We start from the raw sequence: 113,249 nt of genomic DNA, 5'->3' as shown, positions 1-113,249 counted from the left end.
GCTGATCCTTCCAAATCCGGGCACCAGTTTCGAGCCGGTGGCATCGGGGTGCCTTGATCTGGATCAAAGCCCACGCCTGCCCTTTTCCACAGGCGCGCAATCGGGCATGGCCGCCGCGATGAGCGAATCTGTTGTTTCCGATCCCACCACCATCCGCCGGCTTTATGGCCGCCGGCAGGGCCACGCCTTGCGCCAGGGCCAGGCGGCCCTGCTTGCGGATCTGCTGCCGCGCATCGCGGTGCCCGCCGGGGGCCCGATCACGGCTCCCGCCCTGTTTGGCGATGATCGCCCGCTGTGGCTGGAAATCGGCTTTGGCCGCGGTGAACATATGGCCGGCCAAGCCGTGATGAACCCCGATGTGGGCATCATCGGCGCCGAGCCGTTCGTGGATGGCGTGGTCGGTGCGCTGATGGCGGTGCGCGACGGCGGCCTTACCAATGTGCGAATCCACCACGGCGATGCGCTCGACGTGCTGGAACGGCTGCCCGAAGCCAGTGTGGAGCGCGTGTTCCTGCTCCACCCTGATCCCTGGCCCAAGGCCCGCCACGCCAAACGCCGCTTCATGAACCCCGGCCCGATCCATCTCATCGCCCGCGTGCTCAAGCCCGGCGGTGAATTCCGCTTTGGCACCGATCACCCGATCTATTGCCGCTGGGCGCTGATGCAGATGGGCAAGCGCGCCGATTTCCGCTGGCTGGGTGATACGGCGGCCGATTTCCGCACCCGCCCCGCCGATTGGCCGCAGACGCGTTATGAGGCCAAGGCACGCCGGCTGGGCCACGAGGTGTGGTATTTCCGCTGGCAGCGCCAATAGCCTGCATGTGACGTTGCGGCCATTGACCGCGCCGCGTCATATCGCCTAGGCCAAGCCGCGTGAGCACCTATCTCGACTTTGAAAAGCCGATTGCCCAGATCGCGAGCCGCGCTTCGGACTATCGTGCCGCCGGTGATGATGCCGGCGCCCGCCATGCCGAAGGCGCTGCCCGCCGCTTGCTGGCCGAAACCTATGCCAAGCTGACGCCGTGGCAGAAGACGCTGGTCGCCCGCCACCCGGCGCGGCCGCATTTTTCCGATATCGCCAAGGCGCTGGTAGAGGATTTCACCCCCTTGGCCGGCGACCGCGCCTATGGCGAGGATCTGGCCATCCTGGGCGGGCTGGGCAAGCTGCGCGGGCTGAACGTGCCGGTGATGCTGATCGGCCATGAAAAGGGCAACGACACCGCATCGCGCGTCCGCCACAACTTCGGCATGGGCCGGCCGGAAGGCTATCGCAAGGCCGCGCGACTGGTGGAACTCGCTGCCCGTTTCAACGTGCCGGTGATCACGCTGGTCGATAGCGCTGGCGCTTATCCGGGCGTTGATGGTGAAGCCCGTGGCCAGGCCGAAGCCATTGCGCGCGCCACGGCCGCCTTCCTTGGCGCACCCGTGCCGATCATCGCTGCCATCACCGGCGAAGGCATGTCGGGCGGTGCCATCGGCATCGCGGCGGCCGACCGGGTGATCATGCTGGAGCATGCGGTCTATGCGGTGATTTCGCCGGAAGGCTGCGCCTCCATCCTGTGGCGCAATGCCGACAAGCAGGCCAATCGCGCGGCAGACGCGGCCGAGGCGATGAAGGTGACGGCGGCTGACTGCAAGGCGCTGGGTGTGATCGATACCATCGTGTCCGAACCGCTGGGTGGCGCGCATCGTGATCCGGCCGCCGCGATTGCCTCGCTGTCGATGGCGATTGCCAGCGAATTGCAGCCGCTGCTGGCGCTGTCACCGGCAGCGCTGGTGAAGGCGCGGCGCGCCAAATATCTGGCGATGGGCCGGACGCTCTGACCTGATGTGACCGCTGGCCTCGGGTCGGCAGTTCGGGCTATGTTGCAGCCATGAAGAACATGCTGCGCACCCTTGCCTTGTCCGTTCTCCTGGCTGGTCCGGCCCTGGCACAGGCCCCGCCCGGCCTGACGGAGAGCGAGCGCAAGGCTGGCGCCGAAGCACATCCGCAAATCCTGCAGCAATTCGGCGGCGCCATGAGCGGGCCGGTGGCCGATTATGTGCGCAGTGTCGGCCAGAAGATCGCCGTGCAATCGGGCGGCGGCGCGCGGGCGACGGATTACAATGTCACCCTGCTCAACTCCAATGTAAACAACGCCTTCGCCATCCCTGGCGGCTATGTCTACATAACCCGGCAATTGCTGGCGCTGATGAACGACGAAGCCGAACTCGCCTTCGTGATGGGCCATGAAGTGGCGCACGTCGCGGCCCGTCATGGCCAGAAGCGGCAGAACCGCGCCGCCCTTTCGAACGTGCTGGCCGGTGTGGCCGGGGTGCTCACCGGTTCCGATCTGATCGGGCGCGGGGCCGGCCTTGTCGCCGGGCTCACCACGCTGGGGTATAGCCGCGAGCAGGAACGCCAGGCCGACAGCCTGGGGGTGCGTTATCTGGTCAGTGCCGGTTATGATCCCAATGCCGGCACCGACAGCCTGGCGGCGCTGGGCGCACAGACGGCGCTGGAGGCGCGGTTGAAGGGTCAGGGCGGCGCCGAACCGTCGAAATGGCTTTCCACCCACCCGCCCAGCGGCGAGCGCGTGGCGCGGATGCGGACCGAAGCGCAGGCGTTGGCCCCGCGCGCGGGCAAGACGCTGAACCGCGATGCCTTCCTGAATGCCATCGACGGCATGATCTATGATGATGATCCGGCCGAAGGCGTGGTGGTGGGCAATGGCTTCCGTCACGGCGGGCTGGCGCTGGCGCTGGATGCGCCGCAGGGCTTTGCCATCACCAACAGCCCGCAGGCCGTCACCGGCACCGGGCCGGGCAATCTGAAGTTCGACCTGCGCGCTGCCGATGCGCGCACGTCCGACCTCAATGCCATTGCGAGCGCGCGCTGGCAGCAACTGGGCGTTTCGGCCCAACCGATGCGCGCCACCCGCATCAACGGGGTGGAAGCGTTGGAAGGCAGCATCCGCGCCGGCTCGCAAGGCGGGCCGGTGGAAGCGACGCTCACCGTCTATCGCTGGTCGCCGCAGCTGGCGTTGACGCTGGTGAGCATCGCGCCGCAGGGCCAGGGTGGCAGCGTTGCCCCCGTGGCCGCCAGCGTGCGCAAGATGACGCCGCAGGAAATCGCCGGCATCCGCAGCCGCCGCGTGACTGTGGTGCGCGTTGGCCCGAAGGACACGCTGCAAGGCCTGGCCGATCGCATGGCCTATAGCGACGACAGGATGGCGCGTTTCCTCACCCTCAATCAGTTGGACGCCAATGCCCAGCTGAAGGCCGGTGACCGGGTGAAACTGGTCACGCTGCGCTGATGAAGATCATCCATGTCGTGGCCGCCGCCCTGGTGGACGGCGACGGTCGGGTGCTGCTGGCCCAGCGCCCGGAAGGCAAGTCGCTGGCCGGGATGTGGGAGTTTCCCGGCGGCAAGCTGGAGCCGGGCGAATCACCCGAAGCGGCGCTGGCGCGTGAGCTGGAGGAGGAACTGGGCATCACGGCCGAAGGCCTGGCGCCCTTCACCTTCGTCAGCTTTGCCTATCCCGATTTCCACCTCGTCATGCTGCTCTATTGGTGCCGGCACTGGGCGGGCGAACCGCATGGCCGCGATGGCCAGGCACTGCGCTGGGAACGGCCTGGCGCCATGGCGGCGCTGCCGATGCCACCCGCTGATGTGCCGCTGGTCGAGGCATTGGTCGCCGCAATCGGCGCCTGAGCCCGCCACCATGGTTGCACCTGTGTGACAGGGCGGCTATGGCCGGCAAAACCCGTCAGCGAGGGCGCGCGCGACATGAAGATTCTGGCCGGCAACGGCAATCCCGAACTGGCCCAGGCGATTGCCGCCTATCTGGAAATCCCGCTCACCAGCGCATCGGTGCGGCGCTTTGCCGATGAAGAAATCTTCGTTGAAATTCATGAGAATGTGCGCGGCGAAGATGTGTTCGTGGTCCAGTCCACCGCGGCGCCGGCCAATGACAATCTGATGGAATTGCTGATCTGCATCGATGCCCTGCGACGGGCATCGGCGCGGCGGATCACGGCGGTGGTGCCCTATTTCGGCTATGCCCGCCAGGATCGCAAATCAGGCTCGCGCACGCCGATTTCGGCCAAGCTGGTCGCCAATCTCATCACCATGGCCGGCGCTGATCGCGTGCTGTGCCTTGATCTGCATGCCGGCCAGATCCAGGGTTTCTTCGATATCCCCACCGACAATCTGTTTGCCGCCCCGGTGATGGCCGCCGACATCACGGCACGCATGGGCATGGCAGACCTGATGGTCGTTTCGCCCGACGTGGGCGGCGTGGTGCGCGCCCGCGCGCTGGCCAAGCGGCTGGGCAACGCGCCGCTGGCCATCGTCGACAAGCGCCGCGAACGGCCCGGCGAATCGGAAGTGATGAACATCATCGGCGATGTGCGCGGCCGTCGCTGCATCCTGGTCGATGATATCGTCGATTCGGCCGGCACGTTGTGCAATGCTGCGGCCGCCCTGCTCGAAGCCGGCGCGCAGAGCGTGACGGCCTATGTGTCCCACGGCGTGCTGTCAGGCGGTGCGGTGGCGCGCGTCGATGGTTCGGCGCTGGCGGAACTGGTGGTCACTGATTCGATTGCTGCCACCGAGGCTGTGAAGGCCGCCCGGAAAGTGCGACGCATCACCATCGCGCCGCTGCTGGCCGAAGCCATGCGTCGCACCGCCGAAGAAAGCTCGGTCAGCAGTCTTTTTGATTAGGGCACGACACGTCTCCCCCCCCGCATGCGGGTGGGGCCGTGGGCGGATTTGTCGTTCAGGGCAAGCTCGTCACCTCAGTCGCCGGTCGAACGATTGATCACCGTGCCATCGGGTTTGTAGACTTTCTCCGGCGTCACATATTCGCCCTTGGCCGTGCAAATGCCACCCGGATCCTTCGCGCGCGTCTTGGCACAGAATTCGGTGTCGGGCTTGGGTTGCGCCTGGGCGTTGGCCGGGGCCAGCGCGAGCGCGCTGCTCACCACGAGCGAGAGGGCGGCGGCAGAGAAGAAGATGCGGTTCATGACCCCCTGATACAGGGGAATGGCTTGCGCCGCCATGAACAACATCGCTAATCCAGTGCCGTGCCCGCCACTGCCCTCCCTCCGCCGCAAGCGCGGCTGCTGCTCGACAGTGCGGCGCTGATCGCCAACTGGCAGGATTTCGCCCGTGCCGTGGGGGCGGCGACATGCGGGGCGGCGATCAAGGCCGATGGCTATGGCCTGGGCGCGCGCGAAGCCTTGCTGCGGCTGGCGGCGGCGGGGTGCCGAACCTTCTATGTGGCGCACTGGCAGGAAGTACCGGCGCTGCTGCCGCTGCCCGACGGCGTGACCCTGTCCGTCCTCCACGGCGTGACCGCCGGGGAACTGCCAGCCGCGCTCACCCTGCCGGCCCGGCCCGTGCTGGTGACGCCGAACCAGGTTGCACTGTGGCGACAGACCGGGCGGCCGTGCGAAGCGATGGTGGACAGCGGCATGAACCGGCTCGGCCTCGCGCCGGCCGAAACGGCCGAAGTGCTGGCCGGGATGGAGGTGGCGGTGCTGCACAGCCATCTTGCCTGTGCCGACAATCCGGCGCACCCGCTCAACGAACGCCAGCGTGCCTGCTTTGCCGAAGTGACCGCGCGGGTGCCGGCGGGCGCCTATGCCCTGGCCAACAGTGCCGGCATCGCGCTGGGCGCGGCGTTCCACCTTGATCTGGTGCGCCCGGGCATCGGCCTGTTCGGCGGCGGCCTGATGCCGGATGGCCGCGTGTCACGCACGGTGGCGCGCATGCAGGCGCGCATCATCCAGCTGCGCGATGTGCCGGCCGGCGACACGGTGGGCTATGCCGCGGCGTTCGTGGCCACAAGGCCAAGCCGCATCGCCACCGTGGCCTTGGGCTATGCCGATGGCTATGCGCGTGGGCTTTCCGGGGTGGGTTATGCCGACGTGGCCGGCGTGCGCTGCCCGGCGGCGGGCCGCATCTCGATGGATCTTTCGGCCTTTGATGTCACCGATGCGCCGGCGCTGGCGGAAGGCGACTGGATCGACATTCCCTTCCCGCCCGAAACCATGGCCAGCCTGTCGGGCCGCACCAGCTATGAATTGCTGGTGGCGCTGGGGCAGCGTTTCGAACGGGTGTGGGCATGATCGCCGCGCTGGTGGCAATCGGCGCGCCGGTGCTGGCGGCATTCACCGCCATTGGCCGGCTGACGCGCTTTGCCATCACCGCGCTCACCCGGATGCTGCAGCCGCCCTGGTATCCGGCGCAACTGGCGCAGCAGATGCTGGTGATCGGCTGGCTGTCATTGCCGGTGGTGGGCCTCACCGCGATCTTCACTGGCTCCGCGCTGGCGCAGCAGATCTTCATCGGGGGCAGCCGCTTCAATGCGGCGTCGACCGTGCCGGCCGTCACCGTGATCGGCGTGGTGCGCGAACTGGGCCCGGTGCTGGGCGGGCTGATGGTGGCCGGCCGTGTCGCCAGCGCCATGGCAGCGGAACTGGGCACGATGCGGGTGACGGAACAGATAGACGCGCTGGTGACGCTGCGCACCGATCCCTTCCGCTGGCTGGTGGGCCCGCGCATATTGGCGGCCGTGCTGGTGATGCCGTTCCTGGTGCTGGTGTCGAATGCGCTGGGCGTGATGGGCGGCTGGCTGCTGGCGACGCAGCGGCTGGGCTTCAACAGCGCGCAATATCTGGCGACGACGCAGCGCTATCTCGAGGTGGATGACGTGATGTCGTCCTTGGTGAAGGCCGGCGTGTTCGGCTTTTTCATCGCCTTGATGGGCTGTTATCACGGCTATCACAGCGGCGGCGGCGCGGCGGGCGTTGGCCGGGCGACCACCAATGCCGTGGTTTCCAGCTTCATCCTGATCCTGCTGTCCAACCTGATCATCACCGTGATCGTGTTCGGTTCATGACGCCGCGGATCGAACTTTCCGGTGTATCGAAACGCTTTGGCAGCCGGCAGGTGCTCGATGGCCTGTCGGTCAGCGTCATGCCCGGCGAAAGCCTGGTGATCATCGGCGGTTCAGGCACCGGCAAATCCGTTTCGCTGAAATGCATCCTGGGCCTGATCCCCATCGATGCCGGATCGATCAAGGTGGACGGCCAGGAAGTCGCCGGACTGAAAGGCGCTGCGCTCGACGCCCATCGCACCCGCTTTGGCATGTTGTTCCAGGGCGGCGCCTTGTTCGATTCGCTGCCGGTATGGCGCAACATCAGCTTTGCCCTGCCCGGCCGCGCGGCGGATCGCAGGGCCGCGGCCATCGACAATCTGGCGCGGGTGGGTCTGGGCGCGGAGGTGGCGGATCTGCGCCCTGCCGAACTGTCGGGCGGCATGCAGAAACGCGTGGCGCTGGCCCGTGCCATCGCGGTGCGGCCACCGATCATCTTTTTCGATGAGCCGACGACCGGCCTCGATCCGATCACGGCGGCGGTGATCAACAAGCTCATCCGCACGCTGGTCACGGATTTGAAGATCACGGCACTTGCAATTACGCACGACATGGCGAGTGTGCGTTTGATCGCCGACAGGGTTGCCATGCTGCACGCAGGAAAAATCATCTGGCACGGGCCGCTCGCCAGCCTTGACGGCTGCGAAAATCCCTATGTGCGCCAGTTCATTCACGGCAGCACCGAAGGCCCGATCCAGATGCCGGGCGTGCGGCAATGAACCGGCCTGTTCAACCAGTTACCCCTGGCGCGGCCGAACTGTCGTCGTTGCTGCTGAAGGCGGCCGATGGCGATACCGCCGCCTTCCACGCCTTCTATGATCGCACCAGTGCAAAACTTTTTGGCGTGATCCTGCGTATATTGGTGGAACGGCAGGAATCCGAAGACGTGTTGCAGGATGTGTACCTCAGTATCTGGCGCAAGGCGGCGACCTTTGATCCTTCAAAGGCCAGCCCGATCACCTGGGCTGCCACCATCGCGCGCAACCGCGCGATCGACCGGCTGCGCGCCCGGCCGCCACGCGCGCAGGTGCCGGTGGAAGCCGCGTTCGAACTGGCTGACGATGGCCCGGCGCAGGATGCCGGCCTGATCCATGGCGATGATGTGCGCCGGCTGACAGCGGCGCTGGCCAGCCTGGAGCCGCGTCACGCCGCCGCCATCCGCGCCTGCTATTTCGACGGCGTTACCTATGATGAGCTTGCGGAACGCGAACAGGTGCCGGTGGGCACGCTGAAAAGCTGGGTGCGGCGCGGCCTGATCCGCATGCGCGGCGCCCTGGAAGGGAGCGAGGCATGAGCCAGAGCCCCGATCAGAACGGCCTTGATGGGCTGACCGAGTTGGAAGCGCAGGCGATGGATTATGCGCTGGGCGGCGGCAGCCGGGCCGAGCGCAAGGCCGCCGAGCTGCGCAGCTTGAGCGACCCCGATTTCCGTGCCGCCGTCGAACGCTGGCAGCAGCTGTTGTCGCCGCTGGACGACACGACGCCGGGCATCGCGCCGCCGCCGTCCGTCTGGGCTGCCATTGCTGCCGAGGTGACGCCGCTGCCGCGCCGTGCCGCCGGGCCGGCAGCGAAAGCCAGCTGGTGGGACAATCTCAATCTTTGGCGCATGCTGGGCCTCGGCGGACCGGTACTGGCGGCGGTTGCCGTGGCGCTGCTGGTGCAGCCGGGCAGCGTCGGTCCCGCGGTTCCGGCCATGGTGGCCAATGGCCCGGCGCTGGTGGCGACCCTGGCCGATGCGACAGGCAAGCCGCTGATCGCGGCGGCCTATGATCCGGCCAGCGGCCAGGTGCGTTTTGCGCCGGTTGCCGCCAGCGATGATACCACCACCGGCAAGGTGCCGGAACTGTGGGTGATCGAGGGCCAGAACCCGCCGCGATCACTGGGCGTGATCGATATTGCCGCCGGTCGCAGCCAGACCATCCCGCGCGAACGGCTGGCCGGGCTGAAGCCCGGTTCGATCCTGGCCATTTCCATCGAACCGACCGGCGGCTCACCCACGGGTGCGCCCACCGGGCCGGTGATTGCCACGGGCAAATTGGCAGCGGCCTGATCTCTGGCCCATTTCGTCGCAGCGGCACTGGTGAGCGCAACGCTGTCACCCATCTCGCGTAGATGAAGGAGCCGCCTATTCCGGCGGCCCTGATGTCAAGATGGAGTGTCCATGACTTCCCGTAACACACTGCGCGCTGCTCTGTTCGCCATGGCAGCCGCTGGCCTTTCCCCCATGGCCAGCGCGCAGCCGATCGTTGGCGGCGCCGCCATGCTGCCGACCAAGGATATCATCGATAACGCCGTGAACTCGGCTGATCACACCACGCTGGTGGCCGCCGTGAAGGCCGCCGGCCTGGTCGCCACGTTGAAGAGCGCGGGCCCGTTCACCGTGTTCGCCCCCACCAACGCCGCCTTTGCCAAGCTGCCGGCCGGCACGGTGGAAACCCTGCTGAAGCCGGAAAACAAGGCCACGCTCACCGCCGTGCTCACCTATCACGTGGTGGCCGGCAAGTTCACCGCCGCTGATGTGGTGAATGCCATCAAGGCCGGCGGCGGCAAGGCCGAGCTGACCACGGTGCAAGGCGGCAAGCTGACCGCCTCGATGATGGGCAATCTGGTGATGCTGCGTGATGCCAAGGGCGGCATGAGCCATGTCCGCCAGGCCGATGTGATCCAGTCCAACGGCGTCATCCACGTGGTTGACGCGGTGGTGCTGCCGTAAGCGTATCGTTGGTTGCGTATCCACGGGGGCCGGCTCACCAGAGCCGGCCCCCGATTTGTTTCAGGCCGTCGCCGGCTCGGCGGTGCTGTCGTCTTCCTCGGCCTGTTGCAGCGCCCACATCTCGGCATAGGCGCCGGCCTGCGCCAGCAACTCCTCGTGGCGGCCGCGTTCGATGATGCACCCCGAGTCCATCACGATGATTTCATCGGCATCGGTGATGGTGGACAGCCGGTGGGCGATGACGATGGTGGTGCGCCCCGCCGAAACGCCGCCCAGCGCCTCCTGGATGCTGGCCTCCGTCGCCGAATCGAGCGCGCTGGTGGCTTCATCGAGGATCAGGATGGCTGGGTTCTTCAGGATGGTGCGGGCGATGGCGACGCGCTGTTTCTCGCCACCCGACAGTTTCAGTCCGCGCTCGCCCACCTGGGTCTGATAGCCATCGGGCAGGCCCAGGATGAAATCATGGATGGCCGCGCCGCGTGCTGCCGCGATGATTTCCGCCTCGCTGGCGTCGGGCCGGCCATAGGCGATGTTGTAGCCGATCGTGTCGTTGAACAGCACCGTATCCTGCGGGACGATGCCGATGGCGCGGCGCAGACTGTCTTGCGTGACATGGGCGATATCCTGCCCGTCGATGCTCACTTCGCCGCCCTGGATATCGTAGAAACGATAGAGGATGCGGCTGAGCGTGGACTTGCCCGCCCCCGAATGGCCGACCACGGCCAGCTTCTTGCCCGGCGGCACCTCAAAGCTGACGCCGTGCAAAATCTGCCGGCGCGGATCATAGCCGAACTGCACCGCATCGAAGCGGATGCGTGCGCCCGACAGTTGCAATGGCTGGGCCCCCGCCGCGTCTGCGATTTCCGGCGTGGTATCGATAAGGCGGAACATCGCTTCCATGTCGATCAGGCCCTGGCGGATCTCGCGATAGACCATGCCGAGCAGATCGAGCGGGCGGAACAATTGCATCAGCAGGCCGTTGACGAAGGCGATGTCGCCGATGGTGAAACGGCCCTGATCCCAGCCCCACACCACATAGACCAGGGCGCCGGCCATCAATGCATTGGTGATTAAGCTTTGGCCGATGTTGAGCCAGGCCAGGCTGACCTCGGAGCGGGTGGCGGCATCGGTGTAGCGCTTGATGGCGCGGCCATAATTGGCGTTCTCATGGCTTTCCGCGTTGAAATATTTGACCGTTTCGTAATTCAGCAGACTGTCCACGGCCCGCGCGGTCGCCTTCTGGTCGCTGTCCACCATTTGCCGGCGCAGTTCGGCGCGCCAATCGGTGATGCGCTGGGTGTAGATGATATAGGCGGCGACCATTGCCAGCGTCGCCGCCACCAGTTCCCAGCCAAACCCGCGCCCGAACAGGAAGCAGACGGCGGTGAGTTCGATAACGGTGGGGAAGATGTTGAACAGCAGGAAATAGAGCATGGTATCGATGCTCTTGGTACCGCGTTCGATCAGCCGCGTGAGCGCGCCGGTGCGGCGTTCGAGGTGAAAGCGCAAGGACAGGCGGTGGATGTGGCTGAACACATCGAGGCTGAGATGGCGCGCGGCTTCCTGGCCGACCTTTTCGAACAGCGCGTTGCGGAAATTGTCGAACAGCACGCCGCCGAAGCGGGCGAGTGCATAGGAGGCAACCAGCGCCATGGCGACGCCGGCCCCGCCTGACAGACTGGCCGACATCGCATCCAGCGCCAGTTTCAGCGTGTAGGGCATCGCCAGCATGACGCCCTTGGCCAGCAGCACGAGGCACAAGGCGCCGATCACCCGCAGTTTCAGATCGGAACGGTCGGCCGGCCACAGATAAGGCAGGAAGCGCTTCAGCGTCTTGAAGTCGGCCTCACCTTTCGGCGGGCCGGGCGGGGCGGCAAGTGATTGCATTGCGGTTCATATGGGCCGGCGGGGCGGGTGGGGCAATGGGATGGTTTGTCCCAAGGCTTGGGTCTTGCGCACCAGAAAGAAGCAACCCTCCCCCAACCCCTCCCTGGAAGCAGGGACGGGAGACGGCTCTTGTTTCTCCCCTCCCTGCAAGGGAGGGGCCGGGGGAGGGTTCTCGCCGCAAGCGCCACCCTTGCCCGACCTGCCCCAAACGCCCATGGTGCCGCCATGCCCCGCATCCCCCGCCACAAGCCCCATCCCGGCCTGCCCGATCGGCAAGCCATATTGGATTTCATCGCCACCCAGAAAACCAGCGTTGGCAAGCGCGAGATCGCCAAGGCGTTCGGCCTGCACGCGCAGGACAAGATCGCGCTGAAGGCGTTGCTGAAGGAGATGATGGAGGCCGGCGAGCTGGAAACCGGCCCGGGGCGCAATCTGCACAAGGGTGGTGGCCTGCCGAAAGTCACCGTCGTCCGCATCTGTGATGTCGCCGATGGCGTGGCGATTGCCGTGCCCGATCGCTGGGAACATGCCACACCGCCGCCGCGCCTGCGCGTCATCGAAGGCCGCAAGCGCGCGGCCTTTGCGCTGGGTGATCGGCTGCTGGCGCGCATCGAGGAGCAGGGCAGCGGCATCCTCGCCTTCCCGATGAAGGCGCTGGCCAAATCCGAAGAATATGTGCTCGGCATCCTGCGCAAGGAGGCGCTTGGTTGGCGGCTGGTGCCAGTGGACAAGAAAGCCCGCACCGACCTGGCCATCAATGATCCCGGCGACGGCCAGCCCGGTGATCTGGTGCTGGCCGAACCCAGCGGGCGCCCGCCCCGCCAATATGGCCGGGTGGTGGAAGTGCTGGGCGATCCGTTCCAGCCCAAATCGTTCAGCCTGATCGCCATCCACGCCAAGGGCATCCCCAACCGCTTCGATGAGTCCACTCTGGACGAGGCGGAACGCATGGCCCGGCAATCATTGGGCGAGCGTGAGGATCTGCGCGCACTGCCGTTCCTCACCATCGATCCCGCCGACGCGCGCGACCATGACGATGCGGTGTGGGCGGCACCCGATGACGAGAAGCCGGGGCACTTTCGCGCCATCGTCGCCATTGCAGACGTGTCGTTCTACGTCCGCCCCGGCACCGCGCTCGACCGTTCGGCCCGCAGCCGTGGCAACAGCGTCTATTTCCCCGACCGCGTCGTGCCGATGCTGCCGGAAGTGCTGTCGGCGCATGTCTGCAGCCTGGTCGAGAATGAAGACCGCGCCGTGCTGGCCTGCCATCTGCACATCGATCCGGAAGGCAGATTGCTCGATTGGCGCTTCACCCGGGCCGTCATCCGCTGTGTTGCCAACATCGCCTATGAGGAAGCGCAGGCGACGATGGACGCAGGCGCGGGCGAATGGCTGCACGTGCTGCAACCCTTGTGGGCGGCGTGGGGCGCTTTGGCCAAGGCCCGCGCCCACCGCGAGCCGCTGGAGCTGGAGCTGCCGGAAAAGCGCGTGGTTCTGGATGAAGCCGGCCGCATCGCCGGCATTTCCATCCGCGAGCATCTGACGGCGCACCGGGTGATCGAGGATTACATGATCGCCGCCAACGTTGCGGCGGCCAAGGCGCTGGAGAAGAAGAAGGCCGGCTGCATCTTCCGCTGCCACGAGGCACCCAGCCGCGAAAAGATCGTGGCGCTGCGCGATTATCTGGAAACGCTGGGCCAGAACATCGCGCTGGGGCAGGTGGCGAAGCCGGCGGTGTTCAACCGCATCCTCGCCCGCGCCAAGGACGGCGAGAATTACGAGCAGGTGACCGAACAGGTGCTGCGCACCCAGACCCAGGCCTATTATTCGCCGGCCAATGTCGGCCACTTCGGGCTCAGCCTGGGCAGTTACGCCCACTTCACCTCGCCGATCCGACGCTATGCCGATCTGGTCGTGCACCGCAGCCTGGTCGCCGCCTGGCGGCTGGGCGACGGCGCGCTGCACAAGGAAGAGGAAAAGGGCCTCGACAAGACCGCCGATCACATCAGCATGACCGAACGTCGCGCGATGGAAGCCGAACGCGACACCATCGATCGTTATGTCGCCGCCTTCCTCTCCACCAAGGTCGGCGAGATCGTGCAAACACGCATCACTGGCGTCGCCAAATTCGGCTTCTTTGCCACCGTGGAAGGGCTGGGAGGCGACGGGCTGGTGCCGGTCTCGACGCTGGGCGAGGAACGCTTCGTGTTCGACGAGGACGCGCGCATCCTGGAAGGCATCCAGACCGGCACGCGCTATGCCGTCGGCCAGCGGATGGAGTTGCGCCTTGCCGAAGCCAGCCCGATCACTGGCGCGTTGCGCTTTGAATTACCCGAAGGCGGCAGCCGCGGCGGCCCGCGTCGGGATCGCACAAGGCCGCGCGGGTTCACGCCCCGACCGGGCAAATCACGCGTGCCGCCGGGGATCAGAAAGGGAAGAAGGTGATGCCTCCGGCGGGCAGGGGCTGAGCACCCACTTTCGTTTTCAGGCGCGCTTGACGATGCGGGCGCTTTTCTGCTGCTGAACACCATGAATTGCAAAGAGGGATTGTCGATGAAACTCGTGACTGCACTGCTGTTGACCGCAATCGCAGCGCCTGCCATCGCGCAGGAAAAGCGCCAGTCGCCGCGCGATGCCATGATCGCCGAAGCCGGAGCCGCCACCGCCCGCGCGCCGGTGGAGGAGCAGGCGTTCGTGTCGAAGGGCAGCGTCAGCATCAAGGGCAAGGCCGTCGCCTACACCGCCACCGCCGGCACGCTGACCATCCGGGATGACAACGCCCGGCCCACCGGCAGCCTGTTCTACACCGCCTACACTACCGGCGAGGCCAACCGGCCGGTCACCTTCTTCTATAACGGCGGCCCCGGCTCGGCGACGATCTGGCTGCACATGGGCAGCTTTGGCCCGGTGCGCGTGAAGACCGACAAGCCGGTGTACGTGACGCCCGATCAGTATAGCGTCACCCAGAACCCGTGGAGCCTGCTCGACAAGACCGATATCGTCTTCATCGATGCCATGGGCGCCGGCTGGTCACGGCCACTGGGGGACAAGACGGGCAAGGATTTCAACGGCGTCGATCAGGATGCCGATGCTTTTGCCCGCGCGATCATGCGTTACGTGAGCAAGAACAACCGCTGGAAGTCGCCCAAGTTCATTCTCGGCGAATCCTATGGCACGCTGCGCTCCGGCGTGGTGGCGCGGATGCTGGAGGAGCGCGGGTTGTCGCTGCACGGCGTCGCGCTGCTGTCCACCATCATGAACTATGGCGTGCGCCAGGCCGGCTATGATCAGAACCACATGGTGCTGTTCCCCGGCTATGCCGCCACCGCCTGGTATCACGGCACGCTGCCGGGCCAGAAGCCGGCCGATCTCGACGCCTTCGTGAACGAAGTGCGCGGTTTCGTGGCCGGGCCCTATGCCGCCGCGCTGGCCAAGGGCAGCAGCATTTCCGATGCCGAAAAGGATGCCGTCGCCCGCCAGATGAACGCCTATACCGGGCTCTCGGTTGACTTCCTCAAGCGAGCCAACCTGCGTGTGGACCTGCAGCATTTCATGACCGAGCTGCTGCGCACCCGCGGGCTCTCCATCGGCCGGCTCGACACGCGCTACACGCTGCCGCCCACCGATCTCAACGCCGACAGCCCGGATGAAGACCCCGCCTCCACCGCCATCACTGGCGCCTACATTTCCGCTTTCCACGATTATGCGGTGAAGACGCTCGGCGTGAAGACCGACCTGCCCTACAAGCTCTCCGCCCGCGAGCCGGGGTATAGCTGGGACTGGTCGCACCGCCCACCGCGCGGCGGCGTGCAAACCACGCCCAACACCGCCGTCGACCTCGCCTTCACCATGCGCGCCAATCCGAAACTGAAAGTGCTGTTCCTCAACGGCTATTACGATATGGCAACGCCCTTCTATGGCGCCGAATTCGACGCCAGCCACATGCTGCTGCCCGCCGATCTGAACCGGAATATCAAGTTCACCTATTATCAGTCGGGCCACATGATCTATCTGGCGGAATCGGAACTGGCCAAGATGCGGGATGACGTGGCGGCCTGGTATGATGAGGCGTTGAAGTAAGACGGGGCCTCCGGCGGGCAGGGTCGCAGACCCTGCCCCCGATCTTTCAGGCGCTGTTGCACCAATAGTCCACGTCATGCTGGCGCAGGCCAGCATCCACGGTGGTCAAGGGATTCACCCCCAATTGCACTCGACGGCACGATGGATGCTGGCCTGCGCCAGCATGACATCATCTTGAATTTGCTGGACTGGCCAGAAACGAAAGTGGGTGCAGGGGCTCAGCCCCTGCCCGCCGGAGGCATGGCCAAGCCCTTGCTCAGCGCCCTTCCAGAACGTCGGCAACCGCCAGGAACACGTCGGGCCGGATCTGCACGCCCAGGTGGCTGCTGCTGATCTCGATCGAACGGCCGTGGTTGTCGCGGCAGATTTCGCCCGCAACGAGGCCATCGGATTGGCTCCAGATGGCGGTGCTGGGGACGGAGAGGGGGGCGGCGATTTCGGCGCTGCGGGCGGCGACCGCCGGATCATCGAGCCGTTCGCCGGTGAACCATTCGAAGAAGCGCCAGACGTTGGTGGCCTTGCCGCTGCCGGCGAAAGGCGCGCTGATGGTGATGACTTCGCGCACCAGATCGGGCCGGCGCTGGGCGACGAGGCGCGCAATCATGCCGCCGAGGCTGACGCCGATCAGGGTCACCGGGCCGTCTGTGGCGGCGATTGCTTCGAGGCGTTCGATCAGTTGTTCGGCCTGGGCGCCGGTTGTTCGCGCGCCAAAGTTGCGGCCCAAACCCCAGCTGTGCGCCTGGTAGCCACGCTCCCGCAGGAAACGTTGCAGCGGGAAAAACGCCCGCTCCCCCTGCATCAGGCCGGGCAGCAGCATCACCGGGCGGCCGTCACCGCACTGTTCGCTGCGCAGCACCTTTTTGTGGCGCGGCAGGTTCATCACGGTCCAGGCGGCGCGCGGCAATTCGGCAGCCCACAGCAGTTTGGAAGGTGGGCGGATGGATTCGGCGAAAGCTGTCATCGTTATGTCATATAACGGTAACCGCCATGTCGCAAATGACATCTGGGGCCGGCATGGTGTCGCAACTGCAACAGCTTGCGCGCGTCCTTCTCAGTCGAAGCGCCATCCAGAATCGAAAGTAGGTGCAGGGCCTCAGGCCCTGCCCGCCGGAGGCTTGCTTTCTACTCCACTGAAATCGTGATCGCATCTCCCGGCGCCATTGCCTCCAGCCAGCGCGCCAGCACGTCCCGTTCCATCGCCACGCAGCCTTCGGTGGGGCGGCCATCGGGTTGGCGGACGTGCCAGAAGATGGCGCTGCCGAGGCCGGGGATGGGTGGGGTGTCGTTGTGGGCCAGCACCAGGATGAGGTCGTAGGCGTGGTCGTCGCGCCACAGGGATTCGTGGCTGTGGGGGTGTGGGATGGTGACGGGGCGATTGTAGGCTGGATCGGTGGGGCCGTCGCTCCAGCCGTCCCATGGGCGCAGCCAGCGCCAGGGCAGGGTGGTTTTGGGGCTGCGCAGTCGATCAGGGCGGAGGAGCGCGGCGCGGATGGGCCAGAGGCCGAGGGGGGTTTTGCCGTCGCCTTCGCGTTTGTCAGCGCACGCGCAGAAGCCGCCCTTGCCGAAGCTGGCGGCGTGGGTTTCGCCGAACGCGCTCACCATGCCGGTGGCAGGGTTGGCGCGGAAGATGGTCACAGCATATGCCCCTGCCGGTCGCGCTTGGTGGCGAGATAGGCGGCATTGTGCGGGTTGGGTGGCATGTCGTGGGCGACGCGGCTGACGGTGAAGCCGTGGGCAGCCAGCCCGTCCACTTTCAGCGGGTTGTTGGTCATCAGCGCGACGTTGGAGACGCCCAACGCCTTGAACATGGCGGCGGCGAGGCTGAAGTCGCGTTCGTCGGGTTCGAAGCCGAGGCGGGTATTGGCGTCGACAGTGTCCCAGCCCTGATCCTGCAGGGCATAGGCGCGCAATTTGTTGAGCAGTCCGATGCCGCGGCCTTCCTGTTGCAGATAGAGCAGGATGCCGCCGCCGGGGTTGGCCGCGATGGCGGCCAGCGCGGCGTGCAACTGCGGCCCGCAATCGCATTTCAGGCTGCCGAGCACGTCGCCGGTGAGGCAGGATGAGTGCAGGCGGGCCAGCACGGGCTGTTTCACGTTCGGATTGCCGATCACCAGCGCGAGATGCTCCGGCCCGCCATCATCGGGGCGGAAAGCGACGACCTGCGTGTTTTCGGCGCTGGCCAACGGCAGGCGGGCGCGGCTGGAGATGCGGACGCGGGCGACAGCCGGCGGCAGGGCGAGCGCGGCTTCTGAGGGGCAGGAGACAGCCACATCGGCGCCGGCCAGCGGCACCGCATAGGCGGCGGGGATCAGGCCGGCGTGTTTCACCAGGGCAATTGCAGCGCGGGCCGACGCAGCATCGCCATCCAGCGCGCGGGTGCGGAATGGGCCCTTGAATGGGGTGGCCAGATCGAGCACCGGATCGGCGACGGCGCGGCTGCCGGCGAGATCCAGCCAGTCCGGCCGGTCCATCCAGACGGGTTCGGGATCGGGCGCGGCGGCGGCAATCTGGTTGGCAAGATTGAGCACGGCGGCGCGACGCGCCGTGATGATCAGGCCGGCGCGGCTGCGGTTTTCCAGCGCGGCCAGCGTATCGGCATCAGCCAGTTCGGCCGAGAGGATGGCGAGGCTGCCCACGCCCACGGCGCGACCGCGCCGCAGCGCGTCACTGGCGGCTTCGCCCAGAAAGTCGGGCGCGATGCTCACAGGTCCAGCGTCACGATCTGCGGGATGTGATCGGATGGCTTGCCCCAGTCGCGGGCGTCGCGGATGGCTTCGAAGCCGGTAGCCTGTTTGGCAACGCTGGGTGAGGCCCAGATGTGATCGAGCCGCCGGCCGCGATCGGACAGGCGCCAATCGACGTTGCGATAACTCCACCAGGTGAAGAATTTCTCTGGCGCCGGATTGAAGTGGCGGCCAAGGTCCACCCAATCGTGGCTCTGCTGCAGGGCGCTGAGCGCATCGACTTCCATTGGCGTGTGGCTGACGACATCGAGCAGCGCCTTGTGGTTCCACACATCGCATTCCAGCGGCGCGACGTTGAAATCGCCGACGATGACGGCGGGTTCCTTCAGCCCTTCCGACCAGCGGGTCATGCGTTCGATGAAGTCCATCTTCTGGCCGAACTTGGGGTTCAGCTCGCGATCGGGCACGTCGCCGCCGGCCGGCACATAGACATTCTCGAGCAATATGCCGCCAGGCAGGCGCACGCCGATATGGCGGGCCTCGCCATTGTCCTGCCAGTCATAGCGCCAGGCGCCATCGAGCGGCACGCGGGCAATGGTGGCGACGCCATGGTGCATGCGCTGGCCATTCAGGATGCGGTGCGTGTAGCCCAGCTGTTCGAACAGGCCGTGCGGGAAGATGTCGTTGGCGACCTTGGTTTCCTGCAGGCACAGCACATCGGGCTGATGGTCGCGCAGGAACTGCTCGACGATGTCGGCACGGGCGCGAACGCTGTTGATGTTCCAGGTGGCGATACGGAGAGACATGGGACGGGTTTAGGCGAAGCCGCGGCGCGCGTCACCTGCCGGAGTGAGGGGCCAGATGCAGTTGACCCCTGGCACCGGGGGCGTGGTGCCAGGGGTCTTGTCTGCGCTCGTCACGCAACCAGGCGGGGTGTTTGAATCCATATCGCTACCGGTCAACAGGGGGCAAACCCAGCAGCGACAACCGCCTGATCAAACCCTTATGAGCGAGTCGACCTTGCCCCAAGCTGAACAGGAATCGTCTTGCAGGTTCAGCTGCGCAAAAGCGGCCTATCGCGGCCCGTCGCGGCGTGGATCGGTGAAGCCGAACGACACGCCGGCCATGCTGGCGCCATAGCGCACATTGCTCAGCCGTACCTCGCTGCGCCCACCCTGGGCGTCCAGAGCCGTCCAGCCGGCGAGGGCGAGGCCGCCGGGCGCGCCCGGCGATCGCACGAAGCGGATGGAGAGCGTGCCGAATTCGGGGCGCTTGGGATCGCGCGCCGCCACTTCCACGCCGTCGGGCGAATCGGCGACGATGCGGGCGATGGGGGCCAGATCAGGCTCGGCGGCGAGCAATATCTGCAGCGGCGTGCGGCGCACTGGCCATTGGCTGACCTGCCGCACCTCGTAATCGACAAAGGACAGCGTGCGGCCATTGCCGACCAGCAGCATTTTCGCCGTGTCATACTGGAACCGCACCTTGCCGGGACGAGCCAGCCACAATTTGCCGGCCAGCACGCGGCCATCGGCACCGGCCTGGGTGAAATCGGCGGCCAGGCTGGTGGTGCCCTTTAGCGAGACGGCAACATCAGCCAGACTGGTGGCGCTGGCCGGGGTGGCTGCCAGCAGCAGGAGCGCAAGAGCGTGTTTCATCCCCCCGCCATAGCGGGCGGCGGCTTCACGCGCCATGAACGGAATGCGTTTAGGCAGCGGCGCCCAGATAGCCGAGCTGCGCTGCCTTGAAGATGGTCTGGCTGCGGTTGACGGCGTTCAGCTTCTCGCCGGCGTTCTGGATGTGGAAACGCACGGTGGCATGGCTGCGCGACAGGATCAGGCTGATTTCCTTGTCGGTCTTGCCGATGCTGGCCCAGCGCAGACATTCCACTTCGCGCTTGGTGAGCTGGCAATCGCCCGGCAGCCAGCGCCGGGTGCGGTGCGCCTTCACATAGCCGGCGAGGAAGCGGTGCGACATCAGGGCAAGGCGATCGGCCCATTCCTCATATTCGGCCGACAGATCAGCGCGTTCCGGGTCGCGGCTGACAAAACAGACGGCACCGATCTGGCCGAAGGGCAGATGCACCGGCACCACGATGGAGGCCTTGGTGAGCGCCCGCTTCTCGAAATTGTCGAGACTCATTTCATCAAGATAGGGATTGGGCTGGCGGGTGAAGAAGCCGGTGGCGTTGGCCCAGAAGACTTCGGATTCATAGCGGCAGGCGCGCGGCAGCGGCGACGACAGCGCCAGTTTCGAATCCTTCCACCAATGCTCGTTCTCGCCAGTCCAGCCGAACACGTCAGGGGCGAGGATATTGCCGTCGGCATCCTCCATCGGCGCCTTGGAGGCGATATTGTCCACCGCGATGACATGCAGGCCGGTACACTCCAGGACGATATCGCGCATCGCTTCGGCGGCATGGCGGACATCGGCCATGCAGCGGACGGAAACGGCGGCGAGACTGGCTGACAGGTCCATTTGGTCACTCCCCAGATTGTGGCAGGAAGGGCTGGCCTCTGCTGGGCCGATGCGGCGATTCCCGCGCTCCCTCCTTCAAATCACTGGGGAAGTAATCACAGGCGGGCCATGGCTGCAATGGGCGATGGCCAGAAAAGCGTGCTGTCGCCGAATTTGGCCGCAAATCGCCACAATTGCTTGCATGTTGTCAGCAGTTTGATACTTTGTGGCGCACCGGGGGGAATGGACAGTGCAGCCGCTAGCAACGGGGAATAGCAGCGCTTTCACAGCATGGATGGGCTTTGCCCTCTCCTGGCTGCGAATCACGGCAATTGCGTCTGTATTTGCCGCCTTCGGGATTGAACCTGCCGTTTCCGCTGCTCCGGTTGATCGGGCCGTGCACCAGGGCGTCGCCAGTTGCGCCGGTTCCACCTGCCATGGCCGCCAGGAAGCCACCGGGCCTCGTGTTCGCCAGAACGAGGTGATCAGCTGGTCTGATCCGGCCAGCCTGACCGGCGTGCACAGCCGGGCGTGGAAAGTGCTGAACGAGCCGCGCGCCCAGGCCATCGGCCGGCGGTTGGGCATCGCCAATGTCGCGACCTCCAGGGAATGTATCAGCTGCCACGGCGATCCGGCGCCGGTGCGCGGGCCGAAATGGCAGCAATCAGATGGCGTGGGCTGTGAAGCCTGCCATGGCGGTTCCGATCGTTGGCTGGCCAGCCACGCCAGCGTGAACGCCAGCCATGCCGACAATGTCGCCAAGGGCATGTGGGCGGTGAACGATCCGGCGGTGCGCGCCAGCGTGTGCCTCGATTGCCATTTCGGTTCGGACAAGCCGGGCCAGTTCGTCTTCCACCGCATCATGGCTGCCGGTCACCCGCGCGTGGCCTTCGAACTTGATCTGTTCACCTCCCTGCAGCGCCACCATGACGAAGACGCCGATTATGCCGCGCGCAAAGGTGTCGCCGGCGGCGTGAAGACCTGGGCCGTGGGCCAGGCCTTGGCGGTGGAGCGGGCGCTGTCGCTGCTGCCTGCCGCTTCGGCGCGCGTGACCGGTCCGGATTATTATTTCTATGATTGCCGCAGCTGCCACCGCACCTTCAGCGATGATCCTGCCGCGCAGATCGTGGCGCGCACCAACGGCTGGCGGCCGATTCCGCCCGGCCAGCCGGTGTGGAACGACGAACAGATGATCATGCTGGCGGCCGCCGCGCGCATTGCCGCGCCGGACGTGGCGCGCAGCTTCGACAGCCAGAGCCGGGCGTTCCACACCGCGCTGGGCGGTGACCGGGCCGGCGCCCTGAAGGCGGCGGCAGCGCTGAAGGCCACGGCGGCAACGCTGGCCCGGCGCTTTGCCGGCACCAGTTTCGACCGGGCGCAGACCTTTGCGCTGATCGATGCCGTGCTGATCGGCAATGCGGCGGCCTACACCGATTATCAGGGCGGCGCGCAGGCAGTGATGGCGGCAGACACGCTGCTTTCGGCGCTGGTGACGGCTGGCCAGGTTGATCGCGGCGCGGCAATGTCGCTGCGCCCCGACCTGGATCGCGCCTATGCCCAGGCCCGCGATGCCAACCGCTGGGATCCGGCGGCGTTCCGGGCAACGCTGGCACAGGTTGCCGGCCGGGTTCGGGGCCTGAAGTGACGCACAGGCGCGCCCGCATCGCGGCAGGGGTGTCGGCGCGGGCGCTGCTGATCTTGCCGCTGCTGGCCACCGCTGCGCCGGCCATCGCCAAGCCGTTCGGCAAATGGTTTGACTGTTATGCCAAGGTGGAGCCACCCAAGGAGCGCCTGCCCGCCGAGCCGGAAGCCGGCCCCGCTGATCCGAACGCTGCCCCGCTGGAAGGCCGGCGTGTGCCCGGCTTTGGCGGCCCCAAGACCTGGGACCCGGTGGTGCAGGCCAATCAGGGCGCGGTCGCTTGGCCGAAACAGGGTGATTTCCCCAGTGATCACCTGCCGGTGCCGGATCGCTGGCGCCTGATCGAGACACTGGGGCTGGTGAAATCCAACTGGAAAGACCCGTACAACCAGAACACGCTGAAGGGTGACCGGCCGATCTGCGGCACCCATGATCTGTTCGTGCAGCTGACCGCGATTTCCGACACGCTGGCCGAGCCGCGCAGCTTCCCGATCCCGGTGGGCGTGCAGACCACGGATCGGCCGGGCAACAACGATGTCTTCGGCCGCCAGTATAGCGAAGTGTTCGCGCAGACCTTCATTGTTGGCGCCGCGCTGACCAAGGGTTCAACCGCCTTCAAGCCGCCGGAATATGAACTGCGCGCCGCCATCGCTTTCAACATGAACCATGTCGACGTGCCGGAACGCCGGGTGCTTTCCGTGCTGCCGTCGAAGCGCACGCTGCGCACCGATGCCTTCGTGGGCGTGCAGGAATTGTTCCTCGATTATCACCTGCGCAACACGTCGGACCGCTATGATTTCGATTCGCTGCGCATCGGCATCCAGCCCTTCTCCAGCGATTTCCGCGGCTTCCTGTTCCAGGACAACCAGCTCGGCGTCCGCCTGTTCGGCAACCGCGACAACAACCGGGTGCAATATAATCTCGCTGCCTTCTGGCGGCTGGAAAAGGATTCGAACTCCGGCCTCAACGCGATCCTGCGCCGCCCGCGCGACGATTTCGTGGTCGTCGCCAATCTCTACCGCCAGGATGTTCCGGTACCGGGCATGACCAGCCAGGTCAGCGTGATGTGGAACGCCAACCGCGAGCGCAGTGATGTGCAGGTCGATACCAACGGTTTCCCGGTGCGGCCGGCGCTGCTCGGCACATTACGTGGTCGCAGCTATGATGTCGTCTATCTCAGCTACAACGCCGATGGCCACATCGGCCGGCTGAACCTGACCTTCAGCGGCACCTATGCCACCGGCACCAACCGCAACAACATCTTCACCGACCGGCGCGCGAAGATCAGCAGCTGGTTTGCTGCGTTCGAGCCCAGCTATGACCGGGGCTGGGTGCGGGTGCGCGGCTCCGCCCTGTTCGCCAGCGGCGATTCCAACCCCTATGACGATACCGACAGCGGCTATTCGGCGATCTTCGAAAACCCGCAATTCGCCGGTTCCGACACCAGCTACTGGATCCGCCAGACCATCCCCTTTGCCGGCGGCGGCCGCGCCATCTCGGTGAACAGTCGCAACGGTATCTTGAACGATCTGCGTTCGTCCAAGGAACAGGGTCAGGCCAATTTCACCAATCCCGGCACCATGTTGCTGGGCGGCGGCGCCGATTTCGACGTGCTGCCGGAACTGCGCGTCAGCGGCAATGTGAACCATCTGTGGTTTGCCACCACCGCCACGCTGCAGGCGCTGCGCGTGGAAGGCAGCATCCCCAAGGATATCGGCTGGGACCTTTCAGCCGCGGCCACCTATCGCCCGCATTTCAACCAGAATCTCGTGTTCCGCCTGTCGGGCGCGCTCCTGAAGCCCGGCGAGGGCTTCCGCGATCTGTTCACCAACGCCCCGCGCACCGGGTCATATTATTCGGTGCTTTTCAACGCTGTGCTGGCTTATTGACATGCTGAAGCGCCTTCTGCTCCTCCTCGTGGTGCCGCTGGTCGGCATGAGTATCTCGCTTGGCGCGTCGGAAGGCGAGAAACCGGTGGCGCGCGATTACACCCGCGTCCACGCCGGCCCGGCGCCGAAATGGCAGACACAGGCGCAGGCCGATGCCAAATCGGCAGGCTGCATCAGCTGCCACACCGCCAGCGACGAAGCGACGATGCACGCGCCCAAATCGGTGGTGCTGGGTTGCACCGATTGCCACGGCGGCGATGCAAAGATCGTGGCTCCGGCAGCGCTGGCCGCGACCGACGCCAATTACATCAAGCTGCGCGACGACGCCCACGTGCTGCCGACCTTCCCGGAAGCCTGGCATTTCCCGTCATCGGCCAATCCAAAGCGCAGCTACACGCTGCTCAACCGCGAATCGCCGGAATTCGTCCGCTTCGTGAACCCGTCAGACTATCGCGCCGCGCGCGATGCCTGCGGTTCCTGCCACCTCGAAATCATCGAGCGCGCCGAGCGCAGCCTGATGGCCACCGGCGCCATGCTGTTCGGCGGCGCGGCCTACAACAACGGCATCCTGCCCTACAAGAATTATGTGCTGGGCGAATCCTATTACCGCCCCGGTCAGGCCAGTGCCATGCTGGGCGCGTGGAATGGCGATGCATCGGGCCATGGTGAGGTCGGCCTGAAACATGGTGAAGGCCATGGCGAAAAGGCCGGCCACGCGGGTGGCGGCGCCCACCACGACAACAGCCTGCCCGGCCTGATGTTCAGCCCTGGTGCCGGCGGCGTCGGGGCACTCAGCGCAGCCGAAAAGGCGCGCGGCAGCCTGCCCTTCCTCGCTCCGCTGCCGGCCTGGCAGGTGATCCCGCCCGGCGACATCTTCCGCGTCTTCGAACGCGGCGGCCGCAACATCAACCCCACTTTCCCGGAAATCGGCCTTCCCAACAGCCTTGGTTCCATCCAGCGCCTGGAAGAGCCCGGCCGGCCCGATATTCGCCAGTCCAACCGTGGCCCTGGCACCGGCCTGCGCATCGCGGTGCCGGTGATCAACATCCACAAGACAAGGCTGAACGATCCCTTCACCTGGTTCATGGGCACCAATGATCAGCCCGGCGATTATCGCACCTCGGGCTGCGGGTCGTGCCACATCGTCTATGCCAATGATCGCGAAGTGCGGCATTCGTCGGTCTATGCTGCCGCCGGCCGTGACGGGCAGAGCCAGAGCGCCGATCCGACGATCAACAAGCAGGAGGGCGGCCACCCGATCAAGCACAGCTTTACCCGCGCCATGCCGTCCAGCCTGTGCATGAATTGCCACATGCACCAGCCCAACATGTTCGTGAACACCTACTATGGCTACACGATGTGGGATTATGAAAGCGATGCACCGCGCATGTGGCCGGGCAAGGACAATCCCTATCCCAAGCCGCCAGGCATGAGCGACGCCGACTATGACCGGCTGTTCAAGCGCCAGCGCTATCCCACCGCCGCCGAAGTGCGCGAAACCAATGAACGCAACCCGGAAGCCGCCGCCGCCCATGGGTCGTGGAGCGATCTCGATTTCCTGCGCACGGTGAACGACCGCAACGACAAGATGAAGGATACCCAGTTCGCCGATTATCACGGCCACGGCTGGAACTTCCGCGCCGTCTACAAGCGTGACCGCGAGGGCAATCTGCTCGATGCCGGCGGCAATATGGCGACCTGGGGCACCGATACGGCGCACATTGTCGATCCCAACGACCCCGAGAAGTTCCGCAAGGCCGGCCAACCCCAGTTCACCCCGCCCGCTGCCACCCCCGGCCCCGGCCAGCCCGGCAAGGCCGTGCACCTGATGGACATCCATACCGAGGTCGGCATGCAGTGCGCTGATTGCCATTTTGCCCAGGATGCCCATGGCAATGGCTTCATCCACGGTGAAGTCGCCAACAGCGTGGAGATTGGCTGCAAGGATTGCCACGGCACCGCCGATGCCTATCCGTCATTGCGCACCTCCAACCTCGCAGCGCCGCCGCCGGGCACCGATCTTTCGATCATCCGCAATCCCGATGGCCGGCTGCGCTTTGAATGGGGCGTGGATGCCGCCGGCCGCCGCGTGCTGTGGCAACGTTCGGCCAGCGATCCCAAGCTCGTGTGGCGCGTGAAACTGGTGAAGGACAGCGTGAGCCGCGATCACCCGGATTTCAACGCCAAGGCGGCGCGCGCCAAGCTGATGGGCACGCTGGCCAGCACAGGCGGCGCGATGAATTTCGGCCCCGGCGTGGGTGAGCGGGCCCACAAGGACGACAATATGGCCTGTTTCGCCTGCCATACCAGCTGGACCACCAGCTGCGGCGGCTGCCACCTGCCGATCGAGGCCAACTGGAAGACCAAGACCCACAAATATGAGGAACAGGAAACGCGCAATTACGCCACCTACAACCCGCAGGTGGCGCGTGACGAGATCTTCCAGCTGGGCCGCCACCAGACCAGCAAGGGCGGCATCATCGCGCCGATCCGGTCAAGCTCGGCACTGATCCTGACTTCGACCAACATCAATCGCGAACGCATCTATGTGCAGCAGACGCCGATCGCGGCGTCGGGCTTCTCGTCCCAGGCGTTCGCGCCGCACTTCCCGCACACGGTGCGCACTCAGGAAACCAAGACCTGCACCGATTGCCACGTGAGCGATGAGGACGACAATAACGCCGTGCTGGCGCAACTGACCCTGCAGGGCACCAATTTCATCAACTTCGTCGGCATGCATGCCTTCTTCGGGCTGGACCGGGCCGTGGAAGCGGTGCGGGTAACGGAATTTGGCGAACCGCAGGCGGTGTTCGGCTCCTACCTGCACCGCTATGCCTATCCGGATTTCTGGAAGCTGCATGTCGAACAGAACAAGCGCGAACTGATCAACTGGAACCGCGGCCGCATCTTCGACAAGAAATTCTCTGGCGAAACCAACCCGACCGAGGAAATCCGCAACATCACGCAAGGCGCCAGCGGCGAAGTGCGCTGCATCCAGAACCGCGGCGAATATCTCTATGTGGCCGAAGGCAAGGGCGGCTTCGTCGCCTATGATATTGCCAACCTGTCGAACAAGGGCGTTTCGGAACGCATCGTCAAATCGCCCTTCTCCGCCTTGGGCCACGACGCGCAGGTGAAGACCGCCAACGCCACCTGCATGGCGATTGCCACTACCCAATCCGTATCGGTGCCGCGCAACGACAAGATTGTGGGTGAGCAGGAAAAGCGCGCCAGGGGCGAGCCACTGGCTGACCCGCTGGCCGGCTACAACCAGGAGCAGAAGATGCACGAGATCTACCGCTATGCGGTGGTGACCGATGCCGTCGAGGGCCTGGTTCTGGTGAATGTCGACACGCTCACCGACGGCGAGCCGCGCAACAATTTCCTGCGCCGCACCACGCTGGAAGGCGGCAAGACCGCGTGGAATCCGGATGGCGTGCTGAACGGCGCCCGCCATGTCACGCTGGCCGGCTACATGGCCTATGTCACCACGCCGCGTGGGGTGGTGGTGGTGAACCTTGACAATCCCAAGGCGCCCAAACTCGCCGCCGCGCTGCCGCTGAACGATGCGCGGGCCAGCGCGGTGCAGTTCCGCTATCTGTGGGTGACGACCGCCAATGGCCTCGAAGTGTTCGACATCGCCGATCTGCAGCGCCCGGTGCATCACCCTGAAGCCACCCTGCCGATTGCCGACGCGCGCAAATTCTACCTCGCCCGCACCTATGCCTATGTCGCCGCCAAGGGCGAAGGCCTGGTGATCGTCGACATCAAGAAGCCGCTGGCGCCCAAGCTCTACCAGCGCTTCACCGCGAACGGCACGCTCAACGATGCCGAAGACGTGGTGGTGGCCAGCACCAATGCGACGCTGTTCGCCTATGTTGCAGACGGGAAGAATGGCGTGAAGGTGCTGCAACTGACCAGCCCGGACAGCCAGCCGAATTTCTACGGCTTCTCACCCAAGCCGATGCCGGAACTGATCGCCTTCACCCGCACCGCCCGCCCGGCGCTGTCGGTATCGAAGGGGCTGGACCGCGATCGCGCGGTGGACGAGACCGGCGGCCAGATCGCCATCCTTGGCCGGCTGGGCTCACGCCCGTTCAACCGCAAGGAAACCGAGCATTTCTTCATCGGCGAGAACGGCCAGCCCTATCGCGTGACCGACCGGGTCGACATGGGGGCGTGGTCGCCGCTCAAGAAGTAGCGCCCCACCCTCAGCCGCAGCCATGCTGGCGCAGGCCAGCATCCATTGTTGGGCGAGCACCCACCTGGCGAGAAAAGGGGCGCAACCGGCACGGTGGATGCTGGCCTGCGCCAGCATGACGGGCCTGGCTTACGGCGCGACCAGCGGGAAATCCGGCTTCGGCGGCTGGAACAGGCCCATGAAGCGCTGCAACACCGCCAGATCGCCCTTGATTGCCAGTTGACCCGCCGCCATCAGCTCCGGCGCCTTCACCACACCGCCGATCAGGCCGATCAGCGCCCGGCGCGGCACCACCAGCGTGGCCTCCGCGGCATCGGTGGCGCCCTTTTCGTGCAGCATCACGCCATTGCCGATGCTGACAAGATGGCGTTCCTTGGTATCGGGAATCTCGAACGCGATCGTCAGCGGCGCGATGGCCCGGTCTGGCACCAGCCGCACGCTCATGCTGTCGAGCAGCATCGAGACGGTCAGATTGGCGGCAATGCCGGCCGCGCTCGCCGGTTCGCCGGGCTTGATGCCCTGCTCCAGCTCCTGCGCGCCGGTCAGATAGAAATTGCGCCACGGTGCTGCCTCGGCCCGCCAGGCCAGCTGGCGATAGACGCCGGCCAGCGCCGCCTTGGCGCCCGGCGTATCAGGCGCAGCGCGCACCAGCGTGGAGAGCAGGGTGGCGGCCCAACGGTCATCGCCCTTGGCGGCAGCGGCCTTGCCTGCGGCCAGTACTTTCCGGGGCCCGCCCATCTGCTTGATCATGCGCGGCGCAAGGTCAGCGCGCGGCAGCGGATCGAGCGTGGCCGGATCACCATCGAACGCGCCCAGATAGCGCTGATAGACGGCACGCGCGTTGAATTTCAGGCTGCCGTAATTTGGCCGGTTGAACCACGCCTTGGCCAGCGGCTCGGGCAGCTTGATCGCCTCGCCGATTTCCACCGCGTTCAGACCGGTATTCATCAAGCGCACGCTTTCATTATGGACGAAGGCATAGGCCTGGGCATGGCGCAGCAGATAGTCGCCGATATGATCCTTGCCCCAGCGCGGCCAGAAATGGCTGGTGAACAGCACGTCTGCCTCGCCGCCCCAGCGCCGCCGCGCTTCCACCAGATAATCCGCCCAGCCCTTGGCATCGCGCACCAGCGCCCCGCGCGGCGTGAGCAGATTGTGCATCGAGGCGTTGGCATTTTCCGCCAGGCACAGCGCCTTCCACGCCGGCAGATAGAAGTTCATTTCGGCCGGCGCCTCGGTGTTGGGGGTGAGCTGGAACTGGATTTCCACCCCATCGACGATGCGGTTGCTGCTGGCCGGCGTGATGCTGTCGGTCGGCGGGATCAGGCCGTAGGTGCCGGGGGTGTTGAACGACGACAGGCCGGAGGAGACATGGCCGGTGGCATTGTGCGGCAGGCTGGTGCCAAACATATAGACGGCGCGGCGCAGCATGGCCGGGCCGGCGATGACATTTTCCGACACGGCATGTTCCAGGAAACCTTCGGGCGCGATGATCTGCACCTTGCCGGCGGCGACATCGGCCGGTTTCACCACGCCCAGCACGCCGCCGAAATGATCGACATGGCTGTGCGTGTAAATCACGGCAACCACTGGGCGCTGGCCCAGTTTTTCGGTTACCAGCGCCATGGCGGCCTTGGCGGATTCGGCGCCGGTAAGCGGATCGACGATGATCCAGCCACTGTTGCCGCGGATCACGGTCATGTTGGCGAGATCGAGCCCGCGCACCTGCCAGATACCGTCGGCCACCTGAAACAGGCCGTGTTTCGCCACCAGCGTCGCGTTGCGCCACAGGCTGGGGTTTACCGTGGCTGGGGCTGGCCCGGTGAACTGGGCTTCATCGGCCAGATCGCGCAGCACCTCGCCCTTGGCGTTGCGGATCTTGCCGTCGGGGATGGAACCGAGAAAGCCGCGGCTGGCGAAATCGAAGTCCTGATCGTCCGCCCAGTTCAGCGTTGCGGCCAGCGCTGCATTGTCGGCCTGCGCAGCCGGGCTGGCGGTTGGCGGGGCCTGCGCGGCGGCGGAGGCGAGAAGCAGGGCGATGAGGTGCGGTGTCATGTCGCAAGGCTAGGCCCGGCGACGGCGCTCCTCAACTGTGAATTCGCACAATCAGGCTCTGGCTCGCCGTGGCCAGCAACGTGCCATCCTGGGCAAACAGATGCACGCGGCCATGGGCGAAACCGGCGTGCACGGCGTGGATGCGGATATCGGCCAGCACCCATTCGGTCGGCACGAAATTCATGTAGCGAATGGTGTTATCAAGGCTGTTGCCGCCGGCGTTCGCCCCCATCGCGTTGCCGACGCCCGAAGGCAGGAAATCCGCCATCACCGCCAGCACCAGCCGATCGATGGCCAGATCGCGGTTGGTCGGCCGCACCCACAGCCGGCCAATGCCATCGGTGGCCGGCGGCGCCTTGCCGCGCTCGCGGCCGAAACTGCCGGCGGCCACGCGGCGGTCCCACTGGCTGTTCATGTCGTCGGGGTCGCGCTGCCAGCGGATGGTCATTTCCGGGCAGTCTTCCGGCGGCGGCACGGCCGGCATCACGGCCCACTGGTGGTGCGGGCTGTCGGGCCGGCTGCCCAGCGCGGCGTTGACGGTGATGATCTCCTGATCGCCGGCCCGGGTGATGACGCGCGCCTGGCTGTTGTATTTGCCCGTGACCGGCACGATCACTTCCAGATCAAGCTCGGTCCCCGGCCTTGCGTAGCTGAGATATTGCGCCGCCGCCCAAACGGTTGGGCGGCCAGTGTGCGCCTCAACGGCGGCCAGCGCACTGGCAAGGCCGACGCCGCCGAACATGAACAACCGATCGGGCGGACCGACGCACAGATTCTTCGGCACGGTAAAGCGGTAGTGGCCGGGGCGGTCAGACGGTTCGACGGGGATGAAGGGGTGCAAGGCTCAACTCTCGATGAAGGCGCGGATGCGGGTGGTGAATTCCGGATCGGCGAAACGGGAAATCGGGGCGGGGGCGGTGCCGGTGTCGGCCAGCAAGGCACTGGCGCGGGCTTTCAGATCGTCCCCATCGGCAGCAACATGCAGGCCGGGGCGGATGCCGACATGCTTGGCGGTGGCCAATTGGTGATCGGTGTTGTGCTCGCCCATCGCTTGCAGGCGCGGCAGCATCAGGATCGGCTTGCCGGCCTCGATGGCGCTGATGATCGATCCCATGCCGCAATGGGCGACGAACAGCGCGCAGCCAGCGACGCGGGCCTGGTAATCGGGCAGCGCCAGCTTGCGCACCCACTTGGCGTGGCGTGGCTCGTATGTGCCCTTGCCGATCTGGATCTCGACCGGGATGCCCGGGTTGGCAGCGGCCCATTCGTCCATGGCGCGGGTCAGCCGGTCAAACGGCATCATCGAGCCGACCGAAACGAACACGCCGTTCACAGCACGCTGCCCCAATGCTCCACCCTGTCCGTGGCGAGATGGGGCCACTGGGTCACGACTTGGCTGCACACACGGCCGGCCTGCCCGCCGCTGCCCGACAATATTTCGCTATTGGCGATACTGTCCACCCACAGGCTCTTGGCTCCAAACGGGCGGGCCAGCGCACAGGCGATCAGGCCCGGCAGCGCGCCAGTGGTAATGATCACCTGCGGGCGCACCTTCAGCAGGATGGCGGCGATATCCAGCGTGGCGGCCGGAATGCGCCACCAATCGGCACGGGAGACATCGCGGAAGGTGAAGAAGGGCGCATCACTCACCAGCGCCCGCGACGTGGGGTCAACCGTGGCGATGCTCACCTGATGGCCGTCCCACGCAGGCGACAGGCGCATGAGTTGAATGAAATGCCCGCCGCCGGACGCAATCGCCAACACGCGCTTGCCCATGGGGTCAGGCCGCCACCGGAGACATTGCGTCCATCGCCAGCGTGTAGCTGCGCTTGCGATCTTCATGGCCGTGCAGGATGTTGACCAGCATCAGCTCGTCCGGAGCATATTCGGCGATCACTTGCTCAAGTCCGGCGCGCACGGTGGCGGGGCTGCCGGCGACCACGCGGCGGCTGGCAAAGGCCTTGGCCACATCCGGCCGATCGGCCAGCCACGCCTGCGCCACATCGGGCGGCGGCACCGATATGCTTTTGCCCATCAACAGATGCGCGAACATCATTCGCGCCGGCGCGGCAAGGCGCAGCGCTTCCGCGTCGGTTTCGGCACACACGGTCCACACCGCCACCATCAGATGCGGCTTGCTACCCGCATGCCGGGGACGGAACTGATCACGATAGGCTTCGGCCAGTTCACCCAGCCGCGGCGCGATGAAATCGGCGAGGCAGTACGGCAGGCCCAGATCGGCGGCGAAGGCGACACTATCGGGCGAGGAGCCGAGCACCCAGGGTTCGGGGACATGCGGCCGGCCCGGCAGGGTGGCGGCATAGGCGTGAAAGGGGTGATCATCCGGCAGCGAGTTTTCCAGATAGCCGATCAGCTCGGCCAGTTGCTGCGGGAACTGATTGGGGGCGTATTGGCGCCGGTCCTGCTGCAGGGCGACGGCCGTGCGCTGGTCACTGCCGGGCGCGCGGCCCAGGCCCAGATCGATGCGACCGGGATGCAGGCCAGCCAGCAGGCTGAATTGTTCGGCCACCTTCAGCGCCGAATAATGCGGCAGCATCACCCCGCCCGACCCGACACGGATGCGCGATGTGGCGTTGGCGACGGCGCCGATCAATATTTCCGGCGCGCTGCCGGCGAGCGCGGCGCTGGCATGATGCTCGGCCAGCCAGAAACGCTGATAGCCCAGCGCCTCGCAGTGGCGGGCCAGATCAATGCTGTTGGCCAGCGCCTGCGCCGGGGTGACGCCTTCCGGGATCGGCGTCTGGTCGAGCACGGAAAGCGGGATCATCGCCACAGCCCCTTCTTCACCACCCGCGCCGGCAATTGCGCAAGGATGGCACGGCGTTCGTCATCCCCCGCATGGGGCCAGCGGCTGATTTCGTCCATGCTGCGCTTGCAGCCTTCGCACCAGCCCGTCCGCCGGTCGATGCGGCAGACGTTGGTGCAGGGCGATGCGACGCTGCGCAGCTCGCTCATGACCGCGGCTTCCGCGCGGCCTTGAGCAGGTGATAAAGCAGCAGACCCGTTGGCCCGGCCAAGAAGGTGAGCGCCAGACAGGGCAGCAGCAGCCAGTGTGGCAGCGCATCATCCTCGGCTTCCCAGCTGCCCACCCACAGATCGAAGACCAGATAATGCACCCAACCGGCCAGCAGCGCCTGCGGGGAAGACAGCAGCAGCCGCACGCCTTCCAGCGTGTCGAAGCCAGCGCCAGGCGGCGGGCCTTCACCCGCAAGGCCCGTCGCCAGCAGCGTGACATACAAGCCAGACAGCAGCACCGCGATCACCCGCGCCAGCAATACCAGCCTTGCCCGGGCCAGCGGCGCGCAGGCCAGCGCCAGCCAGCCGGGCAACACGGCGGCGCTGGCGATACTGAACAGGCTTTCGGGCGTCATCGCGGCGCACAATGGTGGCGGCGGCAGTGATGGTCAAGCGAACCGCGCTGTGGCAGCATCTGATAAAATCGGGGAGGACGAACAATGAAGCAGGTGTTGGGGTTGGCATTGATGGCCGTGGCGCTGGTGGCCGCCGCGCCGGTTGATGTGGTTGGCGCGCCGGGCCGGCCGGAAGCGATGGTGGCACTCGACGCCGGCCGCAAACCCGCCGAGGTGCTGGCCCACAGCCTGATCCGCCCCGGCGCCCGCGTCATGGATGTGATGGCCGGCCAAGGCTATTACACCGAATTGCTCGCCCGCCATGTCGGCCCCAAGGGCAAGGTCTTTGCCGTCGAGCCGGTCAATTACATGGAAGATCCCAAGACCGTGGCCGCGTGGGACGCGGTGAAGCAGCGCAATCGCAATGTGGAACTGATCATCGGCGCGCCGGGCGAGGCCGCCATGCCCGACAAGCTCGACGCCGCCTTCTATCACCTCACCTATCACGACCTCTACTGGCAGAGCGAAAAATACAAATATCCGCGCACCGATGTCGATGCCTATAACGCCCGCCTGTTCGCCGCGCTGAAACCCGGCGGCGTGGTGCTGATCATCGATCACTACGGCGTGCCCGGCATGGAAAGCCGCGCCCAGGCCGACAAGACGCACCGCATCGACGCAGACGTTGTCAAAGCCGACATGGCCCGCGCCGGCTTCCGCTACGCCGGCAGCGTGCCGATCCTGGAAATGACTGGCGATGATCCAACGAAACTGGTGTTCGATCCGTCGCTGCGGGGGAAGACGAACCGGTTTTATTATCGGTTTGTGAAGCCCTGATGGTTTGAAGGCAGAAGGGCCTCCGGCGGGCAGGGGCTGAGCCCCTGCACCCACTTTCGTTTTCGGACGGTGCTCTACGGCGGGGTTGGGGCGGAGGCTGAACTTGGGGGATTTAAGGCCAAGATGAACCGCCATCCACCAATCAAGCTCTCGGTCCTGCGGGATATCGGATGGGAGTTGTGGGACCCAATCGGCTTGGGAGCACCAGGCAGCGGTTGGCCTGAAGGCTGCGCCGATGAGTACGACGACTACCTTCTTCACGTTGTGGGTATGTTAAGGCAGGGAAAATCTGCCGAAGAGGCCATGGTGTATCTAGACTGGGTAAGGGCAGAACACATGGGCTTGGGGACATCAACGGCCGTCGAGCGTCAATCGTGTGCAGCGACTGTTCAAGCAGTCGCTGCCTATTTGAAGACATTGCCGGACGAACCAAGCATACACAGCTGATGGCTCACAGGCGGACAATCCTCCAACCAGCGTAGCCGAATGCAAACGGGTGCAGGGTCTGCGACCCTGCCCGCCGGAGGCCCTTGGTTTCTTTCACTCCCGGCCAAGCCGGCCATTCTTGAAACCGGCACATCCCGCTGCTATGGCCGCCGCCATGAACCTGATGGCTATCTCGTCCACCCAACAAGGCCGCAGCAATGCGGCGGTGTTGGTGCGCGCGGTGGGTTCGAGGGCCGGATAGTCCGGCATCTGCCATCGAGAGCCACAAAACCCCGCCCGGCTGGCGGGGTTTTTTGTGCTGGTCGGGCGGTCTGACGGAAGGGACGATCCGATGAAACTGACGACTGACGAAGCGATCGAACGCCTGGCGCGGGCCATGGTTGATTGCTCCTTACCCAAGGCGGACTGGACGCATGAGGGGCATTTCGCGGCGGCCTTGTGGTTGCTGCGGCACCGGCCTGAGCTGGCCGAATATGACGCGATGCGCCGGCTGATCAGCCGCTATAACGAGGCGACCAATACACCCAACACGGATGACGGCGGCTATCATCACAGCATCACCATCGCCTCATTGCGAGCGGCGGCGCATCATCTGGCGGTGCAGGGGCCGTATGCGCCGCTGCCTTCCGTGCTGGCCACATTGATGGCGTCGCCGCAGGGCCGGTCGGACTGGCTGTTGGCGCATTGGCGGCGTGAGACGCTGTTCAGCGTTGCGGCGCGGCGGGAGTGGGTTGCGCCGGATCGCGCACCATTGCCGTTCTAGCGCTGCCAACAACGAAAGCGGGTGCAGGGGCTCAGCCCCTGCCCGCCGGAGGCCCACTTTTTCTTCACCCCGGCAGCGCGGCCGTCACCTCGATCTCGATCTTCATCGCCGGATCGATAAGATCGGCGAAGATCACCGTGCTGGCCGGCGGGTGGGCGCCGAAGGCGTCGCGCAGTTGCGGCCAGCAGGGTTCGAAATCGGCGCGGTGGGGCACATAGTAGGTGACGCGCACGACATGGGCGAAGTCCGTGCCGGCGGCTTGCAGCGCGCGGCCGATGATGGTGAGGGCATTGGCGCATTGGCCTTCCACGTCGGCGGGCAGTTCGCCGGTGTCGGGGTTGCGGCCAACGGTGCCGGAGACGAACACGAACGGTGGCGCGACGACGGCGCGGCAATAGCCAACCAGCGCCTCCCACGGCGCGCCGCTGGAAATGCGTGTGATCATCCTAGTTGCGGGAACGCCCGCCCCCGCCCCCGCTGCGGCCGCCGCTCACGCCGGCATCGCCCAATGTGTTGATCGCGCCGGCGACATCAACGGCCTGCACAGCGCGGGCGGGCTGCTCGACAGCGCCATCAAGGGCAGCGACATCGCCGGCCAGGGTTTCCATCACGGCATCGGGCAGATCGTCGGGCTCGGCAAAGCGGCTGGCGACGGTGAAGGGCTGGCCGCGCTGGCGGCTGTCGAGCACGTCGAAGCCGATGTTGAGCAGATCCTGCATGTTGTTGTCGCGGCCGAGCCGGCTGGGGCCGCCCAGCACCACGGCGATCAGGCGGCGCTCACCGCGGACGGCGGAGGCGGCCAAGGTGAAGCCGGCGGCGTTGGTGAAGCCGGTCTTGATGCCATCGACGCCAGGCATGGTGCGCAGCAGATGGTTGTGATTGGCCACGGCCATGCCGCGATACTGGTAGTGCGCCTTGGAAAACAGCGGATATTGATCGGGAAAGTCGCGCAGCATGGCGCGCGACAGCACGGCGATATCGCGTGCCGTGGTGGTGTGTTCGGCGTGGGGCAGGCCGGATGCATTGAAGAATCGCGTGTTCATCATGCCCAGCCGGCGGGCGGTGGTGGTCATGCGGTCGGCAAATTTGGCTTCGCTGCCGCTGATATGTTCGGCCAGCGCGACGGAAATGTCGTTGGCGCTCTTGGTGGCGATCACGCCAAAGGCATCGCGCACGCTGATCCTGGCGCCGACTTTCAGGCCGAGTTTCGATGGTGCCTGGCCCCAGGCCCGGCGCGAGATGCGGATATCGTCATCCAGCTGCAACCGGCCGGCAGCCAGTTCCTCGAAGGCGACATAGAGCGTCATCACCTTGGTGATGGAGGCTGGATAGCGGATTTCATCGGCACGGCGGGCGTAGAGCACTTCGCCGGTGCCATGATCGATCAGGATGGCGGCATAGCGCGGCGCGGAATAAAGGCTGGCAGCAAAGGCAGATGGCGCCCACAGCGCCACCAGCATCAGAAGTGTTCGAGCCAGAGCCTTGATCAGCAACGCGTCTTTCCCTCTCTTGCCACGCAACGAAGATTAACCTGATTGGCACGTCGCTGAAAAGGGCAGAATGACGGTGGCGCGGCGTCGCAGCCTTCGCCTGTCTCCCGATTGCAACAGATCGCCGTCAGGCGCGGGCCGTGATGTCAGGAAACCACGCGCAGGGCCGGGTGGGCGGTGTCACTGGTGCTGGCCCGTGCCAGGGAGCGCAGATGCGGCATCATCACCAGCAGATCGCCGCCCGCTGCCGCCGCGGCCCGACCGGCATTGCGCACCAGATGATCGCGGATGTGTGGCGGCACCGCGCCTTCAGGCAACACCGGATGCTGCGTGCACAGGGCAGCAAAGCGGCGATTGTCCGCCGCCATGTCGCCCGACAGATCGGCGACCCGTTCGCTGAAGCAGGGCGATGCCATCGGCGTGCCGCCCAGGCCATCCCGGCACGACAGGGTGATGCCATCCATGGTCTGCGCCTTGCCTTCGGCAGCACAGTTGAACAGCGCCAGTGAAAGCGTGCCGCGCGCCGGATTGATGGCGATCTGGAACAGCTGATTGTTGACCAATATGGCCGAGCCTTCGACGAACGCATCGAAGATGCCGGCCCGGCACGACAGATGACCATCTGCCTCCAGCCGGATCATGCCATAGGATTGCACGAACATGTCGGGCATCTCGTTGACGCCGGCGGAATAGATCACCCGCCAGAAGCCTTCCAGATCGGCCGCCCGTGCCCGGGTGGCAGCACCGGTGGCTGGTGGAATCGGGATGATCAGCTGATCGGGGCCGGCGGTTGCTGGCTGCGCCACGTCCACCCCCAGCCGGGCGGCCAGGTCGCCGATGCTGCGATCCCAATCATGCATGGTGAAATGCGGCAGCCGTTCGGCAATGGTCTGGGTGATGCGTTCCAGATTGTGGGCGGCGGGCGCATAGGTGCCGGCGCACCAGCGGCCGACCAGCGATTTGTCCACACCGGCCGCGACTGCAAGCCGCGCCCGGCTGATCGATAGCGCCTTTAGCACCAGCGTCAGCTTGTCACCGAAATCCCGCACCTGCGCCACCAGCCCCCACTTCAACGCTGCGGAAAAACTTATCCACAAATGCCGGCGTTGAAAAGCCCATCGCGCAACTGGTTAAGAAAGTGTTGCAGTATTGGTTGCAGAGGTTGCGCAACCGTTGCGCCGTTTGGCGCACACCGGCGCATCTTTCGGTGCAGCGGCAGCTGCTGCTATCGAGCCGTCATTGATCTGTACGGCGCGCCAAATCCCTGATGTGCCGGCGAAATTTGCGGGGAAATGACAATGAAGACGACGATGATCCTGGCGCTGACCGGCCTGTTGGCCTCTGCACCGGCCGCCGCGCTGGTGACGGCCGTTTCTGGTGGCGTGCAGTGGCAGAGCAGCGTGAAGATGAACGACGTGGTGACGCTGGGCAATCTTTCGCAGGACAATTGGGCCGCGCTGAACCCCGGCGTTACCTACAACGCGAACAGCCAGGCCGAAGCGCTGGGCGCCAATATCCAGGGCGTGCAGCGCCGCTATAGCTATGGCAATGCCGGCGCCACCTGGGAATCGGCCAGCAAGGGTTCATTCGGTGCCAATTGGGGCTTTGCGTCCGAGGGCGGCGGCGGCGGCTATGTGGCCAACGACGCACTCAAGCCGAACTGGAGCTACACCTTCACGCTCGATGCGCCGGGCACCTTTACCTACAACTACAGGATTGCCCACGAACTGGTCAAAGGCATCAGCACCTTTGGCGTCAACGGCTTCTTCCTCGGCACCAGCCTCAGCGGCCAGTCCTACAATGCCGGCTATCTGCTCGATGACGTCGATCCCTTCTTCGAGGGCGGCGGCTCGATCGGCTTTGGCGCCGGCACGCACACGGTGACCCTGTTCAATATCCAATGGGTGAGCACTGGCAGCAACCCCCGCGAAGCCTTTGGCGTGCAAAGCTTCAATTGGGAAATCCTCCCGGGTGCCACGGCGGTGCCGGAACCGACCAGCTGGGCCATGCTGATCGCGGGCTTTGGCCTGACCGGTGTCAGTATGCGGCGGCGGCAAGCGCAGTTGCGGCGTGTGACTGCCTGACGCTGCTTGCGGGAGCGCGACAAAGCCGCCATGGAGCGCGGCCATGTCCGCTCCCGCTTCTGCCTTGCTGTCGTCGAACCCGGTGAAGAACCGGCGCACCTTCGCGATCATCTCGCACCCCGATGCCGGCAAGACGACATTGACCGAAAAACTGCTGCTGTTCGGCGGCGCCATCCATGCCGCCGGCGAAGTGCGCGCCCGTGGCCAGAACCGCCGCGCGCGGTCTGACTGGATGAAGATCGAGCAGGCGCGCGGCATCTCCGTCACGTCATCCGTGATGACGTTCGAGCGCGGCGGCGTCACCTTCAACCTGCTCGACACGCCGGGCCACGAGGATTTCTCCGAAGACACGTATCGCACGCTCACCGCTGTCGACAGCGCGGTGATGGTGATCGATGCCGCCAAGGGCATCGAGGCACAGACGCGCAAATTGTTCGAGGTCTGCCGTCTGCGCGACGTGCCGATCATCACCTTCATCAACAAGGTGGATCGCGAAGGCCGCGACCCGTTCGACCTGCTCGACGAAGTGGCCGACATGCTGCAACTGGATGTGGCGCCACTGAACTGGCCAGCCGGGCTGGGCGGCGAGTTCACTGGTCTCTATGACCTCAAGCGCAAGCGTTTCCACAGGCCTGATGGCAGCGACAGCCGGTTGGCCGGTGACGTGATCGATGTCGATGGCCTCGATGATCCGCGCATCGATGCGCTGGCCGGGCCGATGGCGGGCCGCCTGCGCGAACAGGCGGAACTGGCCGAGGGTGGCTATTCCGATCTGGATATCGAGAAATATCGCGCTGGCTCGCTCACCCCAGTGATCTTCGGTTCGGCGCTGAAGGATTTCGGCGTGGTTGACCTCATTGACGCGATTGCCGCCATGGCGCCGTCTCCGCGCCCGCAACCGGCGCTGCCGGCGGCGGTGGACCCGGATGGCACCCAGGTGTCCGGCTTCGTGTTCAAGGTGCAGGCCAACATGAATCCGCAGCATCGCGACCGCATCGCCTTCCTGCGGCTGGCCTCTGGCCGCTTCCGGCGCGGCATGAAGCTGAAGCAGATGGCCACCGGCAAGCTGATCGCCATCAACTCGCCGATCTTCTTCTTCGCGCAGGACCGCGAGATCGCCGACGAGGCCTTCCCCGGCGACATCATCGGCATTCCCAACCACGGCGTGCTGCGCGTGGGGGATTCGTTGGTGGAGAAAGATGATGTCACCTTCACCGGCATTCCCAATTTCGCCCCCGAAATCCTGCGCCGCGTGCGGCTGGATGATCCGACCAAATCGAAACAGCTGAAAACCGCGCTCACCGACATGGCGGAAGAAGGCGTGACGCAGTTGTTCAAGCCGGCGATCGGCAGCCAGTGGATCGTTGGCGTGGTTGGCCAGTTGCAGCTGGAAGTGCTGATCAGTCGGCTGGAGGCCGAATATCGCGTGGCGGCCAGCTTCGAGCCGTCCCCCTATGAAACCGCGCGCTGGATTTCCGGCACGGCTGCGGCCATGAAGGCATTCGTGGATGAGCATCGCAGCGCCATGGCCGAAGATCGCGACGGAGCACCGGTGTTCCTGGCACGCGACAATTGGGAATTGAACTTCGTGACCGGTCGTTTCCCCGACATCAAATTCTCCGCCACCAGGGAACGCGCCTGATGGCCGGCCTGCCCGTCAGCCTTTCCTGGCAGCGGGTGCGCCCGTATCGCTGGTGGATTGCCGGCGGAATATTGGGATTGTTCGGCCTGTTGCTGCTGTGGCTGGTGGCCACCGCCCCGCTGGGCCGCGCGCTGGAACCGGCCAAGCAGCCCAGCCTGATCATCACCGACATGAACGGCAAGCCGATTGCCCGGCGCGGCGATTACAAGGAAGAGCCGGTGAAGATCGCGCAGCTGCCAAAGCATGTGCCGGCGGCCTTCATCGCCATCGAGGATCGCCGCTTCAAGGACCATTGGGGCATTGATCCGATCGGCATCTTCCGGGCGCTGGTGACCAATGCCCAGGCCGGCGGCGTGCGCCAGGGCGGATCGACGCTGACCCAGCAATTGGCCAAGACCAGCTTCCTCTCGTCGGAACGGTCGATCAAGCGCAAGCTGCAGGAGATCATCATCGCGCTCTATCTGGAGGCGCGGCTGAGCAAGGACGAGATCCTGCAGAATTACCTGAGCTCGGTCTATTTCGGCGATGGCGCCTATGGCATCCGCGCGGCCGCGCGCACCTATTTTGACAAGGCGCCCGAGCAATTGTCGCTGGGCGAAGCCGCCTTGCTGGCCGGTCTCGTGCAGGCCCCGTCTCGGCTGGCCCCTTCGCGCCACTTGAAGCAGGCAAACGAGCGCGCCGCGCAGGTGCTGGCGGCCATGGTGGAAACCGGTGTGATCACGGCGGCGCAGGCCAAGGCCGCGCGCCCGGCCGCCTATCGCCCCGGCCGCAAGAGTTTGCCTACCGGCAGCTATTTCGCCGATTGGGTGCTGCCGCAGGCGCGCGAGGCGACCGAAGCCGATTATGGCGAGATTGTCGTGAAGACGACGCTCGATCCCAGGCTGCAGAAGATCGCCGAGGATATCGTGAAGGATGGTCTCGCCCGTGCCGGCGGTTTGAACGTGAGCCAGGCGGCGCTGGTGGCGATGCGGCTGGATGGCCGCGTGGTCGCCATGGTGGGCGGCACGGATTACAAGGCCAGCAGCTTCAACCGCGCCACCCAGGCGCAGCGCCAGCCGGGCTCTTCGTTCAAGCTGTTCGTCTATCTGGCGGCGCTGGAGGCCGGCAAGAAGCCGGGCGACACCATTGTCGATGAGCCCATCGAAATCTGCGAGCCGGGCCAGCAGCCGGGCGAATGTTATGCGCCCAAGAATGATGATCTGCGCTTCCGCGGCACCATCAGCCTGGCCACCGCCTTTGCTGCCAGTTCCAACATCGCCGCGGTGAAGTTGGCGCAGGAAGTGGGGATTTCCGCCGTGGCCGCCCAGGTGAAGAAACTGGGCATCGACGGCGGGGTGAGCATCTATCCGGCGATGGCGCTGGGCACCACGCCGATCCCGCTGATCGACATGACACGCGCCTTTGCCGCCGTGGCGCTGGGCAAATATCCGGTGAAGGCCACCGGCCTGTGGCGCGCTGATCCATGGCCGGAAAAGGTGACACCGCCCGAAGACACGAAGGCCAGCTGGCCGGTGCGCGCCGACATCATGCAATTGCTTTCTTCCGTGGTGCGCAACGGCACCGGCAATGCGGCGCGGCTGCCGATGCCGGCCTGGGGCAAGACCGGCACCACGCAAAATCACCGCGATGCGCTGTTCATCGGCTTTGCCGGCGATCTGGTCGTGGGCATCTGGGTGGGCAATGATGATAATTCGCCGATGGCGGCGAGCATCGTGGGTGGCGGCCTGCCGGCGCGGCTGTGGAAGGGTTTCATGCAACGCGCGCTGCAGGCCGAAGGCCGGCTCGAGGTGGAAGAGGAAGTCGCACCGGTGGAAGTCGACATGGAGGCGCTGGCCGCCGACATGGAAGGCATGACCGTCGATCTGAACGGCGAGCCGAACAACCCGCCGCCGGTGATCGACATTCCGGATGAAAGCGTGACGGCACCGCCGGAGCCGCCGCAGGTCGTGCCTCAATCCTTGTAGAGCTTGTCCAGCCGCTCGCCGTAAACCTGCTTCAGCACATGGCGGCGGATCTTGAGTGATGGGGTCAGTTGCTGATTGTCGGTGCTGAACGCCTCATCGGCGATGATCACCCGGCGCACCTTCTCGATCACGCTCAGTTTCTGGTTCACCCGGTCGACGGCGGCCTGAAGGGTGCGGACATATTCCGGCTCGTCCTTCAACTTGTGCAGATCGGCTGGCAGGCCCTTGTCGCGGGCGAAGGCCAGTGCCCATTCGGCTTCCGGCACCACCACGCCCACCAGATAGGGCCGGCGATCGCCATAGACCATGGCCTGGGCAATCTCGTCCTGCAGGGTGAGCATGCCCTCGACCCGCTGGGGCGCAACATTATCGCCCTTGTCGTTGACGATGATGTCCTTCTTGCGATCGGTGATGACGAGATGGCCATCCTTGTCGAGATGGCCGATGTCGCCGGTGTAGAGCCAGCCATCCTTCAGCGCCTTGTGGCTCTCGGCATCGTTCATCCAGTAACCGTCCATCACCAGTTCGCCGCGCACGAGGATCTCGCCGTCGCTGGCGATCTTCACCTCCACCTGGTCCAGCGGCGGGCCGACCGTGTGCATCTTCAGCTTGGCGCGCGGGCGGTTGCAGCTGATCACCGGGCCGGCTTCCGTCTGGCCATAGCCCTGCAGGATCGGGATGCCGATGGCAGTGAAGAAAATGCCCACTTCCGGGTTCAGCGGCGCGCCGCCGGCCACCATGGCGCGCAGCCGGCCGCCGAACTTGGCGCGGATGGATTTGCGGATGGTGCGCTCCAGCGCCTGATCGATCAGTTTCTCCGCCAGCGACAATTTCTCGCCGCGGGCTTCCTTGCGGGCGATGCCCAGCGCCTGATTGAGCAATGTGATCGCCAGCCCGCCCTGCTTCTCGATCTGCTTGGCGATGCGCATGCGCAGCACTTCAAACAGGCGCGGCACCACCACCATGAAGGTGGGGCGCACCTCCTCGATGTTGCTGGCCAGCTTCTCCAGCCCTTCGGCATAGGCGATCTGCCCGCCCATGCCGATCGGCATGTACTGGCCGGCGGTGTGTTCGTAACTGTGGGACAGCGGCAGGAACGACAGGAACAATTCGCCCGGCACATCGCCGGGGAAGAAATCCTGTTCGATGACCGCGATGGCGCCGGCGATGTTGCGCAATATGGCACCATGATGCTGGCGCACGCCACGCGGCAGCCCGCCGGTGCCGCTGGTGTAGATGATGCAGGCCAGGTCCTCGCGCTTCATGGTGGCGCGGGCGCGCAGGGCGGCGCGGTCTTCATCCAGTACGGCTGCGCGGCCGGCGATCAGCTTGCTCCAGTCGTGAATGGCCAGGCCCTGCACGTCCTGCACCGGTTCCAGGGCGATGATGGTGCGGCAATTATCGGTGGCCATGGCGGCCGGCAGCAGCGCCTTGGCCAGCTTCGGGCCCGAAACCAGCGCCGCCCTGGCTCCGCTGTTGGTCAGGATATGGGTGTGATCGGCTTCGGTGTTGGTGATGTAGGCCGGCACGGTGATGGCGCCGGCGGCCATCACGGCGAGATCGGCGAGGCACCATTCCGGGCGGTTTTCGGACACCAGCACCACGCGATCGCCGCGATTTATGCCGGCGGCGGTCAATGCGGCCGACAGGCTGGCGACGATATCGCGCGCTTCGCCCCAGCTGATCGTGCGCCATTCGCCGCCCACCTTGGAGACCAGGAAGGGCGCGGCCGGTTGTTCATCGGCCCGATCAAGAAACAGCGTGACCAGATTGGGCGCAGCATCGACGCGCGCGGCAATGGCGGCAGGCCGCAACGGCGGCAGTTTCGGCAACATTGTCCTCTCCCAAAGACGTGTCTGTGGGGCGTTGGCCGCCCGCTGTTCTTGTCGTCAATAACCCGCCGGCCGGCCTTCGCCGCGGGCATCAGCCCCGCCGCGCCAGCCACCCGACACGCGCTGCACCCCATTCAGTTTCAGCGGCAGCGCGGTTGCCACCGGCTTGTGGCCCATGGCGGTGAACGCCGGAATCATGGTTTCCAGCATCGTGCCCTTTTCCACCGCGAATCGGTCGCCGATGGCAATCAGCTGCGGCAGCGCGATGGCCTCCTCCACCGGCAGCCCCCAATCGAGCACGCCGATGATGGCCTTGGTCACCTGCGCCACGATGGTCACACCGCCAGCCGCACCGATGGCAAGGATCGCCTTGCCTGACGCATCATACACGATTGTAGGGGACATTGCCGATCGCGGCCGCTTGCCCGGCTGCACATGATTGGCGGTCAGCTTGCCCTGATCTTCCGGGGCGAAATTGAAATCGGTCAACTCGTTGTTGAGCACGAAGCCTTCGGCGACCAGGCCGGAACCGAAGGTCTTTTCCACCGTCGACGTCCAGGTGGTGATGTTGCCGGCGCTGTCGGCCACGGCGAAATTGGTGGTGCCGGCCACTTCATTGTCGGCTGCGTTCACCCGCGCCGTCGGCGCGCCGGCCGGCATGCCGGCTTCGGCCTTGGCGATGCGTTCCCCGGCACTGATCAGGGCAGAACGAGCGGCAAGATAGGCCGGATCGGCCAGGCCCTTGGTGGGCACCGCCACGAAACCGGGATCGCCGATCCATTTCTCGCGGTCGGCATAGGCCAGGCGCTGGCTTTCGCCGAACAGGTGCCAGGCCACCGGGTTATCCTTGCCCAACCCCTTCATGTCGAAACGCTCAAGCTGCTTCAGCATGGCCAGCACGCCGGTGCCGCCCGAAGACGGCGGGCCCATGCCGCAGATCTTGTACTGGCGATAGGTACCGCACACCGGAGCGCGCACTTCAGCCTTGTAGGCGGCGAGATCGGCCAGGGTCATCGCGGTCGGGTTTGCGTCGGCGGTGCTCACCGTTTTCACGATGCTGGCCGCGATCGGCCCCTTGTAGAATGCGTCAGCCCCCTTGGCTGCAATCAGCCGCAGCGTGGCGGCGAGTTTGTCATTGCGGAAGGTGGTGCCGGCCTTCAACGGCGCGCCGTCCTTGTCAAAATACAGCGCGCGGCCTTCCGGGCCGGCCTGTTTCAGACTGTCCTGCCCGAAGGCGATGAAGCGGGCCATGGTGGGCGAGATGGTGAAGCCTTCGGCCAGCTTGATCGCCGGTTCAAAAAGCGTGGCCCAGGGCAGCTTGCCCCATTTCCTGTGGGCTTCGGCGGCCAGCGCGACATTGCCCGGCACGCCCACGCTGCGCCCGCCCGTGGCCGCCTGCATGAACGGCATCGGCTTGCCTTCGGGCCCGAGGAACTGCCTGGGGCTGGCAACGCCAGGCGCCTTTTCGCGGCCATCGATGCTGCCCACCGGGCCGTTCGCCGGCTGATAGACGATGAAGCCGCCGCCGCCGATACCAGAACTTTGCGGCTCCACCACGGTGAGCGCAAGCATGGTGGCAATGGCCGCATCGGCAGCGCTGCCACCGCGCTTCAGGATGCTCAGGCCGGCTTCTGATGCCATCGGGTTGGCGGCTGACACCACCGCCTTGAACGGCCCGGCGCCGGCCGTGCTGGCGGCCTGTACGGGCCCGCTGTCGGCATCCTTGGGGATGGGTTGGGCCACAGCTGCAGTGGCAAACAGGGAGACGGCGAGGAAAAGCGTGGTCTTCATGGGGTCTGCACCTTAGGCCGATTTGCGCGCCTGAAAAGTGGCCAAAACGATGGGCGGGTCACAGATCGTGCTGCAGCACGTGGACTTCTGCCTGACGGAAACCCTGCGCCAGATAAAAGCCCAGAACCGCATCATTGCCGTGGCGCACCATCAGATTTAGCCGGGGCACCCCCGCTGCGCGCAGCCAGTTCATTGCAGCCGCCATCAGCGTGCGGCCATGGCCGGCTCGCCGGCAATCATCGGCCACCGCCAGATAATAGACCCAGCCGCGATGGCCATCGTGGCCTACCATCACCGTGCCCAACAGGCGATCACCATCATGAATGGCCAATATGGTGGAGGATGGACCGGCCAGCGCCCGCTTGGCATCGGCCACCGGATCGTTCCACGGTCGCGTCAGCCCGGCCGCCTGCCACAGCGACACCGCGGCCGGAATTGCGTCGACTGAAAGCGGCGCGATCATCCGACTGCGTCCGCCACGCTGGCAAAGCCGTCCCTGCGCAGCAGCGCGGCCAGATCGGCCTTGATGCGCGTCACCAGCCCCGGCCCGTGATAGACCAGCGCCGAATAGAGCTGCACCGCGCTGGCGCCGGCGCGGATTCGGTCATAGGCATCCTGCCCGCTGGCGATGCCGCCCACCGCAATCAGCGGCAGGGCACCGCCGGTCTCCAGGCGGAAGCGCTTGAGGGCCGCCAGCGCCGGCAGCTTCAGCGGCTTGCCCGACAGGCCACCGGTTTCGCCGGCATGGCGGCTGGCCAATGCCGGGCGCGAGATGGTGGTGTTGGACACGATCAGGCCATCCACCCCGCCATCCAGGCAGGCGCGCGCGATGGTGCCCCAGTCCTCCTCGCCCTGATCGGGGGCGACCTTGACGAAAACAGGTATTTTCTGGGGCACATCGAGCCCGCCGCGCGCTTCCATCACCCGCGCGATCAGATCAGCCAGCGCCGCGCCGTCCTGCAGGGCGCGCAGGCCCGGCGTGTTGGGCGAGGAAATGTTGACCGTGACGTATGACGCCAGTGGCGCCAGCGCGCGCAGACCGGTCACATAATCGCCGGTGCGATCCTCACTGTCCTTGTTGGCGCCAAGGTTGATGCCGACGATGCCGAGCCGGCCAGCCCGCGCCGACAGCCTTGCATGGGCAAACTCGACGCCCTTCGAGTTGAAGCCGAAGCGGTTGATTACCGCCTCATCTTCCGCCAACCGGTACAGCCGCGGCTTGGCATTGCCCGGCTGCGGGCGCGGGCAGACGCTGCCGCATTCGACAAAGCCGAAGCCCAGACGCAGCATGGCATCGGGCACTTCGGCATCCTTGTCGAAGCCGGCGGCAAGGCCGATTGGGTTGGGCAGCTTCAGGCCGGCCAGTTCGGTTGCAAGGATCGAATCATCAGCCGCCGCAGCGGGCAGCAACGAAAGTCCCTGGCCGGCCTTCAGCGCGGCCAGCGTCAGATTGTGCGCGGCTTCGGGATCGAGCGAGAACAGCAGGGGTTTGAGGGCGGTGAACATCGTGTGCGGTCCATGCCACTTGCCCGCCTTCATGCAAAGACCGACCGACATGCGTTGACGAATTGGCAACAATATGTTCAGTTCGGATTCGTTCTGTTCTGTCAGTCTCCGGGGGTATGTGATGCGAAAAATTCTTCTGGCCGCTTCGATGCTGCTGGTCGCGGTGCCAGCGATGGCCACAAATGCGGTGACCAGCTTCACCACTGGCTCGGTCTTCACCGGCTTCAGCTCCGACGAAACCGTCGGCTGGAAGTTCAGCACGGCCAGCGCCATCAAGGTGACAGCGCTGGGCTGGTGGGTGCAGAATGAACGGCTTGCCGCCAGTCACCAGGTGGGCATCTGGTCGTCGACCGGCACCCTTTTGGGCAGCACCACGGTGACGCCGGGTGCGCCGACCGATGGCGTCTGGCGCTTTGCGGCCGCCTCGCCCTTCACATTGGCCGCGGGGGATTATTTCATCGGTGGTCGCGACCTCACCGGAGACGGGGACAATTACACCTCGTCGGTTGGCAGCCTCACCTTGGCCGCCGGTATCAGCTTCCTGGGCAGCGCTCGCTCGTCCAATGCTTCTGGCTTTGCCTTTCCCAGCATCGTTACTGCCAACAGCGGCGGCCGCTTTGGCCCCAATTTCCAGTTCAGTGATGCCACCGGAGCCGTGCCGGAACCGGCAAGCTGGGCCATGCTGATTGCCGGCTTTGGCCTGGTGGGTGCCGTGGCGCGCCGCCGCCGGGTGGCCGTCGCCGCCTAATCGCTGTCGTCTTCGCGCCCCACCAGCGCCAGGGCTCGCGCCCGGCGCTGGTGGAGGCCGCACCAGTGCAGCAGCGCCTCCTCGCGGCCGTGGGTGACCCAGACTTCGGCGGGGTTCAGCTCGGTGATGGTGGCGGTCAGCTCGTCCCAATCGGCGTGATCGGAAATCACCAGCGGCAGTTCGATGCCGCTCTGCACGGCGCGCTGGCGCACGCGCATCCAGCCTGAAGCCATGGCGGTGATCGGATCGGGCAGACGGCGGCTCCACACATCGCGCAGCGCCGAGGGCGGCGCGATGATGATGCTGCCCTTCAAGGCCTCGCCCTTCAGCATGCCAACCGGGCGCAGATCGCCCAGCGCCACGCCGTGCGCATCATAGAGCACGCACAGGGCCGTCATCGCGCCATGCAGATAGATGGGCGCATCATGGCCGGCGCGGCGCAGTTCGGCGATCAGCCTTTGCGCCTTGCCCAGCGCATAGGCGCCCACCGCCACGCAGCGATCGGGATTGGCGGCCAGCGCAGCCAGCAGCCTCGCCACTTCGCCGGCGGCATCGGGATGGCGGAACACCGGCAGGCCGAAGGTGGCTTCAGTGATGAAGATATCGCAGGGCAGCGGCTCAAACGCCGCGCAGGTCGGATCAGGCCGCCGCTTGTAATCGCCGGATATGATGATGCGCGTGCCGCCCTTCTCCAGCACCACCTGCGCCGAGCCCAGCACATGGCCGGCCGGCAGCAGCATCAGCGTCAGCCCATCGCCCAGCGCCAGCCGCTCGCCATAGGCCAATGCCTGCCCGCCCGGCTGCGGGCCGAAACGCTGGTGCATGATCGCCAGTGTTTCGGCGGTGGCCAGCACCTTGCCATGGCCAGCGCGGGCATGATCGGCGTGGCCGTGGGTGATGATGGCGCGATGATGCGGCCGCGATGGATCAACCCAGGCATCAATGCCGGGCAGATAGAGCCCCTCTGGCCGGGGCGTGATCCAATCGGGCGTTGTTGCCATGCGCGCCACGATGCCGGCTTGCGCTGCCCCTGTCACCCTTGCCATGGGTCGCAGCGTGCAACTGCCCCGTATCATCGCCCAATGGTTTGCCGCGCGCGGCTGGCTGGTGCGCGCGCATCAGCAGGCGATGCTGGACGCCGCGGCACGCGGTCGCCATGCGCTGCTCACCGCGCCGACCGGGGCGGGCAAGACGCTGGCGGGGTTCCTGCCGACACTGGCTGATGTTGCCACCAATCCCGCCGAGGGCCTGCACACGCTCTACATCTCGCCCTTGAAGGCGCTGGCGGTGGACGTGCAGCGCAACCTGCTCACGCCGGTGGCCGAGATGGGGCTGGATATCAGGGTGGAAACCCGCACCGGGGATACGCCAGCCGCCCGCAAGGCGCGGCAGAAGGAACAGCCGCCGCACATATTGCTCACGACCCCGGAAAGCCTGGCCAATCTCCTCTCCAGCCCCGAAGCCGCCGCGATGATGGCCGGGGTAAAGCGTGTCATCATCGATGAAGTCCACGCCTTTGGCACCACCAAGCGCGGCGACCAGTTGATGCTGTGCCTCGCCCGCCTGCAGCGGCTGGCACCGGCGCTGCAGCGCGTCGGCCTGTCCGCCACCATCGCCGATCCGGAAAGCTGGGCCGGCTGGCTGGCACCCGACGCCGACGCGACCCAGGTGGAGATCGTGGTGGCGGAAGGTGGCGCCGATCCGGCCATCGATATCCTCGTCATCGACGATCGCATCCCCTGGGGCGGTCACAATGGCCGCTGGGCGGCCCGCGCCGTCATGCGCCGCATCGAGGCGGCGCGACTGGCCATCGTCTTCGTCAACACCCGCGCCGTCGCTGAACTCGTCTTCCGCGACCTGTGGGCGGAGAATGACAACGCCCTGCCCATCGGAATCCACCATGGCAGCCTCGCCCCCGAAGCCCGCCGCAAGGTGGAAGCGGCGATGGCCGCCGGCAAATTGCGCGCCATCGTGGCGACCGCCAGCCTCGATCTCGGGCTGGACTGGGGCGATGTTGATCTCGTCATCCAGATGGGCGCGCCCAAGGGGGCATCGCGGCTGCTGCAACGCACCGGACGCGCCAACCACCGCATGGACGAAGCCAGCCGCTGCCTGATCGTGCCGGGCAACCGCTTCGAATATCTGGAGGCACTCGCGGCGCGCGATGCGGTGCAAGCCGGCGAGCTTGATCCCGATGGCTTCCGCCCCGGCGCGCTCGATGTGCTGGCCCAGCACGTGGTGGGCTGCGCGGCGGCCGGGCCGTTTTACCCGGATGAACTATATGACGAGGTGAAAAGCGCCGCGCCCTATGCCGGCCTCACCCGCGAGAGCTTTGACGCCGTGCTCGGCTATGCGGCCACCGGCGGTTATGCGCTGAAGGCCTATGAACGCTACCAGCGGCTGGTGGCGCTGCCGGATGGAAGGCTGCGGCTGCGCTCCGCCGCGCTGGCCCGGCAGTGGCGGATGAACAGCGGCACCATCGTCGAGGCTGTGGCGATGAACGTTGTCTTCGGCAGCGGCAAGTCCCGCCACCACGGCCGCAGGCTGGGCCAGGTCGAGGAGTATTTCGCCGGGCAATTGCGGGTGGGGGACAGTTTCATGTTCGCCGGGCAGACGCTTGAAGTCACCGGCTTCGACGGCGCCGATATCCATGTGCGCATGGGGCGCGGAAGCCCCAAGGTGCCGGTCTATGCCGGCGGGCGGATGCCGATGACCACCCGGCTGGCGGCGCGGGTGCGCGGCCTGATGAATGACCGCGCGCGCTGGCCTGGCATGCCGGATGATGTGCGCGAATGGCTGGCAATCCAGGCCCGGGTTTCGCGTCTGCCGGGCGAAGATGATGTGCTGGTCGAAACCTTCCAGCGCGATGATCGCTGGTACATGGTCGTCTATGGCTTTGCCGGCCATCCTGCACACCAGACGCTGGGGATGCTGGTGACGCAGCGCATGGAGCGGGCCGGGCTGAAGCCGCTGGGCTTTGTCGCCAGCGATTACGCCATGGCCTGCTGGAGCCTCGATCCGGTGGATGATCCGCGGCCCCTGTTTGATCCGACCGTGCTGGAAGACGAACTGGCCGAATGGCTCGCCGCCTCGCCGTTCCTGCGCCGGGCCTTCCGCGAGGTCGCCATCATCGGCGGCCTGATCGAACGGGTGCAGCCCGGTGTGCACAAGTCGGGCAAGGCGATGAGCGTGTCGTCTGACCTCATCTATGACGTGCTGCGCCGGTATGAGCCGGACCATCTGCTGCTCACCGCGGCGTGGACTGATGCGCGCGGCAAGCTGACCGATGTGGCCCGGTTGGCGGCCCTGCTGGAACAGGCGCATGCGCGGCTGAGCCATGTTCGCGCTGCGCACGTGACGCCGCTGGCGGTGCCGTCCTTGCTCACAATTGGGCGCGAACGAATAGGCGACAGTGCCGATTCGGCGCTGCTGCTTGAAGCCGAAGCACTGATCGCCGAAGCGATGCGAGTGGATTGACCGCAGGGGCCGCGCGGGCCTAACGCAGCACCATGCCTGTTTCCTTTTCGTTCGCTGGTGAAGTGCTCCAGCCGCTGCTGTGTGGCGCGCTGTGGTGGCCGGCGGAATCGACCTTGTTCGTGGCGGACCTGCACTTCGAAAAGGCCAGCCATTTCGCCGCAAAAGGCTGGCTGCTGCCGCCGCATGCCACCGCCGAAACGCTGGCCAACCTGATTGCCGCCGTCGAATCGACGGGCGCGCAGCGGCTGGTCTGCCTGGGCGATTCGTTTCACGATGAAGCCGGCCCCGACAGACTGTCAGTCGAAACCCGCCGCGCGCTGATGACGATGACGCGCAGCCTCGATTGGTGGTGGATCACCGGCAACCACGACGAGGATTCGGCTGCCGTGCTGGGCGGGCGGGTGATGGCGGAAGCCCGCCTCGGCCCGCTGGTACTGCGCCACGAGGCCGTTCCGGCCGACCCGACGCCGGAACTCTCCGGCCATTTCCACCCCAAGCTGGTGATCCGCCACCGTGGCCGCCACATTGCCCGGCGCTGCTACGCGCACGCGCCGACCAAGCTGATCCTGCCGGCTTATGGTGCCTTCACTGGCGGGCTCGACATCGCCGATCCTGCGCTGCAGACGGCGCTGGCCGGGCCGGCGACGGCGCTGGTGGTAGAAGGCGATCGGCTGTTGCGTTTTCCGGTTTGAATCCCCCTCTCCCGCAAGGGGAGAGGGGATGATATTCGCAGGTTGACGCTCTCGTAGCTTCGCGAGACGCTTCGCCCATGAGCAGCGACTTCGATCTCGTCATCCGCCGTGGCCATGTCGTCGATGGCAGCGGCCGCCCCGGTCTAGACGGTGACGTGGCGGTAAGGGACGGCCGCATCGCTGCCGTTGGCCAGGTGACGGGGCGCGGCGCCGAGGAGATTGACGCCAAGGGCCTCATCGTCACCCCCGGCTTCGTCGACGTCCACACCCATTATGACGGCCAGGCGACGTGGGACCAGCGGCTGCAGCCGTCGTCGTGGCATGGCGTCACCACGGTGATTGCCGGCAATTGCGGCGTCGGTTTCGCGCCGTGCCGGGTAGACGATCAGGATCGGCTGATTCGCCTGATGGAAGGGGTGGAGGATCTGCCCTTCCCGGTGCTCAAGGAAGGCCTGCCGTGGAACTGGCAGAGCTTCCCCGAGTATCTCGACAGCCTGTCCGGCCGCGCCTTCGACATGGATATCGGCCTGCAACTGCCGCACGCCGCGCTGCGCGTGTACGTGATGGGCGAACGCGGCGCCAATCGCGAACCGGCAAGTGCAGATGATATCGCCCAGATGGCAGCGCTGGCCGAAGCCGCCATGCATGCCGGCGCGATGGGTTTTTCCACGTCGCGCACGCTCAATCACCGCACGTCAGATGGCCAGCCGACGCCAACGCTGACGGCGGCCGAAGACGAATTGATGGGCATCGCGCTGGCGCTGGGCCGCGCCGGCAATGGCGAGGGAAGGGGCGTGCTCCAGTTCGTGTCCGATTTTGCCGATCCGGTGGCCGAATTCGCCATGATGCGCCGGCTGTGCGAACGCTCCGGCCGGCCCTTGAGCTTCAGCCTCGCCCAATCGCCGGTCGCGCCACTGGGCTGGCGCAAGTTGCTCGATCTGCTGGAACAGGCCACCGCCGCGGGCCTGCCGATGAAGGCGCAGGTGGCGGCGCGGCCGGTGGGTGTGCTGCTCGGCCTTGATCTCACCCTCAATCCGTTCAGCCTGCATCCCGATTGGCCGAAGGCGGCCAGCCTTGATGAACAGCGCCGTCTGCTCGCCGATCCGGAATTCGTCGCCCGCCTGATCGCCAATCCGCCGGCGAAGGGCAATGCGCTCGGCACGGCGCTGCTGCACCGCTGGGGTGACATGTATCAGCTCGGCAGCCGGCCCAATTACGAACCGCTGCCGGAAACCAGCCTGGCCGCGCAGGCGATGCGGCGCGGGGTCGCCCACGAGGTGGTGGCGGCGGAATGGCTGCGCGATGGCATGATCTATGTGCCGTTCCTCAATTTTGCCGATGGCGATCTGGCAGCGGTGGGTGCAATGTTGGCGCATGCCGATACCATCCCCGGCCTGTCCGACGGCGGCGCCCATGTCGGCATGATCTGTGATGGCAGCTTCCCGACGACACTGCTCACCCATTGGGCGCGCGACCGCGATCATGGCCGGTTGCCGCTTGAACATCTGATCAGGCGTCAGGCGCACGACACGGCACGGGCGGTTGGGCTGGCCGATCGTGGCCTGATCGCCCCTGGCCAGCGGGCAGACATCAACCTGATCGATCTCGACCGTCTCGCCCTGTTGCCGCCGGAAGTGGCGCATGATCTGCCGGCGGGCGGTCGCCGCCTGCTGCAGCGGGCGACGGGTTATCGTGCCACGCTGGTCGCGGGACAGGTCACCTACCGCGACGGCGAGGCCACTGGCGCGCTCCCGGGTCGCTTGCTGCGCGGCGCGACAAGCCGCTGAGAAGGCAAAATTTCACCAACTGTCGCGGAAGTTTCGCTTGACCGACCGTATCTGATGACAATGGATGAGTGCCATCAATAGAGGTCATTATGTCGTTCAAACCCGTCAAGACTGCCGTTTTCCCGGTTGGCGGCCAGGGCACGCGCTTCCTGCCCGCTACCAAGGCCATGCCCAAGGAAATGCTCCCCGTCGTCGACAAGCCGCTGCTGCAATATGCGGTGGACGAAGCGCTGGCTGCCGGCATTGAGCGGCTGGTGTTCGTGACGGCGCGCGGCAAGGGCGCGCTGGAGGATTATTTCGATGTCGCCCGCGAGCTGGTGGACAGCCTGAAGACCAGGGGCAAGACGGCGGAACTCGCCGTGCTGGAAGCCACCCAGATCGAGCCGGGTCGCATGGTCTATGTGCGCCAGCAGGAACCCGCCGGGCTGGGCCATGCCGTGTGGTGCGCCCGCCACGTGGTGGGGCGCGATGCGTTTGCCGTGCTGCTGCCCGATGAACTGCTGTGGAACCCGGCCTGCCCGGCGCTGAAGGAAATGAACGACGCCTACCAGCGACTGGGCGGCAATGTGATTTCCGTGCTGGAGGTGCCGGATGCGCACACGCACCGCTATGGCATTGTCTCGCCGGGCGCCGTCGATGGCCTGGTTACCGAGGTCAAGGGCCTGGTGGAAAAGCCCAAGCAGGGTACCGCCCCGTCGCGGCTGGCCGCCATTGGTCGCTATATCCTGCAGCCTGAGGTGATGGACGTGCTGGCGCTGGGCAAGCGCGGGGCCGGCAATGAAATCCAGCTTACCGATGCCATGGCGGAGATGATCGGCCAGCAGCCGTTCCACGCCCTCACCTTCACCGGCACGCGTTTCGATTGTGGCGACAAGGCCGGGCACGTGACGGCCAATATCGCCCTGGCGCTGGAACGGGATGATGTTGGCCCCGCCGTGCGCGAATGGCTGCGCAGCCAGACCTTCTGAGGTTTCAGGGCGCCGCCACCACCCGCAGCGCCTTCAACTGCCGCACCGATCGGGCGGCGCGTGCTTCGCCCGGCACGACCAGCCGCAACGGGCCATCGGCGGCGGCCAAAGGCTTGCCGTCGCAGGCGCTGGCCACCAGCACCGGGCGATTGCCCAGCTTGGCATCAAGCTCGGCCAGTCCGAAGGCGACGCGATAGCCATCGGCGGCTTCGGCGATGATCAGCGTGGTCAGCGCCGGGCCGCGCAGCGCCTCGCCCGCCGGCAAGCCGGCCGCCGCCGCCAGATCGGCAAGCCAGACTCCGGTGCAGGCGTGGCTCTGCCCGTGCGCGGTCAGTGTGGCGCTGGCCGCCGGCAGCCGCGCCGGCGTGGCGGCATCGATCGGCAGGCTGGCCGGCAGGGCGGCGCTGGCGGCAAACAGGGCAAGGGCAAGCATCAACGGGCTTTCGTCTGTGGCCAAAGCGCCACGATAGCGGGTCGTTGCGCATCCGCAACATTGACGGGCAGCGGATTCGCGATAGGGGACGGCGGATGACCAACGCTGATGCCCCCTTCGATCCCCGCCTGTTGCGCGATGCCTTTGGCTGCTTTGCCACCGGCGTCACCGTGATCACCAGCCAGTCGCTGTCGGGCGAACGGGTTGGCCTCACCGCCAACAGCTTCACCTCGCTCAGCCTCGATCCACCGCTCTTGCTGTTCTGCCCGGCCAATGGCGCATCGGCGCTGCCGGTGCTGCGCGAATCGGGGCGCTTTGCCATCAACATTCTTGATCTCGACGGCCAGGCCGTGGCCGATCGCTTCACGAAAAAGGGCATCGACCGCTTTGCCGAGCATGACTGGCAGGATTGGGATGGCGTGCCGGTGCTGGCCAGCGCCAAGGCGGCCTTTGCCTGCACGCTCTACGCCGATCATGATGGCGGCGATCACCGCATCATCGTCGGCCGGGTGACGCGGCTGGCGCTCGATCAGGCCCGCGAGCCCTTGCTCTATCTGCATGGCCGCTATCGCAGGGTGCATGTTGGCTGAACCCTCCGCCTCTAACCGTGATGCGGCGGAAACCGCTGCCTTGGCGAAGGGCGGGCGCACCAGTTTCTTTGGTTATGTGCTGCGACTGGCGGCGCGCTTTCCCTTCCTGTTCATCGCCGGGCGCTTGTACGGCGCCGAGGCGCTGGGCCGCTTTGCCTATGCCACCATGGTGGTCGAACTGGTGGCGATGCTGGCCACGCTGGGCCTCAAACGCGGCCTTGCCGAAGACATGGCGCGCCGCCCGCAGGAAGAAGCCGCCGCACTGATCGATGCGTTGCTGGCGGCGCTGGTCGCATCGCTGGCTGGGGCAGCGGTGCTGGTGCTGCTGCCCGAACTCGTGTTTCCGGCCACACGGCTGGCACCGCTTGATCGGTGGTTCGCATTGATTATCCCGTTCATCGCGCTTGCTGATGTGGCGCTGGCCGGGCTGGCCTTCCATCATGATGTTGGCGCGCAGGTGCGGGCCCGTTCGATCATCGAGCCCTGGGTGTTGTCCATCGCCGCGCTGGCGCTGGCGTTCACCGCCTGGAAAAGCGACGGCATGCTGATCGCCTATCTGCTGTCGATGGTGGCGGCGTTTTTCGCGGCGCTGTCGCCGGCGCTGCGCCGCTTTGGCTGGCCGGGCGGTTGGCGGCTGGATGCGGGGCGCATCTGGCGACTGGTGAAAGCCAATGTGCCACTGGCCGGCGCCGATATCGCCGAATGGGGCGCGCGCCGGCTCGATATCTTCATCCTGGGCCGTTTTGCCTCGGCGGAGATTGTCGGCATCTATTATGTGGCGCAGCAGATCGCCTCGCTGCCGCAGCGGCTGAAATCCAGCTTCGATCCGATCCTCGGCCCGGTGCTCACCCGCAATCTGGCGGCGGGCAATCTCGCCAAGGCGGCGGGCCATGTGCGCCAGATCAGTTTCTGGGTGGCGGCGGTGCAATTGGCGGCGGTGCTGGCGCTGGGCATTCCCGGCCAGGCCGCGATGGGCCTGTTTGGCCCGGCCTTTGCCGCCGGGGTGACAGTGCTGGCCGTGCTGTTGACGGTGGAATTGTTCGCGGCGCAGGCGGCAGTGGCGGAAGGCGCGCTGATCTATGTGGCGCGCAATGCCAATCTGATCTGGTCTGTCATCGGGCTGGCGGTGCAGGCCGGGCTGTCGCTGCTGCTGGTGCCGATGGCGGGCCCACTGGGTGGCGGCGTGGGGGCGGCGCTGGCACTGGCGATCGCGGCGTTGCTGCAATCGGTGGCCAAATCAAGGCTGTTGCAGGCGCGGCTGGGTCATGCCGTGTCGGGCTGGCGGCCATCTTTGCTGCTGGCGGGCATTCCGGCCTTTGGCGTGGGCCTGCTGGTGCTGCGCACGCCGGAACCCATTCAGCTTTCGATCGGTTTCTTCGCGATTCTGGGCAGCTATGGCCTGATCATCTGGCGCTTCGGCTTCAAGGGCGCCGATCGCCTGCTGTTTGCGCGCGGCCTGAAGAAGATCGAGGATGAAGCCGCCAGCCTGCCGCTGCCGCTGCCGGTGGACAAGCTCTAACCCGGCAGCTTCACCCAGCTGGCCAGCGCCGGATCGACATCGGCGGACGAGACTGGCCCTTCGCCGATGATCTGCACGATTACCGTGTCGTCGCTGTTGGAGCCGTCCCAGTGCACGCCGCCGGCCGGGTGGAACATGTAACTGCCAACGGGCAGAACTTGTGCCTTGTCGGGCGCGAACGCCGGCCCGGTGCCGGCAAACCAGCGGCCCTGCAACACCGTCACATGGCGATCACGGCTGTGGTGGTGGGGGCGGTCCATCACATGCGGCGGGAATTTCACCCGGATCACATAGGTGCCGGGCTGCGACGGGTTGCCGGCGATCAAGGCGCTCTGCGCTCCCTGGCCGTCTGGAATCGGCTGCCATTGCACGGCGTCGGCCTGAACGGTGCGAAATTCCGCTGGCTGAGCAGTCGCGGCACCGGCAAGCGCCAGCGTCATCAACAAAAGGCGCATGGGCGCTCTCCTCACATGCCGGGCGGCGGGCTGCCGAAGGCGTTGCCGTCGATGGCGGCACCCGGCGTGCCGGCCACCACGCTGGCATAGAGATCGGCGCCCAGCGGCGTGCCGGCGATCACATATCCCAGTGCCATCGCGGCCACGGGTGCGGCCAGCCCGATGGTCCATGCCGGATGCCAGCCCTCGCCGGCGCGCCATTCGCGGAACGCCAGATAGATCGGGAACAGCATGCCGGGGATGGAGACAATCTCCATTGCCCACGGAATCAGGAACGGCGAAGGCAGCAGCCGGCCAAAGGCTGGCCCCATGATGCTGGCCAGCGCGCACAGGTGCAGGCGGCGGTGCCAACCGGTATCGCGGCGCCTGGCGATGGCACTCAAAGCCAGAACGGCAAAGGCCAGCAGCGAAAGCGGGTTCTGCATCATGAAATATTGCGGGCGGAAGAAGAAGGGCGTGCGCCCGGCCTGCGCCACGGCGATGGTGATGGCGAAACCGGCCGCCACCATGGCGATGATCCATACCAGCCCCACCCAGCCGAGGCGGCGGTGCCATTCCAGCCGGCCACTGGCGGCCAGCCCGGCCTGCAACAGCGACAGGCCAACCCAGCCAAAGAAGATGATGCCGTGGATGTGCCAGATGGCCGGCATGGCGAAGGTGGAGCGGCCCATGCCGAGGTGGAAGGAAAACGCCGCCGCAAAGATCAGCGCCATCACCCCGGTGATGCGCGCCTGCGTGCCCAGCCAATCGTGCGTGGATGTTGCCCGAGTCGCCATGATCGTTCGTCCCCCCAGATGAACCGGTGTCAGCTTAATCACTGGCGCGGGGCGCGTCCATCATTTCGCCAGCTAGCCGCAGGCGCGGGCCTGGGCCAGCCTGCCGGCCATTCAAACCGGGAGACAGACAATGATCGGCGTGATCGCAACCCTGAAGATCCAGGACGGCAAGGCAGACGATTTCGAAGCGGTGTTTCGCACGCTTTCGGCAGCGGTGCGCGCCAATGAACCAGGCAACATCTGTTACCAGCTCACCCGCTCGAAGACGGATCCCACCACCTACAAGGTGCTGGAAGTCTACGCCGATGCCGATGCGCTGAAGGCCCACGGTGCCAGCGACCATTTCAAGGCCGCCGGTCCGGGGTTGGGGGCCTGCCTCGCCGGCAAGCCCGAGGTCGAATATCTGGACGGGGTGGCCTGAGGCCTATTCCCGCAAGGCAACACCCGCTCATGCCGAGCTTGTCGAGGCACGCACCACGCTTGGTCAGTGCCTCGACAAGCTCGGCATGAGCGGGTCAGACCCTATCGGATCCCGCCTTAGAGCGCCGCCTTCAGCGCAGCGACGAGGTCGGCCTTTTCCCAGCTGAAGCCGCCATCGGCATCCGGCGTGCGGCCGAAGTGGCCATAAGCGGCCGACCGCTGGTAGATCGGGCGGTTGAGGCCGAGCTGCGTGCGGATACCGCGCGGCGTGAGCGCAAAGCCGAGCTTGGCCGGATCGGCGAGCACGGCTTCCACCGCGGCTTCGGCCACAGTGCCGGTGCCGTGCAGATCGACATGGATCGACAGCGGCGCGGCCACGCCGATGGCATAGCTCAGCTGGATGGTGCAGCGCTTGGCCAGGCCAGCGGCGACGATGTTCTTGGCGAGATAGCGGCACACATAGGCGGCTGAACGGTCAACCTTGGTCGGGTCCTTGCCGCTGAAGGCGCCGCCGCCGTGCGGGGCCGCGCCGCCATAGGTATCGACGATGATCTTGCGGCCGGTCACGCCAGCGTCACCATCGGGGCCGCCGATCTCGAACTTGCCGGTGGGGTTGAGGTGCAGGACCGTCTCGGCGCTCAGGAAGCTGGCCGGCAGCACCTTGGCCAGCACGCCCTTCACATAGGTTTCCAGTTCGGCGAACTTGGCAGCGTCACCGCCCTTTTCGCCATCCTTTTCCCACGGCTTGCAATAATTCGGCGCATGCTGGGTCGAAACCACGATGGCGGTGGCGGCCACCGGCACCTCGTTTTCGTAACGCAGCGTCACCTGGCTCTTGGCGTCCGGCTCCAGGAACGGCGCCACACCGCTGTGGCGGTCATCGGCCATCTGCTTGAGGATGCGGTGCGAATAATAGAGCGTCGCCGGCATCAGATCCGGGGTCTCGTCGGTGGCATAGCCGAACATGATGCCCTGGTCGCCAGCGCCTTCATCCTTGTTGCCGCTGGCATCGACGCCCTGCGCGATGTCCGACGACTGCGGGTGCAGGTGGTTTTCAAAGGTCAGATTCTGCCAATGGAAGCCCGACTGTTCATAGCCGATGCGCTTTACCGTCTCGCGCACGGCGCGCTGGATTTCTTCCTGCGCGCCCGGCTCCCAATTGCCGGCCGTATCGATCATGCCGCGGCCGCGCACTTCACCGGCCAGCACGACGCGGTTGGTGGTGGTCAGCGTTTCGCAGGCGACACGGGCTTCCGGGTCCTTGGCGAGGAACAGATCGACGACGGCATCGGAAATCTGGTCCGCCACCTTGTCAGGATGGCCTTCGGAGACGGATTCGGAGGTGAAGATGAAGCTGCTGCGAGTCATGGCAGAGGGGCCCTACTGGAAAACACGCGCCGTCATACGCACGCCAGCCAGTACGCGCAAGTCACATAACGAAATCTTTATATGATTAACTGGTCCGGTTCACACCGTGATGGTGCGCAGCGGCCGTGGCGGCGGCGGTGGCCGGTGCCGTTCCAACAGATGGCCAAGCAGGGCGAGCAGCAGCACCAGCACGGCCACGGGGTAGAGGCCGAGGCGGGCAAACAGGCTTTCCGGCTGCGGCGGCGGCAGGCTGGTGGTGATGCTGCCCACGGCGCCCTGATCCATCGACACCCGCACCCGGCCAAAGCCGTCGACCACGGCGCTGATGCCGGTGGGCGTGGCGCGGGCGACGGGCAGGCGTTCTTCGATGGCGCGCAGCCGCGCCTGCGCCAGATGCTGCGGCGGCCCCCAGGCGCCGAACCAGGCATCGTTCGACACGTTCACGATCCAGCCCGGCCGATTGCTGTTGTCGGTCACGGCCTGCGGAAAGGCGATTTCGTAACAGATCATCGGGGAAACGCTGGTAAAGCCCGGCAGCGCCAGGGTGCGCGGCCCGGGGCCGGCGGCAAAATCAAAGTCGCCGGGCACCAGCCGGGCGATGCCCAGCGGCTCCAGCCAGTCGCGCCACGGCACATATTCCCCCAGCGGCACCAGGTGCGCCTTGTCGAACCGGGCAACGATGCGGCCGTCGCCGGAAATGGCAAACAGGCTGTTGGCATAACGGGCGCTGCCGTCAGGCAAGCGGCGCACACCGGTGCCACCGGCGAGCAGCAGATCGCCCTTGCTGATGGTGGCGGCAAGGCGCGCCAGCGCCGCCGGATTGATTTCGATCAGATCGTCGATGGCGCCTTCCGGCCACACCACCAGCGTTGGCTTGCGCGGCAGCAGCGCGGTGCCACCGCCGGCGGCTTCGGGCGTGGGCCTGGCGAGGCCGGCATCCACCTTGTTGCGAAACTCGCCGGTCACCTTTTCGGCGCTGGGCGGCAGCGGGGAGACCACGCCTTCGGTTTCCGTCAGGCTGCGTTGCGCCACCTCGGCGCTCTGGATCACCGGCCGTCCGGCCTGCGCCACTTCGTTCAGCGCCGTGCGGGTGAGGCGGATATAGGTCGCCAGATGACGCTCGGCCGCGGCGGCGTCATAGCGTTCGTCCTGGCCGATGCCGGGCTGAACGACCACCAGCGGTGTGCCGATGAATTCGGTTTCGCTAATCATGCTGCCGCCGAGCAACGCCAGCACGCCGGTGCTGGCCAGGGTCGCAATCCCGGCCGCCCGCCAGCGCCCGGCGCCGCGGACCAGCCACAACAGCGCCACGCCGCAGGCCAGCGCCAGCATCGAAAGCCCGGTGCCGCCCACCACCGAAGCCAGCTGCGCCACCGGCGTTTCCAGCCAGATCGCCCCGGCCGGATTCCAGGCAAAGCCGGTAAGCAAGGTGCCACGCAGCATTTCCGCCAGCGGCCACAGCGCCACCAGCCACAGTGCGCGGGCCGTGGGCTTCTGCGCCAGCCGCGCCGCCAGCCCGGCCGGCAGCGCCACGAACAGGGCCAGATACATCGACAGGCCCACAACGGCGACCCAGCCCAGTTCGGCCGGCATCTTGGCCTGGAAGGTGAAGGCGGTGGCAATCCAGTTCAGCGACACGGCAAACATGGCGGTGCCGAACAGCCAGGCCCATAGGGCTGCCGTCCAGCCGCGGCTGGCACTGGTCACCAGATGCGCCAGCAGGGCAAAGCCGATCACCCCCAGCGGCCACAGGTTGAGCGGCGCAAACGCCAGTGCGGTGCCGCTGCCGGCGACCGTTGCCATGATGAAATTGCGAGGGCCCTGCATGGTTGCCGGTGGTAGCCGGCTGCCACGCCCAAGGCCAGTGACCTTTTGACGACGGCAACAACGAAACGCCGGTCGCAATTCGGGATTGGCACAGCGTGCTGCACCATGCCACACAGGCGGGCAATGGTCGCCCGCCCGCCTGTCGCCCCTCAACCGGATCTGGCTCTGGCACTGTCGGGCGTCACCCTGGCGCTGGGCGGTCACCCGGTGCTCGCCGGCATCGATCTGGCGGTGCCGCAAGGCCAGTTCGTGGCGCTGGTCGGTGCATCGGGCGCAGGCAAATCCAGCCTGCTGCGCCTGATCAACCGCATGCTGGAGCCTGATGCCGGCCAATTGCGCGTGCACGGCGCCGATACCGCCCGCGCCGATCCGATGCAGCTGCGGCGCGGCATCGGCTATGCCGTGCAGGGCGGCGGACTGTTCCCGCACTGGACAGTGGCCGACAATATCGCCGCCGTGCCGTGGCTGCTGGGGTGGGACAAGCCCCGCCGCATGGCGCGCGCCGCCGAACTGATGGCCATGCTGGAACTGCCGCCCAAGCTGGCCGATCGTTTTCCCGGTGAACTTTCGGGTGGGCAGGCGAGCCGGGTGGGCCTGGCGCGGGCGCTGGCGGTCAGCCCGCGCCTGTTGTTGCTGGATGAACCCTTTGGCGCGCTTGATCCCGATACCCGCGATGAACTGGGCGATCGCTTGCTGGCGCTGCACCGGGCACAGGGGCTGACCACGGTACTGGTCACCCACGATCTGGCCGATGCGCTGCTGCGCGCCGATCTGATGGTGGTGCTGGATGGCGGCCGCATCGTCGCTTGCGGCCCGCCGGCGCAGGTCGCCGCCGATCCGCACCCGGCGGTGCAGAATCTGGTGGCGACGCCGCTGGCGCAGGCCCGCGCGCTTTCGGAAATGGCGCAGCGCGCGTGATCGCTGGCTGGGAATCCCTGCCATCGGCGCTGGCGGCGCACCTGGCGATCAGCGCGGCGGCGCTGGCGCTGGCGCTGCTGGTGGCGACGCCGCTGGTGCTGCTGATGCCGGGCCGGCCCTGGCTGCGACGCACGGTGATGGGGCTGGCCAGCGTGGTGCAGACGGTGCCGGCGCTGGCGCTGCTGGCCCTGTTCTTCCCGCTGCTGGTGCTGCTGCGCAATCTCACCGGCCTGCCGGTTCCTTCGCTGGGGCTGTTGCCGTCGCTGCTGGCGCTGGCGCTCTATGCGCTGCTGCCGCTGCTGCGCGGCGGGGCCGGTGGGCTGGCGGCCGTGCCCGATAGTGTTCGCGATGCCGCCCGCGCCATTGGCATGAGCCCGGCGCAGCGCCTGTTTCACGTCGAACTGTCGTTGGCGGCGCCAGTGGTGATGGGCGGTGTGCGCACGGCGGCCGTTTGGACCATCGGTGCGGCGACGCTGGCGACCATGGTGGGCCAAGAAAGTCTGGGCGATCTGATCTTTGCCGGGCTGCAGCTGCAGGATTGGAAACAGGTGCTGCTCGGTTGCGTGGCGGCGGCGGCGCTGGCGTTGATCGTCGATGGCGCGCTGGGCTGGTGCCAGGCCGGCATTGCGCAGCGGCGCTGGGCACCGGCGGCCAAGGGCCTGGCCCTGCTGGCGCTGCTCAGCCTGGGCGTGACCGGCTGGTGGCTGCACAGCCGCCCGGCCACCACGGCCAAACCGGTGCTGATCGGCACCAAGACGTTTTCCGAACAATATATCCTGGCCGAACTGATCGCAGCCGATCTCAGGCACGACGGGATTGCCACCGGCGTCCGCTCCGGCCTGGGCTCGGGCATTGCCTTCAAGAGCCTGGCGGCCGGCGGCATCGATATCAGCATCGATTATACCGGCACGCTGTGGACCCAGGCGCTGGAACGCAACGATGTGGTGCCGCGCGCGATGATGCTGCCCATCCTCACCCGTGAACTGAAGGCGCGTTATGGCGTCACCGTGGCGGCGCGGCTGGGGTTTGAAAATGCCTATGCGCTGGCGATGCGCCGGGCAGATAGCGATCGGCTGGGCGTGCGCAGCATTTCCGATCTGGCGCGGGTTTCGGGCAAGTTGCGGCTGGCGACCGATCTGGAGTTTCTCTCCCGCAGCGAGTGGGCGGCCCTGCGCCAGGCCTATGGGCTGGAATTTGCCAGTGCGCGTGCGTTCACCCCGGTGCTGATGGTGGCGGCCCTGAAGGACGGCTCTGCCGACGTGATCACCGCCTACAGCAGCGATGGCGCGCTGGCCGGGGCCGATATCGTGCTGCTCACCGATGATCGCGCGGCGCTGCCGGCCTATGATGCGCTGCTGCTGGTGGCGCCGGGCCGCGACGATCTGGTGCGGCAGTTGGCGCGTTACGACGGACGCATATCGGTGGAGGCGATGCGCGTCGCCAACTGGCAGGCCGATCGCCCGGAGGGCAAGCGCAGCCCGGTGGAGGCCGCGCAATGGCTGGCCAGGCAAACCGGCCTGCAGCCATGATGCGGCTGGCGGCCCTTGCCGGGATGCTGGCGCTGCCGGCGGCGGCGCAGACGGTGCCGACCGCTTCCAGCGCGGATGCACCAATCTGCACCGACCGCCCGACCAAATCCAATTTCGCCTGCACTGTGCCATCAGGCCTGGTGCAGATCGAGGCCGACGCCTTCAGCTGGATCAGCACGCGAGCCGGTGGCGCGCGGGTGGATCAACTGTTGTTCAGCAACCCCACGATCAAGTTCGGCCTCTCCAGCCGCAGCGATATCCAGCTCAATTGGGTGCCGTACACCCGCGTGCGCCGCCGCGATGCCGCCGGCACGCCCACCACGCAGGCCGGCACGGGCGATGTCACCCTGCGCTACAAGCACCGGCTGACAGCGGCCGATGGGACATTCCAGCTGGCGCTGCTGCCGTTCGTGAAGCTGCCCACCGCGCCCGCCGGCATCGGCAACCGCCGCGTCGAAGCCGGCATCGCCGCGCCGATGAACATCAGTGTGCCCGGCGGGTGGACGATCACGCTGGGGCCACAGCTGGATGTGCTGGCCGACAGCGACGGCCGCGGCCATCATGGCGGCATCACCGGATTGTTCAATGTCGCCAAGCAGTTTGGTGCCTTCACGCTCTACAACGAGCTCTGGACCAGCCAGAATTTCGATCCGGCCGGCACGGTGCGTCAGTACAGCTATGATGTGTCGCTGGCCTGGCTGGCGCGGCCGACGCTGCAACTGGACATTGGCGCCAATATCGGCCTCAATCGCGACACGCCCGATCTGGTCGCCTATCTGGGCGTCTCCAGCCGGTTCTGACGGAGGATCATCCCGCGATGCTGCGCCTGCTGTTTGCCCTGATGTTGCTGATTGCCGCGCCGGCCCTTGCCAGTGCGCCTGCCGATCTCCACGCACTGTTTGCCGACTGGCGGCGTTTCCATGCGGGGACAGGCGGCGTGCCGGATTACACGCCGCCCGCCGTCGCCGCCCGGGCCGAAGCGCTGAAAGGCTTTCAGGCGAAACTGGCCGCCATCGATACGAACGGCTGGAACGCGGCCGACAAGGTGGATTGGCAGCTGGTGCAGGCCGAAATGAACGGCCTGAAGTTCGATCTGGAGGTGGCCAAACCCTGGGCCCGCGATCCGGCCTGGTATCTCAGCCTGTGGGGCGCTCAGAGCGACACGCCCGATCATGAAGGCCCGGTGCATGCCGCCCCCATCGAACTGTGGCGCTATGGCTTCCCGCTGTCGAAGCCCGATGCGGCGAAGCTGGCCGGCGAACTGGCGCACATCCCGCCGCTGCTGGCCCAGGCGCGCGGCAATCTCACCGGCAACGCCGCCGATCTGTGGAACGCCAGCCCGATCACGCTGGCCGAACAGGAAGAAGGGCTGGTGGGCCTCGCCGCGAAGGTGAAGGGTGACAGGCTGCTGGAGCGCCGGGTGGCCGAAGCGCTGACCGCGACGCGGGATTTCATCGCCTGGGTGAAGGCCGAAGCGCCGAAGAAATCGGGGCCTTCGGGCGTCGGCATCGAGGCCTACAACTGGTATCTGAAGCATGTTCAGCTTTCGCCCTACACCTGGGAACAGGAGGTCGCGATCCTGAGCCGCGAACTGGCCCGTGCGCACGCCGGCCTGCGGCTGGAGGAAAATCTGCACAAGACGCTCCCGCAACTCACCAGCCCGGCCAACCAGGCGGAGTGGGAAGCCAAGAGCCTGGCGGACATCGACCATTTCATTGACTTCATGGACAGGACAGGTGTGGCCACCATCCAGCCCTACATGAAGCCGGAACTGGCCAAGCGCATCGGCAAGTGGGTACCGCCCGAACAGCAGAATTTTTTCCACATCGCCCAGGGCCGCGCGCCCAACAGCCTGTTCGCGCATTTCTATCACTGGTGGGATCTGGCCGAAATGGTCGAGCGCCCGCACCCCTCGCCGATCCGGCGCGGGCCCTTGCTCTACAATATCTGGGTCAGCCGGTCCGAAGGCAATGCCACGGCGATGGAAGCCATGATGCTGGATGCCGGCCTGTTCGACAACAAGCCGCGTTCCCGCGAAGTGGTGTGGATCATGCAGGCCCAGCGGGCGGCGCGCGGACTGGCGTCGCTTTATGCGCAGGCCAACCAGATCGACCTCAAGGCCGCGATGGCGATGCAGGTGGCGCGCACCCCCAACGGCTGGATGAGCCCCGATCTGCCGCTGCTCGGCTTTGAACAGTCGCTCTATCTGCGGCAGGTCGGCTATGGCCCCAGCTACATCACCGGCAAGGCGCAGATCGAACAATTGTTCGCCGAGCTGGCCGAGAAGGAACGCGCCAGCCTGCCCGGCGGCAGCTTCACGGTGAAGGGCTTCTACGATCGGCTGGGCGGCTTCGGCATGATCCCGGTCAGCTTGATCCGGGAACAGTGGCTGGGTGTGCCGGTGGGCAAATAGGCTATTCCCACCCCCAACCCCTTCCGCTTGCGGGAGGGGTTGGGGGTGGGTTCTTCCTATTTCGCGCTGCGCGGGATCAGGTGCAGCTGCGTCTGCCGGCCATCGATCCAGCGCCATGAACTGCCGTTCCAGAAACCATCCACCTCCAGCGGGAAGCGCACTTCGGCGCCGCCCCATTCCGGCACCCTGGCCAGCGCCGCCAGTTCGATCGACCAGGCCGTATCGGGGTAGATGCGATAGTCGCCGCGGCCGGGGATCGGGTTCTGATGTTCCCAATTGCCAATCCAGGGCCCGGCACCATGGCCGTGCAGGCCGATGCTGTGCGTGTAGATGATCGGGTTGGTGCCGGCGGCAATCGCCTTCTGGCGCGCGGCCATCAGCACTTCGTTGCCGGTGGCGCCGGTCTTGAAGCTGGCAACCAGCGCATCCTGCACCTTGTTGGCCGCCGCCATGCCGGCCTTCAGGCCCGCAGGGGCGTCGGTCTCACCGGGGCGCAGCACATAGGCCAGTTGCTGCGTGTCGGTCTTCAGGCCCAGCATGCCGGCGCAGAAATCGACGTGCAGCAGATCGCCGGGCATGATCACCGTGTTTTCCGGCAGGGTCTGGCGGCCGGGGACGATGCCGGGGCCGGCGTTGCGCTGCACCGTCACGGATGGCTGGCACCAGGCATCCTGGCGCAGATCGGCCAGCCGCTCGCGATACCACCACACCACGTCCTGCGTGGTGGTCACGCCCGGCGTGATCACCTTTTCCGACAGGCCTTCGGGGATCAGGCTGTGTGCCACGCGCATGATGCCCTGATACACCGCCATGTCTTCGGGCGTTCGGGTTTCGAGGTAGCCCAGCGCCAGCCGGTCATGGCTTTCCAGCCTGGCGGCCGCCGGCCCCAGCGCGGTGAGCAGCTGGCGATGCTCGCCGGCCGAAAGCCCGTTGGCCAACGCGAATGTCGGGCTGATGTTGATGGCGATGCGCTTTGGGCTGCGCTCGGCGATCACCTGGGCGACGCGCGCCCATTGTTCGGGCTGTTCTTCGGGATTCCACAGCGAAGGGAAGATATCGCCCACCGGATAGCGGGCGATGGCCAGGCGTTCGACGCCTTTTTCCGGGCCCCCGTTTGCTGATCTATCGAAGAAGATCAGCACCATGGTGCGTCGTGCGGAGGCCCAGGTGGCGGGCAGCATCGTCTTCACCACCGGGTCTTCATTATACTCGCTGGAGACGAGAACCCACATGTCCACGCCGACTTCGCGCATGATCTTCGGCACCACCTGGTCCAGTCGCGCCTTGATCAACCGGTCGTGCGCCGCCACGCGGTCGCGCAGGTTCGGCACGGCTGGCCGCTGATAATCCTGTGCGGCGGCGGTGGTGGCGGTGGCCAGCAGCAGTGCGGTGATCAGCGTCTTCATGCCCGTCTCCCCTTGTTGCGAAGGGTTTAGGACATGCGGCAGGCCTTGTCAGCCCGGCTCTGCGATGGCGGATGGTGCCAGCAGCGGCGCCAGATTTCGGGGGTGGTGCTGCCGGGGAGGATTGAACTCCCGACCTCAGCCTTACCAAGGATGCGCTCTACCACTGAGCTACGGCAGCACGGCCCCGAACGGCCCGCAGTGATGCGGGAAGCGGCCCTATGGCCAAGGCCCATCCCCCTGTCAAGCGCTGACGCCGCCGCACAGTTGGGCTATGAGGCGCAGCATGACCAGGGAAACCGAAAAGCAGGCACAGGCACGCGCCGAACGGCTGGCGGCGGCGCTACGGGCGAATCTGCGCAAGAGGAAGGGTGTTGGCGGTTCAGCCGATCCCGAACGCAGCCAGCACCCCTCACAAGCTGAAAAGCCGGATTAGTTCCCGGTCGCCAGCGCCTTGGCCACGGCAGCCTGCACTTCCGGCGAGGTTGGCGTGGTCTTGGTGCCGAAGGCAGCGATGAGGCGGCCATCCTTGCCGATCAGATATTTGTGGAAATTCCACTGCGGGGTCTTGTCTTCACCCAGGGTGGCGGCGGCCCATTTGTAGAGCGGGATGGCCTTGGGGCCCTTCACCACGGCCTTTTCCGCCATCGGGAACTTGATGCCGAACTTGCTCTCGCAGAACTGCTTCACTTCGGCATTGCTGCCATATTCCTGATCGCCGAAATCGCCCGACGGCACGCCGACGACGGTGAAGCCCTTGGCCTTGTAGCTGTCGTGCAGCGCCTGCAGGCCTTCATATTGCGGGGTGTAGCCGCACATGGAGGCGGTGTTGACCAGCAGCACCACCTTGCCCTTGTACTGCGCCATCGGCATCGGCTTGCCGTCGATGGTCTTCAGCGTGAACTGGTGCAGGCTCTTGGGCGTGGGCGCGGCGGCGACGAGCGCGGTCAGCGCGGCGGCGGCGAGGGTGATGTGCTTCAGCATGAGTCAGCTCCGGTGCGTGATTTGACGTGGCTTTACCACGCTTGCGCGCATCAGCGAAGGTGAAGGGTGACGCAGGGGCTCACAGCGGCGCGCAGGCCTGTTGCAGCCAGCTCTGCTCGGCCGGATCGGTGAGCAGCGGCCCGATCTCGTTTGCCACGCGGGCGTGATAGGCGTTCCACCAGTCGCGCTCGTCGGCGGTGAGCAGGCTGACGTCCACCAGCCTGCGGTCGATCGGCGCCAGTGTGAGTTCCTTGAAGCCCATGATCTCGCGCTCGGCGCCTTCGGCGCTGCGGCGTTCGACCAGCACCAGATTCTCGATGCGGATGCCGTAAGCGCCCTGCTTGTAATAGCCCGGCTCGTTGGACAGGATCATGCCCGGCTGCAGCGGCTCGTCATTGCCCGACTGCGCCGACCAGGCCGCGGCGATGCGCTGCGGGCCCTCGTGCACGGAAAGATAGCTGCCCACACCGTGGCCGGTGCCGTGGTTGTAATCGAGGCCCGCACTCCACAGGTGCTGGCGGGCCAGCGCGTCGAGCTGCACGCCCTTGGTACCGGCCGGGAAGATGGCGCGGGCCAGCGCGATATGGCCCTTCAGCACGCGGGTGAAGCGGTCCTGCATTTCCGGGCTGGGGGTGCCGACCACCAGGGTGCGCGTCACGTCGGTGGTGCCATCACGATACTGGCCGCCCGAATCGACGAGGTAGATACTGTCGTGCGTGATCGGCAGGTTGGTCTCTTCGCTCACGCGGTAATGCGGCAGCGCGGCGTTGGGGCCGGCAGCCGAAATGGTGTCGAACGACAGATCTTCGAGGCTATTGGTCTCGGCGCGGAACTGGCGCAGCCGCTCGGCGGCGCTGAGTTCATCAAGCCCGCCCTTGGGGGCCTCGCTGTCGAACCAGGCCAGAAAGCGGGTGAGCGCGGCGCCGTCGCGCACATGGGCGGCGGTGGTGCCGGCGATTTCGGTGGGGTTCTTCACCGCGCGCGGCAGCACGGTCGGGTCGCGGGCTTCGATGATGCGGGCGCCGCCGGCTTCCAGTGCGTTGAAGATGGCGGCGACGCACGATTGCGGATCGACCACCACCGTCTGCCCGGTCATCGCCTGCAACGCCTCGGCAAAACGCTCCCGGGGCTGGCAGCGCACGGCCTCACCCAAATGGGCGCGCACGGACGCGGTGATCTTCTGCGGCGCGGTGAACAGGTCAACCGAGCCATCCTTGTGGGCGATCACGAAGGCCAAAGCGACCGGCGTGCGCGAGACATCCTTGCCGCGGATGTTGAGCAGCCAGGCAATCGAATCCAGCGCGGCAATCACCACCGCATCGGCACCCATGCCGGCCAGCCAAGCGGCCACTTCGGCCCGCTTTTCGGCATGGGCACGGCCGGCGAACTGATCGTCATGCACTTCCAGCGGCGCCAGGCTGGGGGCGGGGCGGTCGGTCCACACCGCGTCGATGGGGTTGTGCTGCACCGCCACCAGTTCGGCGGAGCGCGCCGTCAGCTGCTGGTCGGCTTGCTTGGCCCAGGCGCTGGTGTGCAGCCACGGATCATAGCCGATGCGCTGGCCGGCGCTGGCGATCTCGCCCAGCCACTGCGCGGCGCTGGTTTGCGGCACGTCTTCATAGGCGAACAGATCGGCGGGCACCTGTTGGCGCACCTGCACGGTGTAACGGCCATCGGTGAACATTGCCGCCTTGTCGTGCATCACAACCGCGCTGCCCGCCGATCCGCCAAAACCGCTGATCCACGCCAGCCGCTGGGCATATTCGCCAACATATTCGCTCATATGCTCATCGGTGAGCGGCACCACGAAACCGGCAAGATTCTGGGCGGCGAGCTCGGCGCGCAATGCCGCAAGGCGTGAGGCGATGGTGGACGCGGCAGTGGACATGGGCAATCTTCCCTCTATCAATGCCGACCCAGATAGGCGCACTGCCCCCGCGCCTCAAGCGCAGGAAATCCTGACGCATCTGTTTGTTGCCGGAGCCGCTGCCCTGATGAACCCGCCAATTGCTGCCAAACGCCCGCACAGCTTCACCCACCATGGCATCACCGTGGAGGATCCGTACAACTGGCTGAAGGACCCCGGATATCCCACGGTCGCTGATGCCGATGTGCTGGCCTATCTCACATCCGAGAATGCGTATTTCGAAGCCCAGATGGCACCGATCACTGGCCTGAAGGACAGGCTCTACGAAGAGCTGAAGGGCCGGGTGCAGCCGGATGATGCCTCGGTGCCGGTGCCCAACGGTGCCTTTGAATATTGGTGGCAGTTCAAGCCGGGCGACCAGTATCGCACCTGGGTGCGACGGCCCAAGGGGGGCGGTGCCGAACAGCTGGTGTTGTCGGAACCGGAACTGGCCAAGGGGTTGGACTATTTCCGGCTGGGCGCGCAATCGGTCAGCCCCGACGGCACGCTGCTGGCCTATGCCACCGACAGCGATGGCAGCGAGCGTTTCACCATCCGCATCCGCGACATTGCGAGCGGAACAGATATCGAGAACGTCACCAAGGTCAGCGTTGGCGGCATCGAGTGGGCGGCGGATTCCAGAGCCATCGTCTGGACCGAGGTCAACGACAATTGGCGGCGCATCAAGGCGCGGCTGCACGTGCTGGGCCAGAGCGGCGAAGACCGCGTGCTCTATGAGGAAACCGAGGACAAGGGCTTCGGTGTTTCCGTAGCCAAGAGCCAGGACGGCCAGTGGATCATCATCACCACGTCTGACCATGTGACGAGTGAAGTGCGGCTGCTGCCGGCCGCCAACCCGACCGCGCCGCCGCTGCTGGTCAAGCACCGGCAGGCCGGGGTGAGTTATGAGGTGGATGTGCAGGATGATCGCTTGTTCATCCGCACCAACGATGAACATGTGAACTTCCGCGTCGCCACGGCCAGCATCGCCAGCCCAAGCGACTGGACGACGCTGATCGCCGGTTCGGATCGCGATTACATCACCGGCATCGCCGCCTTCACCTCCTATCTCGCCGTGCAGGGCCGCCGCGACGGGCTGGACCGGATCGTGCTGCGCAAGGACGATGGCCATGAGACCGTGCTGCCCTTCACCGAAGCGGCGTATACGGCCAGCATCGGCAGCAACCTCGAACCCGATGCGCCGCTGCTGCGCGTCAACTATGCCTCCATGGTCACGCCGGCCACCGTCTATGATTACGACGTCGGCGCGGGCACGCTGATCACCCGCAAGGTGCAGCAGGTGCCGTCGGGCTATGATGCCAGCCAGTATGAGAGCCAGCGCTTCTTCATCACGGCCCGCGATGGCGTGCAGGTGCCGGTCGCCATCGTCTACCGCAAGGGCTTCAAGCCCGACGCCACGGGCAAGCTGCATCTCTATGCCTATGGCGCCTATGGCATCCCGACCATGCCGGGCTTCTCGGCCAATCGCCTGTCGCTGCTGGATCGCGGCATGGCCTATGCTGTTGCGCAGATCCGCGGCGGTGATGACCTGGGCTACCAATGGTATCTCGATGGCAAATTGGCCAAGCGCACCAACACGTTCAACGATTTCGTCGATGTGGCCAAGGGGCTGGTGCAGGCCGGCTGGGCGGCGCCGGGCATGATTTCGGCCAGCGGTGGTTCGGCCGGCGGTGAGCTGATGGGCGCCGTGATCAACCAGGCCCCCGAACAGTTCCGCGCCGTGGTCGCCCATGTGCCGTTCGTTGATGTGCTCAACACCATGCTGGACGAGACGCTGCCGCTGACGCCGGGCGAATGGCCGGAATGGGGCAACCCCATTACCAGCAAGGCGGATTTCGAGCTGATCCGTTCCTATTCGCCCTATGATCAGGTGACGGCACAGGCCTATCCGCCGCTGATGGTCACCGCTGGCCTCAACGATCCGCGCGTCACCTATTGGGAACCGGCCAAATGGGTCGCCAAGCTGCGCGACCTGAAGACCGACCGCAATATCCTCGTCTTCAAGACCAACATGGGCGCCGGCCATGGCGGCAAATCCGGGCGCTTTGCCGCGCTGGAGGAGCTGGCGGAGGAATATGCCTTCATCCTCACCCAATTCGGGATCAGCGATGCCACCGCCCGCTGACCGGCGCAGCTTCGCGATCCAGGTCACCGCCACCGCGGCCGACATCGACGAGCTGGGCCATGTCAACAACGCGGTCTATCTGAAATGGATCCAGGACGTGGCGACGGCGCACTGGAGCGCGGTCGCCCCGACCGAACATCGCGACACCTATGTGTGGGTCGTGACAAGGCACGAGATCGACTATCTGCGGCAGACGCTGGAGGGTGAGACGCTGACGCTCACCACCTGGGTGGGGGAGCCCAAGGGCGCACGGTTCGACCGCCATGTCGAAATCGCTGGCCCCGATGGCGCGATCCGCGTGAAGGCGGTGACGACCTGGGCGATCATCGACAAGGCCACCGGCCGGCTCGCCCGCGTCCGGCCCGAGATTGCCGCGCCCTTTATCCAGCCCGGAACAACGTAAACAGGTGCACGGCGGCGAACAACACGCCGGCCACGCCGGCAAAGGCGGCCCCGTTCCACGGCAGATGCGCGTGCCAGGCCAATGGCGCCCGGGTGCGCGCCACGCCGCCCAGTGCGCCGGCTGCCGCCAGAACCGCGCCAGAGGCCAACAGGAACCAGGTCGTTTGCGCATCCATCGGCGGCGCTTTGGCAGGCCATTCAGACCAAGGCAATCTCTTGTCTTGCAGGTGGTGCGCAGCTGTTTTACGTCAGTGCATCACTTGAACGGAGACCACGCCATGATCCGCCGTATCGCTCTTGCTTCGGCTCTTGTCGTCGCTGCCATCGCCGCCCCTGCCATTGCCGGCCCGATCGAAGACGCCGTTGCCGGCAGCTGGCGCAAGCCGGCCGACAAGGCCCGCGACCAGTATCGCCATCCGGCGCAGACGTTGAAGTTCCTCGGCGTGAAGCCCGGCCAGACCGTGGTGGAAGTCTCCCCCGGCGGCGGCTGGTATACCGAGATCCTGGCCCCGGCGATGAAGGGTAACGGCAAATATGTCGCCGGCCTCGCCAATCCGCTGGCGTCGGTGAACGCCGCCAAGAGCGTCGAGAATTTCAAGACCAAATATGCCGACAAGGCCATCTATGGCGACATCGGTATCGGGGTGTTCGGCAAGGGCGTCGCCGACATCGTCGAGCCCGGCAGCGCCGACGTGGTGCTCACCTTCCGCAACGTGCACAACTGGCACATGGGCGGTTGGGACCAGGAGGCGTTCAACCTGTTCTTCAAGGCGCTGAAACCGGGTGGCACGCTGGGCGTGGTCGAACACCGCCTGCCGGAAGACCGGCCCGATGCCGACATGAAGAAGAGCGGCTACATGAAGATGTCCTATGTGAAGATGCTGGCCGAAAAGGCCGGCTTCAAGCTGGCCGGCGCCTCGGAAGTGAATGCCAACAAGAAGGACACCAAGGATTACGCCGACGGTGTGTGGACCCTGCCGCCGACCCTGCAGAAGGGTGATGTGGACCGGGCCAAATATATGGCGATCGGCGAGAGCGATCGCATGACGCTGAAGTTCGTCAAGCCGAAGTAAGCTTTTGGCCCTCTCCCCCTCGAGGGGGGAGGGCCAAGGCTCATCTGAAGCGCCGCACCACCGGCTCTGCGTCCGCCCGCGCCATCACATCGGCCAGTGGCTCCGTCACCACCTTCATCCAGTGCGCGTTGGCGTGACAGAGGCGGTCACCCTCCAGCAGCAGCCCGACATGGCCGGGCCAGAACAGAAGATCGCCCGGTTCGCGCGCGGCATATTTAACCGGCTCACCTTCGGCCACCTGCAGATCCGTGTCGCGGCGCAGCGAAATCCCTTCGGCAGCCAGCGCCTGCTGCACCAGGCCGGAACAATCGACACCATCGGGGCTGCGCCCGCCCCACAGATAGGGCGCATCGGCAAACAGCGCCGCTGCGGCGAATCGATTGGCCGGCGGGGCCTCGACATGGCGGCGATGCACGAAGCCGCCGCCGGCCAGTGCAAGGAAATTGCCATCCAGTTCGCCTGACACCAGCGCCGCAAATGGCAGCTCCATCACCACGGCCGCCTTGATGCTGGCCACGGCAAACACCGGTGCGCGCCGCGCCGTGACGCGATGGGTCGGCTCGGCGCCGGCCAGGGCCAGCACATCGAACGGTGCCCAGCCGATGTAGCGATCATGGAGCGTGCGACCGAGGGCAAAGCCGGTCTTCACTTCGACAATCTCGAAGCCCTCGCCCAGCAACAGCTCGCTCACCGCTTCTGCTGTTGCTTCGGGCGCGCCACGCACCGCCACGCGCGGCGCCGTGCAGACCAGGGCGCGCGGCTCGACATAGCGCACGGCACCAATCTCGCCGGCCAGGCCCAGTTCCACCACGTCCGGCCCGGCAAACCATTCGCGCGGTTCGAAACGCTGGGCCGGGCCTTTCAACACCCAACTCATCCGAATCTGCTCCTCAGCACAGCCCAACTGGCCCGCAGTGCCAGCGCCTCGCCGCCCTTGGGCCGGCCAGGGCGGGCAGACGGGTTCCAGGCGAAGGTGTCGAAATGCGCCCACGGCACGCCGGCCGGCACGAACTTTTCCAGAAACAGCGCCGCCGTGATCGCCCCGGCAAAGCCGCCATCGGCGCTGTTCACCATGTCGGCGATGCCGGATTTCAGCATGTCGTGATAGGGCGCCCACAAGGGCAGCCGCCACACCGGATCGCCCACCGCCATGCCGGCCGCCAGCAACTCGCTGGCCAGCGCATCATCATTGGCAAACAGCGCCGGCAACTGCGGCCCCAGCGCCACCCTTGCGGCACCAGTGAGCGTCGCGAAATCGATGATCAACGCCGGGCTCTTCTCGGCGGCGAGCGCGATGGCATCGCACAGCACCAGCCGGCCTTCGGCATCGGTGTTGGTGATCTCCACCGTCTTGCCGGCGCGGGTGGCGATGATGTCGCCGGGGCGCATGGCGTTGCCGGAAATGGCATTTTCCGCCGCCGGGATGATCAGGTGCAGCCGCACGCGCAGATTGGCCTGGATCACCAGCCTGGCCAGCGCCAGGGCGTGCGCGGCGCCGCCCATGTCCTTCTTCATCGCGGCCATGGCGCTGCCCGGCTTGATGTTCAGGCCGCCGCTGTCGAAGGTGATACCCTTGCCGATGATGGCCACCACCGGGTGCGCAGCGTCGCCCCAAAGCGCTTCGATCAGGCGCGGAGCCTGGGATGCCGCGCGGCCGACGGCGTGGACGGCGGGGAAATTCTGATCGATCAGCGCTTCGCCGGTGATCACCCGCACCTCGGCCTGGCTGCCCAGCGCGTCGATCACCGCCTTGGCCAGTTCGGCCGGGCCGAGGTCGCTTGCCGGCGTGTCGACCAGATCGCGCACCAGCGCCACGGCTTCGGCTTCGCTGGCGGCGCTGGCGATGGCGCCCAGGCTGGTGGTGGTCAGCACGCGCGCGCCCTTTGGCTCCAGACGGCGGTAACGGCCAAGCCGGTGCTGAGCGAGGCACCAGCCCAGGCCAGCCTGGCCCAGATCACCGTTGAGTGCATAGCGCCCGGCCGGCAGCTTTTCCGCGGCAGCGGCCAGCGCCCACGGGCCCAGTTGCGACCCTTCGGCCACACCGGCGGCGACGCTCCAATCGGCGGCGCCGTCGCCAGGCAGGATAACCACGCTGTCGGGCGCGGCCTTGAAGTCCTGTGCGGCGACGGCCACCCGCACCCGCTCGCTCTGCGCCCCCAGCCAGCCATCCAGCCCAGCCTTGGTCACCGGGGTCAGCCCGATCGCCGGCTGGCCATCGGCGGGGGCGAGCAGTGCAGCAAAGTCGGTCAAACCGGCACTCCAAACAGATCAGCCTCGTCGGCATCCTCGATATGGGCCATCACGATGTCGCCCGGCTTCACGCCGGTGCAATCGCGCAGATGCACCATGCCGTCGATTTCGGGCGCGTCATATTTGCTGCGGCCCGAAGCGCCGCCTTCGTCATCCACTTCGTCGATCAGCACCTCGATGGTGCGGCCGATCTTGGCGGCGAGACGCGCTTCCGAAATCTTCGATTGCAGCGCCATGAAGCGGTGCCAGCGCTCTTCCTTCACATCCTCCGGCACCGCGCCCGGCAGCGCATTGGCCTGCGCGCCGTCCACCGCTTCATATTTGAAGCAGCCGGCGCGATCGATCTGCGCCTGTTCCAGCCAATCGAGCAGATACTGGAAGTCCTCTTCGGTCTCGCCGGGGAAGCCGACGATGAAGGTGGAACGGATGGCGAGATCGGGCACCATGGCGCGCCATTTCTGGATGCGTTCCAGCACCTTGGCTTCGTTGGCCGGACGCTTCATGGCCTTCAGCACCCTGGGGGACGCGTGCTGGAACGGGATATCGAGATAGGGCAGCACCAACCCTTCCGCCATCAGCGGGACCAGGTCGTCCACATGCGGATAGGGATAGACATAGTGCAGCCGCACCCAGGCACCGGTTTCGCCGAGCGCGCGGGCCAGATCCTGGATATGGGCGCGCCGCTCGACCCCGCCGAGGCTTGAAGTGGCGTGGCGAAGGTCCACGCCATAGGCTGACGTGTCCTGGCTGATCACCAGCAGTTCCCTGGCCCCTGCCTTCACCAACGCTTCGGCCTCGCGCAGGATCGCGGCGGGTGGCCGGCTGGCGAGGCGGCCGCGCAAAGACGGGATGATGCAGAAGGCGCATGTGTGATTGCAGCCCTCGGAAATCTTCACATAGGCATAATGGCGCGGTGTCAGCTTCAGGCCAGCATCGGGCACCAGATCGACGAAGGCCGACCGCACGGGCGGCGCGGCATCGTGCACGGCGCTGACCACGGCTTCATACTGCTGCGGGCCCGTCACGGCGAGCACATCGGGGAAGCGGGCGCGGATGGCGTCGGCTTCATGGCCCATGCAGCCCGTCACGATCACCTTGCCGTTTTCGGCAATGGCCTCGCCGATGGCATCCAGGCTTTCGGCCTTGGCGGAATCCAGAAAGCCGCAGGTGTTGACGATCACCACATCTGCCCCGGCATAATCGCCTGACAGCGCATAGCCATCGGCGCGCAACTGGGTGAGGATGCGTTCGGAATCGACCAGCGCCTTGGGGCAACCCAGGGACACCATCCCGACCTTCGGCGCAGTATCAAGGTTCAAAGTCATCGCGCGCGCCGTGCGCTGTTCAGGCGAAAAGTGCAAGGGGGCATCGGGGCAGCCGCCGCTACCGCCCGCCGATCACCTTGGCGGGATCCACCGGCGCGCGCCCGCGGCGCAGTTCGAAATGCAGCTGCGGTTCGGCCACGGCGCCGGACTGGCCAGCACGGGCAACCACTTCGCCGGCCTTCACGCGCGCGCCGCGCGCCACCAGCAGGGCTTCATTGTGGGCATAGGCAGAAACCCAGCCGCCGGCGTGTTTCACCAGCAGCAGATTGCCGAACCCCGGAATCGCATCGCCGGCATAGGCGACGACGCCATCCCCGGCGGCGCGCACGGCTTCGCCGGGACTGGCCTTCAGATTGACGCCATCGTTGAAGCGCCCGCCCGGTTTCGGGCCAAAGCCGGAAATGATGCGGCCGGGGAGCGGCCAGCGGAAAGCCGGCGCATTGCCGGTGACGGCCGGCAGCGGTGCGGGCCGTTCCTCACCAGCCCGGCGCGGCACGGGTCCATTTGCGGCAGGCTGGCCGCCGGTCATCACGTCGTCGATGGTGATATCAAAGGCGCGGGCACGCTGTTCCAGCGTTTGCGACGGCGGCGGCGGCGCCGGGCGCGGAGACGGCGTCACGACCGGGGTCAGCCGCAGGCGCTGGCCGGCGCGCAGCACGAACGGCTCCTGCAACTTGTTGAGCGCAACCAGATCGCGCCAAGCCAGGCCATAGGCCCGGGCAATGGCGATCCCCGTCTCGCCGGTCTTGACGACATGAAAGCGGCCTTCCGGCGTGACGATCGCCGCCGGCACCACGCGGCGGACCACCCAATCGGTGCGGGCGGGCGGCGGCGTCTGCCGCTGGGGCGGCGGGGTCGTCGCGGAGCGGGTGGGTGGAGCGACGACGCGCGGCGTTGGGCGGGGCGCAGGCTCCGGCCGGCCGATCATGCAGCCCGGCAGCGCCAGCAGCAGCACAAGGGCCGCCAGGGACTCTGCCGCCCGCCGCATCAGGACTCGGCCAGATCGGCCAGCGCTGCCTTCAGCCGGCTCATCGACTGGTAATGTGTCATGTCGAGATGCAGCGGCGTCACCGAAATGGCGGCTTCGTGCATGGCCTTCAGATCGGTTTCATGCCCCGGCACCGGCTTTTCCTTGCCAAAGCCGTGCCAGTAATAGGGAAAGCCGCGCGGATCGATGCGCTTGATCAGGTGGATATTGCCATAATCGCGGAAGCCTTGTTCGGTGACGCGCACACCCTTCACGTCGGCGGCCAGCACCGGCGGGAAGTTGATGTTGATCAGCACGCCATCGGGCCACTCGGTGCCGATCACCCGGCTGATGATCGCTGCGCCATGATGAGCGGCGCAGGAAAAATCCTCCATCCCCGCCGTGTAATCCATCATCACCTGGCTCAGTGCGATGGAGCGGATGCCGGCAAGGCAGCCTTCCATCGCCGCCGAGACGGTGCCCGAATAGGTCACGTCCTCGGCGAGATTGCCGCCGCGATTGACGCCGGACAGGATCAGATCCGGCTTGCGATCTTCCATCACCGCGCCCAGCGCCAGCATCACGCAGTCGGTGGGCGTGCCGCGCACGGCATGGCGGCGCGGGCTGACCTCGCGCACGCGGACTGGTTGGGACAGCGTCAGGCTGTGGCCGGCGCCCGATTGTTCCTCGGCGGGCGCGACGACCCACACATCGTCCGAAAGCTCGGCGGCGATGGTTTCCAGCGCTACCAGGCCGGGGGCGTTGATACCGTCATCATTGGTCACAAGTATGCGCATCAACGGGGCTCCAACCGGTCGATGCCGGCCATATAGGGCTTCAGAACGTCAGGGATGACCACAGTGCCATCGGCCTGCTGATAATTCTCGATCACCGCCACCAGCGTGCGGCCCACGGCAAGGCCGGAGCCGTTCAGCGTGTTGACCGGCCCACGGCTGCCCTTCTCGCCCGCCACTTTCCAGCGCGCGTTCATGCGGCGGCCCTGGAATTCGCCGCAGTCGGAAATCGAGGCGATCTCGCGGTAGCAGCCCTGGCCGGGCAGCCACACTTCCAGATCAAACGTCTTGCGCGCCGAAAAGCCCATGTCCCCGGCGCACAGCAGCATCCGGCGATAAGGCAGGCCCAGCGCCTGCAGAATCGCTTCCGACGATGCAAGCATGTGCTGGTGCTCGGCTTCGGCCTGTTCGGGCGTGCAGATCGTCACCAGCTCGCATTTTTCAAACTGGTGCTGGCGAATGAGGCCGCGCGTATCGCGCCCGGCGCTGCCGGCCTCGCTGCGGAAACAGGGGGTGAGCGCGGTCATGCGGATCGGCAGGGCCGCGGCGTCGACGATCTCGCCGGCGACCAGGTTGGTCAGGCTCATTTCGGCGGTGGGGATCAGGTAACGGCCGTCAGTTGTCTTGAAGACATCCTCTTCCATCTTCGGCAACTGGCCGGTGCCAAAGGCGGCTTCGGCCTTCACCAGCAATGGCCCATAGACTTCCTGATAACCGCGCACGCTGGTCTGCGTGTCGATCATGTACTGGCCCAGCGCGCGCTGCAGCCGCGCCAGCGGGCCCTTCAGCACGGCAAAGCGCGCGCCGGCCACGCGTGCGGCGGCTTCCGGATCATAGCCCAGCCGGGCCGCCACAATGTCATGCTCCAGCGGCGCAAAATCGAAATCGCGGGGCGTGCCCCAGCGCATCAGCTCGACATTGCCATGCTCGTCCAGCCCGTCCGGCACGTCGGCGGCGGGCAGGTTTGGCAGGCGGACCAGCAGCGCCTCCGCCTTCTCGCTGGCGGCGCGGGCGGCATCTTCGAGGGCGGCAATCTCGTCTTTCAAGCCAGCAACTTCGGCCTTCAATGCCTCCGCGCGGCCACTGTCCTTCGCAGCCATCGCCGCGCCAATCTCTTTCGAGGCAGCATTGCGGCGGGCCAGCGCTTCCTGTGCCTTGGTTTCGGCAGCGCGCCGCTCGCTGTCAGCCGACAGCAGCGCATCGGCCGCATCGGTGATGCCGCGGCGGGCAAGGCCGGCGGCGAAAGCGGCAGGGTCAGCGCGGAGGGCTTTCAGATCATGCATGGTTCGCTGCCTTTGCCTTGGCTGGGCAAAGCGCGCAAGCGCCCCCTTCCATGCGCGCACCTGCCTGCCTATGGTGGGGCCGTGATCGTTTCCTGCCCCAATTGCAAAGCACAATATCGGGTGGCGGTGGGCGTGGTGATGCGCCGGCCGCGCATGAAGTGCGCCGCCTGCAGCCACCGCTGGGTGCCCGCCGAAGAGATTGACGAGGACGAGGCGGTTGCCGCCGTGCAGGAAGAGGCCCGCGCTGCCAGCCTGCCGCCACCACCCCCGCCCGAACCGGAGCCCGAACCGGCGCCCGAGCCCGAACCACCCGCACCGCGCCGGCCGCCGGCCTTGTGGTTGAAATGGCTGGTAGCGGTGGTGCTGGGGGCCGCCTTCACCACCGCCTCGGTCGGCCTGTGGGTGGGCCGCATCGATCCCGAAGCTCTGCCCGGCGTGGCCGATGCGCTGGCCCAGGTCGCTACGCCCGCGACGGTGCTGGATGTGAAACTGGAAGGCCGGGTGACGCGCCTGCCCGGCGGCGGCGCCCTGCTGGAAGTGACCGGCACCATCCACAACCCCAGCGCCGCCCGTGTCGTCGTGCCGCCGCTGAATGCCCGCCTGCTGGTGAACGGCATGCGCGTGCGCGACTGGACCATCCCGCCGCCTGCCGCCAGCGTTGGCCCCGGCAAGACGCTGATCTTTGCCAGCAGTCTCACCGATGTGCCGGCCGGGCCGGTGAGCGTGCAGGTGCGCTTCGGGCGCTAGATGCCCCGCTTCGGCGCGGCAAACACGCGGCGGATTTCCGGTTCAAAGCTTTCGAGGCTGTCCACGTCGAAGTTCGGGTCAAAGGCCGGCGCGTCCCAGCGGTCGACGATCTTTTCGGCCATGGCGAACCACGGCTCGCCGCGATATTTCTCGCGGGCGTTCGGGTCCTTGCCCAGGTGCTCGTAATAGTAACGGCCCTGGAAATCCTGGTGGTGGACGATGGCGTGATAGATGTCGTCGGCCACATAGGGCTTCAGCATCTCGCCGGCGATGGCGCCATGATTGGGGATGCTGAACAATTTGCCGATGTCGTGGCACAGTGCGGCGACCACTTCCTCGTCGTTGGCGCCGTCGCGGCGGGCCAGCGTGGCAGTCATCAGGCTGTGGACGAGCTGGTTGGCGCCGAAACCCACCTCGATGGCTTCCAGCCGCTTCAATGAGTCGATGATCTGATCGGCGGCGGCGGATTGCTGATGCTTCATATGCTCGGATGCGATGTGCATCCAGTCGTCCTTGGTGCCTTCCAGCATGGTGGTGAACATGTTGTGACTCCCGACAGATTCAAAGGCGACTCAGGCGGCCTTTCCGGCCCAGACTTCACGATACTGCTTCCTCAGCGTGACCTTGTCGATCTTGGCCGATCCCAGCTTGGGCAGCTGGTCGCTGCTGATCCACACTTTCGCCGGGATCTTGTAGGCGGCAAGGCCGGCCCGCAGGAAATCGGTGAGCGCATCGGGATCAAGATGCTCGCCCGGCTTGGCATAGACGACAGCGCCGACAATCTCGCCCAACCGTTCATCGGGAAGGCCGAACACGCTCGCTTCGGCCACCGCCGGGTGGGCATAGATGGCGGATTCGACTTCCTGGCAGCTGATATTCTCGCCGCCACGGATGATGATGTCCTTCTTGCGATCGACGATGAACAGATAGCCGTCCTCATCGATGTAACCCAGATCGCCGCTGCGGAACCAGCCATCGCCCACGAAGGCCGCGGCGGTGGCTTCGGGCTTGTTCCAATAGCCGCGGCAGTTGCACACCGATCGCAGGCAGACTTCGCCCACCGTGCCGGCCGGCAGCGCCTCGCCCACCGGGCCATCCCCATCGGCGATGCGCAATTCCATCAGCGGCGGCGCCGCGCGGCCGGTGGAGGCCGGCTTGTTGCGGTAATTCTCGCGGATGTTGCCGGCACCCACGCCGTTGGTTTCGGTGAGGCCATAGCCCTGCACCGGGTGCTTGCCTGCGAATTCCTTCACCAGCCGTTCGACATGTTCGGGCGGGCGCGGTGCGCCGCCGGATGCAATGTCGACCAGCGACGACAGATCATATTTGTGGCGGTCCGGGTGCTGCATGAGTTCAAGGCTCATGGTCGGCACGCCGACGAAATAGGTGCAGCGCTCCTTCTCGATCAGGCGCAGCGCCTCGCCGGCATCCCATTTGTGCATGATGATCATCTTGCGGCCGATGGCAAAGCTGACCAGCAGCACCGGCACCAGGCCGGTGATGTGGAACAACGGCACATTCAGGAGCATCACCTGCTGATCCGCCGGTGCCGCGCCCGACTGGGCCGACAATTCCAGCAGCGCCAGCCCGGTGACCAGATAATTCATGGCGGAAGACACTTGCGCGCGGTGGGTCGAAACCGCCCCCTTCGGCGCGCCGGTGGAGCCCGACGTATACATGATCGTGCAATCATCTTCGGGCAGCAGTTCGGGCAGATACCACATGGTGTCGGGACTGGCGGCGAGTTCATCCTCGGCGCGGGCAAAGCCAAGCTGGCTGGCGACTTCGCCAGAGGTGCGCACGGTGATCACCTTTGCCGTGCACGACAGGGTGGCGAGGCGGCGGGCGCGTTCCTCGTCGGCAACCACCAGGCGGGCACCGCTGTCCTCGATGCCATAGGACATTTCCTCGGCCGTCCACCACGCGTTCATCGGGATGCACACCGCGCCCATATGGGCACAGGCGACATAGGCGATGATCCAATCCGGATAATTGCGCATGGCGACGCCCACGCGGTCACCCTTGGCGATGCCGTGGCGGTGCTGCAGCATGGCGGCGAAGTGAAGCGATCTGGCATAGACCTCGGCGAAGGTCATGCGCTCCTCGCCGAACACCAGAAACTCCTTGGCGCTGTTCACGGTGAAGAACATCGCCATGAATTCGCGCATCGTCGGCGGCGCGGCGCTGAACACCGGCAGGGTGACGCCGTGCACATTGGCGGTGCCCACGCCGAGCGCACCACCGGGGGCCGTGATACCGGCGACGACCTGATCGAGGGCGGCGTCGAGGGCGGACTGCATGCGTGATTCTCCCAAGGGGTTGCTGCTGCTGGTCGCAGTTTTGTTACATCCCCTTCATGCCACGCCCGGCGATGGTTGCAAGCGCAAGGATTCGTGGCGGCATTGCTCCCCTCCCTGCAAGGGAGGGGCCGGGGGAGGGTCGCGAGCGCAGCGAGCGTTCAGGCCGGCCCATCAGCCACACACCCTCCCCCAACCCCTCCCTTTCAGGGAGGGGAGCAAGGAGCCTCAATAGCCCAACGTTCGCGCAATCCGGTCGCTGTGGAAGGCGGCGTCGCCAAAGGTTTCCTGCGCGGCGCGGGCGCGCTTCATGAAGAAGCCGATGTCAAACGCGTCGGTCATGCCGATGCCGCCGTGCATCTGCACGCCTTCGTTGCTGGCGAGAATCGCCACCTCGCCGGCCTTGGCCTTGGCGAGGGAGACATACATCGGCGCGCGGTCGTTGCCTTCATCCAGTGCCTGCAGCGCCTTCAGCGTGGCCGATCGCGCCAGTTCGACTTCGCAGAACAGGTGCGCGGCGCGGTGCTGCAGCGCCTGGAAACTGCCGATCTTCTGGCCGAACTGTTCGCGCTGTTTCAGATAATCCACCGTCATGCTGAAGGCCGTGCCGGATACGCCAAGCATTTCGGCAGCCAGGCAGGCGCGGCCGGCATCGAGCATCTTTTCAAGGATGGCAAAGCCTTCTCCCACGCCGCCCAGCACGTCGGCGCCATCGACCTGCACATCCTTGAGCGTGACGCGGGCAGCGCCCCGGCTGTCGACCATCGAACGCTTGTCGATGGTGACGCCATCGGCCTTGGGATTGACCAGGAACAGGGTGATGCCGGCCTTGTCGTCGGTCTCGCCGCCCGTGCGTGCCGCAACGATCAGCGTGTCGGCGGCCGCGCCATCGAGCACGAAGCCCTTCACGCCATTCAGCTTGAAGCCATTGCCCGACGGGGTGGCGGTGGTGGCGACATGGTTGGGCTTGTGGCGGGCGGCCTCATCGGCGGCCAACGCCAGCAGATGCGCGCCTTGCGCGATCAGCGGCAGATATTTGGCCTGCTGTTCGGCCGTGCCCTGTTTCAGCGCGGTGGCGCCCAGCACGGCGGTGGACAGCATCGGCGCGGCGCTGAGATTCTTGCCCATCGCTTCCAGGATGATGCCGGCTGCGACATGGCCCATGTCCGCCCCGCCATGGGCTTCCGGCACCAGTACGCCGGCAAAGCCCATCTCGGCCATCTTGGCCCACACATCGCGGGAGAAGCCGGTGGCGTCCTTCGCATCGCGCAAGGCGCGGTGCTGGGACACGGGGGCTTCATCCTTGAAGAAGCCCTCCGCCGAATCGCGGATCATGATCTGGTCGTCGGTGAGGATGAGTGGCATTTCTGGCCTCTATTTCTCCCCTCCCTGGTCAGGGAGGGGTCGGGGGAGGGTTACGAGCCGGGCAGAAGCCGGGAGAACGGGCGCTTGTCCGCAGCACCCTCCCGGCCCCTCCCTGCAGGCAGGGAGGGGAGCTTGTCAGGCCCCCGGCAAATCCAGCACGCGCTTGGCGATGATGTTGAGCTGCACTTCCGAGGTGCCGCCCTCGATCGAATTGGCGCGGCTCCTGAGCCACGAGCGGGCCAGATCGCCTTCGCCTTTCTCCTCGCCTTCCCAGGTCAGCCCGTCGCTGCCGCGGATCGACATCAGCAGCTGCATGCGTTCCTTGTTCAGCTCGGTGCCGTAATATTTCAGCATCGACGAAAGCGCGCCGGTGCCCTGGCCGCTCTTGGTCTCGGCCATCACCCGCTCCATCGTCAGCGAAAACGCCAGCGCGTTGATCTCGTGGCGGGCGATGTCGGTGCGCAGCGCGGTGTCAGCCAGGATGGCGGCATCGAGGCCGATCAGGCGCTTGGCGATGTTCGACACGCTGTCGCGCTGGCCGCCGCCGGTGGAATCGCTGCCGCCGATCATGTCACGCTCGTGGGTCAGCAGATATTTGGCGATGTCCCAGCCCTTGCCGGGCACGCCCATCAGGTTCTCCTTGGGCACCTTCACATTGTCGAAGAAGGTCTGGCAGAAGGGCGAGGAGCCGGAAATCAGCTTGATAGGGCTGGTCGACACGCCTTCGCTTGCCATGTCGAACAAGAGGAAGCTGATGCCCAGATGCTTGGGCGCAGCCGGATCGGTGCGGACGAGGCAGAAGATCCAGTCCGCCTTGTCGGCATAGGACGTCCACACCTTCGAACCGTTGACGAGATAATGATCACCCTTGTCTTCGGCAGACGTGCGCAGCGAGGCCAGATCGGACCCGGCACCCGGTTCGGAATAGCCCTGGCACCAGCGGATCTCGCCGCGCGCGATCCTGGGCAGATGCTCCAGCTTCTGCGCTTCATTGCCATATTTCAGCAGCGCCGGGCCAAGCATCCAGATGCCGAAGCTCGACAAGGGGGAGCGCGCCTTGATGCGGCGCATTTCTTCGGAAAGCACCTTGGCCTGCGCCCGGTCCAGCCCGCCGCCGCCATATTGGCTGGGCCATTCCGGCACCGTCCAACCCTTGGCGCCCATGCGTTCAAGCCACAGCTTCTGCGCTTCATTCTTGAACTTGCACTGGCGGCCGCCCCAGCACACATCGTCGTCATCGCGGATCGGCTCGCGCATTTCCGGCGGGCAATTTGCCTCCAGCCAGGCGCGCGTTTCGGCGCGGAAACTTTCAAGGTCAGCCATCTTCCCTCTCCCACTGGAAAATTCACATGTCGGCTTTATGGTGCCCCGCGCTGCGCCAGCAAAGCTGGCAGATGATGTAGAGGCACGATGTTTCCTGATTTCCTGGCGGCCGCGGTCGATTTCACCACGCTAAAGGTGCGGCCCGAGGCCTTCACCATCCCGGCGTTCAACCTGGCGGGCAGCGAATGGGGGCCATTTGCCCTGCGCTGGTACAGCCTGGCCTATATCACCGGCATCGCCGGGGCCTGGTTCCTGATGACGCGGATGATCCGCCAGCCCGGCGCACCGCTGAACCAGAAACAGCTCGACGATTATATCACCTGGGCCACGCTCGGCGTGATCGGCGGCGGCCGGCTCGGCTATGTGCTGTTCTATAATCCCGACAAATATCTGGCCGATCCGATGGAGATCATCCGGTTGTGGGACGGCGGCATGAGCTTTCACGGCGGCTGCTTCGGGGTCATCGCCGCCTGCTTCCTGCACGGCTGGTTTGCCCGATACAGCGGCCTGCGCCTGCTCGATCTGGTCGCCACTGTCACGCCGCTGGGCCTTGGCCTTGGCCGCCTGGCCAATTTCGTCAATGGCGAACTGTGGGGCCGGCCCACCGGCACGGATTGGGGCATCATCTTTCCCGATGCCGGCCCGGAACCACGCCACCCCAGCCAGCTTTATGAAGCCGGCCTGGAAGGCGGCCTGCTGTTCATCGTGCTGACCCTGCTGTTCTGGTTCACGCCGGCGCGGCTGCGGCCCGGGCTGCTGTCGGGCGTGTTCGGCATCGGCTATGGCGCGTCGCGCTTCATCGTCGAATATTATCGCGAGCCCGATCGCCAGCTCGGCATATTGTCCAGCGGCTTCACCATGGGCCAGCTGCTCACCCTGCCGCTGATCGCCGCCGGCCTGCTGCTGATCATCATTGCGCTGGTGCGCAAACCCGTCTGCGCGTGACGCTCGCCCACAGCCTTGCCGCGCGCATCGCCGCCGATGGGCCGATGCGGCTGGATGCCTGGATGGCGGCCTGCAACAGCGCCTATTATGGCGGCGAAGACCCGTTGGGCCGTGATTTCACCACCGCGCCGGAAATCAGCCAGATGTTTGGCGAGATGATCGGCGGCTGGATCGGCGATCTGTGGCTGCGGGCCGAAAAGCCGCCGCTGCACATTGCCGAACTCGGCCCCGGCCACGGCAGCCTGATGGCCGATGCCCTGCGCCTGCTCGGCCGGCTGCCGGGCTTCATGGGCAGCGCCGGCCTGCACATGGTGGAAACCAGCCTGGCGCTGCGTTCCATCCAGCGGGCGCGTCTGGCCGGCTGGGCGGCGCAATGGCACGACCGGGTGGATCAGTTGCCCGACGATCGCCCGCTGGTGATCATCGCCAATGAATTTTTCGATGCCCTGCCTATCCGCCAGCGCCGGTCGGGCAAGGAACTGCATGTCGATTTTGCCGAAGGCCTGTTCATGCCGAAGTGGCTACCGGCGGCAGGAGCAGACGCGGAATGGAGCGAGGCGGCGCACGCCATCATGGGCCATCTGGCCGGGCGCATCGCCGCGCAGGGCGGGGCCCTGCTGATCATCGATTATGGCTATGGCGGCCAGGTGATCGAGAGCGTGCCGCTGGACACGTTGCAGGCCGTGCACCGCGGCGAAATGGTCAGCCCCTTCTATGATCCCGGCGCGCATGATCTGACAGCGCATGTCGATTTCAGCGCGCTGGCCGCCGTCGCCCACGGGCGCGGCCTGGCCATCCACGGCCCGGTGGCGCAGGGCGCGCTGCTCGGCGATCTCGGCATTGCGGCGCGGGCCGAAGCGCTGAAACTGGGCAAGCCGCCGCACGAGGCCGGCAGCATCACCGCTGCCCTGCTGCGGCTGACGGCGCCGCAGCAGATGGGCGCCATCTTCCGCGCCATGGCGGTCACGGCGCCGGGCTGGCCAGTGCCGGCCGGATTTGGCATGGCAGCATCAGGAGATTCTGGCGCATGAGCCACCCCCTCATCACCTATCGCGATGCGACACCGGCCGATGGGGCCGTGCTGGGCGGCATCGCACGCGCCACCTTCATCGATACGTTCGGCACGCTCTACACGCTGGAAGACATGGCGGCCTTCCTCGAAAAGGGCAGCGACGAAGCCTATGCCGCCGAACTGGCCGATCCCGATATCAGCGTGCGCTTCGCGCTGACCGGCGGCACGCCGATCGGCTTCTGCAAGGTGAGCAGCCTGAAGTTGCCTGCGCCTGATCCCACACAAGGCGCGATGGAGCTGCGCCAGCTCTATATCTACAAGCCGTGGCAGGGCCTTGGCATTGCGGACGTGCTGACCGAGTGGGCGAAGGACACAGCCCGCGCGCGCGGCGCGCCGGAAATCTGGCTGAGCGTCTTCACCGAAAATCCACGCGCCCGGCGCTTCTATGCCCGCCATGGCTTCGACGAAGTGGCGCCCTATCACTTCATGGTCGGCGATCAGGCCGACGAGGACATATTGTGCCGGGCGAAGCTGTAGGCTTCCTCTCCGTTCCGGCGCTGGCTGGCACGCGCCACGGGTTTCTCACCCGGCGCGGCGGTGTGTCATCAGGTCTGTTCGCCAGCCTGAATGTCGGGCTGGGCAGCAGTGATGATCGCGCCCATGTGCTGGAAAACCGCCGTCGCGCGGTCGACGCCGTCGCGCCCGGCGCTGCGCTGGTGACGCTGCATCAGATCCACAGCGCAACTGTCGTGCCCGTTACCGCGGCTTATCCCGATGAGGCCCGTCCGCATGCCGATGCGATGGTGACAGCAACGCCCGGCCTCGCGCTCGGCATTCTCACCGCCGATTGCGCGCCGATCCTGTTTGCCGATGTGGAGGCCGGGGTGATCGGCGCGGCGCACAGTGGCTGGAAGGGCGCGCTCGCCGATATCGGCCCGGCAACGGTGGCGGCGATGGAGCAGCTCGGCGCCCGGCGCGACCACATTGTTGCCGCCATCGGCCCCACCATTGCGCGCGCCAGTTACGAGGTCGATCTCGCCTTTCGCGACCGTTTCTGCGCTGTCGATCCCGAACACGACGCCTTCTTCGCCGCCGGCAAGCCGGGGCATTGCCAGTTCGATCTGGAAGGCTTCATCGCCTCCCGCCTCGCCGCCGCCGGCGTGCGCACCGTCGTGGCGATGGGGGTCGATACCTACCCGGATGAAGCCCGCTGGTTCAGCTTCCGCCGCACCACCCACCGCGCCGAGCCGGATTATGGCCGGCAATTGTCGGTGATCGCACTGGCCTGAACGAAAAGCCCGATTCCCTTTTCCCCGTCCAGCCCGTAACGTCGGGCACGCATGGACATCTATCTGCCCATTGCCGAAATGTCGGTGAATGCACTGCTCATCATCCTGATGGGCGGGGCTGTCGGGTTTCTGTCCGGCATGTTCGGCGTGGGCGGCGGCTTCCTCACCACACCGTTGCTGATCTTCTATGGCATCCCGCCCGCCGTCGCCGTGGCGTCGTCGGCCACGCAGATCACCGGTTCGTCGGTATCCGGCGCGCTGGCCTATTGGGAACGCGGCCAGGTTGATGTGCGCATGGGCGGCGTGCTGGTGGCGGGCGGGCTGATCGGCGCCGGCGTCGGGCAGGTGGTGTTCTCGGTGTTGCAGCAGATGGGCCAGATCGATGTGGTGATCAGCCTGATCTATGTGCTGTTCCTGTCGGTGATCGGCGGGCTGATGCTGCGCGATGCACTGGCCGCCTTGAAGGCCGCCCGCGCCGGCACCGCACCGCCGCCGCGCCGCAGCCGCCACCTGCCCTGGGTGGCGGCCTTGCCGTGGAAGATGCGCTTTGTGCGCTCCGGCCTCTACATCTCGCCGCTGGCGCCGCTGCTGCTGGGGGCTGCCGTGGGCATATTGACCGTCATCATGGGCATAGGCGGCGGTTTCATCATGGTGCCGGCGATGGTCTATATCCTGGGCATGCGCGCCCAGGCGGTGGTGGGCACCTCGCTGTTCCAGATCATCTTCGTGACGGCGGCAACCACGCTGCTGCATGCCACGGCGTCGAAAAGCGTCGATATCGTGCTGGCGCTGCTGCTGTTGCTGGGCGGGGTGACGGGCGCGCAACTGGGCGTGCGGGCGGCGCAGAAACTGTCACCGGATCGGTTGCGGCTGGGGCTTGCCATTGTCGTGCTGGCGGTGGCGGGCGGGCTGATGATTGGCCTCACGCTCACGCCCGACGAACCCTTTGCCCTGTTTGAAGGCGCATGATCGGGCGCATCCTTCTGGCCTTGGGCCTGTGGCTGGCGCTGGTCGGCGCGGCGCCGATTCGGCTGATCACCCAGCTTTCCCAGGCCCGCATCGAGATCAACACCACGTTTCGCGGATCGGAAATGCTGGTGTTCGGTGCCATCCAGTATCCGCAAGGCAGCGTGCCCGATGCGCCGCCCGATATTGCCGTGGTGGTGCGCGGGCCGTCGGCACCCGTCACCGTCCGGCAGAAGGCGCGCATTGCCGGTATCTGGGTGAACGCCGCTGGTGTGCGCTTTGAATCGGTGCCGGGCTTCTACGCCGTGGCGGCGACCCGCCCGATCGACGCGCTGGCCGACGAACGCACCACCGCCATCTATGAAATCGGCATCCGCAATCTCCAGCTGTCTCCGGCCAGCGGCGCCGATGATGATGTCAGCCGTGCCTTTGAAGCCGGGCTGATCGCGGCACGCCAGAAAGCCGGATTGTTCAGCGAGCGGCCAGACGGCGTCCAGATCACCCGCGGCGTGCTCTATGCCGCGCGCATCGCGCTGCCGGCGGCGGTGCCGGTGGGCGATTACACGGCGGAAATCCACCTGGTGCGGCAGGGGCGGGTATTGGCCAGCACATCGGCGCCGTTCCTGATCGACAAATCGGGTTTTGAACGCTGGGTCTATGTGATGGCGCAGGACAACAGCCTGGCCTATGGCCTGGTTGCGGTGATGGCCGCACTGGCCGCTGGCGCGATTGCAGCACTGGTGACGCGGCGTCGCTGGTGAGGGGCCGGGTAAGCCCTTTGCAACCGCCAATATTCGACTCGCGTCCAGCCCCTTTTTCGTTTACCTTGTGGGTCGGCGCATTATCGGCCCGCTGCTTTGAATACCTCACCGCATCGCCCGCTAGGCTCCAGTTTCAGACAGACAGCTACGGATTTGGAAATTAAATGAGCTTTGATCGACGGGGACGTGGTCCCGGGCGTGGTTCTGACAAGCGCGAACGCGGCTTTGACAGTTTTGAAGATTCGGGCCGTAGCTTCGGCGGCGGTGGCGACCGGTTCGGCGGCGGCGGCTTCGGTGGCGGCGGTGATCGTTTCGGCGGCGGCGGTGGGCGCGGCGGCTTCGGCGGCGGCGGTGATCGCTTCGGCGGTGGCGGTGGCGGCGGTCGTTTCGGCGGCGGCGGTGGCGGCGGCTTCGGTGGCGGCGGTCCGCGCCGTGAGATGTCGCCCGGTATCGTGATCGGCACTGGCCGCGGCACGGTCAAGTTCTTCAACGCCCAAAAGGGTTTCGGCTTCGTGGTCCGTGAAGACGGCGGCGAAGATGTGTTCGTGCACATCTCGGCGGTGGAAGCTGCTGGCCTGACCGGCCTGGCCGATGGCCAACCGCTGGAATTCACCCTGACCGAGCGTAATGGCCGCGTGTCGGCGACCGAACTCAAGATCGAAGGCGAACCGCTGCCGGTTGAAGAGCGTGCCCCGCGTGAACCGCGCGAACCGCGCGCCGGTGGCGATTTCGAACGTCGCCCGTCGCGTGAACGCACCCCGATGACCACGGGTGAGCGCGTTGACGGCACGGTGAAGTTCTTCAACGGCACCAAGGGCTTCGGCTTCATCCAGCGCGACGATGGCGCGCCGGATGCCTTCGTGCACATCTCGGCCGTGGAACGCGCCGGCTTCGCCAATCTGAACGAAGGCCAGCGCGTCTCGTTCGAACTGGAAGAAGATCGCCGCGGCAAGCAGGCCGCCGTGAACCTGCAGCCGCTCTGACGCGCGCAGTTCGCTGAAAAATCGGGCGGCGGCCACCATGGCCGCCGCCCTTTTTCATGCCGGTCTTCCCTGCGCTGCGGCAAAATGGCCCGCCCCCCAAGGCGTTGGCATTATTGGGCTGGTATTCGCATTACAGGCCTGTCATGCGGCGTCGCAGCATGGGCATCAGGCCCGATAACATCCTTGGAGCACGACAATGCTGGGCAACAACAGCGTGACGATCATCATGATCGTGATGACCTACATCACCCTTTCGGCGCCGGTGGCCTATTTCTTCATTCTCGCGCCGCGCCAGCTGGAAACCCGCAAGCAGCGCAACATCGCCAAGCTGGTTTCGGGTGCCGAACTGCTGGCCGATGCCATCAGCCGCAATGGCCATGATCCGGTGCACCTCGCCCGCCTGCAGGCCCAGTATGACGCCCATGCCCGCGCCCTGACCCAGCTGGGCAGCGACGTGCCGGCGTTGATCGACGCGCCGGTGCTGCAGCAGGCTGCCTGAATTCAGCAGTGGACAGGCCGGTCGGGTGTGCGCCACCCTGCCGGCCATGACTGACGCCACTTTCGATTTCCCCGCCGCTCTGGCTGCCAATGCGGCGGCCAGGCCCAATCATCCTGCCGTCATCTGCGGCAGCGACCGGCTGAACTGGCGCGAATTCGTCGCCCGGGCCGAAAAGCTCGCCGGCACGCTCGCCGATCACGGCGTGAAGCCCGGCGACAGCGTGGCCAGCATCGCGCTTTCCAGCGTCGATTATGCCGTGCTGTGGGCCGCCGTGCTGCGGCTGCGCGCCACCATAGCGCCGCTGGCGCCCAGTTCCACGCCCGATCAGATCGCGGCCATGGTCGCCGATTCGGGCGCGCGGTTCGTGTTTGTCGATGCCCCCAATCGCGCCGCCTTTGGTTCGGTGCTGGCCGGGAAGACGCTGGTCGATCTCGACCGGCTGAACAGCTTCATCGATCCCACCGTGCCGGTGCCGCCGCTGGCGCCGCTCGATCCCCAGGCCGGGTTCAACATCATCTATTCCAGCGGCACCACCGGCACGCCCAAGGGCATCGTGCAGAGCTGCGCCATGCGATCGCTGCACATCACGGGCGGTCGCCGCATCGGCTATGGGCCGGACTGCGTGACGCTGTGTTCCACGCCGCTCTATTCCAACACCACCCTGGTCAGCTTCATCCCCACCCTGGCCTGGGGCGGCACCGCCGTGCTGATGCCCAAGTTCGACACGGCACAGTGGCTGCGCGAAGCCGAAACCCACCGCGTTACCCACGCCATGCTGGTGCCGGTGCAATATCGCCGCCTGCTCGCCGATCCGGGGTTCGACGCCACCGATCTTTCGTCGCTGCAGATGAAATTCTGCACCTCCGCACCGTTCGCGGCCGAACTGAAGGCCGAAGTGTTGCGCCGCATGCCCGGCGGTCTGATCGAATTCTTCGGCATGACCGAAGGCGGGGTCGGCTTCATGTTGGTCGCCCACGAACATCCCGACAAGCTGCACACCGTCGGCCAGCCGCAGCCCGGTCATGAAGTGCGCATCATCGATGAAGACGGCAACGACGTGCCGCCCGGCACCCCAGGCGAGATTGTCGGCCGCTCGCCCGCCACCATGAACGGCTACAAGAATCGGCCGGATCTCACCGCCAAGGCCTATTGGATCGACGCCGAGGGCAAGGAATGGCTGCGCACCGGGGACATCGGCCGGCTGGATGAAGAGGGCTTCCTGACGCTGATGGACCGCGCCAAGGACATGATCATCTCCGGCGGCTTCAACATCTACCCCTCCGATATCGAAGCCGTGCTGCTCACCCTGCCCGGCGTGGTCGAAGCCGCCGTGGTGGGTGTCGCATCTGATGCGTGGGGCGAAACCCCGGTCGCCTTCGTCGTCGCGCCGGGCGGTGACGCCGAAGCCCTGCGCGCCGCCGTCAACGCCAAGGTGGGCAAGACCCAGCGCCTGGCCGCCGTCGTGCTGGTTGACGAACTGCCGCGCAGCCACATCGGCAAGGTGCTGAAACGTGAATTGCGTGACAGCTTCAAGGGCACGGTTGCCTGAGACAGCAAAGCGGCGCAGCATGATGGTCCACTCTGGGGGGAGAGGATCATGAACCAACTCACACGCGCAACGCTGCTCGGCACAATCGCCCAGATCGCCATGGTGGTGGCCGGCCATCATGTGCCGGCCGTCGCCAATCTGTTTGCCGTCGGCGGCATGGGCATTTCCGCTGTTGCCGGCTGGGCGGCGCTGAAAGGCCAGCCGGCCAGCCTGTCGGCCGCGGCCGGCCAAGGCGCTCTGGCGGGCGGCATCAGCGCCGCCATCGGCATCGCGGTGTCGGTGGCGCTGGGTGATGTGCCGACCAGCCTGCTGGCACTGGGCACCGGCAGCAGCGCGGTCACTGGCCTGATCGGCGGGCTGATCGGGCGGCGGCGCGGCTAAGCGTTCACCCGGATTTCGCGCCGGCACCCCTGCCGCCATTATCCTCGCCAAGAGGGGATGGGCCATGAAGAATGGGTTTGCTGCACTGGCCGCCATGGCGTTGGCCGCACCGGCGTGGGCCGGCTGCCCGCCCGAATGTCCTTATCGGCTCGGCATTGAATCGACGCTGGCCGTCACCGATGGCGAGATCACGCGCGAAGAGCGGCTGACGTTCAGCCGCGATTTCGGCGTTGGCGACATCCTGGGCAGCCAGGGCACGATCCGGGTTGGCCTGTCGGCGCCCTTTCTGATCAGCGATCCGGGCACGAAGGGCGCGACGCTGGATGTCAGCCTGTTGTGGTCGCCGCTTGATGCCTTCACCCCGGCTGCCATCCAGCTGCGCACGCCGCTGACGCCGCTTTCGGAATGGCTGGACAGCGATCCCGAGGAAGAAGGCCGGCCGCGGCTGCGGGTGATCCTGCCGCGCCCGATCAGCTGGGACTGGCTGCCCAGCCCGTTCCTCGGCGGTGGCCCGCGCGAGGTATCAGCCGGGCTGATCTTCAATTTCCTCAGCGCCGCCGATACGCTGCCCGGCGCCAACGGCTTCATGGTCGATCGGCTGCGGGTGGACTATCAGATCAGCGCCGTGCCGGAACCGCAAAGCTGGGCCCTGTGGATCGCGGGCCTGGGTCTGGCCGGTGTCGTGTTGCGTCAGCGCAAGGCGATCAGCGCCTGAGCGGCCGCCGCCACGGTGCGGCGAACATCGTCTTCGTTGGTCTGCCAGTTGCACACGCTGATCCGCATCGTGCGTTCGCCCTGCCACAGCACGCCGCTCAGGAACGCTTCGCCGCTGGCGTTGATGGCGGCGATCACCGCGTCGCTGATGTTGGCGCCCGCCCGGTCGTGAAAGCGGATCATGCCCTGGTTCATCACGGGCCGCGCGATGCTGGTGGCGCCATCGAGCGCGGCGATGCCGTCGTGAATGGCCGCGGCATGATCACAGCAGCGCTCGATCAGATCGGCAAGCCCGTCGCGGCCCAGTTCCAGCAACGCCGCCAATGTCGGCAGGGCGCGGGCGCGGCGGGACCATTCCGGCGTGTAATCCATCGGGTCGCGGGTCTCGCCGCCTTCGGTCAGATAACTCGCCGTCATCCGCATCGAAGCCTGCAGCGCGTCGCCGTGGCGGGTGATGGCCATGCCGGCATCATAGGGCGTGTTCAGCCACTTGTGGCCGTCGGTTGCCCAGGAATCGCACAACGCGATACCGGCGACCTGGGCGCGGAAGCGCGGAGCCGCATTCAGCCACAGGCCAAACGCGCCATCGACATGCACCCAGGCCCCGGCCGCCTGCGCCATCGGCACCAGCGTGGCGAAATCATCGCTGGCGCCGAGGTTGAGATCGCCGGCGTTGAGGATGACGATGGTGGGCGCGCCTTCCGTCGCCAGCAGCGCGGCGGCCAGTTCGGCGGCCCCCACCTTGCCGGCCCCGCCGCCGCCGAGCGGCACGATCGCCGCCGTGCCAATCCCCAGCAGGCGCAGCGCCCGGTCCACGCTCGAATGCCGGTGCGCGTTGGCGAGCACGCAGATCGGCGGCGCGCCGAACAGGCCGTCCACCTCCACATCCCAGCCGGCGCGCGCCAGCACATGGTGGCGGGCGGCCGCCAGCGCGGTGGCGTGGCTCATCTGGCAGCCGGTGGTGAAGCTGTAGGCACATGTCGCGGGCAGGTGCAGCGCATCGAGCAGCAGCCGCCCCGCCACTTCCTCCAGCACCGCGCCGGCCGGGCTGGTGGCGGCGAGCACGACATTCTGGTCCCACAGCGTCGCCAGCACATCGGTGGCATGGGCCGCCGGCAGCGCGCCGCCCTTCACCCAGGCAAAGAAACGCCCGCCCAGATTGCCCATCAGGCCCGGCTCGGCAGCGCGGGCGATCAGGCGCACCACGTCGGCCGGGTCCATGCCGGTGGCGGGCAAGGCGGTGGGCATCGGGGCCAGGATATCGGCGCGCGTGCCGGTGGGTGCCACGCTGCGCGTCGACTGGCTGTCGATGAAGCGGCGGCCTTCGGCGATGGCGATGTCGAGGGGGGCGATGTCGAGGGGGGCGATATCAAGCGGGCTCATGGCCGGCCTGATAGCGGCCGCAATGGGTGGAGTCTTGCGGAAATCCGCCGTGTCACCTTTCCGCCCGACGCAACGGATTGAAAAGCGTCTGGCGCGGCTGCGACAATCTGGTTATCTCGCAGACGCAACATGAAAGGGGTTCGCCCATGGCCAACAAGCTCTATCCCGATGCCGCCGCCGCCCTGGATGGGCTGCTGTTCGACGGGATGACGGTCATGTCCGGCGGCTTCGGCCTGTGCGGCATTCCCGAAAATCTGATCGCCGCCCTGCGCGCTTCTGGCGTGAAGGGGCTGACCTGCATTTCCAACAATGCCGGCGTCGATGGCTTTGGCCTTGGCCTGCTGCTCGAAACCCGCCAGATCGCCAGGATGATTTCCTCCTATGTGGGGGAGAACAAGGAATTCGAGCGGCAATATCTGGCTGGCGAGCTGCAGCTGGAGTTCAACCCGCAGGGCACGCTGGCCGAACGGATCCGGGCTGGCGGCGCGGGGATCCCGGGCTTCTACACGAAAACCGGTGTCGGCACGCTGGTCGCCGAAGGCAAGGAGCACAAGGATTTCAACGGGGAGACCTACATCCTCGAAACTGGTCTGGTCGCCGATCTCGCCATCGTGAAGGCGTGGAAGGCTGATCCCTACGGCAATCTGGTGTTCCGCAAGACGGCGCGCAACTTCAACCCGATGATGGCCACCGCCGGCAAGATGACGGTGGTCGAGGTGGAGGAGCTGGTCGGCCCCGGCGAACTTGATCCGGATGGCATTCACACGCCGGGCATCTTCGTGCAGCGGCTGTTCGTGGGCCGCGATTATGAAAAGCGCATCGAGCAACGCACCGTTCGGGAAAGGGAGTCTGCCTGATGTGGACGCGTGACCAGCAAGCCGCCCGCGCCGCGCAGGAACTCAAGGATGGTTTCTACGTCAACCTGGGCATCGGCATGCCGACCCTGGTGGCCAATCACATCCCGCCCGGCGTGGACGTGACGCTGCAGAGCGAGAACGGCATGCTCGGCATGGGGCCGTTTCCGTTCGCGGGCGAGGAAGATGCCGATCTGATCAACGCCGGCAAGCAGACCATCACCGAGCTTCGTCGCACCAGCTATTTCAGCAGCGCCGACAGTTTCGCCATGATCCGCGGCGGCCATATCGACCTCTCCATCCTGGGCGCCATGGAAGTGGCCGACAATGGCGACATCGCCAACTGGATGATCCCCGGCAAGATGGTGAAGGGCATGGGCGGCGCCATGGATCTGGTGGCGGGCGTGAAGAAGATCATCGTGCTGATGGAGCACAATGCCAAGGACGGTTCGGCCAAGTTCAAGACGGCCTGCACCCTGCCGCTGACCGGCAAGGGCGTGGTGGACATGGTGATTTCCGAGCTCGCCGTGCTGGCCCGCCCCGCGAAGGGCGCCGCGTTCAAGCTGATCGAACTGGCGCCGGGCGTTGATCTCGACACGCTCAGGGCGCGGACCGAAGGCCATTTCGAGGCCTGAGCGCAGACAAGAGGGGCCGGCGGCATGAGCCGCCGGCCCCTCGCTCCGGTCGGGGGAGATCAGAAGCGGAAGTTGACGCCGGTCATCACCGCGTGGCGATGATAGTTGAGCGTCGCGGGCCCGCCGATGCCGGGCAGCGAATCGTTGCCGAAATCGCTGTAATTATACTCGATGCGGGCCGAGACATTCTTGGCCAGCATATGTTCGTAACCGGCGCCGACGGTATAGCCGTCGCGATTTTCCGAAACGTCTGCCAGCCTCAGAACATTATTGGCGACAGTGTAGCGCGCATTGGAATAGCCGCCGCGGGCATAGAGCAGGCCTTCCGGCGTCACCAGCCAGCCGGCACGCGCGGTCACGTTGATGGTGCGGCCGGCTTCCAGATCGAAGGTCGGGAAGCGGTTGCTGCCGGTGCGACCGGTCAGCGAGGCTTCGACGCCAAGCACGGCGCTGCCCAGGTTGAAGTCATAGCCAAGCTGGCCGCCATAGGCGAAGCCGTCGCCCCTGGCACGGGTGGTGATCGGCGGCACGGTGCCGGTGGTCAGCGACTGGCGGTCCTGCTGCCAGCCAAGCTGGGCACCGATGAACGGGCCGTTGAAGTTGGTATCGGCCGATTGGGCCATGGCGGGTGCGGCCAGGGCAGCCGCCGTCAGCAGCGCGATTGCAATACGCGACATCTTCTATTCCTTCATGTTGTTCACCGGCAGTGGGGGCGGCCGGCTGTGGCTGTATTATCAGACTAATACAGTAAGTCAACCGGTCGTTCCGGCCTGGCCGTTATGTGACAGCGCGCATGGCCGCCGGCTGAACCAAATTGGGCAATTTCAGGGAATTGCGGCGACGCGCGCCGCAAAACCGCCCCGCTTGGTTCATCCCTTCTTCAGGTGGCGACGGCCCAGAAGCTCGGCAATCTGCACCGCGTTCAGCGCCGCGCCCTTGCGCAGATTGTCCGACACGCACCACAGCGCCAGGCCATGTTCCACGGTCGGATCCTTGCGCACGCGGGAAACGAAGGTGGCATAATCGCCCACGCATTCGACCGGCGTGACGTAGCCACCGTCCTCGCGCTTGTCGACCAGCATGATGCCCGGTGCCTCGCGCAGCAGGCTCTGCGCCTTGGCGACCGTGATCGGCATTTCGAATTCCACATTGATGGCTTCCGAATGGCCGACGAACACCGGCACCCGCACGCAGGTCGCCGTCACCTCGATATCGGGATCGAGGATCTTGCGGGTTTCCACCGTCATCTTCCACTCTTCCTTGGTGTAGCCGTCCATGCCGCTGTCAGGGCCCAGGAAGCTGTCGATGTGGGGGATGACGTTGAAGGCGATGCGCTTGGTGAACTTCTCGTTCACCGGCTCGTCGCCCACGAAGATGGCGCGGCTCTGGGTGAACAGCTCGTCCATGCCGTCCTTGCCGGCGCCGGACACGGATTGATAGGTGCTCACCACCACGCGCTTGATGATGGCGGCATCGTGCAGCGGCTTCAGCGCCACCACCATCTGCGCGGTCGAGCAGTTGGGATTGGCGATGATCATGCGCTTCTTGTAGCCATCGATGGCTTCCGGGTTCACTTCCGGCACGATCAGCGGCACATCATGATCCATGCGGAACAGGCTGCTGTTGTCGATCACCACGCAGCCTTGGGAAGCGGCCTTGGGGGCATAGATCCTGGCGGGGCCGGAGCCGGCGGCGAACAGGGCGATATCCCAGCCGGTGAAATCGAAATGCTCCAGGTTCTGCACCTTGATCTCGCGGCCGGTCTCGCCAAATTCGACCATGTCGCCCACCGAGCGCGACGACGCCACGGCGGCAATATCCGCGATCGGGAACTGGCGTTCCGCCAGGATGTTCAGCATTTCGCGCCCGACATTGCCGGTGGCGCCCACAACAACGACCTTGTAACCCATGTTCAGCTCCTTGCGCCGGTGCTGTTAACGCATCAGGCCGCAGAGTCCAGACTGCCAATATTGCAATGCAGCAATCAGGGGCCCGATCAGGCGCTGCGGTTGCGCGACAATATCGCCGTCACCGCCAGATCGGCCGTGACATTGCCCAGCGTGCGGAACACGTCGGGCACCAGTTCCACCGCCAGCAGCACCGGCAGCACGGCGATGGGCACGCCCATGGCGTTGGCGATCGGTACGCAGGCGGCGAGGAAGGTGATGGAGCCGGGCAGGCCGCCGGTGGAGACGGCCGCCACCAGCGCGGCCAGCAGCGCGCCCAGATAGGCCAGCGCGGTGTGATCCATGCCGTAAAGATGGCCGCAATAGAGGACGACGGCGACATTGGCGCAGGGGCTGGTGATGCGGAAGATGCTCACCGCCAGCGGCAGCACCACGCGGCTGGTGGCCTCCGGCAGGCCCAGCCGTTCCGCCCCGTCAAAGATCGCCGGCAGGCTGGCAATGCTGGACTGGGTGGAAACGGCCACGGCCTGGGCTGGCAGCACGGCGCGGGCAAAGGCCAATGGGCCGACGCGGCCGAACAGGACGGCGAGCGGATAGACGAGGATGATGAGGCCAAGCTGCACCAGAACCAGCACGGCGATATAATGGCCCAGCAGGCCGAACGCGCCGAGCCCGGCCTTGATGCCGACGCTCACCGCCAGCGCGAACACGCCCAGCGGCGCGATCACGAAGATCCAGCCGACCAGCACCAGCATGGCATCCTTCACCGCATCGAACAGGCCGACGAGATTGCGGCGGCGATCATCGTCCAGCCGGGTCGCGGCCAGCGCAAACAGGGCGATGAAGGTGACGACCGGCAGCATGTCGCCCTTGGCCAGGGAATCGAAGATGTTGGCGGGCACCAGTGACAGCAGCCATTTGCCGACATCGATCCTGATATCACCCACCGGCGCCGCGCCGGCGCTATTGGCCACGATGGCCGCGGCCGCAGCCGGCGGTGCCGGCCACCAATCCAGCAGCAGCGGCACGAAGATCATCGACCACAGGGCGGAAAAGATCAGCAGCGCCAGGAACGCCAGCAGCGCCCGCCCGGCCACCTTGCCGCCGCCGGCCTGGCCCACGGATTGCGCGATGCCGGTGAACAGCAGCCCGGCGATCAGCGGAATGATCGTCATCTGCAGCGCCTGCAACCACAGATTGCCGATGGCGTCCGTCACTGGCAGCAGCGGCTTGCCGATGTCAGCCGGCAACAGCGCGCCGACCACCAGCCCGGCCAGCAGCGCCAGGAAAATGCGTAGCGTGAGGTTCATTTCGCCGCCTCCAGCGTGCCCATGGTCACGTACAGCTTGGCGAGATCATCGACGCCCATCGTTGGTACGGGCTTTACCCGGCTGGGCTCGACAAACAACAGGCCGCCGCCCACCGGCACCGGCGCGGTGGGAATCAGGACGAGATAGCGCGAGCCCTGGCCGAAATCATGCAGACGTGGGCTGGTGAGCAGCGCCAGCGCCTCGACGGACTCGCCAAAGCGGACCGAGACCACCGACATGCCGCTCATCTCGCCGCCAGGGCTGCTGCCCATCATGCGCACGAACTGCGCCAGCGGGCGATAGAGCGGCCCCAGCACCGGAATGCGGGCGATCAGGCCATCCAGCCCGCCCTCCAGCCGCTGGCGAAAGCGCGTTTGCACCAGCAGCCCCACCACCCACACCAGCAGCGCCGCCATGCCGATGCCAGCCCAGAAGGCGGCCAGCGGTGAAGGCGTGAAGATCATGCCGGCCGCGCCCAGCATATGGCCCAGCGGGGTTTCCGGCCCCAGCGCGGCAATCAGATAGCCGGACAGCCAGTTGAGCAGGATCAGCGTCAGTAGCACCGGTGCCAGGAACAGCAGCCCGGTCGCAAAGGGGCTGAGAAACTTGCGGATCAAAGAGTTGCCAGGGAAAGATTGGCCAGGATGGCGTCGCCCATGGCCGCCGTGGACATGGTGCCGCCCAGATCCGGCGTCCGCGCGCCCTTGTCGAGCGCGGCTTCGACAGCGGCTTCCACCTTGTCGGCCAGTTCCGGTGCGCCCAGGCTGTAGCGCAAGGCCATGGCGAGGCTGAGCACCGAAGCGCAGGGGTTGGCAACGCCGCGCCCGGCGATATCGGGGGCGGAGCCATGGATCGGCTCATACAGGCCGGGCTTGCCCGGTTCACCGATTGCGGCCGACGGCAGCATGCCGAGCGAGCCGGTGAGCATGGCGGCTTCGTCCGACAATATGTCGCCGAACAGATTGTCGGTCAGGATCACGTCGAACTGCTTGGGATATTTCACCAGCTGCATCGCCATGTTGTCGGCCAGCATGTGGGTCAGCTTGATGTCGGGATATTCGGCGTCGCGCAAGCTTTGCACATCCTCGCGCCACATCAGCCCGGCTTCCATCACATTGCCCTTTTCCGCCGAACAGACAGCGCCCGTGCGGGTGCGGGCCAGTTCAAAGGCGATGCGGGCAACGCGCTGGATCTCGCTGGTGGTATAGACATGGGTGTTCACCCCGCGGCGCTGGCCATCGGGCAGGGTTTCCACCCCGCGCGGGGCCCCGAAATAGACACCGCCGGTCAATTCGCGGACGAACAGGATATCAAGGCCATCGACATGCACGCGCTTCAGCGACGAGGCATCGGCGAGCGCCGAGAAACAGCGCGCCGGGCGCAGATTGGCATAGACGTTCATGCCGGCCCGCAAGCCCAGCAGCCCGGCTTCGGGGCGCTTGTCATAGGATTGGCTGGCCCATTGCGGCCCGCCCACGGCCCCCATCAGCACGGCATCCGCAGCCTTGGCCCGCGCCAGCGTCTCGCCAGTGAGCGGCACACCGGTCGCATTGATGCTGGCGCCGCCGAACAGCGCGTCTTCAACGGCCAGATCAAGACCGCCGGTGATCAGGCGGCCGGCAACGCGGCGGGCAACGGCGGTGACTTCAGGGCCGATGCCATCACCGGGAAGGAGCAGAAGGGTCTTGGTCATGCCTTGCCCTTAACGGCAACGCGCTGCGCTGCCAACCGGGTCGAATGGCGCTGCCAATCAGGCCACGTGCCGGGCGGCGCCGGCGATCCACGGCCGTTCGGCCGCCAGCCGGGCTTCGTGAGCGCCGATGGCGCCAGCCATGGCCAGTGTCAGCCCGATCTCGTCCTGCCCGCTGATCAGGCATTGCTTGCGGAACGGATCCATGGCGAATTCGAACCGATCCTGGAACGGCGTGGTGACGACCTGGTTTTCCAGATCGACCGTTACGGCCAAGCCGTCGCGCGCCACCTCCATCAAGCGGTCCACCTGATCCTGCGGCAGGGTGACGAGCAGCAGGCCATTCTTGAAGGCATTGCCGGCAAAGATGTCGGCAAAGCCCGACGAGATCACGACGCGGATGCCCAGATCGGCCAGGGCCCACGGCGCATGTTCGCGGCTGGAGCCACAGCCGAAATTATGCCCGGCGATCAGGATCGGCGCGCCGGCGTTGTTGTCGAACACATTGTCCGGATTCTCGCGCAGCGCGGCAAAGGCGCCCTTGCCCAGGCCAAGTCGGCTGATCGTCTTCAGGAAGCGCGCCGGGATGATGACATCGGTATCGATATTGGCGGCACCGAAGGGAATGGCCGCGCCGGAAAGGGTGGTGAAGGGCTGCACGTGAATTGCCTCTGTCAGGATCGGCGCATCACATGGCACAAGCGACCGGCGGAATCCACCGCCGGTGCCGTGTCCTTTGGCGTTTGTTCAGGCCGCGACGATCTTGCGGCTGCTCCGCCGGCGCAGGGCCGCACCCACCAGGCCCAGGCCGCCCATCAGCATCGCCCAGCTTGCCGGTTCGGGAATGGTGCTGCCGCTCGGGCTATATTCCACCACATAGCCGCCGCTGGTGAAGGTGGCGAAAATATCGTTCCAGTTGCCGGCATTGGCCTTGAAGTGGAGATAATCCTCAGAGCCGACATTGTTGGGTTCACCGGCATTCCAGTTGGCATAGCCCACCGGTCCTTCGTCGAACAGGAAGAAGGTCTGGCCCGCTTCCGGACCGGCGGCCCATTTCCAGACGCCCTCGATCGCTTCGTCGGTGCCGGCGGCCCAGACGAAGGTGGCGCTGCCCGTGAGCGCCTTGACGAAATCATCTTCGCCCTGGGACGTGATGGTGACGAGGTGCGCAGTGTAACCAGCAATCGGCGTGGCCGCAGCCGCAGCCGCCAGCGCGTCCTGCCAGCTGAGGTTGGTCGCGACAAATTCATAGAGATGGCCATTGCCGGCAAACTGGGTCACGGCGGCCGACGGAGCGGCAAGCAGGCCAAGCGCCGAGGCAACAATGAGAGCAGACTTCTTGAGCAACACGGAAATTCCCCCTGAGTTGAGGGCCTTGTGCCATGAGATGGTTACGAAGCAATTAACCACCAAAATGAAGCTTTCGTGTCGCCACCTGCGCTCTCGCCCCGATGCCGCCATGCTGCTAGCGTTGCGGCCATGACGCAGCAGCATCTTTATCTGGTCGACGGCTCCAGCTTCATCTTCCGCGCCTATCACCGGCTGCCGCCGCTCACCGATCCGCAAGGCACGCCGGTGGGCGCGGTTTATGGCTTCACCGCGATGCTGTGGAAGCTGATTGCCGAACTCAACAAGGCAGAGGCACCGACGCATCTGGCCGTGGTGCTCGATGCCGGCAGCCATACGTTCCGCAACGACATGTATGATGGCTACAAGGCCAATCGCCCGCCGGCGCCGGAGGATCTGATTCCGCAATTCCCGTTGATCCGCGATGCGGTGCGGGCGTTTTCCGTGCCCTGCTTCGAGCAGGCCGGGGTGGAGGCGGATGACATCATCGCCAGCTATGCCGTGGCGGCGCGGGCGGCGGGCATGAATGTCACCATCGTTTCGTCCGACAAGGATCTGATGCAGCTCGTCGAGCCCGGCATCAACCTGCTCGACACGATGAAGAACCAGGTCATCAACCGGGCCGAGGTGATCGAGAAATTCGGCGTGCCGCCTGAACAGGTGGGCGAGGTGCTGGCGCTGATGGGCGACACGGCCGACAATATCCCCGGCGTGAAGGGCGTGGGGCCGAAGACGGCGGCGGAGCTGATCAGCGAATATGGCAGCGTCGAAGGCGTGATCGCCAATATCGATGCGATCAGGAAGCCCAAGCTGAAGGAGACGCTGGCCGCTTCGGTGGAGATGGCGCGGCTGTCGCGCGAACTGGTGCGCCTGAAGGATGATCTGCCGCTGCCGGAGCCGCTCGACGCGCTGACCCTGAAGGAACCGCAGCACGAACCACTGGCGGCCTTCCTGAAGAAACACGGTTTCCGCGCCATGCTGGCCAAGCTGGGCAGCAGCGGCGCCAACGGGCCGGCGCCCAACACCCATCGCCCGTCAACGGCAGCCGTGGTGGAGGACGAGGTCGCCTTCACCCACGCCGATTACGAGACGGTCATCACGCTGGAGCGGCTGGATTGGTGGATCGCCGAGGCGACCCGGCTGGGCGCGGTGGCGGTTGATACCGAAACCACCGGCACCGATCAGATGCGCTGTGACCTGGTCGGCATTTCGCTCGCCACCGCACCGGGCACGGCCTGCTATATCCCGGTCGCTCACGGCACCGGCGAGGGCATGTTCGCGGAACGGCCGCCGCAACTGGGCCTGGCGGAAACCATCGCGCGGCTGAACCCGCTGTTTGCCAATCCGGCCGTGCTGAAGATCGGCCAGAATCTGAAATATGATCTGATCGTGCTGGCCCGCCACGGTGTGCCGGTGCTGGCCCCTTATGACGACACGATGTTGCTTTCCTATGCGCTCGATGCCGGGCGCTGGAACCACGGCATGGATGATCTGTCGGCCCGCCATCTCGGCCACACGCCGATTGCCTACAAGGATGTCGCCAAGGGGCTGAAGAGTTTCGCCGAGGTCGACCTGCGCAAGGCGACCGACTATGCGGCGGAAGATGCCGATGTCACCTTCCGGCTGTGGCAGGGTTTCCGTCGCCGGCTGTGGAAGGAACAGGTGACGGCAATTCACGAGCAGGTGGACCGCCCGCTGCTGCCGGTGATCGCACGGATGGAAATGGCCGGCATCAAGGTCGATCGCGCCGAACTCGCACGCCTGTCGGCGCTCTACGAGGCCGAGATCAGCCGGCTTGAACTTGAAATCCACGACCTGGCCGGCGGCCCCTTCACCATCGGCAGCCCCAAGCAACTCGGCGAGATATTGTTCGACAAGCTGGGTTACAAGGGCGGCAAGAAAAGCAGCAAGACCGGCGCCTGGACCACCGATGCCAGCGAGCTGGAACGGTTGGCAGAGGAAGGCGCGCCGATTGCCCAGAAGATCCTCGACTGGCGCCAGCATTCGAAGCTGAAATCCACCTATACCGACGCGCTGCAGGCCCAGATCAACCCGACGACCGACCGGGTGCACACCAATTTCCACCTCGCCGCAACGTCCACGGGGCGGCTCTCGTCAAACGATCCCAATCTGCAGAATATCCCCATCCGCACCGAACTGGGCCGGCGCATCCGCCACGCCTTTGTCGCCGCGCCTGGCAACGTCATCATGGCGGCGGACTATAACCAGATCGAATTGCGGCTGGTCGCGCACATCGCCGATGTGCCGGAATTGAAGGCCGTGTATGCGGCGAACGAAGACGTGCACGCACTCACCGCCAAGGAAGTCTTTGGCCATGTCGATCGCGACACCCGCGCCCGGGCCAAGACGATCAACTTCTCCATCATCTACGGCATTTCCGCCTTTGGCCTGGCGGCGCGGCTGGGCATCGATCGCAGCGAGGCGGCGCGCTATATCGAGCTCTATTTCAGCCGATTCCCCGGCATCCGCAATTACATGGCCGAGACGATTGCCTTCGCCAAGGACGCCGGTTTCGTCACCACGCTGTTTGGCCGCAAATGCCATGCGCCGCTGATCCTCTCCAAGAACCAGGGCGAGCGCCAGTTTGCCGAGCGCGCCGTCGTCAACGCCCGCGTGCAGGGCACCGCCGCCGACATCATCAAGCGGGCGATGGTGCAGATGCCCGGCGCGCTGGCCGAAGCCGGGCTTTCAGGCACGAAGATGCTGCTGCAGGTGCACGACGAACTGGTGTTCGAAGTGCCGGAGGCCGAGGTGGAGGCGGTGCAGCCGGTGATCCGCGCGGTTATGGGACAAGCGCACCGGCCGCTGGTGGACCTGACCGTGCCGCTGGGCGTGGAGATCGGCCACGGCGCGTCGTGGGGGGATGCGCATTAGGGCTTGACGCTTGGTCAAGGCGGCTGCGCCGCACCCTCCCCCGGCCCCTCCCTGCAAGCAGGGAGGGGAGGCGTGTGTGATTGCCCGTTCTGCCCCCCTCCCTTGCAAAGGGAGGGGCTGGGGGAGGGTGCGTGGTGCGCGCGCGCTCTTTAGCCTGCCACCAACCCCTTCGCCCGCTGCCAGTCCAGCATCGCCGCGTTCACCGGCACGGGCGCTTCCTGCTGCACCCAGTGCGAGACGTCCGGAAAACGCACCAGCGTGAAGTCCCGCACATGCGGGCCATAGCCCTCGGTCAGTTTCACATCCAATGCCGTGTCTTCCTCGCCCCACAGCATCAGCGTCGGCACGTCGATGGGCGGCCCCTTCTCGTCGAGAATGCCCAGATTGGCGCGGTAGTAATTGATCATCGCCGTCAACGCGCCGGGGATGAGGGCGTTCCTGCGATATTCCTCCAGCACGTGTGGCGGGAAGGCGCCCTTGTCGATCGCCATGTTGAGGAAGGCCTTGGCGATCCCCTCGGCACGATTCTGGCGCAGCAGATATTCCGGCAGCCACGGGATCTGGAAGAAGGCGACATACCAGCTCTTGCGCCGCTGCGGCGCGTAGTGGCGGATCAGATCGGCAAACACCGCCGGGTGCGGCACGTTCATGATGATCAGCCCATCGAGATCGACAGCCCGCCGCATCGCCACCACCCAGGCGATCACCGCGCCCCAATCATGCGCCACCAACAGTTTGCGGCGCGGTTTGAGCGCGTCGAACATCCCCACCACATCATCGACGAGATGATCGATATGGTAAGCGGCCTTGCCAAGCGGCCGGCTCGACTGGCCATAGCCGCGCAGATCAGGCGCCACCGCCCGCCAGCCCTGCGCGGCAAGGAACGGCAATTGGAACCGCCAGGAAAAGCGCGATTCCGGGAAACCGTGCAGGCACAGGGCCACGTCTGGCCCTTCCCCGGCGACATCGCAGGCGAAGTCCAGCCCGTTGGCCTGCAAGATCATGCGTTATAGTGCAATTTGAGGCCCGGTCGCGGCCAGCGGCATTTGGCGAGCTTGCCGGTGGTCGACAGGCAAACCCAGGCATCCATCATGTCCGCCCCGCCAAAGCAGATGTTGGTGGTGAGCAGATCGGGGAAAGGGAAAAACTCCTGCGCGCCCGTTGCCGGATCGACGCTGGTCACCCCGGCGCTCTCGATCAGTGTTGCCTGCGCGATATTGCCATTGGCTTCGATGGCGAGCGAATCAAGGAAAGTCTTGTTGGCCCACGCCGTCACGTAACGGCCGGGCACCGCCGGCAGCGGTTCCGGCGCCAGCACGCCGGGCGACACGATATCGAAGGCCAGCACGACGCGGCGGCTGGTGGAGGCGGCATAGACCGTCTTGCCATCCGGGCTGAGGCCGACGCCGTTCAGATCAGGCCCGTGGATCAGCCGGGTGATCCTGGAGCCATCGGGCAGGGCATAGAACAGCCCGCCGGCATCGGTGTGATGATCGAAATGCTTGCCGAGATCGGTGAAGTAGAAACCGCCGTGGGCATCGAACACGATATCGTTGGGCCCCGAGAGGCGGTGGCCGTCGCAGCTGTCATAGAGGCGGTCGACCTTGCCGGTGGCAATATCGATGCGCTCGATGCGGCCGGTGGTGTAATCCCTGGCGGCATTGCCGGGCAGCAATATGCCGTCCTGCTCATACCATTCGAAGCCGCCATTGTTGCACACATACAGCGCGCCATCCGGCCCGACCGCCATGCCGTTGGGGCCGCCGCCGGGTGTCGCCACCGTTTCGGTGCGGCCATCGGGGTGCACGCGGGTGATGCGGCCGGGGCGGATTTCCACCACCAGCACGCTGCCATCGGCCATCGCCACCGGCCCTTCCGGAAAGCCCAGCCCTTCGGCCACGATCACGTGCGGATAATAGTCGGTCATGCGCATCCTCCCCAGATTTCCGCCATGGTGGCGCGGACCGGGCTTCGGCGCAATCACGGCAATTGGGGAGGGCTTCAGCCTAATTTAACCGGAATATGGGCACATCTGCCCGGCCAGGGAGTGAAACGCCATGCATGAAGAGACCGTGATTGGCGAAGTGGTGGGCGTTACCGCCGGCCATCTGCGCTTGCGCATCGATATTGCCGCCACTGCCAGCCTGAAGGACAATTCCGATTCGGTGATCGCGGCCGCCGGCATGCTGGGCGGCCTGGTAAAGGTGGAATCAGGCCAGCGCTGGGTGGTGGCCACCCTGCGCGGCATCACCTGGCAGGACAATGTCGCCATCGCCGAGGTCGATCTGGTTGGCGAAGCGGCAATCGCGGCGGACCGCAGCATCGCCGGCTTCAGCCGCGGGGTCGGCGTCTATCCGCGCGCCGGCAGCCTCGCCTATCCGATGACCAGCCCGGAATCGGCGCGGGTGTTTTCCGGCGATGATCGCCCGCACATCCAGATCGGTGTGGTCTATCCCACCGCCAATGTGCGCGCCGCGCTGTTGTTCGACACGTTTCTTTCCAAGAATTTCGCCATCGTCGGTTCCACCGGCACCGGCAAATCCACCAGCACCGCGCTGATCCTGCACCGCATCATCGAAAAGGCGCCGGAAGGCCATGTCGTGATGATCGACCCGCACGGCGAATATGCCAAGGCGTTCGAACACACCGGCATGGTGTTCAATGTCGACAATCTGGAACTGCCCTATTGGCTGATGAACTTCGAAGAACATTGCGAAGTGCTGCTGACCAGCGAAGGCGCCGCCCGCGACATGGATCGGGATATATTGGCGCGCTGCCTGCAGATGGCGCGGGCCAAATCGGTTTATGCGCAAGGGCTGGCGACGGTCACCACCGACACGCCGATCCCCTATCTGCTGTCTGCCCTCACCGATACGCTGCAGGCCGAAATGGGCAAGATGTCGGAGGCGCAGAACGCTTCCAACTATGTCCGCATCCGCAACAAGCTGGACCAGGTGATGCGCGATCCGCGCCAGCAGTTCATGTTCGATCGGCGCTTTTCCAATGATTCCATGGTGGATTTCATCGCGCGCATCCTGCGCCTGCCGGTGGACGGCAAGCCAATTTCGGTGATCGACCTTTCGGGCGTGCCCACCACCATCGTCACGGCCGTGGTGTCGGTGCTGTCCCGCATCGTCTTCGATTTTGCCGTCTGGTCGCGCGGCGAGCGCAAGCGACCGGTGGTGCTGATCTGCGAGGAAGCCCACCGTTACATCCCCAATCGCGCCATCTCGCTGCGCTCCCCGGTGCGCGACGTGCTGGAACGCATCGCCAAGGAAGGCCGCAAATATGGCGTGTCACTGGGGCTGGTGACGCAGCGCCCGTCTGATCTGGCCGAAGGCGCGCTGTCACAGTGCGGCACCATCGTCTCCCTGCGGCTCAACAACGAGCGCGACCAGGATTTCGTGAAAGCCGCCCTGCCCGAAGGTGGGCGCAGCCTGCTCGAAGCCATCCCGGCGCTGCGCAACCGCGAGTGCATCATTTCCGGCGAAGGCGTGCCGGCGCCGATCCGCGTGCGGCTGGACGAACTGGAAGCCGCCAAGCGGCCGATGAGCGACGATCCGGTGTTCAGCGAACTGTGGGTGAAGACCGGGGATGACAGCGACATGCTGAACCGGGTGATCGCGCGCTGGCGGGCGAACGCGCGGTAACAGCTCCCCTCCCTGCTTGCAGGGAGGGGCTGGGGGAGGG

The 113,249-nt window shown here is 66.1% G+C and carries 105 protein-coding genes and 1 tRNA gene; 53 read left to right on the top strand and 53 right to left on the bottom strand.

Going from position 1 to position 113,249, the window contains the following annotated elements; translation table 11 throughout:
- The first annotated feature begins 118 nt into the window (after positions 1–118).
- The 5 genes from trmB (at position 119) to D619_RS0100735 (ending at position 4,705) form a co-directional block, all read left to right on the top strand.
- Entirely contained in the window at positions 119–814 is a 696-nt protein-coding gene (gene trmB, locus D619_RS0100755; RefSeq protein WP_152417228.1) for a tRNA (guanosine(46)-N7)-methyltransferase TrmB, read from the top strand.
- Positions 815–873: 59 nt separating this feature from the next.
- Positions 874–1,824: an acetyl-CoA carboxylase carboxyltransferase subunit alpha gene (locus D619_RS0100750; protein ID WP_017666642.1), complete on the top strand. Its 951-nt coding sequence runs from the start codon at positions 874–876 to the stop codon at positions 1,822–1,824.
- Between the two features lie 50 nt (positions 1,825–1,874).
- Positions 1,875–3,296 (top strand): M48 family metalloprotease, encoded by a 1,422-nt coding sequence (locus tag D619_RS0100745; RefSeq protein ID WP_017666641.1) that lies wholly within the window; start codon positions 1,875–1,877, stop codon positions 3,294–3,296.
- Positions 3,296–3,694 carry an 8-oxo-dGTP diphosphatase MutT gene (gene mutT, locus D619_RS0100740; protein ID WP_017666640.1) on the top strand — a complete coding sequence of 133 codons (399 nt, stop codon included), beginning with the start codon at positions 3,296–3,298 and terminating at the stop codon, positions 3,692–3,694. Before D619_RS0100745 ends, mutT begins: the two co-directional genes overlap by 1 nt.
- A 75-nt stretch (positions 3,695–3,769) precedes the next feature.
- On the top strand, positions 3,770–4,705 hold the full coding sequence (locus D619_RS0100735) for a ribose-phosphate pyrophosphokinase (protein WP_017666639.1): 936 nt from the start codon (positions 3,770–3,772) through the stop codon (positions 4,703–4,705).
- Between the two features lie 74 nt (positions 4,706–4,779).
- On the opposite strand, the gene D619_RS0100730 is transcribed toward D619_RS0100735, so the two are convergent.
- Complete coding sequence (locus D619_RS0100730; protein WP_017666638.1) at positions 4,780–5,007, bottom strand: hypothetical protein; 228 nt, start codon at positions 5,005–5,007, stop codon at positions 4,780–4,782.
- Positions 5,008–5,067: 60 nt separating this feature from the next.
- Between D619_RS0100730 and D619_RS0100725 the strand changes: the two genes are divergently transcribed.
- From D619_RS0100725 to D619_RS0100700, 6 genes are all read left to right on the top strand, one after another.
- Entirely contained in the window at positions 5,068–6,114 is a 1,047-nt protein-coding gene (locus D619_RS0100725) for an alanine racemase (RefSeq protein WP_017666637.1), read from the top strand.
- The gene (locus D619_RS0100720; protein ID WP_026090558.1) at positions 6,111–6,887 is read left to right on the top strand and encodes an ABC transporter permease; all 777 of its coding nucleotides are present in this window, start codon (positions 6,111–6,113) and stop codon (positions 6,885–6,887) included. The genes D619_RS0100725 and D619_RS0100720 overlap by 4 nt, the downstream gene beginning before the upstream one ends.
- Entirely contained in the window at positions 6,884–7,642 is a 759-nt protein-coding gene (locus tag D619_RS0100715; RefSeq protein WP_017666635.1) for an ATP-binding cassette domain-containing protein, read from the top strand. The genes D619_RS0100720 and D619_RS0100715 overlap by 4 nt, the downstream gene beginning before the upstream one ends.
- Entirely contained in the window at positions 7,639–8,217 is a 579-nt protein-coding gene (locus D619_RS0100710; RefSeq protein WP_051033431.1) for a sigma-70 family RNA polymerase sigma factor, read from the top strand. The genes D619_RS0100715 and D619_RS0100710 overlap by 4 nt, the downstream gene beginning before the upstream one ends.
- Entirely contained in the window at positions 8,214–8,972 is a 759-nt protein-coding gene (locus D619_RS15135) for an anti-sigma factor (RefSeq protein ID WP_017666633.1), read from the top strand. Before D619_RS0100710 ends, D619_RS15135 begins: the two co-directional genes overlap by 4 nt.
- A gap of 150 nt (positions 8,973–9,122) precedes the next feature.
- Entirely contained in the window at positions 9,123–9,635 is a 513-nt protein-coding gene (locus D619_RS0100700; protein ID WP_033372682.1) for a fasciclin domain-containing protein, read from the top strand.
- 60 nt (positions 9,636–9,695) lie between these two features.
- Here D619_RS0100700 and D619_RS0100695 read toward each other — a convergent pair whose 3' ends face one another.
- The gene (locus D619_RS0100695) at positions 9,696–11,522 is read right to left on the bottom strand and encodes an ABC transporter ATP-binding protein/permease (RefSeq protein ID WP_017666631.1); all 1,827 of its coding nucleotides are present in this window, start codon (positions 11,520–11,522) and stop codon (positions 9,696–9,698) included.
- A gap of 225 nt (positions 11,523–11,747) precedes the next feature.
- Here D619_RS0100695 and D619_RS0100690 point away from each other — a divergent pair, with 225 nt between their 5' ends.
- Positions 11,748–13,967, top strand: a complete 2,220-nt coding sequence (locus D619_RS0100690) for a VacB/RNase II family 3'-5' exoribonuclease (RefSeq protein ID WP_017666630.1) — start codon at positions 11,748–11,750, stop codon at positions 13,965–13,967.
- A 108-nt stretch (positions 13,968–14,075) separates the two neighbouring features.
- Positions 14,076–15,602, top strand: a complete 1,527-nt coding sequence (locus D619_RS0100685; RefSeq protein ID WP_017666629.1) for a hypothetical protein — start codon at positions 14,076–14,078, stop codon at positions 15,600–15,602.
- 256 nt (positions 15,603–15,858) lie between these two features.
- On the opposite strand, the gene D619_RS0100675 is transcribed toward D619_RS0100685, so the two are convergent.
- The 6 genes from D619_RS0100675 to D619_RS0100650 form a co-directional block, all read right to left on the bottom strand.
- Positions 15,859–16,563, bottom strand: coding sequence for an alpha/beta hydrolase (locus D619_RS0100675; RefSeq protein WP_017666628.1), 705 nt, complete (start codon positions 16,561–16,563; stop codon positions 15,859–15,861).
- A gap of 161 nt (positions 16,564–16,724) precedes the next feature.
- Positions 16,725–17,237 (bottom strand): L,D-transpeptidase family protein, encoded by a 513-nt coding sequence (locus tag D619_RS0100670; protein ID WP_017666627.1) that lies wholly within the window; start codon positions 17,235–17,237, stop codon positions 16,725–16,727.
- On the bottom strand, positions 17,234–18,307 hold the full coding sequence (ribA, locus tag D619_RS0100665) for a GTP cyclohydrolase II (RefSeq protein WP_017666626.1): 1,074 nt from the start codon (positions 18,305–18,307) through the stop codon (positions 17,234–17,236). Before ribA ends, D619_RS0100670 begins: the two co-directional genes overlap by 4 nt.
- Positions 18,304–19,092: an exodeoxyribonuclease III gene (locus tag D619_RS17740; RefSeq protein ID WP_017666625.1), complete on the bottom strand. Its 789-nt coding sequence runs from the start codon at positions 19,090–19,092 to the stop codon at positions 18,304–18,306. The genes ribA and D619_RS17740 overlap by 4 nt, the downstream gene beginning before the upstream one ends.
- A gap of 267 nt (positions 19,093–19,359) precedes the next feature.
- A complete protein-coding gene (locus tag D619_RS0100655) occupies positions 19,360–19,944 on the bottom strand; it encodes an outer-membrane lipoprotein carrier protein LolA (RefSeq protein ID WP_026090553.1) in 585 nt (194 codons plus the stop codon).
- A gap of 49 nt (positions 19,945–19,993) precedes the next feature.
- On the bottom strand, positions 19,994–20,764 hold the full coding sequence (locus D619_RS0100650) for a helix-turn-helix transcriptional regulator (protein WP_017666623.1): 771 nt from the start codon (positions 20,762–20,764) through the stop codon (positions 19,994–19,996).
- A 376-nt stretch (positions 20,765–21,140) separates the two neighbouring features.
- Here D619_RS0100650 and D619_RS0100645 point away from each other — a divergent pair, with 376 nt between their 5' ends.
- The 3 genes from D619_RS0100645 to D619_RS0100635 are packed head-to-tail and all read left to right on the top strand — an operon-like array spanning position 21,141 to position 28,472.
- On the top strand, positions 21,141–22,388 hold the full coding sequence (locus D619_RS0100645; protein WP_243442588.1) for a cytochrome c family protein: 1,248 nt from the start codon (positions 21,141–21,143) through the stop codon (positions 22,386–22,388).
- Positions 22,385–24,271 (top strand): hypothetical protein, encoded by a 1,887-nt coding sequence (locus D619_RS0100640; RefSeq protein ID WP_017666621.1) that lies wholly within the window; start codon positions 22,385–22,387, stop codon positions 24,269–24,271. Before D619_RS0100645 ends, D619_RS0100640 begins: the two co-directional genes overlap by 4 nt.
- Before the next feature lies 1 nt (position 24,272).
- On the top strand, positions 24,273–28,472 hold the full coding sequence (locus tag D619_RS0100635; protein WP_017666620.1) for a hypothetical protein: 4,200 nt from the start codon (positions 24,273–24,275) through the stop codon (positions 28,470–28,472).
- 129 nt (positions 28,473–28,601) lie between these two features.
- Here the strand turns inward: D619_RS0100635 and D619_RS0100630 are convergent, their stop codons facing one another.
- Genes D619_RS0100630 through D619_RS0100600 form a run of 7 tightly spaced genes read right to left on the bottom strand, consistent with a single transcriptional unit; the run spans position 28,602 to position 33,919 of the window.
- Positions 28,602–30,527 carry an alkyl sulfatase dimerization domain-containing protein gene (locus D619_RS0100630; RefSeq protein ID WP_017666619.1) on the bottom strand — a complete coding sequence of 642 codons (1,926 nt, stop codon included), beginning with the start codon at positions 30,525–30,527 and terminating at the stop codon, positions 28,602–28,604.
- 31 nt (positions 30,528–30,558) lie between these two features.
- A complete protein-coding gene (locus D619_RS0100625; protein WP_152417227.1) occupies positions 30,559–31,368 on the bottom strand; it encodes an acyl-CoA thioesterase domain-containing protein in 810 nt (269 codons plus the stop codon).
- A gap of 3 nt (positions 31,369–31,371) precedes the next feature.
- The gene (locus D619_RS15130; RefSeq protein ID WP_152417226.1) at positions 31,372–31,875 is read right to left on the bottom strand and encodes a glycosyltransferase; all 504 of its coding nucleotides are present in this window, start codon (positions 31,873–31,875) and stop codon (positions 31,372–31,374) included.
- Positions 31,857–32,249: a UDP-N-acetylglucosamine--LPS N-acetylglucosamine transferase gene (locus tag D619_RS0100615; protein ID WP_152417225.1), complete on the bottom strand. Its 393-nt coding sequence runs from the start codon at positions 32,247–32,249 to the stop codon at positions 31,857–31,859. The genes D619_RS15130 and D619_RS0100615 overlap by 19 nt, the downstream gene beginning before the upstream one ends.
- A 58-nt stretch (positions 32,250–32,307) precedes the next feature.
- Positions 32,308–33,315, bottom strand: coding sequence for an LLM class flavin-dependent oxidoreductase (locus D619_RS0100610; RefSeq protein WP_017666615.1), 1,008 nt, complete (start codon positions 33,313–33,315; stop codon positions 32,308–32,310).
- Positions 33,312–33,503, bottom strand: a complete 192-nt coding sequence (locus D619_RS15125; RefSeq protein WP_017666614.1) for a DUF1289 domain-containing protein — start codon at positions 33,501–33,503, stop codon at positions 33,312–33,314. Before D619_RS15125 ends, D619_RS0100610 begins: the two co-directional genes overlap by 4 nt.
- Entirely contained in the window at positions 33,500–33,919 is a 420-nt protein-coding gene (locus D619_RS0100600) for an ABA4-like family protein (RefSeq protein WP_017666613.1), read from the bottom strand. The genes D619_RS15125 and D619_RS0100600 overlap by 4 nt, the downstream gene beginning before the upstream one ends.
- A gap of 84 nt (positions 33,920–34,003) precedes the next feature.
- Between D619_RS0100600 and D619_RS0100595 the strand changes: the two genes are divergently transcribed.
- Both D619_RS0100595 and D619_RS0100590 read left to right on the top strand, forming a co-directional pair.
- Positions 34,004–34,735 carry a class I SAM-dependent methyltransferase gene (locus D619_RS0100595; RefSeq protein WP_017666612.1) on the top strand — a complete coding sequence of 244 codons (732 nt, stop codon included), beginning with the start codon at positions 34,004–34,006 and terminating at the stop codon, positions 34,733–34,735.
- A 778-nt stretch (positions 34,736–35,513) separates the two neighbouring features.
- Positions 35,514–35,945, top strand: a complete 432-nt coding sequence (locus tag D619_RS0100590; protein ID WP_017666611.1) for a hypothetical protein — start codon at positions 35,514–35,516, stop codon at positions 35,943–35,945.
- A gap of 64 nt (positions 35,946–36,009) precedes the next feature.
- Here D619_RS0100590 and D619_RS0100585 read toward each other — a convergent pair whose 3' ends face one another.
- The 3 genes from D619_RS0100585 to D619_RS0100575 all read right to left on the bottom strand — a co-directional run bounded on the left by D619_RS0100585 (position 36,010) and on the right by D619_RS0100575 (position 38,508).
- Complete coding sequence (locus D619_RS0100585) at positions 36,010–36,390, bottom strand: RidA family protein (RefSeq protein WP_017666610.1); 381 nt, start codon at positions 36,388–36,390, stop codon at positions 36,010–36,012.
- A gap of 1 nt (position 36,391) precedes the next feature.
- Positions 36,392–37,438, bottom strand: coding sequence for a D-alanyl-D-alanine carboxypeptidase family protein (locus D619_RS15120; RefSeq protein WP_152417224.1), 1,047 nt, complete (start codon positions 37,436–37,438; stop codon positions 36,392–36,394).
- 143 nt (positions 37,439–37,581) lie between these two features.
- Positions 37,582–38,508 carry a helix-turn-helix transcriptional regulator gene (locus tag D619_RS0100575; protein WP_017666608.1) on the bottom strand — a complete coding sequence of 309 codons (927 nt, stop codon included), beginning with the start codon at positions 38,506–38,508 and terminating at the stop codon, positions 37,582–37,584.
- Between the two features lie 225 nt (positions 38,509–38,733).
- Here D619_RS0100575 and D619_RS0100570 point away from each other — a divergent pair, with 225 nt between their 5' ends.
- From D619_RS0100570 to D619_RS15115, 3 genes are read left to right on the top strand one after another with little or no spacing between them, the layout of a single operon-like run.
- On the top strand, positions 38,734–39,519 hold the full coding sequence (locus tag D619_RS0100570; RefSeq protein WP_017666607.1) for a PEPxxWA-CTERM sorting domain-containing protein: 786 nt from the start codon (positions 38,734–38,736) through the stop codon (positions 39,517–39,519).
- A gap of 43 nt (positions 39,520–39,562) precedes the next feature.
- Positions 39,563–41,161 carry a peptide chain release factor 3 gene (locus D619_RS0100565; protein ID WP_017666606.1) on the top strand — a complete coding sequence of 533 codons (1,599 nt, stop codon included), beginning with the start codon at positions 39,563–39,565 and terminating at the stop codon, positions 41,159–41,161.
- Positions 41,161–43,125, top strand: coding sequence for a PBP1A family penicillin-binding protein (locus D619_RS15115; RefSeq protein WP_017666605.1), 1,965 nt, complete (start codon positions 41,161–41,163; stop codon positions 43,123–43,125). The genes D619_RS0100565 and D619_RS15115 overlap by 1 nt, the downstream gene beginning before the upstream one ends.
- On the opposite strand, the gene D619_RS0100555 is transcribed toward D619_RS15115, so the two are convergent.
- Genes D619_RS0100555 through D619_RS0100540 form a run of 4 tightly spaced genes read right to left on the bottom strand, consistent with a single transcriptional unit; the run spans position 43,113 to position 48,287 of the window.
- The gene (locus D619_RS0100555) at positions 43,113–44,960 is read right to left on the bottom strand and encodes an AMP-dependent synthetase/ligase (protein ID WP_017666604.1); all 1,848 of its coding nucleotides are present in this window, start codon (positions 44,958–44,960) and stop codon (positions 43,113–43,115) included. The two genes, D619_RS15115 and D619_RS0100555, sit on opposite strands and share 13 nt — an antisense overlap.
- A 54-nt stretch (positions 44,961–45,014) precedes the next feature.
- Positions 45,015–46,748 (bottom strand): gamma-glutamyltransferase, encoded by a 1,734-nt coding sequence (ggt, locus tag D619_RS0100550; protein ID WP_017666603.1) that lies wholly within the window; start codon positions 46,746–46,748, stop codon positions 45,015–45,017.
- Between the two features lie 58 nt (positions 46,749–46,806).
- Positions 46,807–47,211 carry a GNAT family acetyltransferase gene (locus D619_RS0100545; protein ID WP_017666602.1) on the bottom strand — a complete coding sequence of 135 codons (405 nt, stop codon included), beginning with the start codon at positions 47,209–47,211 and terminating at the stop codon, positions 46,807–46,809.
- Positions 47,208–48,287 (bottom strand): quinone-dependent dihydroorotate dehydrogenase, encoded by a 1,080-nt coding sequence (locus D619_RS0100540; RefSeq protein ID WP_017666601.1) that lies wholly within the window; start codon positions 48,285–48,287, stop codon positions 47,208–47,210. Before D619_RS0100540 ends, D619_RS0100545 begins: the two co-directional genes overlap by 4 nt.
- An 88-nt stretch (positions 48,288–48,375) precedes the next feature.
- Between D619_RS0100540 and D619_RS17980 the strand changes: the two genes are divergently transcribed.
- Entirely contained in the window at positions 48,376–49,002 is a 627-nt protein-coding gene (locus tag D619_RS17980) for a PEPxxWA-CTERM sorting domain-containing protein (RefSeq protein ID WP_193743232.1), read from the top strand.
- Here the strand turns inward: D619_RS17980 and D619_RS0100530 are convergent.
- Entirely contained in the window at positions 48,999–50,003 is a 1,005-nt protein-coding gene (locus D619_RS0100530) for a ligase-associated DNA damage response exonuclease (RefSeq protein WP_026090549.1), read from the bottom strand. The genes D619_RS17980 and D619_RS0100530 overlap by 4 nt on opposite strands.
- Positions 50,004–50,046: 43 nt before the next feature.
- Between D619_RS0100530 and D619_RS0100525 the strand changes: the two genes are divergently transcribed.
- From D619_RS0100525 to D619_RS0100510, 4 genes are all read left to right on the top strand, one after another.
- Positions 50,047–52,479: a ligase-associated DNA damage response DEXH box helicase gene (locus tag D619_RS0100525; RefSeq protein ID WP_017666598.1), complete on the top strand. Its 2,433-nt coding sequence runs from the start codon at positions 50,047–50,049 to the stop codon at positions 52,477–52,479.
- A gap of 32 nt (positions 52,480–52,511) precedes the next feature.
- Positions 52,512–53,171: a ligase-associated DNA damage response endonuclease PdeM gene (gene pdeM / locus D619_RS0100520; protein ID WP_017666597.1), complete on the top strand. Its 660-nt coding sequence runs from the start codon at positions 52,512–52,514 to the stop codon at positions 53,169–53,171.
- A gap of 77 nt (positions 53,172–53,248) precedes the next feature.
- Positions 53,249–54,958 carry an amidohydrolase family protein gene (locus D619_RS0100515; protein WP_017666596.1) on the top strand — a complete coding sequence of 570 codons (1,710 nt, stop codon included), beginning with the start codon at positions 53,249–53,251 and terminating at the stop codon, positions 54,956–54,958.
- Positions 54,959–55,047: 89 nt separating this feature from the next.
- Positions 55,048–55,926 carry a UTP--glucose-1-phosphate uridylyltransferase gene (locus tag D619_RS0100510; protein WP_017666595.1) on the top strand — a complete coding sequence of 293 codons (879 nt, stop codon included), beginning with the start codon at positions 55,048–55,050 and terminating at the stop codon, positions 55,924–55,926.
- A gap of 4 nt (positions 55,927–55,930) precedes the next feature.
- On the opposite strand, the gene D619_RS15105 is transcribed toward D619_RS0100510, so the two are convergent.
- The gene (locus tag D619_RS15105) at positions 55,931–56,359 is read right to left on the bottom strand and encodes a molybdopterin-dependent oxidoreductase (protein WP_017666594.1); all 429 of its coding nucleotides are present in this window, start codon (positions 56,357–56,359) and stop codon (positions 55,931–55,933) included.
- 95 nt (positions 56,360–56,454) lie between these two features.
- Here D619_RS15105 and D619_RS0100500 point away from each other — a divergent pair, with 95 nt between their 5' ends.
- Together D619_RS0100500 and D619_RS0100495 are read left to right on the top strand one after the other, a co-directional pair.
- The gene (locus D619_RS0100500) at positions 56,455–56,949 is read left to right on the top strand and encodes a flavin reductase family protein (RefSeq protein WP_017666593.1); all 495 of its coding nucleotides are present in this window, start codon (positions 56,455–56,457) and stop codon (positions 56,947–56,949) included.
- Entirely contained in the window at positions 56,939–58,468 is a 1,530-nt protein-coding gene (locus tag D619_RS0100495) for a lipopolysaccharide biosynthesis protein (RefSeq protein WP_017666592.1), read from the top strand. Before D619_RS0100500 ends, D619_RS0100495 begins: the two co-directional genes overlap by 11 nt.
- Here D619_RS0100495 and D619_RS15100 read toward each other — a convergent pair.
- Both D619_RS15100 and D619_RS15095 read right to left on the bottom strand, forming a co-directional pair.
- Entirely contained in the window at positions 58,465–58,923 is a 459-nt protein-coding gene (locus D619_RS15100) for a cupin domain-containing protein (RefSeq protein WP_017666591.1), read from the bottom strand. The genes D619_RS0100495 and D619_RS15100 overlap by 4 nt on opposite strands.
- Before the next feature lie 11 nt (positions 58,924–58,934).
- Complete coding sequence (locus D619_RS15095; protein WP_152417223.1) at positions 58,935–59,699, bottom strand: hypothetical protein; 765 nt, start codon at positions 59,697–59,699, stop codon at positions 58,935–58,937.
- Between the two features lie 130 nt (positions 59,700–59,829).
- On the opposite strand from D619_RS15095, the gene D619_RS0100480 reads away from it, so the two are divergent.
- Positions 59,830–60,120 carry a putative quinol monooxygenase gene (locus tag D619_RS0100480; protein WP_017666589.1) on the top strand — a complete coding sequence of 97 codons (291 nt, stop codon included), beginning with the start codon at positions 59,830–59,832 and terminating at the stop codon, positions 60,118–60,120.
- Between the two features lie 116 nt (positions 60,121–60,236).
- Here D619_RS0100480 and metK read toward each other — a convergent pair whose 3' ends face one another.
- Both metK and lnt read right to left on the bottom strand, forming a co-directional pair.
- A complete protein-coding gene (gene metK, locus D619_RS0100475) occupies positions 60,237–61,487 on the bottom strand; it encodes a methionine adenosyltransferase (RefSeq protein ID WP_017666588.1) in 1,251 nt (416 codons plus the stop codon).
- 99 nt (positions 61,488–61,586) lie between these two features.
- On the bottom strand, positions 61,587–63,314 hold the full coding sequence (gene lnt, locus D619_RS16990; RefSeq protein ID WP_017666587.1) for an apolipoprotein N-acyltransferase: 1,728 nt from the start codon (positions 63,312–63,314) through the stop codon (positions 61,587–61,589).
- A gap of 123 nt (positions 63,315–63,437) precedes the next feature.
- Here lnt and D619_RS0100465 point away from each other — a divergent pair, with 123 nt between their 5' ends.
- The 4 genes from D619_RS0100465 to D619_RS0100450 are packed head-to-tail and all read left to right on the top strand — an operon-like array spanning position 63,438 to position 68,174.
- Positions 63,438–64,232 (top strand): ATP-binding cassette domain-containing protein, encoded by a 795-nt coding sequence (locus D619_RS0100465; RefSeq protein WP_017666586.1) that lies wholly within the window; start codon positions 63,438–63,440, stop codon positions 64,230–64,232.
- Positions 64,229–65,761, top strand: coding sequence for a glycine betaine ABC transporter substrate-binding protein (locus tag D619_RS0100460; protein WP_017666585.1), 1,533 nt, complete (start codon positions 64,229–64,231; stop codon positions 65,759–65,761). The genes D619_RS0100465 and D619_RS0100460 overlap by 4 nt, the downstream gene beginning before the upstream one ends.
- Positions 65,728–66,561: a transporter gene (locus D619_RS0100455; RefSeq protein ID WP_243442587.1), complete on the top strand. Its 834-nt coding sequence runs from the start codon at positions 65,728–65,730 to the stop codon at positions 66,559–66,561. The genes D619_RS0100460 and D619_RS0100455 overlap by 34 nt, the downstream gene beginning before the upstream one ends.
- A gap of 17 nt (positions 66,562–66,578) precedes the next feature.
- Positions 66,579–68,174 carry a DUF885 family protein gene (locus tag D619_RS0100450; protein WP_017666583.1) on the top strand — a complete coding sequence of 532 codons (1,596 nt, stop codon included), beginning with the start codon at positions 66,579–66,581 and terminating at the stop codon, positions 68,172–68,174.
- Between the two features lie 56 nt (positions 68,175–68,230).
- Here the strand turns inward: D619_RS0100450 and D619_RS0100445 are convergent, their stop codons facing one another.
- Together D619_RS0100445 and D619_RS0100440 are read right to left on the bottom strand one after the other, a co-directional pair.
- Positions 68,231–69,580: a M24 family metallopeptidase gene (locus tag D619_RS0100445; RefSeq protein ID WP_017666582.1), complete on the bottom strand. Its 1,350-nt coding sequence runs from the start codon at positions 69,578–69,580 to the stop codon at positions 68,231–68,233.
- A 103-nt stretch (positions 69,581–69,683) separates the two neighbouring features.
- A tRNA-Thr gene (locus D619_RS0100440) sits at positions 69,684–69,758 on the bottom strand.
- A 105-nt stretch (positions 69,759–69,863) separates the two neighbouring features.
- Here D619_RS0100440 and D619_RS17975 point away from each other — a divergent pair.
- Positions 69,864–70,013 carry a hypothetical protein gene (locus tag D619_RS17975; RefSeq protein ID WP_020480350.1) on the top strand — a complete coding sequence of 50 codons (150 nt, stop codon included), beginning with the start codon at positions 69,864–69,866 and terminating at the stop codon, positions 70,011–70,013.
- On the opposite strand, the gene D619_RS0100430 is transcribed toward D619_RS17975, so the two are convergent.
- The gene (locus D619_RS0100430; RefSeq protein WP_017666580.1) at positions 70,010–70,561 is read right to left on the bottom strand and encodes a glutathione peroxidase; all 552 of its coding nucleotides are present in this window, start codon (positions 70,559–70,561) and stop codon (positions 70,010–70,012) included. The genes D619_RS17975 and D619_RS0100430 overlap by 4 nt on opposite strands.
- Positions 70,562–70,640: 79 nt before the next feature.
- Positions 70,641–72,449 (bottom strand): aminopeptidase P family protein, encoded by a 1,809-nt coding sequence (locus D619_RS0100425; protein WP_017666579.1) that lies wholly within the window; start codon positions 72,447–72,449, stop codon positions 70,641–70,643.
- Between the two features lie 106 nt (positions 72,450–72,555).
- Between D619_RS0100425 and D619_RS0100420 the strand changes: the two genes are divergently transcribed.
- Together D619_RS0100420 and D619_RS0100415 are read left to right on the top strand one after the other, a co-directional pair.
- A complete protein-coding gene (locus D619_RS0100420) occupies positions 72,556–74,613 on the top strand; it encodes a S9 family peptidase (protein ID WP_017666578.1) in 2,058 nt (685 codons plus the stop codon).
- A complete protein-coding gene (locus tag D619_RS0100415; RefSeq protein WP_017666577.1) occupies positions 74,597–75,016 on the top strand; it encodes an acyl-CoA thioesterase in 420 nt (139 codons plus the stop codon). The genes D619_RS0100420 and D619_RS0100415 overlap by 17 nt, the downstream gene beginning before the upstream one ends.
- Here the strand turns inward: D619_RS0100415 and D619_RS0100410 are convergent.
- The gene (locus D619_RS0100410; RefSeq protein ID WP_017666576.1) at positions 74,994–75,191 is read right to left on the bottom strand and encodes a hypothetical protein; all 198 of its coding nucleotides are present in this window, start codon (positions 75,189–75,191) and stop codon (positions 74,994–74,996) included. The genes D619_RS0100415 and D619_RS0100410 overlap by 23 nt on opposite strands.
- Before the next feature lie 102 nt (positions 75,192–75,293).
- Here D619_RS0100410 and D619_RS0100405 point away from each other — a divergent pair, with 102 nt between their 5' ends.
- Complete coding sequence (locus D619_RS0100405) at positions 75,294–76,088, top strand: class I SAM-dependent methyltransferase (protein ID WP_017666575.1); 795 nt, start codon at positions 75,294–75,296, stop codon at positions 76,086–76,088.
- A gap of 40 nt (positions 76,089–76,128) precedes the next feature.
- Here the strand turns inward: D619_RS0100405 and D619_RS15085 are convergent, their stop codons facing one another.
- From D619_RS15085 to serS, 6 genes are read right to left on the bottom strand one after another with little or no spacing between them, the layout of a single operon-like run.
- Positions 76,129–76,965 carry an NlpC/P60 family protein gene (locus D619_RS15085; protein ID WP_017666574.1) on the bottom strand — a complete coding sequence of 279 codons (837 nt, stop codon included), beginning with the start codon at positions 76,963–76,965 and terminating at the stop codon, positions 76,129–76,131.
- A complete protein-coding gene (locus D619_RS0100395) occupies positions 76,962–78,338 on the bottom strand; it encodes a leucyl aminopeptidase family protein (RefSeq protein ID WP_017666573.1) in 1,377 nt (458 codons plus the stop codon). The genes D619_RS15085 and D619_RS0100395 overlap by 4 nt, the downstream gene beginning before the upstream one ends.
- Entirely contained in the window at positions 78,335–79,663 is a 1,329-nt protein-coding gene (gene rimO / locus D619_RS0100390) for a 30S ribosomal protein S12 methylthiotransferase RimO (protein ID WP_017666572.1), read from the bottom strand. Before rimO ends, D619_RS0100395 begins: the two co-directional genes overlap by 4 nt.
- 58 nt (positions 79,664–79,721) lie before the next feature.
- Positions 79,722–80,651 carry a M23 family metallopeptidase gene (locus D619_RS15080; RefSeq protein ID WP_017666571.1) on the bottom strand — a complete coding sequence of 310 codons (930 nt, stop codon included), beginning with the start codon at positions 80,649–80,651 and terminating at the stop codon, positions 79,722–79,724.
- On the bottom strand, positions 80,651–81,427 hold the full coding sequence (gene surE / locus D619_RS0100380; RefSeq protein ID WP_017666570.1) for a 5'/3'-nucleotidase SurE: 777 nt from the start codon (positions 81,425–81,427) through the stop codon (positions 80,651–80,653). Before surE ends, D619_RS15080 begins: the two co-directional genes overlap by 1 nt.
- Complete coding sequence (serS, locus tag D619_RS0100375) at positions 81,427–82,707, bottom strand: serine--tRNA ligase (protein WP_017666569.1); 1,281 nt, start codon at positions 82,705–82,707, stop codon at positions 81,427–81,429. The genes surE and serS overlap by 1 nt, the downstream gene beginning before the upstream one ends.
- 138 nt (positions 82,708–82,845) lie before the next feature.
- Here serS and D619_RS17970 point away from each other — a divergent pair, with 138 nt between their 5' ends.
- Positions 82,846–83,454 carry a hypothetical protein gene (locus D619_RS17970; protein ID WP_193743231.1) on the top strand — a complete coding sequence of 203 codons (609 nt, stop codon included), beginning with the start codon at positions 82,846–82,848 and terminating at the stop codon, positions 83,452–83,454.
- Here D619_RS17970 and D619_RS0100365 read toward each other — a convergent pair.
- From D619_RS0100365 to D619_RS0100350, 4 genes are all read right to left on the bottom strand, one after another.
- A complete protein-coding gene (locus D619_RS0100365) occupies positions 83,451–83,996 on the bottom strand; it encodes an HD domain-containing protein (RefSeq protein WP_017666567.1) in 546 nt (181 codons plus the stop codon). The genes D619_RS17970 and D619_RS0100365 overlap by 4 nt on opposite strands.
- Positions 83,997–84,026: 30 nt before the next feature.
- The gene (locus D619_RS0100360; protein WP_017666566.1) at positions 84,027–85,754 is read right to left on the bottom strand and encodes a class I adenylate-forming enzyme family protein; all 1,728 of its coding nucleotides are present in this window, start codon (positions 85,752–85,754) and stop codon (positions 84,027–84,029) included.
- A gap of 225 nt (positions 85,755–85,979) precedes the next feature.
- The gene (locus D619_RS0100355; protein ID WP_017666565.1) at positions 85,980–87,116 is read right to left on the bottom strand and encodes an acyl-CoA dehydrogenase family protein; all 1,137 of its coding nucleotides are present in this window, start codon (positions 87,114–87,116) and stop codon (positions 85,980–85,982) included.
- A 135-nt stretch (positions 87,117–87,251) separates the two neighbouring features.
- Complete coding sequence (locus D619_RS0100350) at positions 87,252–88,439, bottom strand: acyl-CoA dehydrogenase family protein (RefSeq protein WP_017666564.1); 1,188 nt, start codon at positions 88,437–88,439, stop codon at positions 87,252–87,254.
- A gap of 87 nt (positions 88,440–88,526) precedes the next feature.
- Here D619_RS0100350 and lgt point away from each other — a divergent pair, with 87 nt between their 5' ends.
- From lgt to D619_RS0100295, 11 genes are all read left to right on the top strand, one after another.
- A complete protein-coding gene (lgt, locus tag D619_RS0100345; RefSeq protein ID WP_017666563.1) occupies positions 88,527–89,384 on the top strand; it encodes a prolipoprotein diacylglyceryl transferase in 858 nt (285 codons plus the stop codon).
- A complete protein-coding gene (locus D619_RS0100340; protein ID WP_017666562.1) occupies positions 89,381–90,415 on the top strand; it encodes an SAM-dependent methyltransferase in 1,035 nt (344 codons plus the stop codon). Before lgt ends, D619_RS0100340 begins: the two co-directional genes overlap by 4 nt.
- Complete coding sequence (locus D619_RS0100335) at positions 90,412–90,933, top strand: GNAT family N-acetyltransferase (protein WP_017666561.1); 522 nt, start codon at positions 90,412–90,414, stop codon at positions 90,931–90,933. The genes D619_RS0100340 and D619_RS0100335 overlap by 4 nt, the downstream gene beginning before the upstream one ends.
- The gene (pgeF, locus tag D619_RS0100330) at positions 90,915–91,685 is read left to right on the top strand and encodes a peptidoglycan editing factor PgeF (RefSeq protein ID WP_017666560.1); all 771 of its coding nucleotides are present in this window, start codon (positions 90,915–90,917) and stop codon (positions 91,683–91,685) included. Before D619_RS0100335 ends, pgeF begins: the two co-directional genes overlap by 19 nt.
- Before the next feature lie 51 nt (positions 91,686–91,736).
- Entirely contained in the window at positions 91,737–92,654 is a 918-nt protein-coding gene (locus D619_RS0100325) for a sulfite exporter TauE/SafE family protein (RefSeq protein WP_017666559.1), read from the top strand.
- Entirely contained in the window at positions 92,651–93,412 is a 762-nt protein-coding gene (locus D619_RS0100320) for a TIGR02186 family protein (protein WP_017666558.1), read from the top strand. The genes D619_RS0100325 and D619_RS0100320 overlap by 4 nt, the downstream gene beginning before the upstream one ends.
- A 164-nt stretch (positions 93,413–93,576) precedes the next feature.
- Positions 93,577–94,395 carry a cold-shock protein gene (locus D619_RS18405; RefSeq protein WP_026090546.1) on the top strand — a complete coding sequence of 273 codons (819 nt, stop codon included), beginning with the start codon at positions 93,577–93,579 and terminating at the stop codon, positions 94,393–94,395.
- Positions 94,396–94,591: 196 nt separating this feature from the next.
- The gene (locus tag D619_RS0100310; protein ID WP_017666557.1) at positions 94,592–94,894 is read left to right on the top strand and encodes a hypothetical protein; all 303 of its coding nucleotides are present in this window, start codon (positions 94,592–94,594) and stop codon (positions 94,892–94,894) included.
- Between the two features lie 46 nt (positions 94,895–94,940).
- Entirely contained in the window at positions 94,941–96,443 is a 1,503-nt protein-coding gene (locus D619_RS0100305; protein ID WP_033372706.1) for an AMP-binding protein, read from the top strand.
- A 48-nt stretch (positions 96,444–96,491) separates the two neighbouring features.
- The gene (locus tag D619_RS0100300) at positions 96,492–96,824 is read left to right on the top strand and encodes a hypothetical protein (RefSeq protein WP_017666555.1); all 333 of its coding nucleotides are present in this window, start codon (positions 96,492–96,494) and stop codon (positions 96,822–96,824) included.
- Positions 96,825–96,888: 64 nt separating this feature from the next.
- Positions 96,889–97,539, top strand: coding sequence for a PEP-CTERM sorting domain-containing protein (locus D619_RS0100295; protein ID WP_017666554.1), 651 nt, complete (start codon positions 96,889–96,891; stop codon positions 97,537–97,539).
- On the opposite strand, the gene D619_RS0100290 is transcribed toward D619_RS0100295, so the two are convergent.
- Complete coding sequence (locus D619_RS0100290) at positions 97,515–98,921, bottom strand: pyridoxal-dependent decarboxylase (protein WP_017666553.1); 1,407 nt, start codon at positions 98,919–98,921, stop codon at positions 97,515–97,517. The two genes, D619_RS0100295 and D619_RS0100290, sit on opposite strands and share 25 nt — an antisense overlap.
- Positions 98,922–99,067: 146 nt before the next feature.
- Between D619_RS0100290 and D619_RS0100285 the strand changes: the two genes are divergently transcribed.
- Both D619_RS0100285 and D619_RS0100280 read left to right on the top strand, forming a co-directional pair.
- Entirely contained in the window at positions 99,068–99,778 is a 711-nt protein-coding gene (locus tag D619_RS0100285; protein WP_026090544.1) for a CoA transferase subunit A, read from the top strand.
- Positions 99,775–100,410, top strand: coding sequence for a 3-oxoacid CoA-transferase subunit B (locus tag D619_RS0100280; RefSeq protein WP_026090543.1), 636 nt, complete (start codon positions 99,775–99,777; stop codon positions 100,408–100,410). Before D619_RS0100285 ends, D619_RS0100280 begins: the two co-directional genes overlap by 4 nt.
- A gap of 59 nt (positions 100,411–100,469) precedes the next feature.
- Here the strand turns inward: D619_RS0100280 and D619_RS0100275 are convergent, their stop codons facing one another.
- The 7 genes from D619_RS0100275 to D619_RS0100245 all read right to left on the bottom strand — a co-directional run bounded on the left by D619_RS0100275 (position 100,470) and on the right by D619_RS0100245 (position 106,667).
- Entirely contained in the window at positions 100,470–101,087 is a 618-nt protein-coding gene (locus tag D619_RS0100275; protein ID WP_017666550.1) for an outer membrane beta-barrel protein, read from the bottom strand.
- Between the two features lie 192 nt (positions 101,088–101,279).
- Positions 101,280–102,320: an aspartate-semialdehyde dehydrogenase gene (locus tag D619_RS0100270; protein ID WP_017666549.1), complete on the bottom strand. Its 1,041-nt coding sequence runs from the start codon at positions 102,318–102,320 to the stop codon at positions 101,280–101,282.
- Between the two features lie 86 nt (positions 102,321–102,406).
- The gene (locus D619_RS0100265) at positions 102,407–103,627 is read right to left on the bottom strand and encodes a cation:dicarboxylase symporter family transporter (RefSeq protein ID WP_017666548.1); all 1,221 of its coding nucleotides are present in this window, start codon (positions 103,625–103,627) and stop codon (positions 102,407–102,409) included.
- The gene (locus D619_RS16980) at positions 103,624–104,244 is read right to left on the bottom strand and encodes a DUF502 domain-containing protein (RefSeq protein ID WP_020480348.1); all 621 of its coding nucleotides are present in this window, start codon (positions 104,242–104,244) and stop codon (positions 103,624–103,626) included. The genes D619_RS0100265 and D619_RS16980 overlap by 4 nt, the downstream gene beginning before the upstream one ends.
- Positions 104,241–105,320, bottom strand: a complete 1,080-nt coding sequence (gene leuB, locus D619_RS0100255; RefSeq protein ID WP_017666545.1) for a 3-isopropylmalate dehydrogenase — start codon at positions 105,318–105,320, stop codon at positions 104,241–104,243. Before leuB ends, D619_RS16980 begins: the two co-directional genes overlap by 4 nt.
- Positions 105,321–105,377: 57 nt before the next feature.
- Positions 105,378–105,977: a 3-isopropylmalate dehydratase small subunit gene (gene leuD / locus D619_RS0100250; RefSeq protein ID WP_017666544.1), complete on the bottom strand. Its 600-nt coding sequence runs from the start codon at positions 105,975–105,977 to the stop codon at positions 105,378–105,380.
- An 87-nt stretch (positions 105,978–106,064) separates the two neighbouring features.
- Complete coding sequence (locus tag D619_RS0100245) at positions 106,065–106,667, bottom strand: PEPxxWA-CTERM sorting domain-containing protein (protein ID WP_193743230.1); 603 nt, start codon at positions 106,665–106,667, stop codon at positions 106,065–106,067.
- 129 nt (positions 106,668–106,796) lie between these two features.
- Between D619_RS0100245 and polA the strand changes: the two genes are divergently transcribed.
- On the top strand, positions 106,797–109,559 hold the full coding sequence (polA, locus tag D619_RS0100240; protein ID WP_017666542.1) for a DNA polymerase I: 2,763 nt from the start codon (positions 106,797–106,799) through the stop codon (positions 109,557–109,559).
- Between the two features lie 149 nt (positions 109,560–109,708).
- Here polA and D619_RS0100235 read toward each other — a convergent pair whose 3' ends face one another.
- Together D619_RS0100235 and D619_RS0100230 are read right to left on the bottom strand one after the other, a co-directional pair.
- On the bottom strand, positions 109,709–110,563 hold the full coding sequence (locus D619_RS0100235) for an alpha/beta hydrolase (RefSeq protein WP_017666541.1): 855 nt from the start codon (positions 110,561–110,563) through the stop codon (positions 109,709–109,711).
- Positions 110,560–111,486 (bottom strand): SMP-30/gluconolactonase/LRE family protein, encoded by a 927-nt coding sequence (locus D619_RS0100230; RefSeq protein ID WP_026090542.1) that lies wholly within the window; start codon positions 111,484–111,486, stop codon positions 110,560–110,562. Before D619_RS0100230 ends, D619_RS0100235 begins: the two co-directional genes overlap by 4 nt.
- 130 nt (positions 111,487–111,616) lie before the next feature.
- Here D619_RS0100230 and D619_RS0100225 point away from each other — a divergent pair, with 130 nt between their 5' ends.
- Positions 111,617–113,209 carry a DUF87 domain-containing protein gene (locus tag D619_RS0100225; protein ID WP_017666539.1) on the top strand — a complete coding sequence of 531 codons (1,593 nt, stop codon included), beginning with the start codon at positions 111,617–111,619 and terminating at the stop codon, positions 113,207–113,209.
- Positions 113,210–113,249: the final 40 nt, after the last annotated feature.

Origin of the sequence: Sandarakinorhabdus sp. AAP62 (genome assembly GCF_000331225.1) — a bacterium.
In the GTDB taxonomy this organism is placed as follows: Bacteria; Pseudomonadota; Alphaproteobacteria; order Sphingomonadales; family Sphingomonadaceae; genus Sandarakinorhabdus.
Note: the sequence above shows the minus strand (reverse complement) of the source record. Positions and strands in the feature narration are given on the sequence as shown.

Bases quoted from the DNA above. Each gene is read 5' to 3' on its own strand.
- trmB (WP_152417228.1), top strand. From the start codon at position 119: ATGAGCGAATCTGTTGTTTCCGATCCCACCACCATCCGCCGGCTTTAT.
- D619_RS0100745 (WP_017666641.1), top strand. From the start codon at position 1,875: ATGAAGAACATGCTGCGCACCCTTGCCTTGTCCGTTCTCCTGGCTGGT.
- mutT (WP_017666640.1), top strand. From the start codon at position 3,296: ATGAAGATCATCCATGTCGTGGCCGCCGCCCTGGTGGACGGCGACGGT.
- D619_RS0100735 (WP_017666639.1), top strand. From the start codon at position 3,770: ATGAAGATTCTGGCCGGCAACGGCAATCCCGAACTGGCCCAGGCGATT.
- D619_RS0100730 (WP_017666638.1), bottom strand. From the start codon at position 5,007: ATGAACCGCATCTTCTTCTCTGCCGCCGCCCTCTCGCTCGTGGTGAGC.
- D619_RS0100720 (WP_026090558.1), top strand. From the start codon at position 6,111: ATGATCGCCGCGCTGGTGGCAATCGGCGCGCCGGTGCTGGCGGCATTC.
- D619_RS0100715 (WP_017666635.1), top strand. From the start codon at position 6,884: ATGACGCCGCGGATCGAACTTTCCGGTGTATCGAAACGCTTTGGCAGC.
- D619_RS0100710 (WP_051033431.1), top strand. From the start codon at position 7,639: ATGAACCGGCCTGTTCAACCAGTTACCCCTGGCGCGGCCGAACTGTCG.
- D619_RS15135 (WP_017666633.1), top strand. From the start codon at position 8,214: ATGAGCCAGAGCCCCGATCAGAACGGCCTTGATGGGCTGACCGAGTTG.
- D619_RS0100700 (WP_033372682.1), top strand. From the start codon at position 9,123: ATGGCAGCCGCTGGCCTTTCCCCCATGGCCAGCGCGCAGCCGATCGTT.
- D619_RS0100695 (WP_017666631.1), bottom strand. From the start codon at position 11,522: ATGCAATCACTTGCCGCCCCGCCCGGCCCGCCGAAAGGTGAGGCCGAC.
- D619_RS0100690 (WP_017666630.1), top strand. From the start codon at position 11,748: ATGCCCCGCATCCCCCGCCACAAGCCCCATCCCGGCCTGCCCGATCGG.
- D619_RS0100685 (WP_017666629.1), top strand. From the start codon at position 14,076: ATGAAACTCGTGACTGCACTGCTGTTGACCGCAATCGCAGCGCCTGCC.
- D619_RS0100675 (WP_017666628.1), bottom strand. From the start codon at position 16,563: ATGACAGCTTTCGCCGAATCCATCCGCCCACCTTCCAAACTGCTGTGG.
- D619_RS17740 (WP_017666625.1), bottom strand. From the start codon at position 19,092: ATGTCTCTCCGTATCGCCACCTGGAACATCAACAGCGTTCGCGCCCGT.
- D619_RS0100655 (WP_026090553.1), bottom strand. From the start codon at position 19,944: ATGAAACACGCTCTTGCGCTCCTGCTGCTGGCAGCCACCCCGGCCAGC.
- D619_RS0100650 (WP_017666623.1), bottom strand. From the start codon at position 20,764: ATGGACCTGTCAGCCAGTCTCGCCGCCGTTTCCGTCCGCTGCATGGCC.
- D619_RS0100635 (WP_017666620.1), top strand. From the start codon at position 24,273: ATGCTGAAGCGCCTTCTGCTCCTCCTCGTGGTGCCGCTGGTCGGCATG.
- D619_RS0100630 (WP_017666619.1), bottom strand. From the start codon at position 30,527: ATGACACCGCACCTCATCGCCCTGCTTCTCGCCTCCGCCGCCGCGCAG.
- D619_RS0100615 (WP_152417225.1), bottom strand. From the start codon at position 32,249: ATGCGCCTGTCGCCTGCGTGGGACGGCCATCAGGTGAGCATCGCCACG.
- D619_RS0100610 (WP_017666615.1), bottom strand. From the start codon at position 33,315: ATGATCCCGCTTTCCGTGCTCGACCAGACGCCGATCCCGGAAGGCGTC.
- D619_RS15125 (WP_017666614.1), bottom strand. From the start codon at position 33,503: ATGAGCGAGCTGCGCAGCGTCGCATCGCCCTGCACCAACGTCTGCCGC.
- D619_RS0100600 (WP_017666613.1), bottom strand. From the start codon at position 33,919: ATGACGCCCGAAAGCCTGTTCAGTATCGCCAGCGCCGCCGTGTTGCCC.
- D619_RS0100595 (WP_017666612.1), top strand. From the start codon at position 34,004: ATGAAGCAGGTGTTGGGGTTGGCATTGATGGCCGTGGCGCTGGTGGCC.
- D619_RS0100590 (WP_017666611.1), top strand. From the start codon at position 35,514: ATGAAACTGACGACTGACGAAGCGATCGAACGCCTGGCGCGGGCCATG.
- D619_RS0100585 (WP_017666610.1), bottom strand. From the start codon at position 36,390: ATGATCACACGCATTTCCAGCGGCGCGCCGTGGGAGGCGCTGGTTGGC.
- D619_RS0100570 (WP_017666607.1), top strand. From the start codon at position 38,734: ATGAAGACGACGATGATCCTGGCGCTGACCGGCCTGTTGGCCTCTGCA.
- D619_RS0100565 (WP_017666606.1), top strand. From the start codon at position 39,563: ATGTCCGCTCCCGCTTCTGCCTTGCTGTCGTCGAACCCGGTGAAGAAC.
- D619_RS15115 (WP_017666605.1), top strand. From the start codon at position 41,161: ATGGCCGGCCTGCCCGTCAGCCTTTCCTGGCAGCGGGTGCGCCCGTAT.
- D619_RS0100555 (WP_017666604.1), bottom strand. From the start codon at position 44,960: ATGTTGCCGAAACTGCCGCCGTTGCGGCCTGCCGCCATTGCCGCGCGC.
- ggt (WP_017666603.1), bottom strand. From the start codon at position 46,748: ATGAAGACCACGCTTTTCCTCGCCGTCTCCCTGTTTGCCACTGCAGCT.
- D619_RS0100545 (WP_017666602.1), bottom strand. From the start codon at position 47,211: ATGATCGCGCCGCTTTCAGTCGACGCAATTCCGGCCGCGGTGTCGCTG.
- D619_RS0100540 (WP_017666601.1), bottom strand. From the start codon at position 48,287: ATGAAGGCGGGCAAGTGGCATGGACCGCACACGATGTTCACCGCCCTC.
- D619_RS17980 (WP_193743232.1), top strand. From the start codon at position 48,376: ATGCGAAAAATTCTTCTGGCCGCTTCGATGCTGCTGGTCGCGGTGCCA.
- D619_RS0100530 (WP_026090549.1), bottom strand. From the start codon at position 50,003: ATGGCAACAACGCCCGATTGGATCACGCCCCGGCCAGAGGGGCTCTAT.
- D619_RS0100525 (WP_017666598.1), top strand. From the start codon at position 50,047: ATGGGTCGCAGCGTGCAACTGCCCCGTATCATCGCCCAATGGTTTGCC.
- pdeM (WP_017666597.1), top strand. From the start codon at position 52,512: ATGCCTGTTTCCTTTTCGTTCGCTGGTGAAGTGCTCCAGCCGCTGCTG.
- D619_RS0100515 (WP_017666596.1), top strand. From the start codon at position 53,249: ATGAGCAGCGACTTCGATCTCGTCATCCGCCGTGGCCATGTCGTCGAT.
- D619_RS0100510 (WP_017666595.1), top strand. From the start codon at position 55,048: ATGTCGTTCAAACCCGTCAAGACTGCCGTTTTCCCGGTTGGCGGCCAG.
- D619_RS15105 (WP_017666594.1), bottom strand. From the start codon at position 56,359: ATGCTTGCCCTTGCCCTGTTTGCCGCCAGCGCCGCCCTGCCGGCCAGC.
- D619_RS0100500 (WP_017666593.1), top strand. From the start codon at position 56,455: ATGACCAACGCTGATGCCCCCTTCGATCCCCGCCTGTTGCGCGATGCC.
- D619_RS0100495 (WP_017666592.1), top strand. From the start codon at position 56,939: ATGTTGGCTGAACCCTCCGCCTCTAACCGTGATGCGGCGGAAACCGCT.
- D619_RS15100 (WP_017666591.1), bottom strand. From the start codon at position 58,923: ATGCGCCTTTTGTTGATGACGCTGGCGCTTGCCGGTGCCGCGACTGCT.
- D619_RS15095 (WP_152417223.1), bottom strand. From the start codon at position 59,699: ATGGCGACTCGGGCAACATCCACGCACGATTGGCTGGGCACGCAGGCG.
- D619_RS0100480 (WP_017666589.1), top strand. From the start codon at position 59,830: ATGATCGGCGTGATCGCAACCCTGAAGATCCAGGACGGCAAGGCAGAC.
- metK (WP_017666588.1), bottom strand. From the start codon at position 61,487: ATGACTCGCAGCAGCTTCATCTTCACCTCCGAATCCGTCTCCGAAGGC.
- lnt (WP_017666587.1), bottom strand. From the start codon at position 63,314: ATGCAGGGCCCTCGCAATTTCATCATGGCAACGGTCGCCGGCAGCGGC.
- D619_RS0100465 (WP_017666586.1), top strand. From the start codon at position 63,438: ATGGTCGCCCGCCCGCCTGTCGCCCCTCAACCGGATCTGGCTCTGGCA.
- D619_RS0100455 (WP_243442587.1), top strand. From the start codon at position 65,728: ATGGCTGGCCAGGCAAACCGGCCTGCAGCCATGATGCGGCTGGCGGCC.
- D619_RS0100450 (WP_017666583.1), top strand. From the start codon at position 66,579: ATGCTGCGCCTGCTGTTTGCCCTGATGTTGCTGATTGCCGCGCCGGCC.
- D619_RS0100445 (WP_017666582.1), bottom strand. From the start codon at position 69,580: ATGAAGACGCTGATCACCGCACTGCTGCTGGCCACCGCCACCACCGCC.
- D619_RS17975 (WP_020480350.1), top strand. From the start codon at position 69,864: ATGACCAGGGAAACCGAAAAGCAGGCACAGGCACGCGCCGAACGGCTG.
- D619_RS0100430 (WP_017666580.1), bottom strand. From the start codon at position 70,561: ATGCTGAAGCACATCACCCTCGCCGCCGCCGCGCTGACCGCGCTCGTC.
- D619_RS0100425 (WP_017666579.1), bottom strand. From the start codon at position 72,449: ATGTCCACTGCCGCGTCCACCATCGCCTCACGCCTTGCGGCATTGCGC.
- D619_RS0100420 (WP_017666578.1), top strand. From the start codon at position 72,556: ATGAACCCGCCAATTGCTGCCAAACGCCCGCACAGCTTCACCCACCAT.
- D619_RS0100415 (WP_017666577.1), top strand. From the start codon at position 74,597: ATGCCACCGCCCGCTGACCGGCGCAGCTTCGCGATCCAGGTCACCGCC.
- D619_RS0100410 (WP_017666576.1), bottom strand. From the start codon at position 75,191: ATGGATGCGCAAACGACCTGGTTCCTGTTGGCCTCTGGCGCGGTTCTG.
- D619_RS0100405 (WP_017666575.1), top strand. From the start codon at position 75,294: ATGATCCGCCGTATCGCTCTTGCTTCGGCTCTTGTCGTCGCTGCCATC.
- D619_RS15085 (WP_017666574.1), bottom strand. From the start codon at position 76,965: ATGAGTTGGGTGTTGAAAGGCCCGGCCCAGCGTTTCGAACCGCGCGAA.
- rimO (WP_017666572.1), bottom strand. From the start codon at position 79,663: ATGACTTTGAACCTTGATACTGCGCCGAAGGTCGGGATGGTGTCCCTG.
- D619_RS15080 (WP_017666571.1), bottom strand. From the start codon at position 80,651: ATGCGGCGGGCGGCAGAGTCCCTGGCGGCCCTTGTGCTGCTGCTGGCG.
- surE (WP_017666570.1), bottom strand. From the start codon at position 81,427: ATGCGCATACTTGTGACCAATGATGACGGTATCAACGCCCCCGGCCTG.
- serS (WP_017666569.1), bottom strand. From the start codon at position 82,707: ATGCATGATCTGAAAGCCCTCCGCGCTGACCCTGCCGCTTTCGCCGCC.
- D619_RS17970 (WP_193743231.1), top strand. From the start codon at position 82,846: ATGCGCCGGCCGCGCATGAAGTGCGCCGCCTGCAGCCACCGCTGGGTG.
- D619_RS0100365 (WP_017666567.1), bottom strand. From the start codon at position 83,996: ATGTTCACCACCATGCTGGAAGGCACCAAGGACGACTGGATGCACATC.
- D619_RS0100360 (WP_017666566.1), bottom strand. From the start codon at position 85,754: ATGCAGTCCGCCCTCGACGCCGCCCTCGATCAGGTCGTCGCCGGTATC.
- D619_RS0100355 (WP_017666565.1), bottom strand. From the start codon at position 87,116: ATGCCACTCATCCTCACCGACGACCAGATCATGATCCGCGATTCGGCG.
- D619_RS0100350 (WP_017666564.1), bottom strand. From the start codon at position 88,439: ATGGCTGACCTTGAAAGTTTCCGCGCCGAAACGCGCGCCTGGCTGGAG.
- lgt (WP_017666563.1), top strand. From the start codon at position 88,527: ATGTTTCCTGATTTCCTGGCGGCCGCGGTCGATTTCACCACGCTAAAG.
- D619_RS0100335 (WP_017666561.1), top strand. From the start codon at position 90,412: ATGAGCCACCCCCTCATCACCTATCGCGATGCGACACCGGCCGATGGG.
- D619_RS0100325 (WP_017666559.1), top strand. From the start codon at position 91,737: ATGGACATCTATCTGCCCATTGCCGAAATGTCGGTGAATGCACTGCTC.
- D619_RS0100320 (WP_017666558.1), top strand. From the start codon at position 92,651: ATGATCGGGCGCATCCTTCTGGCCTTGGGCCTGTGGCTGGCGCTGGTC.
- D619_RS18405 (WP_026090546.1), top strand. From the start codon at position 93,577: ATGAGCTTTGATCGACGGGGACGTGGTCCCGGGCGTGGTTCTGACAAG.
- D619_RS0100310 (WP_017666557.1), top strand. From the start codon at position 94,592: ATGCTGGGCAACAACAGCGTGACGATCATCATGATCGTGATGACCTAC.
- D619_RS0100305 (WP_033372706.1), top strand. From the start codon at position 94,941: ATGACTGACGCCACTTTCGATTTCCCCGCCGCTCTGGCTGCCAATGCG.
- D619_RS0100300 (WP_017666555.1), top strand. From the start codon at position 96,492: ATGAACCAACTCACACGCGCAACGCTGCTCGGCACAATCGCCCAGATC.
- D619_RS0100295 (WP_017666554.1), top strand. From the start codon at position 96,889: ATGAAGAATGGGTTTGCTGCACTGGCCGCCATGGCGTTGGCCGCACCG.
- D619_RS0100290 (WP_017666553.1), bottom strand. From the start codon at position 98,921: ATGAGCCCGCTTGATATCGCCCCCCTCGACATCGCCCCCCTCGACATC.
- D619_RS0100285 (WP_026090544.1), top strand. From the start codon at position 99,068: ATGGCCAACAAGCTCTATCCCGATGCCGCCGCCGCCCTGGATGGGCTG.
- D619_RS0100275 (WP_017666550.1), bottom strand. From the start codon at position 101,087: ATGTCGCGTATTGCAATCGCGCTGCTGACGGCGGCTGCCCTGGCCGCA.
- D619_RS0100270 (WP_017666549.1), bottom strand. From the start codon at position 102,320: ATGGGTTACAAGGTCGTTGTTGTGGGCGCCACCGGCAATGTCGGGCGC.
- D619_RS0100265 (WP_017666548.1), bottom strand. From the start codon at position 103,627: ATGAACCTCACGCTACGCATTTTCCTGGCGCTGCTGGCCGGGCTGGTG.
- leuB (WP_017666545.1), bottom strand. From the start codon at position 105,320: ATGACCAAGACCCTTCTGCTCCTTCCCGGTGATGGCATCGGCCCTGAA.
- polA (WP_017666542.1), top strand. From the start codon at position 106,797: ATGACGCAGCAGCATCTTTATCTGGTCGACGGCTCCAGCTTCATCTTC.
- D619_RS0100235 (WP_017666541.1), bottom strand. From the start codon at position 110,563: ATGATCTTGCAGGCCAACGGGCTGGACTTCGCCTGCGATGTCGCCGGG.
- D619_RS0100230 (WP_026090542.1), bottom strand. From the start codon at position 111,486: ATGACCGACTATTATCCGCACGTGATCGTGGCCGAAGGGCTGGGCTTT.
- D619_RS0100225 (WP_017666539.1), top strand. From the start codon at position 111,617: ATGCATGAAGAGACCGTGATTGGCGAAGTGGTGGGCGTTACCGCCGGC.